At 43.7% G+C, this 104,245-nt stretch carries 92 protein-coding genes and 5 pseudogenes; 49 read left to right on the top strand and 48 right to left on the bottom strand.

All coding sequences use genetic code 11. From position 1 onward, the window contains the following. Positions 1–65: 65 nt before the first annotated feature. The 8 genes and pseudogenes from purL to srmB all read right to left on the bottom strand — a co-directional run bounded on the left by purL (position 66) and on the right by srmB (position 8,539). Positions 66–3,959: a phosphoribosylformylglycinamidine synthase gene (gene purL / locus QZ106_RS05060; protein WP_295975084.1), complete on the bottom strand. Its 3,894-nt coding sequence runs from the start codon at positions 3,957–3,959 to the stop codon at positions 66–68. Between the two features lie 249 nt (positions 3,960–4,208). Beyond that, a pseudogene (locus QZ106_RS05055) lies at positions 4,209–4,298 on the bottom strand (IS3 family transposase); the annotation flags it as partial. Between the two features lie 135 nt (positions 4,299–4,433). Next, on the bottom strand, positions 4,434–4,646 hold the full coding sequence (locus QZ106_RS05050; protein ID WP_295975083.1) for a helix-turn-helix domain-containing protein: 213 nt from the start codon (positions 4,644–4,646) through the stop codon (positions 4,434–4,436). 170 nt (positions 4,647–4,816) lie between these two features. Further along, entirely contained in the window at positions 4,817–5,218 is a 402-nt protein-coding gene (locus QZ106_RS05045; RefSeq protein WP_295975081.1) for a nuclear transport factor 2 family protein, read from the bottom strand. Between the two features lie 73 nt (positions 5,219–5,291). Then, positions 5,292–5,585 carry a heavy-metal-associated domain-containing protein gene (locus QZ106_RS05040; protein WP_295975078.1) on the bottom strand — a complete coding sequence of 98 codons (294 nt, stop codon included), beginning with the start codon at positions 5,583–5,585 and terminating at the stop codon, positions 5,292–5,294. Positions 5,586–5,595: 10 nt separating this feature from the next. Next, entirely contained in the window at positions 5,596–5,958 is a 363-nt protein-coding gene (locus tag QZ106_RS05035; RefSeq protein WP_295975076.1) for a mercuric transporter MerT family protein, read from the bottom strand. Next, positions 5,930–7,039 carry a transglutaminase family protein gene (locus QZ106_RS05030; RefSeq protein ID WP_295975073.1) on the bottom strand — a complete coding sequence of 370 codons (1,110 nt, stop codon included), beginning with the start codon at positions 7,037–7,039 and terminating at the stop codon, positions 5,930–5,932. The genes QZ106_RS05035 and QZ106_RS05030 overlap by 29 nt, the downstream gene beginning before the upstream one ends. 165 nt (positions 7,040–7,204) lie before the next feature. Continuing rightward, positions 7,205–8,539 (bottom strand): ATP-dependent RNA helicase SrmB, encoded by a 1,335-nt coding sequence (gene srmB / locus QZ106_RS05025; protein WP_295975070.1) that lies wholly within the window; start codon positions 8,537–8,539, stop codon positions 7,205–7,207. Positions 8,540–8,784: 245 nt separating this feature from the next. Between srmB and purH the strand changes: the two genes are divergently transcribed. The 6 genes from purH to QZ106_RS04995 all read left to right on the top strand — a co-directional run bounded on the left by purH (position 8,785) and on the right by QZ106_RS04995 (position 15,395). Beyond that, positions 8,785–10,386 (top strand): bifunctional phosphoribosylaminoimidazolecarboxamide formyltransferase/IMP cyclohydrolase, encoded by a 1,602-nt coding sequence (gene purH / locus QZ106_RS05020; protein ID WP_295975068.1) that lies wholly within the window; start codon positions 8,785–8,787, stop codon positions 10,384–10,386. A 183-nt stretch (positions 10,387–10,569) separates the two neighbouring features. Next, entirely contained in the window at positions 10,570–11,859 is a 1,290-nt protein-coding gene (purD, locus tag QZ106_RS05015; RefSeq protein WP_295975065.1) for a phosphoribosylamine--glycine ligase, read from the top strand. 24 nt (positions 11,860–11,883) lie between these two features. Continuing rightward, positions 11,884–13,107 (top strand): DUF711 family protein, encoded by a 1,224-nt coding sequence (locus QZ106_RS05010; protein WP_295975062.1) that lies wholly within the window; start codon positions 11,884–11,886, stop codon positions 13,105–13,107. 293 nt (positions 13,108–13,400) lie between these two features. Next, entirely contained in the window at positions 13,401–13,742 is a 342-nt protein-coding gene (locus QZ106_RS05005) for a hypothetical protein (protein ID WP_295975058.1), read from the top strand. Between the two features lie 115 nt (positions 13,743–13,857). Continuing rightward, entirely contained in the window at positions 13,858–15,120 is a 1,263-nt protein-coding gene (glyA, locus tag QZ106_RS05000; protein WP_048749821.1) for a serine hydroxymethyltransferase, read from the top strand. After that, positions 15,120–15,395, top strand: coding sequence for a DUF1294 domain-containing protein (locus QZ106_RS04995; protein ID WP_295975049.1), 276 nt, complete (start codon positions 15,120–15,122; stop codon positions 15,393–15,395). Before glyA ends, QZ106_RS04995 begins: the two co-directional genes overlap by 1 nt. 47 nt (positions 15,396–15,442) lie before the next feature. Here QZ106_RS04995 and ychF read toward each other — a convergent pair whose 3' ends face one another. Continuing rightward, the gene (gene ychF, locus QZ106_RS04990; protein ID WP_290521247.1) at positions 15,443–16,534 is read right to left on the bottom strand and encodes a redox-regulated ATPase YchF; all 1,092 of its coding nucleotides are present in this window, start codon (positions 16,532–16,534) and stop codon (positions 15,443–15,445) included. Positions 16,535–16,601: 67 nt separating this feature from the next. Further along, the gene (gene pth / locus QZ106_RS04985) at positions 16,602–17,186 is read right to left on the bottom strand and encodes an aminoacyl-tRNA hydrolase (RefSeq protein ID WP_295975047.1); all 585 of its coding nucleotides are present in this window, start codon (positions 17,184–17,186) and stop codon (positions 16,602–16,604) included. A gap of 286 nt (positions 17,187–17,472) precedes the next feature. On the opposite strand from pth, the gene pepT reads away from it, so the two are divergent. From pepT to tig, 8 genes are all read left to right on the top strand, one after another. Continuing rightward, a complete protein-coding gene (gene pepT, locus QZ106_RS04980; RefSeq protein ID WP_295975045.1) occupies positions 17,473–18,711 on the top strand; it encodes a peptidase T in 1,239 nt (412 codons plus the stop codon). A gap of 237 nt (positions 18,712–18,948) precedes the next feature. After that, a complete protein-coding gene (locus QZ106_RS04975; protein WP_295975093.1) occupies positions 18,949–20,316 on the top strand; it encodes a L,D-transpeptidase family protein in 1,368 nt (455 codons plus the stop codon). Positions 20,317–20,385: 69 nt separating this feature from the next. Then, complete coding sequence (locus QZ106_RS04970; protein ID WP_290521244.1) at positions 20,386–20,946, top strand: YcbK family protein; 561 nt, start codon at positions 20,386–20,388, stop codon at positions 20,944–20,946. Positions 20,947–21,011: 65 nt separating this feature from the next. Then, positions 21,012–21,650, top strand: coding sequence for an MBL fold metallo-hydrolase (locus QZ106_RS04965; RefSeq protein WP_295975041.1), 639 nt, complete (start codon positions 21,012–21,014; stop codon positions 21,648–21,650). Positions 21,651–21,662: 12 nt separating this feature from the next. Next, positions 21,663–22,478, top strand: coding sequence for a pyrroline-5-carboxylate reductase (proC, locus tag QZ106_RS04960; RefSeq protein WP_295975039.1), 816 nt, complete (start codon positions 21,663–21,665; stop codon positions 22,476–22,478). Continuing rightward, entirely contained in the window at positions 22,478–23,638 is a 1,161-nt protein-coding gene (locus tag QZ106_RS04955; RefSeq protein ID WP_295975036.1) for a 3-phenylpropionate MFS transporter, read from the top strand. The genes proC and QZ106_RS04955 overlap by 1 nt, the downstream gene beginning before the upstream one ends. Positions 23,639–23,640: 2 nt before the next feature. Next, the gene (gene xerD, locus QZ106_RS04950) at positions 23,641–24,534 is read left to right on the top strand and encodes a site-specific tyrosine recombinase XerD (protein WP_295975033.1); all 894 of its coding nucleotides are present in this window, start codon (positions 23,641–23,643) and stop codon (positions 24,532–24,534) included. Positions 24,535–24,698: 164 nt separating this feature from the next. Then, complete coding sequence (tig, locus tag QZ106_RS04945; RefSeq protein WP_295975030.1) at positions 24,699–25,997, top strand: trigger factor; 1,299 nt, start codon at positions 24,699–24,701, stop codon at positions 25,995–25,997. 121 nt (positions 25,998–26,118) lie between these two features. Here the strand turns inward: tig and QZ106_RS04940 are convergent, their stop codons facing one another. Next, positions 26,119–26,814 carry a class I SAM-dependent methyltransferase gene (locus tag QZ106_RS04940; RefSeq protein WP_295975091.1) on the bottom strand — a complete coding sequence of 232 codons (696 nt, stop codon included), beginning with the start codon at positions 26,812–26,814 and terminating at the stop codon, positions 26,119–26,121. Positions 26,815–26,834: 20 nt separating this feature from the next. Between QZ106_RS04940 and gloB the strand changes: the two genes are divergently transcribed. From gloB to QZ106_RS04925, 3 genes are all read left to right on the top strand, one after another. Then, positions 26,835–27,536, top strand: a complete 702-nt coding sequence (gloB, locus tag QZ106_RS04935) for a hydroxyacylglutathione hydrolase (protein ID WP_295975027.1) — start codon at positions 26,835–26,837, stop codon at positions 27,534–27,536. Positions 27,537–27,723: 187 nt separating this feature from the next. Then, positions 27,724–29,028: a glutamyl-tRNA reductase gene (gene hemA, locus QZ106_RS04930; protein ID WP_295975025.1), complete on the top strand. Its 1,305-nt coding sequence runs from the start codon at positions 27,724–27,726 to the stop codon at positions 29,026–29,028. A 62-nt stretch (positions 29,029–29,090) separates the two neighbouring features. Further along, positions 29,091–30,314, top strand: a complete 1,224-nt coding sequence (locus tag QZ106_RS04925; protein WP_295975022.1) for an ROK family protein — start codon at positions 29,091–29,093, stop codon at positions 30,312–30,314. A gap of 167 nt (positions 30,315–30,481) precedes the next feature. Here QZ106_RS04925 and QZ106_RS04920 read toward each other — a convergent pair whose 3' ends face one another. From QZ106_RS04920 to mazG, 3 genes are all read right to left on the bottom strand, one after another. Beyond that, a complete protein-coding gene (locus QZ106_RS04920) occupies positions 30,482–31,480 on the bottom strand; it encodes an iron ABC transporter substrate-binding protein (protein WP_295975018.1) in 999 nt (332 codons plus the stop codon). Positions 31,481–31,609: 129 nt separating this feature from the next. Next, complete coding sequence (gene waaF, locus QZ106_RS04915; protein ID WP_295975016.1) at positions 31,610–32,650, bottom strand: lipopolysaccharide heptosyltransferase II; 1,041 nt, start codon at positions 32,648–32,650, stop codon at positions 31,610–31,612. A 44-nt stretch (positions 32,651–32,694) separates the two neighbouring features. After that, on the bottom strand, positions 32,695–33,489 hold the full coding sequence (gene mazG / locus QZ106_RS04910; protein WP_295975014.1) for a nucleoside triphosphate pyrophosphohydrolase: 795 nt from the start codon (positions 33,487–33,489) through the stop codon (positions 32,695–32,697). Positions 33,490–33,780: 291 nt separating this feature from the next. Here mazG and folE point away from each other — a divergent pair, with 291 nt between their 5' ends. After that, a complete protein-coding gene (gene folE / locus QZ106_RS04905) occupies positions 33,781–34,437 on the top strand; it encodes a GTP cyclohydrolase I FolE (RefSeq protein ID WP_295975009.1) in 657 nt (218 codons plus the stop codon). 274 nt (positions 34,438–34,711) lie between these two features. Further along, the gene (locus tag QZ106_RS04900) at positions 34,712–36,976 is read left to right on the top strand and encodes an NADP-dependent malic enzyme (protein ID WP_295975007.1); all 2,265 of its coding nucleotides are present in this window, start codon (positions 34,712–34,714) and stop codon (positions 36,974–36,976) included. A 134-nt stretch (positions 36,977–37,110) separates the two neighbouring features. On the opposite strand, the pseudogene QZ106_RS04895 reads toward QZ106_RS04900, so the two are convergent. After that, a pseudogene (locus QZ106_RS04895) lies at positions 37,111–37,290 on the bottom strand (IS200/IS605 family transposase); the annotation flags it as partial. A gap of 52 nt (positions 37,291–37,342) precedes the next feature. Here QZ106_RS04895 and QZ106_RS04890 point away from each other — a divergent pair. From QZ106_RS04890 to QZ106_RS04875, 4 genes and pseudogenes are all read left to right on the top strand, one after another. Further along, a pseudogene (locus QZ106_RS04890) lies at positions 37,343–37,576 on the top strand (ABC transporter substrate-binding protein); the annotation flags it as partial. A 481-nt stretch (positions 37,577–38,057) separates the two neighbouring features. After that, entirely contained in the window at positions 38,058–39,287 is a 1,230-nt protein-coding gene (locus tag QZ106_RS04885; RefSeq protein WP_295975005.1) for a DNA cytosine methyltransferase, read from the top strand. Between the two features lie 2 nt (positions 39,288–39,289). After that, positions 39,290–40,276, top strand: coding sequence for an HNH endonuclease signature motif containing protein (locus QZ106_RS04880; RefSeq protein WP_295975001.1), 987 nt, complete (start codon positions 39,290–39,292; stop codon positions 40,274–40,276). Positions 40,277–40,295: 19 nt separating this feature from the next. Then, positions 40,296–40,940, top strand: a pseudogene (locus tag QZ106_RS04875) (ABC transporter permease); the annotation flags it as partial. Between the two features lie 110 nt (positions 40,941–41,050). Here the strand turns inward: QZ106_RS04875 and QZ106_RS04870 are convergent. Next, a pseudogene (locus QZ106_RS04870) lies at positions 41,051–41,230 on the bottom strand (IS200/IS605 family transposase); the annotation flags it as partial. A 348-nt stretch (positions 41,231–41,578) separates the two neighbouring features. Next, positions 41,579–42,157: a D-sedoheptulose 7-phosphate isomerase gene (gene lpcA / locus QZ106_RS04865; protein ID WP_295974998.1), complete on the bottom strand. Its 579-nt coding sequence runs from the start codon at positions 42,155–42,157 to the stop codon at positions 41,579–41,581. 168 nt (positions 42,158–42,325) lie between these two features. Here lpcA and ribF point away from each other — a divergent pair, with 168 nt between their 5' ends. Together ribF and ileS are read left to right on the top strand one after the other, a co-directional pair. Further along, complete coding sequence (gene ribF, locus QZ106_RS04860) at positions 42,326–43,264, top strand: bifunctional riboflavin kinase/FAD synthetase (protein WP_295974996.1); 939 nt, start codon at positions 42,326–42,328, stop codon at positions 43,262–43,264. A 39-nt stretch (positions 43,265–43,303) separates the two neighbouring features. Next, a complete protein-coding gene (gene ileS / locus QZ106_RS04855; protein WP_295974994.1) occupies positions 43,304–46,126 on the top strand; it encodes an isoleucine--tRNA ligase in 2,823 nt (940 codons plus the stop codon). 183 nt (positions 46,127–46,309) lie between these two features. On the opposite strand, the gene eno is transcribed toward ileS, so the two are convergent. The 3 genes from eno to QZ106_RS04840 form a co-directional block, all read right to left on the bottom strand. Further along, positions 46,310–47,620, bottom strand: a complete 1,311-nt coding sequence (gene eno / locus QZ106_RS04850; protein ID WP_295974993.1) for a phosphopyruvate hydratase — start codon at positions 47,618–47,620, stop codon at positions 46,310–46,312. A 201-nt stretch (positions 47,621–47,821) separates the two neighbouring features. Beyond that, positions 47,822–48,484, bottom strand: coding sequence for a thiamine phosphate synthase (gene thiE, locus QZ106_RS04845; protein ID WP_295974991.1), 663 nt, complete (start codon positions 48,482–48,484; stop codon positions 47,822–47,824). Positions 48,485–48,564: 80 nt separating this feature from the next. Then, positions 48,565–49,608, bottom strand: a complete 1,044-nt coding sequence (locus tag QZ106_RS04840) for a glycosyltransferase family 9 protein (protein ID WP_295974988.1) — start codon at positions 49,606–49,608, stop codon at positions 48,565–48,567. An 86-nt stretch (positions 49,609–49,694) separates the two neighbouring features. On the opposite strand from QZ106_RS04840, the gene QZ106_RS04835 reads away from it, so the two are divergent. Further along, positions 49,695–50,423 (top strand): 3-deoxy-D-manno-octulosonic acid kinase, encoded by a 729-nt coding sequence (locus tag QZ106_RS04835; RefSeq protein ID WP_295974985.1) that lies wholly within the window; start codon positions 49,695–49,697, stop codon positions 50,421–50,423. A 69-nt stretch (positions 50,424–50,492) separates the two neighbouring features. Here the strand turns inward: QZ106_RS04835 and QZ106_RS04830 are convergent, their stop codons facing one another. Continuing rightward, entirely contained in the window at positions 50,493–52,151 is a 1,659-nt protein-coding gene (locus tag QZ106_RS04830; RefSeq protein ID WP_295974983.1) for a phospho-sugar mutase, read from the bottom strand. Positions 52,152–52,400: 249 nt separating this feature from the next. Between QZ106_RS04830 and QZ106_RS04825 the strand changes: the two genes are divergently transcribed. Then, the gene (locus QZ106_RS04825; RefSeq protein WP_295974980.1) at positions 52,401–53,084 is read left to right on the top strand and encodes a 2,3-diphosphoglycerate-dependent phosphoglycerate mutase; all 684 of its coding nucleotides are present in this window, start codon (positions 52,401–52,403) and stop codon (positions 53,082–53,084) included. 102 nt (positions 53,085–53,186) lie between these two features. On the opposite strand, the gene proS is transcribed toward QZ106_RS04825, so the two are convergent. After that, positions 53,187–54,902: a proline--tRNA ligase gene (proS, locus tag QZ106_RS04820; RefSeq protein ID WP_295974977.1), complete on the bottom strand. Its 1,716-nt coding sequence runs from the start codon at positions 54,900–54,902 to the stop codon at positions 53,187–53,189. A 152-nt stretch (positions 54,903–55,054) separates the two neighbouring features. Between proS and selA the strand changes: the two genes are divergently transcribed. Together selA and selB are read left to right on the top strand one after the other, a co-directional pair. Next, complete coding sequence (gene selA, locus QZ106_RS04815) at positions 55,055–56,449, top strand: L-seryl-tRNA(Sec) selenium transferase (RefSeq protein ID WP_295974974.1); 1,395 nt, start codon at positions 55,055–55,057, stop codon at positions 56,447–56,449. Then, on the top strand, positions 56,446–58,305 hold the full coding sequence (selB, locus tag QZ106_RS04810; RefSeq protein ID WP_295974972.1) for a selenocysteine-specific translation elongation factor: 1,860 nt from the start codon (positions 56,446–56,448) through the stop codon (positions 58,303–58,305). The genes selA and selB overlap by 4 nt, the downstream gene beginning before the upstream one ends. A gap of 27 nt (positions 58,306–58,332) precedes the next feature. On the opposite strand, the gene QZ106_RS04805 is transcribed toward selB, so the two are convergent. The 8 genes from QZ106_RS04805 to QZ106_RS04770 form a co-directional block, all read right to left on the bottom strand. Next, positions 58,333–59,181 (bottom strand): Dam family site-specific DNA-(adenine-N6)-methyltransferase, encoded by an 849-nt coding sequence (locus tag QZ106_RS04805; RefSeq protein ID WP_295974969.1) that lies wholly within the window; start codon positions 59,179–59,181, stop codon positions 58,333–58,335. 4 nt (positions 59,182–59,185) lie between these two features. Further along, a complete protein-coding gene (aroB, locus tag QZ106_RS04800) occupies positions 59,186–60,274 on the bottom strand; it encodes a 3-dehydroquinate synthase (RefSeq protein WP_295974966.1) in 1,089 nt (362 codons plus the stop codon). A gap of 33 nt (positions 60,275–60,307) precedes the next feature. Beyond that, entirely contained in the window at positions 60,308–60,835 is a 528-nt protein-coding gene (gene aroK / locus QZ106_RS04795) for a shikimate kinase AroK (protein WP_295974964.1), read from the bottom strand. Positions 60,836–61,056: 221 nt separating this feature from the next. Next, positions 61,057–62,463 carry a type IV pilus secretin PilQ gene (locus tag QZ106_RS04790; protein WP_295974962.1) on the bottom strand — a complete coding sequence of 469 codons (1,407 nt, stop codon included), beginning with the start codon at positions 62,461–62,463 and terminating at the stop codon, positions 61,057–61,059. Positions 62,464–62,472: 9 nt separating this feature from the next. Beyond that, a complete protein-coding gene (locus QZ106_RS04785; RefSeq protein ID WP_295974959.1) occupies positions 62,473–62,868 on the bottom strand; it encodes a competence protein ComD in 396 nt (131 codons plus the stop codon). Beyond that, on the bottom strand, positions 62,868–63,401 hold the full coding sequence (locus QZ106_RS04780; RefSeq protein ID WP_295974956.1) for a competence protein: 534 nt from the start codon (positions 63,399–63,401) through the stop codon (positions 62,868–62,870). The genes QZ106_RS04785 and QZ106_RS04780 overlap by 1 nt, the downstream gene beginning before the upstream one ends. Continuing rightward, positions 63,398–63,916, bottom strand: a complete 519-nt coding sequence (locus QZ106_RS04775; RefSeq protein ID WP_295974953.1) for a competence protein ComB — start codon at positions 63,914–63,916, stop codon at positions 63,398–63,400. The genes QZ106_RS04780 and QZ106_RS04775 overlap by 4 nt, the downstream gene beginning before the upstream one ends. Before the next feature lie 9 nt (positions 63,917–63,925). Further along, entirely contained in the window at positions 63,926–64,735 is an 810-nt protein-coding gene (locus QZ106_RS04770) for a competence protein ComA (protein ID WP_295974950.1), read from the bottom strand. 126 nt (positions 64,736–64,861) lie between these two features. Between QZ106_RS04770 and QZ106_RS04765 the strand changes: the two genes are divergently transcribed. From QZ106_RS04765 to fis, 5 genes are all read left to right on the top strand, one after another. Beyond that, a complete protein-coding gene (locus QZ106_RS04765; RefSeq protein ID WP_295974947.1) occupies positions 64,862–67,426 on the top strand; it encodes a penicillin-binding protein 1A in 2,565 nt (854 codons plus the stop codon). 99 nt (positions 67,427–67,525) lie between these two features. Continuing rightward, positions 67,526–68,371, top strand: coding sequence for a 23S rRNA (adenine(2030)-N(6))-methyltransferase RlmJ (locus QZ106_RS04760; RefSeq protein WP_295974944.1), 846 nt, complete (start codon positions 67,526–67,528; stop codon positions 68,369–68,371). A gap of 108 nt (positions 68,372–68,479) precedes the next feature. Next, entirely contained in the window at positions 68,480–69,850 is a 1,371-nt protein-coding gene (gene gorA, locus QZ106_RS04755; RefSeq protein ID WP_295974941.1) for a glutathione-disulfide reductase, read from the top strand. Positions 69,851–70,222: 372 nt separating this feature from the next. Beyond that, positions 70,223–71,185, top strand: coding sequence for a tRNA dihydrouridine synthase DusB (gene dusB / locus QZ106_RS04750; protein WP_295974938.1), 963 nt, complete (start codon positions 70,223–70,225; stop codon positions 71,183–71,185). A 20-nt stretch (positions 71,186–71,205) separates the two neighbouring features. Next, positions 71,206–71,502, top strand: a complete 297-nt coding sequence (gene fis / locus QZ106_RS04745) for a DNA-binding transcriptional regulator Fis (RefSeq protein ID WP_011608721.1) — start codon at positions 71,206–71,208, stop codon at positions 71,500–71,502. A 146-nt stretch (positions 71,503–71,648) separates the two neighbouring features. Here the strand turns inward: fis and yjgA are convergent, their stop codons facing one another. The 5 genes from yjgA to rpmH all read right to left on the bottom strand — a co-directional run bounded on the left by yjgA (position 71,649) and on the right by rpmH (position 74,660). Beyond that, positions 71,649–72,188, bottom strand: coding sequence for a ribosome biogenesis factor YjgA (gene yjgA / locus QZ106_RS04740; RefSeq protein WP_295974919.1), 540 nt, complete (start codon positions 72,186–72,188; stop codon positions 71,649–71,651). A 107-nt stretch (positions 72,189–72,295) separates the two neighbouring features. Beyond that, positions 72,296–73,927, bottom strand: coding sequence for a membrane protein insertase YidC (gene yidC / locus QZ106_RS04735; protein WP_295974918.1), 1,632 nt, complete (start codon positions 73,925–73,927; stop codon positions 72,296–72,298). Beyond that, on the bottom strand, positions 73,927–74,190 hold the full coding sequence (gene yidD, locus QZ106_RS04730) for a membrane protein insertion efficiency factor YidD (RefSeq protein WP_209363441.1): 264 nt from the start codon (positions 74,188–74,190) through the stop codon (positions 73,927–73,929). The genes yidC and yidD overlap by 1 nt, the downstream gene beginning before the upstream one ends. Further along, complete coding sequence (gene rnpA, locus QZ106_RS04725; RefSeq protein ID WP_209363443.1) at positions 74,154–74,513, bottom strand: ribonuclease P protein component; 360 nt, start codon at positions 74,511–74,513, stop codon at positions 74,154–74,156. The genes yidD and rnpA overlap by 37 nt, the downstream gene beginning before the upstream one ends. A gap of 12 nt (positions 74,514–74,525) precedes the next feature. Next, on the bottom strand, positions 74,526–74,660 hold the full coding sequence (gene rpmH / locus QZ106_RS04720; RefSeq protein WP_007241546.1) for a 50S ribosomal protein L34: 135 nt from the start codon (positions 74,658–74,660) through the stop codon (positions 74,526–74,528). Between the two features lie 427 nt (positions 74,661–75,087). Here rpmH and dnaA point away from each other — a divergent pair, with 427 nt between their 5' ends. Genes dnaA through recF form a run of 3 tightly spaced genes read left to right on the top strand, consistent with a single transcriptional unit; the run spans position 75,088 to position 78,640 of the window. Further along, positions 75,088–76,449 carry a chromosomal replication initiator protein DnaA gene (gene dnaA, locus QZ106_RS04715; RefSeq protein ID WP_295974899.1) on the top strand — a complete coding sequence of 454 codons (1,362 nt, stop codon included), beginning with the start codon at positions 75,088–75,090 and terminating at the stop codon, positions 76,447–76,449. A gap of 10 nt (positions 76,450–76,459) precedes the next feature. After that, complete coding sequence (gene dnaN, locus QZ106_RS04710; protein ID WP_295974897.1) at positions 76,460–77,560, top strand: DNA polymerase III subunit beta; 1,101 nt, start codon at positions 76,460–76,462, stop codon at positions 77,558–77,560. Between the two features lie 3 nt (positions 77,561–77,563). Continuing rightward, positions 77,564–78,640: a DNA replication/repair protein RecF gene (gene recF / locus QZ106_RS04705; RefSeq protein ID WP_295974895.1), complete on the top strand. Its 1,077-nt coding sequence runs from the start codon at positions 77,564–77,566 to the stop codon at positions 78,638–78,640. A gap of 45 nt (positions 78,641–78,685) precedes the next feature. Here recF and QZ106_RS04700 read toward each other — a convergent pair whose 3' ends face one another. Further along, positions 78,686–79,441 (bottom strand): class I SAM-dependent methyltransferase, encoded by a 756-nt coding sequence (locus QZ106_RS04700; protein ID WP_295974892.1) that lies wholly within the window; start codon positions 79,439–79,441, stop codon positions 78,686–78,688. Positions 79,442–79,619: 178 nt separating this feature from the next. Between QZ106_RS04700 and sodC the strand changes: the two genes are divergently transcribed. Beyond that, positions 79,620–80,189: a superoxide dismutase [Cu-Zn] SodC gene (gene sodC / locus QZ106_RS04695; protein ID WP_295974889.1), complete on the top strand. Its 570-nt coding sequence runs from the start codon at positions 79,620–79,622 to the stop codon at positions 80,187–80,189. A 353-nt stretch (positions 80,190–80,542) separates the two neighbouring features. Here sodC and QZ106_RS04690 read toward each other — a convergent pair whose 3' ends face one another. The 3 genes from QZ106_RS04690 to rimO all read right to left on the bottom strand — a co-directional run bounded on the left by QZ106_RS04690 (position 80,543) and on the right by rimO (position 82,753). Then, complete coding sequence (locus QZ106_RS04690; RefSeq protein ID WP_021616303.1) at positions 80,543–80,761, bottom strand: YdcH family protein; 219 nt, start codon at positions 80,759–80,761, stop codon at positions 80,543–80,545. A 127-nt stretch (positions 80,762–80,888) separates the two neighbouring features. Further along, a complete protein-coding gene (locus tag QZ106_RS04685) occupies positions 80,889–81,362 on the bottom strand; it encodes a low molecular weight protein-tyrosine-phosphatase (protein WP_295974884.1) in 474 nt (157 codons plus the stop codon). Positions 81,363–81,421: 59 nt separating this feature from the next. Further along, complete coding sequence (gene rimO, locus QZ106_RS04680; RefSeq protein WP_295974882.1) at positions 81,422–82,753, bottom strand: 30S ribosomal protein S12 methylthiotransferase RimO; 1,332 nt, start codon at positions 82,751–82,753, stop codon at positions 81,422–81,424. A gap of 215 nt (positions 82,754–82,968) precedes the next feature. On the opposite strand from rimO, the gene QZ106_RS04675 reads away from it, so the two are divergent. Together QZ106_RS04675 and QZ106_RS04670 are read left to right on the top strand one after the other, a co-directional pair. Continuing rightward, positions 82,969–83,253, top strand: a complete 285-nt coding sequence (locus QZ106_RS04675; RefSeq protein ID WP_048750702.1) for an alternative ribosome-rescue factor A — start codon at positions 82,969–82,971, stop codon at positions 83,251–83,253. A 16-nt stretch (positions 83,254–83,269) separates the two neighbouring features. Continuing rightward, positions 83,270–83,566, top strand: a complete 297-nt coding sequence (locus tag QZ106_RS04670) for a DUF5377 family protein (protein WP_295974875.1) — start codon at positions 83,270–83,272, stop codon at positions 83,564–83,566. Positions 83,567–83,680: 114 nt separating this feature from the next. Here QZ106_RS04670 and mglC read toward each other — a convergent pair whose 3' ends face one another. The 4 genes from mglC to QZ106_RS04650 form a co-directional block, all read right to left on the bottom strand. Continuing rightward, positions 83,681–84,691, bottom strand: a complete 1,011-nt coding sequence (gene mglC / locus QZ106_RS04665) for a galactose/methyl galactoside ABC transporter permease MglC (RefSeq protein WP_290521921.1) — start codon at positions 84,689–84,691, stop codon at positions 83,681–83,683. Between the two features lie 18 nt (positions 84,692–84,709). Continuing rightward, positions 84,710–86,230, bottom strand: a complete 1,521-nt coding sequence (gene mglA / locus QZ106_RS04660) for a galactose/methyl galactoside ABC transporter ATP-binding protein MglA (protein WP_295975089.1) — start codon at positions 86,228–86,230, stop codon at positions 84,710–84,712. A gap of 85 nt (positions 86,231–86,315) precedes the next feature. After that, positions 86,316–87,308 (bottom strand): galactose/glucose ABC transporter substrate-binding protein MglB, encoded by a 993-nt coding sequence (mglB, locus tag QZ106_RS04655; RefSeq protein WP_021616310.1) that lies wholly within the window; start codon positions 87,306–87,308, stop codon positions 86,316–86,318. A 223-nt stretch (positions 87,309–87,531) separates the two neighbouring features. After that, positions 87,532–88,545: a substrate-binding domain-containing protein gene (locus tag QZ106_RS04650; protein ID WP_295974868.1), complete on the bottom strand. Its 1,014-nt coding sequence runs from the start codon at positions 88,543–88,545 to the stop codon at positions 87,532–87,534. 255 nt (positions 88,546–88,800) lie between these two features. Between QZ106_RS04650 and galT the strand changes: the two genes are divergently transcribed. From galT to QZ106_RS04615, 7 genes are all read left to right on the top strand, one after another. Next, positions 88,801–89,844 (top strand): galactose-1-phosphate uridylyltransferase, encoded by a 1,044-nt coding sequence (gene galT / locus QZ106_RS04645; RefSeq protein WP_295974866.1) that lies wholly within the window; start codon positions 88,801–88,803, stop codon positions 89,842–89,844. Between the two features lie 222 nt (positions 89,845–90,066). Continuing rightward, entirely contained in the window at positions 90,067–91,221 is a 1,155-nt protein-coding gene (galK, locus tag QZ106_RS04640) for a galactokinase (protein ID WP_295974864.1), read from the top strand. Next, positions 91,215–92,246, top strand: a complete 1,032-nt coding sequence (gene galM / locus QZ106_RS04635) for a galactose-1-epimerase (RefSeq protein ID WP_295974862.1) — start codon at positions 91,215–91,217, stop codon at positions 92,244–92,246. Before galK ends, galM begins: the two co-directional genes overlap by 7 nt. A gap of 186 nt (positions 92,247–92,432) precedes the next feature. Further along, on the top strand, positions 92,433–93,146 hold the full coding sequence (recO, locus tag QZ106_RS04630) for a DNA repair protein RecO (RefSeq protein WP_295975087.1): 714 nt from the start codon (positions 92,433–92,435) through the stop codon (positions 93,144–93,146). Between the two features lies 1 nt (position 93,147). After that, the gene (gene rlmD, locus QZ106_RS04625; protein WP_295974860.1) at positions 93,148–94,464 is read left to right on the top strand and encodes a 23S rRNA (uracil(1939)-C(5))-methyltransferase RlmD; all 1,317 of its coding nucleotides are present in this window, start codon (positions 93,148–93,150) and stop codon (positions 94,462–94,464) included. A 9-nt stretch (positions 94,465–94,473) separates the two neighbouring features. Then, positions 94,474–96,702 carry a GTP diphosphokinase gene (relA, locus tag QZ106_RS04620; protein ID WP_295974856.1) on the top strand — a complete coding sequence of 743 codons (2,229 nt, stop codon included), beginning with the start codon at positions 94,474–94,476 and terminating at the stop codon, positions 96,700–96,702. Positions 96,703–96,730: 28 nt separating this feature from the next. After that, positions 96,731–97,087 (top strand): diacylglycerol kinase, encoded by a 357-nt coding sequence (locus QZ106_RS04615; protein WP_295974854.1) that lies wholly within the window; start codon positions 96,731–96,733, stop codon positions 97,085–97,087. A gap of 115 nt (positions 97,088–97,202) precedes the next feature. Here the strand turns inward: QZ106_RS04615 and QZ106_RS04610 are convergent, their stop codons facing one another. Next, the gene (locus tag QZ106_RS04610; protein WP_295974851.1) at positions 97,203–97,601 is read right to left on the bottom strand and encodes a MerR family transcriptional regulator; all 399 of its coding nucleotides are present in this window, start codon (positions 97,599–97,601) and stop codon (positions 97,203–97,205) included. A 110-nt stretch (positions 97,602–97,711) separates the two neighbouring features. Between QZ106_RS04610 and QZ106_RS04605 the strand changes: the two genes are divergently transcribed. After that, positions 97,712–98,332, top strand: a complete 621-nt coding sequence (locus QZ106_RS04605; RefSeq protein WP_295974848.1) for a cation diffusion facilitator family transporter — start codon at positions 97,712–97,714, stop codon at positions 98,330–98,332. Positions 98,333–98,601: 269 nt separating this feature from the next. Next, positions 98,602–99,549 (top strand): hypothetical protein, encoded by a 948-nt coding sequence (locus QZ106_RS04600; protein ID WP_295975085.1) that lies wholly within the window; start codon positions 98,602–98,604, stop codon positions 99,547–99,549. Between the two features lie 155 nt (positions 99,550–99,704). Here QZ106_RS04600 and moeB read toward each other — a convergent pair whose 3' ends face one another. From moeB to QZ106_RS04580, 4 genes are all read right to left on the bottom strand, one after another. Further along, the gene (gene moeB / locus QZ106_RS04595) at positions 99,705–100,433 is read right to left on the bottom strand and encodes a molybdopterin-synthase adenylyltransferase MoeB (protein ID WP_295974846.1); all 729 of its coding nucleotides are present in this window, start codon (positions 100,431–100,433) and stop codon (positions 99,705–99,707) included. A gap of 15 nt (positions 100,434–100,448) precedes the next feature. Next, the gene (moeA, locus tag QZ106_RS04590; RefSeq protein WP_295974843.1) at positions 100,449–101,663 is read right to left on the bottom strand and encodes a molybdopterin molybdotransferase MoeA; all 1,215 of its coding nucleotides are present in this window, start codon (positions 101,661–101,663) and stop codon (positions 100,449–100,451) included. Positions 101,664–101,786: 123 nt separating this feature from the next. Then, entirely contained in the window at positions 101,787–103,160 is a 1,374-nt protein-coding gene (argH, locus tag QZ106_RS04585; protein WP_295974841.1) for an argininosuccinate lyase, read from the bottom strand. Positions 103,161–103,274: 114 nt separating this feature from the next. Continuing rightward, positions 103,275–104,063: a glycosyltransferase family 32 protein gene (locus QZ106_RS04580; protein WP_295974839.1), complete on the bottom strand. Its 789-nt coding sequence runs from the start codon at positions 104,061–104,063 to the stop codon at positions 103,275–103,277. Positions 104,064–104,245: the final 182 nt, after the last annotated feature.

Genomic DNA, 104,245 nt, shown 5'->3' with positions numbered 1-104,245 from the left:
TTTATATGCATATAAACACCTAAACATTTTAATATTAGTTTTTATTATTTTTTATAAACTTTTCTCTATTTAAACACCACCCTCGCATTCCTAAACACCCGCATCCAAGCCCCATCTTCTCCCCACTCTTCCGGATGCCATGAGTTGCTCACGGTGCGGAAGACGCGTTCCGGGTGTGGCATCATGATGGCGACGCGGCCGTCCGTGTTGGAAAGGGCAGTGATGCCGAGGGCCGAGCTGTTCGGGTTTGCCGGGTACACTTCTGTCGGGTTTAGGTTGTTGTCGATGTATTGCGCCACGATCAAGTTTTGTGCTTGAAGTGCGGTTAAATTTTCAGGCGTTTTGAACTCCACTCTACCCTCGCCGTGGGAAACGGCAATTGGCATGTGGGAACCTGCCATGCCTTGGAACCACAGAGAGTTACTTTCATTAATGCGAACCAAAGCAGCACGGGCTTCGAAACGTTCGGATTTATTGCGCACGAAACGCGGCCAATTTTCTGTGCCGGGGATGATTTCCGCCAGGGTGGAAAGCATTTGGCAGCCGTTACAAATGCCAAGTGCGAGCGTGTCTTCACGCTCAAAGAATTGGCTAAATTGATCCCTTAAGTGCGGGTTAAATAAAATGGATTTTGCCCAACCGCCACCAGCGCCAAGCACGTCGCCGTAAGAGAAGCCACCGCACGCCACCAAGGCATTGAAGTGTTGCAGATCATAACGGCGATTGTGCAGGTCACTCATGTGTACGTCGATGGCGTCAAAGCCGGCGCGGTCGAATGCCGCCGCCATTTCCACATGGCTGTTGACCCCTTGTTCACGCAACACTGCCACTTTCGGGCGTTTGCCGGTGGCGATGTAAGGCGCGGCGATGTCTTCGCTCGGGTCGTAAGTTAAACGGGCGGAGAAACCTTTGTCCTGCCGATTTTTTTTCGCGGCGAATTCTTGGTCGGCGCATTCCGGGTTGTCACGTAAACGTTGCATTTGATGGGTCAATTCCGCCCAAATGCCGCGCAAGTCGGAGCGTTTTTCACTGAGCAACACTTTGTTGCCGCGGGTGATTTCGATTTCATCGTCTTCAGTCACGGCACCCAATTCTTTCACCAAATGCAGCACATTGTGTTTAGCGAAAACATCACGCACGAGACTCAAATCGCTGTCGCGCACTTGGATCACCGCACCCAATTCTTCGTTAAATAACACCGCTAAATCGTTGTCGCCCAAGGCGCTGATATCCACTGACACGCCGCAATGTCCGGCAAATGCCATTTCCGCCAAGGTAACGATTAAACCACCATCGGAGCGGTCGTGGTATGCCAATAATTTTTCTTGCGCCACCAATTCCTGCATGGCGTTAAAGAAGTTTTTCAATGTGTCGGCGTTGACCACATCCGCCGGTTTGTCGCCAAGTTGCGTATAAACCTGCGCTAACGCCGTAGCGCCCAAGCGGTTGTTGCCTTCACCCAAATCCACCAACAACAAGCGGGATTGTCCTTTGTCGGTGCGTAATTGTGGGGTAACAGTTTTGCGCACATCTTCCACGCGAGCAAAGGCGCTAATGATCAAAGAAAGCGGCGACGTCACGGTTTTTTGCTCGCCATTTTCCTGCCAAGTGGTTTTCATGGACATAGAGTCCTTACCCACTGGAATAGTTAAGCCTAATTGCGGGCAAAGCTCCTCACCCACGGCTTTCACCGCGGCATATAAACCCGCATCTTCGCCCTTATGGCCTGCGGCGGACATCCAATTGGCGGATAATTTAATGCGTTTAATGTCGCCGATATTCGTGGCGGCAATATTGGTAATGGATTCTGCCACGGCTAAACGGGCAGACGCAGCGAAATCGAGTAATGCCACCGGCGTACGTTCTCCCATGGACATGGCTTCGCCATAGTAGCTGTCTAATGTCGCCGTGGTCACCGCGCAGTCTGCCACCGGTACTTGCCACGGGCCGACCATTTGATCACGCGCTACCATGCCGGTCACCGTACGGTCACCGATGGTGACTAAGAAGGTTTTTTCTGCCACCGCTGGCAAACGAAGTACGCGATGTAACGCTTCTTTTAATTGAATTTGGCTTTGTTCAAGGGGTTCGCCGTTCACGCTTGCGGTTTGCACATCGCGGGTCATTTTCGGGGTTTTGCCGAGTAACACGCCCATTGGTAAATCGATCGGATCGTTGTTGAAATGCTCGTCATGTAAGGTTAAATGTTCTTCTTCCGTGGCTTCGCCGATCACCGCATAAGGCGCGCGTTCACGACGGCAAAGTTCCTCAAAGTGCGGTAGTTTTTCCGGATGAATGGCAAGCACATAACGCTCTTGCGATTCGTTACACCAAATTTCCAACGGGCTCATTTCGCGCTCGTCGCTTAAGATTTTGCGGAGCTCAAACTTACCGCCACGGCCGCCATCATGCACCAATTCCGGCATGGCGTTGGATAAACCGCCCGCGCCCACGTCATGAATAAAGGCAATCGGGTTGTTGTCGCCCAACTGCCAGCAACGGTCGATCACTTCTTGGCAACGACGTTCCATTTCCGGGTTATCCCGTTGTACGGAGGCGAAATCCAAGTTTTCTTTGGATTTACCGGAAGCCATAGAAGAGGCCGCGCCACCGCCCAAGCCAATGTTCATTGCCGGGCCGCCAAGTACAACCAGTTTTGCGCCCACCGGAATATCGCCTTTTTGCACGTGTTCGGCACGAATGTTGCCGATACCGCCTGCCAACATGATCGGTTTGTGGTAACCACGCACTTCTTCGCCGTTGAAGCTATTCACTTTTTGTTCATAAGTACGGAAATAGCCGAGCAATGCAGGACGACCGAATTCGTTATTAAACGCTGCACCACCTAACGGGCCTTCCAGCATAATGTCTAAGGCAGAAGCAATACGGTTTGGTTTGGAAAGCGGCGCTTCCCAAGGTTGCTCAAAGTTTGGAATGCATAAGTTAGACACGGAAAAGCCCACCAATCCTGCTTTTGGTTTTGCGCCGCGGCCGGTCGCGCCTTCATCACGGATTTCACCGCCGGAACCGGTTGCCGCGCCCGGGAACGGGGAAATGGCAGTTGGGTGGTTGTGGGTTTCCACTTTCATCAAAATGTGAGTGTCTTCATTGTGATAACGGTAAATGCCGTCTTGATCCGGGAAGAAACGTCCCGCTTTGGAACCTTCCATGACCGCCGCGTTGTCTTTATACGCGGAAAGTACGAAATCAGGGGTTTTCTCAAAGGTATTTTTGATCATTTTGAACAGGGATTTATCCTGTTTTTTGCCGTCGATAATCCAGTCAGCATTGAAAATTTTGTGGCGGCAGTGTTCCGAGTTGGCTTGTGCGAACATATACAGCTCAATGTCGTGTGGATTGCGTCCAAGTGCGGTGAAATTTTCCATCAAATAATCGATTTCATCTTCCGCCAACGCCAAGCCGAGTTCTACGTTAGCCCTTTCTAAAGCACTGCGTCCGCCGCTTAAAATATCCACAATTTTTAACGGTTTCGGTTCTTGCTGACGGAACAACACTTCCGCCTCGTCTGCCTTGCGAACCACGGTTTCCATCATGCGGTCATGTAAAAGTGCGGTCAGTTTTTCCGTTGTTTTTTCATCTAACGGCTGTGTCAATTCAAAGTAATACGCCAAACCACGCTCAATGCGTTCCACTTCGTTTAAGCCGCAGTTGTGGGCGATGTCGGTGGCTTTAGACGACCAAGAAGAAATGGTGCCGACCCGCGGAATCACAATAAAACTTTCCCCTTTGGCTTCATGTTCGGCAAGAGTCGGGCCGTAATGCAACAAGGCTTTCAGTTTGGCTTCCTGCTCAACAGAAAGTGCAGCGTTTAATGCCACAAAATGCACATACTCCGCATACACGGATTTCACCGGTAATTGTTGCTGTTGGAATTTTTGCATTAAGCCATTGATACGGAATTCGGAAAGGGCAGGTGAGCCACGGAAAGTTTGAAACATGAGGATTACCTTTAAGGTTGAATTGAAACAAAAATTGCGGGCTATTATAAAGGAAATCGGGAAAAACGAAAACGTTTGCGTCATCTCTTTTTAGACATGGGCATGGTCATTTTGACGTAAAGGCGAATTGACAAATACAGTGAAATGAAAAAATAACAGAAAAACTAGCGCAAGTCAGTCAACCGACTTGCGCATCTTGACAGACCAAAAATAAGCTTTTAAATGATCTGTCCCCAAAAATCTAGACGATTAATTCAAGGACTGACAACGATATTGTATCGGACTCAGTCCTTTTAATTTCAGTTGGATTCGACGGTGGTTATAATAGTCTAAATATTCAGGCCAGTTGCCGTAAAATCACGCTCAAGACGATTCGGAGCAATATGACCTATTGTGCATCTATAGGTTGTAAATTTCTTGCCTTTTCTTGACCGCACTTGAAGTCCAAGTTCCCGCATTAAACGTTAGATTTTCTTATGATTTACCGTTGGTAGACAGGCGCAAACGCTCTTCTTCTGTTTTGGGTGGCGGTGGCATTTTTGCATATTTAGGTTTCATCGGCGGTCGTCCGGATGGTTTTCGAGGAATAAGTCCTTTTATGCCAGTTTTTTCAAACCGTTTCAACCACGTCCCGACTAAGACATTAGAAGGAATATTGTAAAAACGCGCGGCTTCTCTGATACTCATTTCTCTATTCAAGATAGGTCGGAGAATTTGTAATTTAAATTCTGTTGTGTAGTGTTTACCCGTAAAAAATCTGCACCTTAATTGTTGGTTGGTGAGTCCAACTTTTGGGGTGCAGATCATTTTTCAACCGCACTTTTTATTTACTGAATAAATTTACTAACTTAGATCTTTTACTTATTTTCTAATGCTGATTTAATCAACATTTGAGTTCCAAACCATCCCCAATAAATACGGTGATTAACAATCAGCCCATTACGGATTTCCATTAGTTCAAGGATATCAACTTGTTCTCCATCCGGAGTTTGGCGAGGATATTCCCACACTAAAACATCTCCTGTAATGAAATATTTTCCTGTTCTATACCAACGAACCAGCTCATTAGGACGACGTCGAGTCCCCTCATTTAAAAAAGCCAGAATTTCTGTTTTTCCACGTAATATGCCACTATCTTTATTCATCAAAATAGGAACTAGCGGGCTTTCAAGTACGGCATCTTCAGCATACAGTTCAATTAACGCCTTTGTCTCTCTTTTTTTGGCATATTTATGCCATTTTTCATAGATCTCTTTCATGCTGTCTTCTTATTCTGGTTTGATAACGAGTAAGATTAATTAACCCACTATAAAAGTGATAGCCCCATAATGGTTATTTAACCACTTCCGCTGAATATTTTAACCGATGAATAGCATCAATTAATTGTTCATCTGTCACTTTCGGATCTTCTAACACTGTGACTGTCCCATCTTTAATTGATGCTTTGGTGGAAATCACGCCGTCAATATTACGCAATTCTTTGTTCACCAAATAAGCACAAAGCTGGCAATTCATTTCTTTCACTTTCAAGACAATTTTCTTTTCTGCTTGTACAGGTGCCTCTTCCGCATACGCAAAAGACAGGACAAACAAAGAAAACAAAAGTGCGGTGCATAATTTTTTCATTTTTTCGTTCCTAATCAGTTAATTCTAATATCCAAGGCAACAGTGTTGGATAGGTTAAGAAAAACAGCATGATGATGAACACCATCCAATACAACACAATGAGCTTTTTACGAGAAATATATTTGCTACAAATGATTTTTTTAGAAAACATCAGTAACCAAAAACCGTAAGCAAAGGCGCACAATGACACAATGAGCATCGGTATGCGTAAATAATCATACTCGCCAAAACCAATCAGCCAAGTGGATGACACGCCGAAGAGCAAATAAATCAAGGGGGCAATACAGCACAAGGTAGAAGCCACCGCAGCACTCAGCGCAGTGGCAATAGCAATCCAAAAAGATTTATTGGAGTTTTTTGGAGACGTAGTCATATTTAAATGCTTTCGGATCAAAAGAATTTAACGGATCGCCGCCCACTTCGGCATACGGATAGCCAAAGTTGTTGATTGGCGCTAATTCCGGTTGTGGATACAACTCGAAGTCACGTGCGTGGTTAAAGCCCACCCAGTTGGCTTCCCAGTTACCGAATAAATATTTCGCGACCGCTTGGGTATCTTTATCTTCAACAGATTTTTTCTCCGCTAAGCGCATTTTTGCTACATCTGCTGAATCCACCGGCACCCAACCGAAGCCGGCAAGATAAAATTCTGCACGACAGTGTTGACCACCACTCACATTTGCCACGCCATGTTCATCTGCGCTGCCGAATGCGCCTTTGGAATATTTACCCATTTTTTCCGCCGCACCTAAACGAATGCCGAAAATTTCACGGGCAGGAATGCCTGCTGCGCGGGCAAGTGCCACGAAAACGGAGTTAATATCAGTACATTTCCCTTTTAAGACACCGGTGGTTAAGATTTTTTCCACATCGCCATCACCACAACCCAAAACGGAATTATCCCGTTCCATGTTACCCACAATCCATTGATGAATTAATTCTGCCTTTTTCAGCGGATTGGTTTCAGAACCTACGATTTTATCGGCAAATTGTTTCACAATACCGTCAATTTTAATGTGTTGTGTTGGCTTCAAATATTCTTGTACATCGACGGAATACTGAATGTCTTTCGGTGGCATATAGTTATCCAAAGCGCCTTTTACCATCGGTTCGCGATCTTTGGTTTCAATCACCATGGTGACTTTCAAATCACGTTTTTGCGCATCTTTATCCCACATGGCAAACAACGTTTTTGCGCCGTATTTATTGTTTTCTGTCACATAGGCATCCAAATAATTGCCTTCAAAGTGAATGGATTTAACCTGTTGATATTCGCCGTTAAATGGCAATGGCACCCACAAATTTGCTTGACCTTGCGAACCTTTCGGCGCAATTAAGTCGTAAGTTTGGGTGAATTCATACAGATGAGAATCGGTATTGTAATTAGGTAGAGAGGTATTGGCGTAAGCCATTGCGCTGCAAGAAAGCACCGCAGTTGCGATAAGATGCTTCATCCAGAAGACTCCTTAAATTAGATTGGAAGTTAAACTTAACATAAATCCACCGAAGTGAATAAAAGCTATACTAATGAATTTCAGGAAGAAGCTCAATGAATTTCAGAGAGATTTTCTCAAGAGAGAAATACACGGAAATCTGACCGCACTTTTGATAGAACAGGGTTATTTTTCCCCTGTTTCATGCCCTGCCGAATGGCTTGGTTTACGGCGTTTGCCGATATTTTTACGATCTTGATGACGTTGTTTGGCTTTTTTATCAGCTTTCTTTTGCGCCTCGCGTTTTTCTAATTTTTTCGCTTTTTGTTTTTTGCTGACGGTTTTGATTTCGCCGTCTTTCGGCGCTTTGGTGCGCGGTTCCAAACCTTCAATCACACGGGCTTTCAGAATTTCTTGGGTATAACGCTTAATTTTGCCCAACAGACGATAATCGTGCGCTTCTACGAAAGACACGGCGGTGCCTTTTTTGCCGGCACGCGCGGTACGCCCGATGCGGTGCAAATAAGTATCGGCGCTGTACGACAAATCAAAATTCATAATGTGGCTAACATCATCAATATCAATCCCGCGTGCGGAGACATCCGTGGAGACCAACACCGTTACTACGCCGTTTTTCAGTTTATCAATCGCGTTATTGCGTTGGGTTTGCGCCATTTCGCCTTCCAGATACGTGCTACGAATACCGCGTTTGCGCAGATTTTCCGCCAGTTCGCGCACATCTTCCCGACGGCGTACGAATACAATACCCTTACTGACTTGCTCTTGCTCAATGAAACGTGCCAATAATTTGAATTTATGCTCATTGCTGTCAGCGTGATAATACCACTGCTGAATTTTTTTCCGCTCACGGCGGCTAGGCTCCGCATCAATTTTTACCGGCTCATTTAACGTGCGGTCGGCAAAGTCTTCTAATAAATCGCCTTCAAGGGTTGCCGAGAACAACAGCGTTTGCTTACGCCAACGGGTTTCTGCCGAGATTTTCTCCGCATCTTGCCCAAAGCCCATTTGCAACATTCTGTCCGCTTCGTCAAAAATCAGAATTTCTACCGCGCGGCAATCAAAATTTTCTTCTTTAATGTATTGCAATAAACGCCCCGGGGTCGCCACCACAATGTCCTGATTTTTATTGAAAATCTCGCCGTGATTTTGATATGCCACACCGCCGGTGATGGTTGCAATACTGAGTTTGGTGAAGCAGGCAAGTTCTTCCGCCTGTTCCGCCACCTGCATGGCAAGTTCACGGGTTGGCGTAAGAATCAACACACGCGGTGCGCCCGGTTTACGGCGCGGATAATCCAATAAATGTTGAATCGCCGGTAGCAAAAATGCGGCGGTTTTTCCGGTACCGGTCGGTGCTGATCCGAGGACATCAAACCCCTCCATCGCGGCAGGAATGGTTTCCTGTTGGATGGCGGTAGGGCGTTGGTAGCCTTTTTTCTGGAGGGCGTTGAGTAATTCAGGCGCGAGATCAAAATCTGCAAATTGAGTGAGGTCTGTCATGGGTATGTGTTGTTCATTAATATTAAAATTGCGCCGAATTATACCGCACTTTACCGTTAAAGTTGGCGTTAACCAAAAACTTTTATTATCAAGATTGCCATTGGGCGTATTTACCTTAGTAGGGTTCTAAAACGAATAAAAAATAAGCAATCTATTGCAATGCTTAAAACGGATTACCTAAACGCAAACGTTTGCGCTATAATACGCCACCTCAAATTTACTTCAGAAATCAAAGGAAATTATTCATGCAATCAACTCGTCCCATTCGCCAAGCATTGCTTAGCGTGTCCGATAAATCCGGTATTGTGGAATTCGCCCAAGGCCTCGTAAAACGCGGTGTTAAACTGCTTTCTACCGGCGGTACGGCAAAACTTTTAGAACAAAACGACTTGCCGGTAACCGAAGTGTCCGATTACACCGGTTTCCCGGAAATGATGGACGGTCGCGTGAAAACCTTACACCCGAAAGTGCACGGTGGAATTTTAGGTCGTCGTGGTACGGACGATGCGATCATGCAGCAACACGGCATTGAAGGCATTGATATGGTGGTGGTGAATTTATATCCTTTCGCCGCAACCGTGGCTAAGCCAAATTGCACGTTAGAAGATGCGGTGGAAAATATTGATATTGGCGGCCCAACGATGGTGCGTTCTGCGGCGAAAAACCATAAAGATGTGGCGATTATCGTGAACAATCGGGATTTTGATGGCATTCTTGCTGAAATGGATCAACATCAAAACAGCTTAACCCTAGAAACCCGTTTTGATCTTGCCATCAAAGCATTTGAACACACCGCGCAATACGATTCCATGATCGCCAACTATTTCGGTCAGTTGGTGAAACCTTATCATGTTGCCGCTGAAGAAGATGCGGAGGCGAAGTGCGGTCAATTCCCACGGACTTTAAATTTGAATTTCGTGCGTAAACAAACCATGCGTTACGGTGAAAATGCCCATCAAAATGCCGCATTTTATGTGGATCTCAATGTAAAAGAAGCGAGTGTGGCGACGGCAAACCAACTGCAAGGTAAAGCCTTGTCTTACAATAATATTGCCGACACCGACGCAGCCCTTGAATGTGTAAAAGAATTTGATGAACCGGCCTGTGTGATTGTGAAACACGCGAATCCTTGTGGCGTGGCCTTAGGCAAAGACATTTTAGAGGCCTACAACCGTGCCTATCAAACAGACCCAACGTCGGCTTTTGGCGGCATCATTGCGTTTAACCGTGAGTTAGACGAAAAAACGGCAAATGAAATTGTCGAACGCCAATTTGTGGAAGTAATTATTGCCCCGAAAGTGTCTGCGGAAGCTGTTGAAGTGGTGAAACGTAAGAAAAATGTCCGTTTGCTGGAATGTGGAGAATGGCAAGCACGTACTCAACGTTTAGATTTCAAACGCGTGAATGGTGGCTTGTTGGTGCAAGAGGCGGATTTAGGCATGGTAGGCTTGGATGACTTAAAAGTGGTCAGCAAACGTCAACCGACCGAACAAGAATTGAAAGATTTGTTGTTCTGCTGGAAAGTGGCGAAATTCGTGAAATCGAATGCCATTGTTTATGCCAAAGATAACCAAACCATCGGTATTGGCGCAGGCCAGATGAGCCGCGTGTATTCTGCGAAGATTGCGGGTATTAAGGCTCAGGATGAAGGTTTAACTGTAGCCGGTTGTGTGATGGCATCCGATGCGTTCTTCCCATTCCGTGATGGTATTGATGCGGCGGCGAAAGTAGGCATTCAATGTGTGATTCATCCGGGTGGCTCAATGCGCGATCAGGAAGTGATTGATGCGGCAGATGAGCATAATATGGTGATGGTATTGACCGGAATGCGGCATTTTAGACATTAATTGATGTCATAACTTCGCTCAATGAGCGACTTACTTATTCCCCCCTCTTTTGTAAAGAGGGGGCTAGGGGGAGATTTAAACGATGCTAAATGTACTATGAGGTTGAAATAACTTCTGCCAAATCTCCCCTACCCCTCTTTGCTAAAGAGGGGATTAAATTCCAAAAGACACAAGGACTACAACATGAATATCCTCATCATCGGAAACGGCGGTCGTGAACACGCTCTGGCTTGGAAAGCGGCGCAATCTCCATTGGCAGATAAAATTTTCGTTGCACCGGGCAATGCGGGGACGGCGTTAGAACAAAAGGTTGAGAACGTGAATATCAGTGCAACGGATGTTCCTGCGTTGGTTAAATTTGCCCAAGATAACCACATTGGTTTAACGATCGTGGGGCCTGAAGCGCCACTTGTGATTGGCGTGGTGGATGCGTTTCGAGCGGCCGGATTGAAAATTTTTGGTCCTACGCAAGCGGCGGCGCAATTGGAAGGTTCAAAAGCCTTTACCAAAGATTTTTTAGCCCGTCATAAAATCCCAACAGCGGAATATCAAAACTTCACCGAAGTTGAACCGGCATTGGCTTATTTGCGTGAAAAAGGTGCACCCATTGTCGTTAAAGCGGATGGCTTGGCGGCAGGCAAAGGCGTGATTGTGGCGATGACGTTGCAAGAAGCGGAAGACGCGGTGCGCGATATGCTTTCCGGAAATGCCTTTGGTGAAGCCGGTAGTCGAGTGGTCATTGAAGAATTTTTAGATGGCGAAGAGGCGAGCTTTATCGTCATGGTGGATGGCAAAAACGTCGAGCCTATGGCGACCAGTCAAGATCACAAACGTGTAGGCGAAAAAGACACGGGCTTGAACACTGGCGGCATGGGGGCTTATTCTCCTGCGCCTGTGGTGACACCTGAAATTCATGCGCGCGTGATGCGTGAAGTGATCTATCCAACGGTCAACGGCATGGCGGCAGAAGGCAATGTTTACACCGGTTTCTTGTATGCCGGTTTGATGATCATGCCAAATGGTCAGCCGAAAGTGATCGAATTTAACTGCCGTTTCGGTGATCCGGAAACCCAACCGATCATGTTGCGTTTGGAATCGGATTTGGTGGAACTTTGTCTTAAAGCCTGTGATGGCAAATTAGACGAAGTGAAATCGCAGTGGAACCCGAAGGCTTCTTTAGGTATCGTATTAGCAGCAGAAGGTTATCCGGGAGATTATCGCAAAGGTGATGAAATCAGCGGTTTGCCTCAAAGTGCGGTCGAAAATGAGAAAGTTTTCTTGGCGGGCGTAGAAGCAAAAGCGGGCAAGTTAGTCACCAACGGTGGCCGCGTGCTTTGTGTGACCGCATTGGGTGAAAGCGTCTTTGAAGCACAACAAAAAGCCTTAAAACTCGCTGAACAAATTCAATGGACGGGACGTTTTTATCGTCGAGATATTGGCTATCGTGCTGTTGAACGTGAGCAGCAAAAATAACTACATTAAATGTTAAGGTGTCGAATGGATTATAAAAATAAGGAATTATGTCGTTTTCGCACAATCAGTTTTTTTCTGACGCTACATAAAGATAAAACGCAATGGGAAGACGCCCTTTATTTGGTGAAACGTGATGTGGATTTGTTATTACCTGCTGTGCAGAAAGCAGGTTATACCTTGCAATCGATTCGAGTGATTACCAATCCTTTTGGTGAATATTTGGATTTAACCAATTTGCAGACAGCAAAAGCAGATTTGCAGTATTTAACGGAATTATTGAATAAATTTAATGAAAGTGGAATTCGTCTTCGATTTGCAATTGGTGCGGCCAGAAATACAGAGGAAATTACTTTATTGCCAGAGTTAATCGCGGCTTATGGCGACTTGTGTAATGCTTGTGTCAATGTACCATTAGATGAAAATGGCGTGTTAGATAATGAACTTATTGAGCAATCTGTTTATGCGGTACAACGAATTGCAAATATCACACCACGTGGCGAAGGCAATTTTAACTTTACTGTGAATTTTAACTGCAAGCCATTTATTCCTTATTTCCCCGCCGGTTATCATCTAAGTCATTTACCAAACAGTTTTGTCATTGGTTTAGAAACACCGGATCTATTGGTAGAAGTATTAAAATCTGTACCAAAATCGCCTCATAATCAATTTTATGCTGATTGTTATCAGGCTATGTCGCAAGCTCTGCAATATCATGTAGATCAAGTATTAGAGATGTTAAGTGCGGTCAAATTATCAGGTGAATTTGAATTTGCAGGCATTGATAGTTCGGCGGCACCATCTAAAAATTGTTCATCCATGACAAAAATTTATGAATTAATGGGATTGCCCTATTTTGGTGCGGCTGGTTCAGTAGAGGTTTCTGCGCTACTGACAAAAGTGTTTAAATCAATCCAACGTGTGCCATTAGTTGGGTTTTCTGGATTAATGTTGGCGGTGACAGAAGATTTAGGTTTAGCCGAAGGTACACAAAAACACTATTTTGATATCCGTGCTTTACTGACTTATAGCGCTGTATGTGGTATCGGTTTAGACACGGTTCCTGTGGCAGGAAATGTTAAGGCAGAAAGCATAGCAGCTATTATGCGCGACACAGGAACGATGGCATTTCGCTTAAATAAACCACTCACTGTGCGTTTATTTCCCATTCCGAATAAGGTTGCAGGTGAAATATCAGAATTTGAGAGTGATGATTTATGCAACTGCCGCCTTTTACACATTCCTGATTAAACGAAAATTTCCCTATTTTGTGTTGTGATCAACGTTATCCCTACTGTCAATAAAAGGAGTATCTCATGAGAAAATTAATATTGGGTAGTTTTGTCGCCGTATTGCTATCGGGATGTGCAACGGCACATCAGCAAACTGAACAGGAAAAAGCGTTGGTGGGCGATTAGATTTGCCATGTTAAACCTGCTGCAAAAGCCCCTTTACCCGTTGAGCATTTTGATTATGTCACTTATCGAGCGGATCAAACCGTGCTGATGCGTGGTATCTCTCAGATTGATACAAAATAAGGCTGGATGCGTTATTTATTGCAAGCCAAAGCCAAATGGCAGGCAGGTGATGGTAAATTGAGTTATGATTTTACCGTTCGTCTATTTAAAACCGCCTATTCGCCACAAGTCGCGAAAATCATAGAGCAAGTTCCAGAATTTAAAGACTATGAGAAGGAATTTGTTTCACCCTGTGATCGTTGTGGTGATCATTTGGATATGAAGATTAAAATGAAAAGCCCAACAAGGATGACAAATTTTAATACTTATACGAAAGAAACCAGCCAATGCCGCAAACTTGGTGCTGGTGAGAAAACAAAAGAAGTTAAATTAATTGAAAAATTAGTGAAAGAAAAAGGTTCGATTTAGATAAATGAATGTTTTTCATTGTAATAATGAAAAATATGGTCGAAATTTTTGGTTAAGTTTTTGCCTGTAAACAGGTAAACTATACACAAATAATTCAAACAACGAGGAAAACACAATGTTTAAAAAGAGCATGAACATCGCTGATTACGATCCGGTTTTATGGCAAGCCATTCAAGATGAGAATCGTCGTCAAGAAGAACATATTGAATTAATCGCTTCTGAAAACTATGCCAGCCCGCGCGTAATGCAAGCGCAAGGTTCTCAATTTACCAATAAATATGCGGAAGGCTATCCCGGCAAACGCTATTATGGTGGTTGTGAGTACGCTGACATTGTGGAACAGTTGGCGATTGATCGTGCGAAAGAATTATTTGGCGCAGATTATGTGAACGTGCAACCGCACTCCGGTTCACAGGCGAATGCGGCCGTTTATATGGCATTATTGAATCCGGGCGACACCATTTTAGGCATGAGCTTAGCACATGGTGGTCACTTAACCCACGGTGCTTCCGTGAGTTTCTCCGGTAAAATCTATCATGCAGAACAATATGGCATTACTGATGAAGGTTTGATTGACTACGATGCTTTGCGTAAACAAGCTCATGAAGTGAAACCAAAAATGATTGTGGGCGGTTTCTCTGCTTATTCTCAAGTGGTTGATTGGAAAAAAATGCGTGAAATCGCAGATGAAGTAGGCGCCTATTTATTCGTGGATATGGCGCACGTTGCCGGTTTAATTGCCGCGGGTGTCTATCCGAACCCACTTCCGTATGCCCATGTTGTTACAACAACAACCCATAAAACCTTAGGTGGTCCACGTGGCGGTTTAATTTTATCTGCCAGCGGCGATGAAGAGATGTATAAAAAACTTCAATCTGCTGTCTTCCCGGCAGGTCAAGGTGGTCCATTAGTTCATATCATTGCAGCAAAAGCAGTGTGCTTCAAAGAAGCATTAGAGCCGGCATACAAAATCTACCAACAAAATGTCTTGAAAAATGCAAAAGCCATGGTGGAGGTGTTTAAACAACGCGGTTACAAAGTGGTGTCAAACAGTACCGAAAATCACTTGTTCTTGGTAGATTTAGTTCAACAAGGTTTAACCGGTAAAGCAGCGGATGCAGCACTTGGTAAAGCAAACATTACCGTGAATAAAAACTCCGTACCGAATGATCCACAAAAACCCTTTGTGACTTCCGGTATTCGTGTGGGGACGCCTTCCGTTACCCGTCGTGGCTTTAACGAACAAGACTGTCGTGAACTTGCCGGCTGGATGTGTGATGTGTTAGACGCACTCGGTAAAGACAATGAAGAACAAGTGATTGCTGCGACGAAAGAAAAAGTATTGGCAATCTGTAAACGTCTTCCGGTTTACGCTTAATGCCCATTTCACTTTGGGTCATAGTATTAGCGGCGGTGAATATCGCCGCTTATTTTTTGATGTGGCAAGATAAACAACGCGCCATCCGTCAACAATGGCGCATTCCTGAGCGTACATTATTGCTATTGAGCTTGCTGGGTGGGTTTATCGGGATTCATTTAGGCAGGCAACATTTTCGCCATAAAACGCAACGCTGGTATTTCAGCTTGACGGTGATCATCAGCGCAATCTTGTGGCTTGTCTTTCCGACCTGTTATTTTCTTTATAAGGGATAAAAAATCGCACTTTAGTTGCTTAAAGTGCGGTTCATTTCTAGATTGTTTTACACGTTGAAGCGGAAGTGCATCACATCGCCGTCTTGTACGATGTAGTCTTTCCCTTCCAAACGCCATTTACCGGCATCTTTAGCGCCGTTTTCGCCTTTGAATTGGATGAAATCTTCATAGGCAATGACTTCAGCGCGGATAAAGCCTTTTTCAAAGTCAGTATGGATCACGGCAGCCGCTTTCGGTGCAGTAGCACCCACAGGAATCGTCCATGCGCGCACTTCTTTTACACCGGCGGTAAAGTAAGTTTGTAAGTTTAAAAGCGCGTAGCCTGCACGAATGACACGGTTTAAGCCCGGCTCTTCAATGCCGAGATCTTGTAAGAACTCAAGTTTTTCATCATCATCCAGTTCAGCGATTTCCGCTTCAATTGCGGCACATACTGGCACTACGACAGAGCCTTCTTTTTCGGCAAATTCGCGTACTTTGTCGAGGTATGGGTTATTTTCAAAACCGTCTTCATTCACGTTGGCAATGTACATGGTCGGTTTTAAGGTTAAGAAATTGTAGCTTTTGATTGCTAGTAATTCGTCTTTGTCCAACGGCACGGAACGAATCATGCCCGCTTCAGAAAGTACCGGTAAGATTTTTTCCATCACGGAAAGTTCGAATTTCGCGTCTTTATCGCCGCCTTTGGCACGTTTTTGTAAACGTTGAATCGCACGTTCGCAGCTGTCTAGATCGGCTAACGCCAGTTCGGTGTTGATGGTTTCAATATCGTTTAACGGATCGATTTTGCCCGCAACGTGTACGATATCATCGTTTTCAAAACAACGTACGACATGGCCGATAGCATCGGTTTCACGAATATTGGCAAGGAATTTGTTACCCAAGCCCTCACCTTTACTCGCGCCGGCAACCAAACCTGCGATATCCACAAATTCCATGGTGGTGGGTAATACGCGTTCAGGTTTGACGATTTCTGCTAAGGCGTCTAAACGCGGATCCGGCATTGGCACCACACCGGTATTTGGCTCAATGGTGCAAAACGGATAGTTTGCTGCTTCAATGCCGGCTTTGGTTAAGGCGTTGAAAAGAGTGGATTTGCCCACATTTGGCAGACCCACGATACCACATTTGAATCCCATAATTTTTCCTTATTGGTGAAGAAAAGTGCGGTTGAAATTTACCGTGTTTTTTGACCGCACTTTTCGGTTAAATTTTAAAGCCATTTAGTCGATTAGTGGCTTTGACGATGCCGTCTTTGAAAAGCAGTTCCACACAATTTGCCGCTTCATCCAGGGCTTTTTCCAGTGCTTCACGCTCACTGGGTGACGGTTTGTTTAACACATAACCTGCCACTAAATCACGGTGTCCCGGGTGACCGATCCCAATGCGCAGACGGTAAAAATTGTTGTTATTGCCCAATGCGGCAACAATGTCTTTTAAGCCGTTGTGCCCGCCATGTCCACCGCCTAATTTCAGTTTAACGCTGCCGGGCGGTAAATCTAACTCATCATGCAGGACTAAAATTTCTTCGGGTTTGATACGATAAAAATTCGCCAATACGCCAACCGCTTTGCCACTTAAATTCATAAAGGTTGTCGGCACCAAAAAACGGATTTCTTTGCCGTTTATCAGCGTTTTACCCACATTCCCGAAAAACTTATTTTCTACATTTAATGTGACATTAAACCGCCGTGCTAAACGCGCAATTAACCATTCTCCGGCATTGTGGCGGGTGTCTGCATATTTATCGCCGGGATTGCCAAGCCCAACAATTAACTTAATTTCTGACATAGTCTGTTTACGTGAATAAAAATAGTGGCGTATTGTAGCGGAAAGCCGGTTTTTTCTCAATGAAAAGGCAATAGGGCGCAGTACATAATGGTGCTGCTTTCCTGTGATTTTGGTTTATCCTACATCTACTTAAGTATTGTGCGATGTAAAGGTTTTGCGTGGTGGCGTGGACCACTTTAAAATAGAAAGCGAAAGGTGTTTATTGCCGGTGCTTTATGCCATTGATGCCCCAATAAACACACGACTTGGTTTCTGTTAGTAAAAATAAAAAAGAAGAACATCACGCATGCAAGATTTATTCTCTCAAGAACCTGTATTGGAACGTTTTTTAAATTATGTAACGTATGACACCCAATCTAAACCAGGCGCAAAAACTTCGCCGAGTTCTGCCGGTCAACTTGCCCTTGCCAAACACCTGCAACAGGAACTGGTGGCATTAGGGTTGCAAGACATTGTGTTGAGTCAACACGGTGTTCTCACGGCATATTTACCGGCTAACGTGGATTCCAATGCGCCAACGATTGGCTTCATTTCCCATTTAGATACGTCGCCTGATTGCAGTGGCAAAAACGTGCAGCCTGAAGTGATTGAAAATTATCGAGGTGGCGATATTGCGTTAGGTGTCGGCGAGGAATTTCTCAGTCCCGTCCATTATCCTTTCTTACATCAATTCATTGGTAAAACCCTGATTGTGACGGATGGAAATACCTTGTTGGGCGCAGACAATAAAGCCGGAATTGCAGAAATTATGACCGCACTTTATCGCATAAAAACAGAAAATCTCCCTCATGGCAATATTCGAGTTGCCTTCACGCCGGATGAGGAAATCGGGCTGGGTATGCAATTTTTCCCTTTTGAGGATTTCCCATGCGATTGGGCTTATACCATTGACGGTGGCGCCGTGGGGGAATTGGAATATGAAAACTTTAATGCTGCCTCTGCCAAAGTCATATTTTACGGACGCCATATTCACCCCGGTTCGGCAAAAAATAAACTGATTAACGCCTTAGCCATGGCTTGTGAATTTCAGCACGCTTTTCCGCAGGCAGAAACTCCTGAAAACACGGCTCAGCGAGAAGGCTTTTTCCATTTAAATCATTTTTCCGGCGACATTGAAAAAGCAGAGCTGCATTATCTCATTCGTGATTTTGATGGAACAGAATTTGAAAAGCGGAAACAGTTTATTCGTGATTTAGTGGCTCAATTTAATCAGCAAAAACGCCTACTAAAACCGATTGAACTGGTGCTGACCGATAGCTATAAAAATATGTACGAAACGGTAAAAAACGTGCCGCAATCTATCGAATTAGCGGATCTTGCCATGAAACACTGCGGAATTACGCCAAATCACAAAGTCATTCGTGGCGGTACCGATGGCGCTTGGTTAGCGGAAAAAGGATTAGCTTGCCCAAATCTTTTCACCGGCGGGTATAACTTTCACAGTAAGCATGAATTGATTACGCTTGAAGGCATGAAAGATGCGGTGAATGTCATTGTGGCTATCATGACATTGAGCAGAACATGAGAAAAAGTGTAAAGGCGCAGGTAAAGCATTCCTTCGCACGCGATGTTTTGTTAGAATAAGGCGTTTTTTTGTACCACAATGTGTGGTGATTATTGTTATTTATTTTAGGAATCGTTAAGAATGAATCGGAAATGCGTTAAGCCAAGCCTCTTTTTTCTTGGGATGTTGTCGTACAGTGGCTTGCTTCAGGCCAACACGCCGGCAATGGTCGGCTTACAATTTGCACAAAACTCGCTGATGGCGCTTGATAAAAATGATGCCGGTTTAGCCACGCAACAGCTTGCGCTTGAAACGCGTGCGGAAGAGGCGCGCTTGGCAGAGGAAAAACAACAGCAAGCAGAACAGGCGTTAGCTGAACATATTGGCGAGACTCCGCTGCAATTTAAATCGCTCATTGCAAAAATTTATGCCGAAAATAATTTCGCCCCACTTTGGACGGATGTTCAGGCGAAACAACAATTTCTCCATGATTATGCGCTGATGGTTGCCGCAGGAATTTCCAAACGTTCCGCCGAAGCACTCAATGCAGCGCATCGTATTGCGGGCAATGGTGCATTAATCGAAGATATTTTGTTAACCGATGCGTTTTTAGACTATTTATATTATGCCAACAACGTACAACGTTCGGCGCAAAAATGGTTGTATTCAGAAAATAGTTATAAAGCCGGTAAACCCGATGAAAATCAGATTGCTGCGTGGTTAAGTGCGGTCAAAAATAACGATCATTTGGCATTTGTTAAAAACCTCTCCAGTAATAATCCTTTGTTTCAACAGACATTGGATCGCGTGAAGGCGCTCATTGCAAAAGGGGTAGAAAAAAATAAAACAACCGAATTACACCGTTTCGCAATTAATGCACAACGTTTACGAATTCTGCCGGCATTTGAAAATGGGATCTTTGTTAATATTCCAAGTTATCAGCTCACCTATTATCGTAACGGCGAAGCGGTATTAACCTCTCGCGTGATTGTGGGGAAACCCGAGCGTAAAACGCCGGTCATGTTTAGCCGTTTAAGCAATGTGGTTGTCAACCCACCATGGAATGCGCCAACGCGTTTAATTAACGAGGATATTATTCCAAAAGTACGAAAAGATCCGAGCTACATTTATCGTAATGGTTATACGATTATTGATAGCAAAGGCAATACCATCGATCCTTACACAATTGATTGGGAAAATATGACAGCGAATAAATTCCCATATCATTTACGTCAGGCACCAAGCGACAACAGTGCGTTGGGGAACTACAAATTTAATATGCCAAGTTCTGATGCCATTTATTTGCATGACACGCCAAAACGTAATTTATTTGCCAATAAAAAACGGGATTTAAGTTCTGGCTGCGTGCGTGTTGAGAAGTCCGATCAGTTGGCAACTATTTTATTGAAAGAAGCCGGTTGGACCGATGAACGAAAACAAAATGTGCTGAAAAGCCGAAAAACAACATCTGCCAGCATCAAATCTGACAATCCGGTGTTTTTATATTACGTCACCGCCTGGGTTGATAAAGACCAAGTGCATACGTTGCCAGATATTTACGGTTATGACAAAGCGGCAAATTTAAGTTATATTGACTGGAACGTGTTAAAACACTATGTTCAGTAATCTTTTGTCGAACTAACACAGACGATCATAGTCAAATGGTAAAATGTTGAACAAAGGTAGGAAGAAAAAATGAATCATATCAACCACGGTCGCCGTAAATGGTTATCTTTAGGCGGCATTGTGCTAGGTGCAACGCTATTACCAAATACCGTTTTGGCTGCCGTTTCGACACCTAAACCACGGATATTAAATTTCCGTAACATCAATACCGGCGAAAAATTAGGTGCTGAATTTGCACTTGGTCGTGGTTTTAGCGCCAATACATTGCGACTGCTCGATCACTTCTTGCGTGATAAACGAACCAATCAAGTGCATAAAATGGATCCGCAGTTGTTTACAAAATTCTACCGCGTTCAACAACAATTAGGATTACGTAATACGGAAATTCAAATTATTTGTGGTTACCGTTCTGCCGCCAGTAATGCGGCAATGCATCGTCGTAGTCATGGCGTGGCAAGCAATAGTTATCACATTCGTGGTCAGGCGATTGATTTTCGTATTGATGGCGTGCCACTGGCAACACTACGTGATTCCGTGCAATCGCTCCAAAATGGAGGCGTTGGGTATTATCCGCGCAGTAATTTTATTCACATGGATACCGGTCCGGTTCGTACATGGAATGGTAGCTAGTAAAAACAACGCAATTTTAAACCGCACTTTGTTGCGGTTTTTTTGTTCAAATCACAGGAGAAACAATGAATATTGACATTATTCCGGTCACGGCATTTCAGCAAAACTGCTCGTTAATTTGGGATGAAAATAGAAATGCCGCCATTATCGATCCGGGCGGAGAAGCTGATAAACTGATTAAGCGCATTGAAGCATTGGAATTAAATTTACAGGCAATTTTGCTGACACATGGTCATTTGGATCATGTGGGGGCGGCAGAAAAATTGAAGCAACATTTCAACGTGCCGATTTTAGGTTCCAATTCCAAAGATGAATATTGGTTTAAAAGCTTGCCACAACAGTCGGAAAAATTCGGTCTTTTATTTGATGTTGCTGCCTTTGAACCGGATCGTTGGTTAGATCAAGAAGGCGAAGTATTGACGATAGGTGATTTTACGTTTGAAGTGTTACATTTGCCCGGCCATACGCCCGGACATATCGGTTTTATTGAGCACCAAAAACGCATTGCATTTACCGGCGATGTACTCTTTAAAAGCGGCATTGGGCGGACGGATTTTCCGGGAGGAAATTATGAGGACATCATTACCTCCATTCGTGAAAAATTGTATCCTTTGGGCGATGATATGATTATTGTCGCCGGTCATGGCCCTTACACCACGATTGGTGTAGAAAAGCAAACCAATCCTTATGTCAACATGAAGTAACGAGAAATAGCTATGCAACATAAACTTATCGCCTTTATCGGTGGCGGCAATATGGCACAAGCCATCGTGTTCGGCTTATTAAAACAAGCTTATCCTGCCGATAAAATTATCGTGTGTGATCCGAATGAAGAAAAGCGTGATTTATTTGCGCAAAAAGGCGTACGCACCTCAACGGATAATGTCGCCGCCGTCGCGCAAGCAGAGGTCGTATTATTGGCCGTAAAACCTCAGGTATTAGCCGAAGTGTGTTCCCCTTTAAGTGCGGTGGATTTTTCTGATAAATTGCTTATTTCGATTGCTGCCGGCATTTCCGTAAAAAGATTGACCGCACTTTTGCCGACCGCCAAAGCTGTCGTGCGAGTGATGCCAAATACACCGGCCTTAGTAGGCGAGGGGATAGCGGGGTTATTTGCCGAGCAAAACACCTCAGAAAACGACCGCACTTTTGCACAGGATTTGTTGTCTGCCGTAGGCAAAACCCTTTGGGTGGCATCGGAAGAACACATGCATGCCGTCACTGCCGCGTCTGGTAGTAGCCCAGCGTATTTTTTCCAATTTTTAGAAGCCATGCAACAAGGTCTAATTGATATGGGATTGTCTGCAAACAACGCTCGTGAATTAGTACAGCAAGCAATGTTAGGTTCAGCCAAAATGGTGGTGGAAAATCCGCAGCTAGATTTATCGACATTGCGCCAAAATGTGACGTCCAAAGGCGGCACAACGGCGGCTGCGCTGAATGTGTTGAATCAACATCAATTTAATGACATCGTGCAACTTGCCATGCAAGCTTGCGTGGCACGCTCTAAAGAAATGGAAACCTTATTCTAATGCCTGTTCGTCCTTTTACTTGGCTCGCGTTGAGCTTTTTCGGGTATTACTGCGCGTATGGCGTTTTTATCCCTTTTTTCCCGGTGTGGTTGAAGTCGCAACATTATGGCGAAGAGCTGATCGGCATGGTGTTGGCAAGTGCTTATGTCTTTCGTTTTGTCGGTGGTTTGTTTTTTTCCGGTTTAATTAAACGCGCTTCACAGTTGATCAATTCTTTGCGTGTGTTGGCGCTTGCCAGTGCCTTGATTATGGCCGGTTTAAGTGTTGTCGCGGAGAATTTTTGGTTGCTGTTTTCTGCCATTGGCTTATTTGCCATGGTTAATGCGGCAGGTATGCCGATTACGGATTCTTTGGCAAGCACTTGGCAGCGGCAAATTCAGTTGGATTACGGTAAGGCTCGGCTCATTGGATCCCTTGCCTTTGTGGTTGGCGTAACCTTATTTGGCAATGTGATTAGCTTTTTCGGCGAGCAAAATATTGTCTGGATTTTGACCGCACTTTTATTAGCGTATTCGGTGATGCAGTGCGTGACACCGACGATTCCCCCGCAAGATGAATCTTCGGAACAGGCGGGCACCGATGTGGGGTATTGGGATTTATTAAAAAACAACACAACCTTGCGGGTTTTGTTGGCGTCGTCTTTAATTCAGGGCTCACACGCCGCCTATTATGTTTATAGTGTATTGTATTGGACCAGTCTGGGGATTTCCGTCTCGCAGACTAGCTTGCTATGGGGCTTAGGTGTGATTGCCGAAATTTTGCTGTTTTTCTTTTCTCGCCGTTTACTGCAAAACTGGAAGGTCAGCACCCTTTTTCATTTGGCGACCTTGGCGTGCATTGTGCGCTGGGCGGGGCTTGCTGCGACAAGTGAGATTTGGCTCATCGGGATTTTGCAATTACTTCACAGTCTAACGTACGCGGTGGCGCATTACGGCATGGTGCGCTATATCACTACGCAACCGCAGTCGCATATTTCTAAATTACAAGCGTTGTATAACGGCATATCAAACAGCGCGATGGTGGCGATTTTGACCGCGCTTAGCGGCTTGATTTACCCGTATTCAGCATCAATGACGTTCGTCTTAATGGCAATCATTGCGGCGTTGGCGTTCGTGGTGACGCCACGTAAAGTTGAAGCCTTTTTACTTCATCGGGGCTAAACATGAATGATCTGACTTTGCTCGATTTATTTCTAAATGAATTATGGATAGGCAAAGGCTTGTCGCCGAATACCGTGCAATCTTATCGTTTGGATCTCACCGCACTGTGCGATTGGCTTAGTGAGCGCAAGTTGTCGTTGCTTGGCTTGGATTCTGTCGATCTTCAAACGTTTCTCGGTGAGCGGGTAGAGCAAGGTTATAAAGCCACCAGCACGGCGCGATTATTGAGTGCTATTCGAAAGCTTTTTCAATATTTATATCAAGAAAAATACCGCACCGACGATCCAAGTGCGGTGTTAAGTTCGCCTAAATTACCAAGCCGTTTGCCGAAGTATTTAACCGAACAGCAAGTCACGGATTTACTCAATGTGCAAAGTTTGGATCAGCCGATTGAACTACGCGACAAGGCGATGTTGGAGTTGTTGTATGCCACGGGATTGCGGGTGACGGAATTGGTTTCACTGCATACCGATAGCATTAGTTTGAATCAAGGCGTGGTGCGGGTCATCGGCAAAGGCAATAAAGAACGTATTGTGCCGATGGGAGAGGAGGCAACCCATTGGGTGAAGCAATTTATGCTGTTTGCCCGTCCGATTTTATTGGATGGACAAAGTTCTGATGTACTATTTCCTAGCCGTCGCGGTACGCAAATGACACGCCAAGCATTTTGGCATCGGATTAAACATTATGCGGTATTGGCGGAAATTGACAGCGATATGTTATCGCCACACGTTTTGCGTCACGCGTTTGCGACGCATTTGGTAAATCACGGCGCCGATTTACGGGTGGTGCAAATGTTGTTGGGCCACAGTGATTTATCGACAACGCAAATTTATACCCATGTGGCGAAAGAACGCTTGAAACGTTTGCACGAACGCTATCATCCTCGTGGTTAATTTTGCATAGATAAATCGAGCGTTTTTTAATCAATTATGCGCTTTTATCGTGCATTTCCTCGACTGAAAGGCTTTGTCCCGTTATAATTCATCGTCTTATTTTCTATTAATAACGTGTTCGGTGTGAGCATTCGCCGAGTGCATCAATTTGAGGTAACATCATAATGTCATTAAATATTGAAACGACTCAAGGTTTAGAGCGTCGTGTAACCATCACCGTTCCGGCTGAAACCGTTGTTCAGGCTATCCGCGAAGAATTAAAACGCGTTGCTAAAAATGCGCGTATTGACGGCTTCCGTAAAGGTAAAGTCCCGCCACACATCATTGAAAAACGTTTCGGCGCTTCTGTTCGTCAAGATATTTTAGGCGATTTATTACAAAACCATTTCTTCCAAGCGGTTATCGAAAATAAAATCAATCTCGCAGGTCGCCCAAGTTTCACCGTTGAACAATTTGAAGACGGTAAAGACTTAAAATTCAGTGCCACTTTTGAAGTGTATCCTGAAGTTGAATTAAAAGGTTTAGAAAATATCAAAGTGGAAAAACCGGTTGTTGAAATCTCTGAAGCCGATATTGACAAGATGGTTGAAGTGTTGCGTAAACAACAAGCAACTTGGACTGAAACCCAAGAAGCAGCGAAAGCTGAAGATCGCGTAACTATTGACTTCGTGGGTTCTGTTGACGGCGAAGAATTTGAAGGCGGCAAAGCATCCGATTTCGTTTTATTCATGGGGCAAGGTCGTATGATCCCAGGCTTTGAAGAGGGCATCGTTGGCCACAAAGCCGGTGACAAATTCACGATTAATGTGACTTTCCCGGAAGAATATCACGCTGAGAACTTAAAAGGTAAAGCAGCGAAATTTGACATTACGTTGAAGAAAGTCGAAGTCATGGTGTTGCCTGAATTAACTGATGAGTTTGTTGCGAAATTTGGTCCGAACACTAAATCTGTTGCAGATTTACGCAATGAAATTCGTAAAAATATGCAACGTGAGTTGAAAAATGCGTTAGTGACTCGCGTGAAAACCCAAGTCATCGACGGTTTAGTAGAACAAAATCAAATTGATGTACCAAGTTCTGCGGTTGAACAAGAAATTGAGGTATTGCGTCAACAAGCGGCACAACGCTTTGGCGGTAATGCACAACAAGCAGCACAATTACCACGTGAATTGTTTGAAGAACAAGCTAAACGTCGTGTGTTAGTGGGCTTGTTACTTTCCCAAGTGATTGCTTCAAACGAATTAAAAGCAGATGAAGAACGTGCGAAAGCCATGATTGAGGATATTGCATCGGCTTACGAACAACCTGCAGACGTGGTTGAATACTACAGCAAAAACAACGAATTAATGAATAATATTCGTAACGTCGTATTAGAAGAACAAGCTGTTGAGGCGGTGTTAGCGAAAGCGCAAGTCACTGAAAAAGCAGCAACCTTCGATGAGATCATGAATCCACAAGCTTAATGATTTTCCGCAAAGTGCGGTCAATTTTTTAAGTCTTTTCGCCAAGAAGGAAATTTTCCTACGGCATCATTTAAACGGTCAGAAATGAATGTATTTCTGACCGTTATTTTTTCTTCAAAGACTAAAGATCTTCCGCTTGTTTCAACGCTTCTGCCGGTTGTAAAAACGCCGGGATTTTTGACCGCACTTTTTGTGGATTTAGCGTTAATGGATAGGTGCGTTTTTGCGCCACGATAACCGTTAACGGGGCAAACCAACCGGTGGTTTGATGGGATAGCGCCAAATTCCGCTGCTCTAAAATATCAAAGTTGAGTAATTCCAACCAGTCGATGATCCGCCAAAGGCAATAATGACGCGCAGGGAAGTCGCCTGTTTTTGATTTAAAAAATAGACTGTTAAACGGATTAAACAGACTGAGGAATAAATAACCGTCATCGTTGAGAACGCGGTGGGTTTCGCGCAACACTTGATGGGGATCTTGGACAAAATTCAGCGTGTTGGCCAACACACAAGCATCCAACTGCTGTTGAATAAAGGGGAGTTCGGTGAGCTTGGCTTGTACTACGGAATGATGCTCATCTAAAAGTGCGGTCAAATTTTCCGTTATTTTTTCGCTGAGGCTAATTTGGTGGCGCAAGGGCAAATCACATTGAATTTCTGCGCTAAGTCCGCCAATTTTCAGAATCTGATAACCACAAATTTTTGTAAACCAAGGGGCAAAATAAGCGTTTAATGCGTTACAATAAGCGCGCCCATTTGGCAGTTGTTGCCAACCGGTGGGCATCGCCAGTGACTTTTCATATTTAGCACGCCACATCATGGTAACTCCGAGGTCCTATGTTAATTCCGATTCCTGCGTTAAACGATAATTATATTTGGCTTTATGCACGAGAAAATTTACCGTTGCTCATTGTTGATTTGCCCGAAACCGACAAGCTGTTTCACTTGTTGGAAGAACAACATTTTTCCGTTGAAGCATTGTTGCTCACACACAACCATGCGGATCATACGGACGGTGTTGCGGCGTTTAAACAACGTTTCCCGCAAGTACCGATTTATGGTCCGGCAGAGTGTGCTGCTTGTGGGCTGACGCAGGTGATTAATGAAGGCGACCTTATCACCGAACATTATCGAATTCAAGTATTGCCCAGTGGCGGGCATACGGCGCAGCATGTGAGTTATTGGGTGGATGGGCATTTGTTTTGTGGTGATGCGTTATTCTCCGCCGGTTGCGGGCGGGTATTTACCGGGGATTATGCGCAAATGTTCGCCACCATGCAGCGTTTTGCAGCGTTGCCTGATGACACCATTGTTTGCCCGGGGCATGAATATACGTTAAGTAATTTAGCGTTTGTGCAAAACGTTTGGGCAAACAAAAGTGCGGTGGAAAATCATCGTGTTTTGGTGGCGCAATTACGTGCTGAAAATAAACCAAGCCTACCAACAACAATAGGCTTGGAAAAACACATTAATCCGTTTTTAACGGCAACCAACTTGGCGCAATTTACCCAATTACGCCAAGCAAAAGATACGTTTTAGAAATTTGATGCTTCGCAATAAAATTGCAGATTAATGGCTTTTTTCTTGCGCTAATTTGCCCAAACATGGGCAATTCAGCTAGAATATAGCCCGTTTTTATGTCTATTTTTTCTATTTTAGTGGGATAAATGTTGCCGTATTTGTTGTGTCAACATAATAAAGTGCGGTGATTTTTCATGTATTTTTTATGACGATTTTAGTTCTTGGTATTAATCACAAAACCGCCTCTGTTGCCTTACGGGAAAAAGTCGCTTTTTCTGACGAAAAACGTGCTTTTGCTTTGCGTCATATTCGGCAAATTGAATTAGCCGAAAGTGCGGTGATTTTATCCACCTGTAACCGAACTGAAGTTTATCTGCACAATAAAACCGTCCCGCCACAAGAAACGCAACATTGGATTCGCCAAGCTATACAATGGTTTGCCGAAATTCATCAACTGGACTTAGCCGAGCTTCAGCGTTGCCTTTATACCTATGAAAACCTGCCTGCCGTCAATCATTTAATGGAAGTGGCTTGTGGCTTGGATTCATTGATTTTAGGCGAACCACAAATTTTGGGACAAGTGAAGCAAGCTTATCAAATGAGCGAGCAGCACTATCAACAAGAACAGCAAGCTATTTCCGGCGAATTATCCCGTTTATTTCAAAAAACATTTTCCACGGCAAAACGCGTGCGTACGGAAACCAATATTGGTGAAAGTGCGGTATCTGTGGCATACGCTGCTTGCAGTTTAGCGCGCCAAATTTTTGAATCGCTGAGCGAATTAACCATTTTGTTAGTGGGCGCAGGGGAAACCATTGAATTGGTTTGCCGTCATTTATTGCGTCACGGCGTAAAAAACATGGTGATTTCCAACCGCACTTTAGCCCGCGCAGAAACCCTCGTGGAGAAATTGGATACCACGGCGAATATTCAAATCCTGCCGCTAGAACAGTTACAGCAGGGCTTAAATCAAGCGGATATTGTGATTAGCTCTACCGGCAGCCCGCATATTCTGATGAGCCGCAACATGGTTGAAAAGGCGCAAATCATGCGTCGCTATCGCCCGATGTTGTTAGTGGATATTGCCGTGCCGCGTGACATTGAAGAAAGTGCGGCGGAATTAGACAGTGTTTATCACTATACGGTGGATGATTTACAAAATATCATTCAGCATAATTTAAGCCAACGGGAACAAGCCTCTGCGCAGGCAAAAGAAATTATTCAGGCGGAATGCGCGGATTTCTTTGCATGGTTGAAAGTCCATCAGTTTTCTAATTTGATCCGTCGTTATCGTGAAGAGGCGGAACTTACTCGTCAGGATTTGTTGGAAAAAGCGATAGCTTCCTTACAACAAGGCGAAGAGGCGGAACAAGTGCTACAAGAATTAAGTTATAAATTAATGAATAAATTGATCCATTCGCCGACAAAAGCCATGCAAACCATGGTGAAAAACGGTAATGCGGTGGGTCTGCAAACCTTTTCTAAAGCCTTGGGAATGGATGATGAATAGTCGTTCTGAATGTATTTAAATGCCGTTTAAAATCAGTCAATTTACTTTTACGGGAGAAAAAAATGCGAGAAAGTCCTCAAATCGCGAACGTTGATCTAGTAAAACAAATGAATAGTGCGGTGGTGTATAAGCTCATCGATCAGCAAGGTCCGATTTCCCGTATTCAAATCTCTGAAATAAGCCAACTTGCCCCGGCAAGTGTGACTAAAATCACCCGTCATTTACTTGCTCGCGGTTTAATTAAAGAAGTAGAACAACAAGAATCGACCGGTGGGCGTCGTGCCACCTCGATTGTGGCGGAACATAAACATTTTCATTCTATTTTAGTGGGCATTGGGCGGGAACATTTAACCTTAGCCATTATGGATTTGTCCGCCAAATTAGTGAATAAATCCGTCTTTACGCTTGAGAATTACCCAACGCCACAAGCATTTGAACAGTTTTTATTTCAACGCTTGGATGAATTTATTCAAGAAAACCAAAAACGTGGCAGTGAATTTATTGCGATTGGTATCACGGTTCCCGGCTTTGTGGATACGAAAAGCAACATGATTGAACAGGTTCCGCACTTTGACTTAAGCGCGCCTTGGGACTTGGCAAATCACGTTGCCGAACGTTTTAATTTTCCTACCTATATTGGGCATGATGTGCGTAGTTTAGCTCTTGCGGAGCACTATTTTGGTGTCACCAAAGATTGTTACGATTCGTTGCTATTGCGTATTCATCGTGGTGTTGGTGCAGGAATTGTGATTAACCATGAACTCTTTTCCGGCTATAAAAAGAATGTAGGCGAAATTGGGCATATTCAGGTGGATCCGTTAGGAAAACGTTGTATGTGTGGCAATGTGGGCTGTTTGGAAACGGTGGTCAGCAATTCGGCAATTGAAAATAAAATGTCGGAGTTATTGGAAGACGGTTACCAAAGTAAATGGCTTTCTTTGGAGGCTCATGACATTGAGGCAATTTGCAAAGCCAGCAATAAGCAAGATGCGGTAGCCACAGAACTCATCGAACACGTTGGTACGCAAATCGGGCGAGTGTTGGCAATGAGTGTGAATATGTTTAATCCGGAAAAAATCGTGATTTCCGGTGAAATTACGCAGGCGAAAAACGTCTTATTTGCCGCCATTCGTCGTACTTTGGAAAGCCATGCCTTACCGGCGTTTGTCCAAAACACGCCATTAGTCGCATCAGAGCTTAGCAATGAAGATGTGATAGGGGCTTTCGCCTTAGTGAAACGTGCGTTGTTTGACGGCAGTTTATTGCGCCGTTTAATTGAAGAATAAGAGCATCCATTCCAACAGCACAAACGCGTAATATGTGTTACCTGTTGAGAATCACATTCCCTGTATCAGTTGGATTCTCCGGCTTGTCAAAAACAGAGAGTAAAATGACCGCACTTTTGTGCGTGAACTCACGGCATCTCTTCGCATGAGATGCCGTGATAACAAGCTTATTTCAAACCGGCTTGTTCAATTAATTTGTTCGCGTTTTCTTTATCTTGCGCCGTTGTCGCACTCACTTCAGGTGCTTCTAATTTTGCGTAAGGTTCCATATTAAACGGCGAAACAACATCGGTGCGTAATGGATATTCCGCACGAACAGCCACAAGGGCTTCTTGACCTTTTTTGCTGGCTAAGAAATCCACGAATTTTTTCGCTTCTTCTTTATTTTTTGAACCTTTTAACACCGCTGCGCCAGAGTAAGTCACTAATGCGCCCGGATCTTGATGGCGAATGAAGTACAAACGAGAATTTAGTTTATCTTCGCCTTTTTCTTTTGCCAACGCATACCAATAATAGTTGTTAATTAACGCTGCCGGCACTTCACCATTTTCAACAGCTTGCAACGCCACGCTATTTTTCGCGTAAAGTTTGCCGTTTTCTTTCAAGCCTTTTAGCCAGTTTAACGCCGCTTGTTCGCCTTTTAATTTGGTGATAGCAATGACTTGTTCTAAGAACGCACCGGAAGTCGGCACATAACCAATCTTATCTTTCCATTTTGGGGTAGCGTAATCTAACACGGATTTTTCCATGTCTTTTTCAGAAAGTTTATTCTTATCATAAACCACCACGCGAGAACGACCACTTAAGGCAATCCAGTCTTTTTTCGGTGCAACCGGCACGCCTTTATATTGGGTTTGTTTAATGATGTCGGCAGAGAGGGGTTCAAGTAGATCTGCGTCGGATAATCCAACAAAGGAGGCGACTTGTTCGGTATAGAATACATCAGCCGGGGTTTTGTCTCCTTCTTCTTTTAACTGGCCGGCAAGCTGTTCGCTTTTAGCACTGTTTAAAATGACTTTAATACCGGTTTCTTTGGTAAAGGCTTCGGTGACCGCTTTAGCTGCTTCTTTGTGTTGACCGTTATAAACCGTGATATCGGCTGCTGCAATGCCGGAGAAGGCAATTGCCGCAGCGAGGGTGGCAAGTTGGAAATGACGAATCTTCATAAAAAACTCCTTTTATAATTTCAGATAAATGATAGGTTCTGCGCAATGTTAAATTGTGCATGAACGAGACCATTCTAGAAGATTGAAAATAAAATGCAAATAGTTCTCAATTATTAATCAAAACAACGATTATGCTTGTAAAGCACGTACCGCCTCCATCACGTCTTGTGGAGAAAGATCAATCAGACTTTGATGATAACCTTCCGCACTATCCATGCTTTTACGTACTTTAAGCAAGCCGCCTTCTATTTTCCGCAGAATAATGGCTTTGTCGGAAAGCGGTGGCGTATAGGTCGGACTGGTCGGACCGTAAAGGGCAACCAGCGGGCGTGAGGTTGCCGCCGCAATATGCATTAATCCGCTGTCATTACTCACAATCACGGCGCAATGAGCAATCAGATCGACCGCTTGATCCAAGCTGGTCTGTCCGGCTAAATTCACACAGAACGGCTGTAACGTCTTCGGCAATGTATTGCGAATCTGCTCGCCTACGTCCACATCTTTTGCCGAACCAAATAACATAATGGCATAGCCCTGTTCAATTAACATTTCAGCTAGTTTTGCATAGTGATAATGCGGCCAACGTTTTGCCGGGCCAAATTCCGCGCCGGGACAAAATCCAATCAACGGGCGCGTGCCTAAAAGTGCGGTTTGTTTTTCAAATTGTTTTAAGGTGGCGGCTTGCTGTTGTGGATTTACCGTTAATTTCGGGGCTAAGACCGGTATTTCGGTTGCAGAGGGAACCGCATTGCGTTCAAACGCAAGCGCAACATAACGTTGCACCATCATGGGATAACGTTGTTTATGATGACGTAAATCATTGAGCAGAAAATAACGGGATTCGCCTTTCCATCCGCGACGATGCTTAATCTTTGCAAACAGCGGAATCAGCGCAGACTTTAATGAATTGGGTAAAACAATCGCCATATCATAACGCTGGCGTAAGGCTTTGCCTAAACGATAACGTTCACATAACGCAAACTTACCGTGTCCCAACGGCATTTCGATTGCTTGGCGAACTTCCGGCATACGCGCCAGCAACGGTTTACACCAATTCGGCGCCATGACATCAATGTGGCATTGAGGGTATTGAAGACATAATTGTTGATACAAACTGTGCGACATCACCATGTCGCCCACCCAAGACGGGCCGATAATCAGGATATTCATATAATAAAGATAAATGTCAAATTAATCGTAAAGTGCGGTGGATTTTAACGGTGTTTTTCTTCCCGTTTCACATCATCCCACAACCTATCCATTTCCTCTAATGAAGCTTCCGCCAACGTCCGATTTTGCACACCAAGCTTGGCCTCAACACAGCGGAAACGCTGCTCAAATTTCTGATTGGCTTTACGCAAACTTTCTTCTGCCGAGCATTTCAAGTGTCGGCTGAGGTTCACCGTGGCAAAAAAGAGATCACCGATTTCTTCTTCAATTTTTGCCGGATCTTGTGGAGAACGTGCGATTTCTTGTTTGACTTCCTGCAATTCTTCTTCCACTTTAGCAAAAACAGGGGAAACGTCCGCCCAATCGAACCCGACTTTGCTACAACGTTTTTGTAATTTTTCTGCACGCATCAAGGCAGGAAATGCGTGCGGAATATTATCCAATAAGGACGTATGCCCTTGATGTTGATGTTCCAAGGCTTTCATCGCATTCCAATTTTGTAAGGCTTCTTCTTCGTTGTTGGCTTGTGTGTTACCGAAAACATGAGGATGGCGTCGTACGATTTTTTCCGCCACAGCTTGCACAACCTCATCAAAAGTAAAGTGATGATCTTCTGTTGCCAATTGACTAAGAAAGACCACTTGCAATAACAAGTCACCCAGTTCTTCTTTTAGATTTTCTGTATTATGTTGCTCAATGGCTTCAATCACTTCGTAAGTTTCTTCTTTGAGGCAAGCAATCATTGAGGTGTAATTTTGTTTAATATCCCACGGACAACCGTTCACCGGCTCCCGTAGTCGAGCGATTAATTGTACAAAATCATGAATGGAATAACGCATAGCGGCTCACTTTTCATTAAATAGCGAATTTATTTTAGGTTCAACCGATTCAATCAGCTGTTACCTGCATTGAGAGAAACCATCATATCACGGTGCGACAATGGGCGTGATAAAATTTGTGATTTGTAAATCCAGGTGCTTTTATCAACATCACGCCGAATACGACTCAGTCAAACAGCCCCTCACAGAGAGAGATTTTCATCCTCAGCTAAAATTATTCTCATTTTATTATTATCGGAGAGTTTGTTAGAATGCCGCATTATTTTGATCTGCCTTAATTGAGAGTAGTAAATGAATCACATTTCACCTGAAGCAGCGAAAGTGCGTGAGGCGCTGCGTCAGAAAGGAATCGAAACCCCCATGATTGTGTTGGACGAAAGCAAAGATGAACGTCGCACACACATTGAACAACATATGCGTGAAGTGTTGCGTTTAATCGGTTTGGATTTACGTGACGACAGCATTGAAGAAACCCCTGCCCGCCTTGCCAAAATGTTCGTTGATGAAATTTTCAGTGGTTTGGATTATGCCAACTTTCCGAAAATCACCAATATCGCCAATCGTATGAAAGTCAGCGAAATGGTGTTAGTCAATGATGTGACGTTAACCAGCACCTGTGAGCATCATTTCGTGACCATCGATGGCATGGTGTCCGTGGCGTATTACCCGAAAAAATGGGTCATCGGGTTATCAAAAATTAATCGTGTTGTGGCATTTTTTGCTCAACGCCCGCAAGTACAGGAACGCTTAACGGAGCAAATTTTATTGGCATTTCAAACGATTTTAGAAACGGACGATGTGGCCGTCTATGTCAAAGCAACGCATTTTTGTGTGAAATGTCGCGGCATTAAAGATGCCAACAGCTATACGGTGACATCGGCTTTCGGCGGCGTGTTCTTAGAAGATCGTGAAACGCGTAAAGAATTTTTGAGTTTAATTAATAAGTAATCCCATCAAATGATCCCAAAAGAATGCTTTTATGGCATTCTTTTTTTTAGATCTCATGGCTAAAAGTGCGGTCAATTTTTTTCGTAAAAAAGAACAGAAAAAGTCACCGCACTTTACTGCACCTCACTGACCGAAAGACATTATCGCTCCTGACAACAGTTTCATGGTGCGTAAAAATTGTTAATAATGTGTGAAATGTCACAGAATTCTCTTCCATTTTCATTATAATAAAACGAACTTGTTCCAACGCATTTATTCAAAAGAGGATATTTTTATGGATGAACAACTAAAAAAAGCAGCATTAGATTTCCACGAATTCCCAATTCCGGGAAAAATTGAAGTGACGCCCACCAAATCGCTTGCGACTCAACGCGACTTAGCCTTGGCTTATTCCCCCGGTGTTGCGGCACCTTGTTTGGCCATTCAAGCAGATCCGGCAGATTCTTATAAATATACTTCTCGTGGCAACTTGGTGGCGGTGATTTCAAACGGTACGGCAGTGCTTGGTTTAGGCAATATCGGGGCGTTAGCAGGAAAACCGGTGATGGAAGGGAAAGGTGTGTTGTTTAAAAAATTCGCCGGCGTCAACGTCTTCGACATTGAAGTGAATGAACACGACCCAGATAAGCTCATCGATATTATTGCGTCTCTTGAACCCACCTTCGGCGGCATTAACTTGGAAGACATTAAAGCACCGGAATGTTTTTACATTGAACGCAAATTACGTGAAAGAATGAAAATTCCTGTCTTCCACGATGACCAACACGGCACCGCGATTATTTCTGCCGCAGCGGTGTTAAACGGCTTACGCATTGTCGATAAAAAAATCGAAAACGTGAAACTGGTTGCCTCCGGTGCCGGTGCCGCATCGATTGCGTGCTTGAACTTATTGGTTTCCCTCGGTATGAAACGAGAAAATATCACCGTGTGCGACTCCAAAGGCGTGATCTATAAAAACCGCGATGATCGTATGGACGAAACCAAAAAACTGTATGCGATCGACGATAACGGCAAACGTACCTTAGCGGAAGTCATTCCGAATGCGGATATTTTCTTAGGTTGTTCTGCTGCCGGTACGTTAACGCAAGAAATGGTTAAAACCATGGCGGCACATCCGTTGATTTTGGCACTCGCCAACCCTGAACCGGAAATTCTGCCACCATTGGCAAAAGAAGCCCGTCCGGATGCTATTGTATGTACCGGTCGTTCCGACTATCCGAACCAAGTTAACAACGTACTTTGCTTCCCGTTCATTTTCCGTGGTGCATTGGATGTCAGCGCCACCACCATTAACGAAGAAATGAAACTTGCCGCGGTGCGTGCCATTGCCGACTTGGCATTAGCCGAACAAAGCGATGTGGTGACATCTGCTTATGGTGACAGCGAACTCACGTTTGGCCCGGAATACATTATTCCAAAACCCTTTGATCCGCGTTTAATCGTGCGTATCGCGCCAGCCGTAGCAAAAGCCGCGATGGATTCCGGTGTCGCAACCCGCCCAATTAAAGATTTTGATGCGTACATCGAGCAACTCACCCAGTTTGTTTATAAAACCAACCTGTTTATGAAACCGGTATTTGCGCAAGCGAAACAAGACAAGAAACGTGTGTTATTAACCGACGGTGAAGAAACCCGAATTTTACATGCTGTGCAAGAAATCTCGACCTTAGGCATCGCTTATCCGATTTTACTCGGTCGCCCAAGCGTCATTGAACAACGCATTAAAAAACTCGGGTTACATATTCAGGCGGGACGTGATTTTGAGTTAATTAACATCGAAAATGACGCACGTTATCAAGAATGTTGCAAAACTTACTATGACATGCTCAAACGTGCAGGCGTCACACCGGATATTGCTAAACGGGAAATGTTTAACAACCCAACGGCTATCGGTGCCGTGTTGTTACATTTAGGTCATGCCGACGCCATGTTGTGTGGTTTAGTAGGACATTATGCCGACCATTTAAAAAACCTCAAAAACGTCATTGGTTTGCAAGAAGGGGTACATACGGCGGCGACCGTTAACGGCTTAGTGCTACCGGCAGGCAACTTATTCCTTGCCGATACCTTCGTGAACAACGATCCGACAGCGGAAGAATTGGCAGAAATTACGCTCATGACAGCGAAAGAAGTCAGCCTGTTTGGTATCGAACCGCAAATTGCCTTAATTTCACATTCCAATTACGGTAGCAATAACACCCCAAGTGCGGTCAAAATGCGTAACGTTTTACGTTTAGTGAAAGAAAGAGCGCCGGAACTCTCCATTGACGGCGAAATGCACTGTGACGTTGCCTTATCACAACAGCTCCGTGATGACGTGATGCCGGACAGCCCACTCAAAGGTGCGGCAAACGTGCTAGTGATGCCAAATATGGAAGCTGCGCGTATCAGCTTAAATCTATTACAAGGCACGGCAACACCGACAACCGTTGGACCAATCTTAATGGGTTTGAAAAAATCAGCGCATATTTTAACCTCAGTCGCGTCTGTTCGCCGTATTATTAATATGGTGGCAATCGCTGCGGTAAAAGCGCAATAAAGCATACAAATTATGCCTAATAACAATCCGCACGTAAAACGTGCGGTTTTTAGGCTCCCCTATAAGGGCCTATACTTCACAAGCCCCTCAAGGAGCTTGTGAAAACTGACAACCGTGTCTAATGACTTCCTTGACTACCCCTTAAAGGGGTCAATATGTTCTTTCGTTGATAAATTATCTTGAACCATGTCTTCTTTTTCTTGATTCCTTATATACTCCTCCACAACTTTTGTATTTAAGCTCACTGTGCTGACAAAAAATCCTTTCACTCGGAAATGTCTATTTTCATATCTCTATTTTAGTGAATTGTAGCGTGCAACTTGTTGCACGAAATCCTGAATGCCCGAAAGGGTTAAATAACGTTCCGTGCGTGATTCTAAAAATAAAGAAGAAGCGAAAAAATTCGTAGATTTCTTAGCCAGCAAAAAAGGTCAAGAAGCCCTTGTTGCTGCCCGCGCAGAATATCCATTGCGTCCTGACGTAGTTTCTCCATTCAACATGGAGCCTTACGCGAAATTAGAAGCCCCTGAAGTCTCTGCGCCAACTGCGCAAGACAAAGAAAAGGCCAACAAATTAATTGAACAGGCCGGATTAAAATAATCGCATCGCCACGGTATTTCTTAAAGTGAAATACCGTGGATACGGTTAAAAATATAAAAAGCCACCTGAAAGTGCGGTCGTTTTTCAACGCGTTTTTCGGGTGGTTTTTTTGTTGTGAGCGAAATAGCTAAACAAGAAAAAGTTTCCAATAAAATGGAAACTTTTTTGATTTCGTTATAGGGTTCCTAGCATAAAATGAAACTTTCTTATGGAAAAACCTCATTTTCGTCAATGACATATGTATAAGTAAAGCAGAATGCCAATGAAAAAAATATTAGATACAATCTTTTAACATATTGAAAATAAAGACATTTATTCAAATATATAATCATCATAGATTAATTTGATGATAATACTTTTGAAAGAATACGGTGTTTTAGTTTGAAAGGATTTGTTATGAAGATCTTTACTTAGGATGGCTTTTATACCACCATTTTTGATATAATTATAGTAACCTTTTGAATTTAATAGAGATAATTTTGTGCCAAATCTAGCATATAAAACACAGGAAAATTATATACTTCCTTTGTCTTTGCCATATGAAGACTGGCGAAGTAAGCCTTTTTCAATACCTCACGCACATATTCGTTTAGCAACCGTTTTCAGTGGCATTGGCGCCATTGAACAGGCAATGAAACGTCTTGGTTTAAGTCATGAAATTATATTTGCAGGAGACATTGACTCACATGTCAAAAAAAGTTATTTAGCAAATTACAACTTACCTGAAGAGCGCTGGCATTCCGATATTACAAAATTTGATGCAAGACCTTATCGTGGGCAGGTAGATTTACTTGTTGGAGGAAGTCCATGCCAAGCTTTTTCAATGGTAGGAAAACGACATGGTTTAGAAGATACTAGAGGTACTCTATTTTATGATTTCGCTCGAGTAGTCAATGAAACACGACCAAAGCTCTTCATTTATGAAAATGTAAAGGGGTTACTAAATCACGACAATGGAAAAACCTGGCAAGTTGTAAAAGATGTCTTACATAGCCTTGGGTATGATTTATATTTTCAAGTAATGAATAGCAAAAATTATGGTATTCCACAGCATAGAGAACGTATTTTTGTTGTTGGTTTTAAAAATAAGCTTAAAGAAAAATTTGTATTTCCTTATGAAATTCCATTAGAGCACTCTATGCAGGATTTTCTTGAAGACTATACTGACAGCAAATATTTTCTCAAGGAAAAAGGAATTAAATTTGTAACAAGTTCAAAAAACCGTCAAAAACGTTATACTCAAATAAACGGTGATATTATGCTATGTCAGAAGGCAAATCAACAATTCAACTGGCATGGGGATTTTGTTTTTCAATTAGCTGCTAATTCTAATCAATTTGATGAGTTTGTTTTTAATGTAAATGATGTTGAAGAGAAATACTATTTATCAGATAAGGTGCGTAATTATGTATTAGCAGAAGGTACGAAGAATTTTAAAACAAGCACAGAAACAGATCTTGCTATTGCTAGACCATTATTGCAAACAATGCATAAAATGCACCGAGCTGGAGTTGATAATTACGTTACACATAATCAGGGCCGAATTAGAAAATTAACTCCTAGAGAATGTTTACGTCTAATGGGGTTTAGGGATGATTTTAAAATTGTAGTAAGTGATACTCAAGCTTATCGACAAGCAGGAAATAGTATTGTTGTTGATGTTTTAATTGCGTTATTAAAACAAATTGATATTACCAAATATGGAGTGTAATTATGTTAATTAATGGAATACATTATTCTTTGATAGATACCAAGGAAAAGATTACTATTGCAGATTCATTTGTAGTTAGATCTAATAAAATAGGTTCAGGTAACGGAGAAGCTAAGCTATATATTGGTAATGAAAATGAAGAGAATAGAGATTTTTTTGGTTCCAAAGGTTTCATTAATCAATGTTTCTTATTAAAGCAAGATCTGATTAAATATTTAGATGAGACTAGGGAGGAATATTTATCTCCCGAACAACCTTATAATAATTCTGAAAAGTTGCCTATTTTATGGGCTGAACGACGGGCAAGGTTAGATTATTTACCTGAAATTATTTGGTTTAATATAAAAGAACAAACACAAATTGAAGGCCCTCGTTTATACGTTAAATTTGATAATCAACAATCAAAGTTAGGGTATGATCTCATTCGAGAACTTTCTCTGCCAAATATAACTTACATATCTATTTTGAAATTAGTTGATGCTAAAAATCCTAATCAACCAATTTTCTATGTCCGACTATTCGCAGATTATTTTGGGAATATAATTCATCCAGCAATTCTTGAACAAGAAGAAGAAGGTATTCTCAAAGAAGCAAATACTCCTGAACGTAAAGAAAAATTAAGAGCGAGACAAGGACAAGGAGAGTATAGACGAAAACTATTAGAACAATGTCCATTCTGCCCTGTTACCTTAATTTCAGATGACCGTCTGTTAATAGCAAGCCATATAAAGCCATGGGCAAAATCAAACGACTTTGAAAAAACAGATCCGTACAATGGATTTATGTTTACACCAACAATAGACTACTTATTTGACCGAGGTTTTATTACTTTTACTCATAAAAAAGAAATGTTACTTTCCCCATTTTTATCTAAAATGACTTACTCAAAATTAGGGTTGAGCGATAATAAAAAATATTCAATGTTAAATATTGAGGGGCGAGCAGAATATTTGGAATATCACAGAAAAGAGATTTGGAAAGGATACTAAAAATAAAAAGGACAAGCCCTTGAACCGTAATCCTCCGTTTTGGCTAACTACCTTGATTATTCTTATCAGTTTGCCGTTGATTTTGCCGTTTCTCTATGTGGTAGTTAGAGCTGTTGATGTGGGTTGGGTGCGCAGTATTGAATTGCTTTGGCGACCACGTATGTGGGAGCTGTTGAGCAACACGTTATTGTTGATGGTGTGTGTGACGACCTTTTCCATCATCCTCGGCACGGTTTGCGCCTTTTTGTTGGAACGCTATCGCTTTTGGGGTAAGCCCTTTTTCCAGGTGGCGATGACATTGCCGCTTTGTATTCCCGCGTTCGTCAGTTGTTTCACCTGGATTAGTCTCACTTTTAGCGTCGAGGGCTTTTGGGGCACGATTGGCATTATGACTTTAAGCTATTTTCCGCTTGCCTATTTGCCTGTTGCCGCCACGTTAAAACGGCTGGATCGGTCATTGGAGGAAGTCAGTCTTTCTCTCGGCAAAAGCCGTCGCGATACCTTTTGGCACGCCATTTTTCCTCAATTAAAACCTGCCATCGGTAGCAGTGTTTTACTCATCGTGTTACATACATTGGTAGAATTCGGTGCCGTGTCTATTTTGAATTATCAAACCTTCACAACCGCCATTTTCCAAGAGTATGAAATGGCCTTTAACAATAACAATCCGCACGTAAAACGTGCGGTTTTTAGGCTCCCCTATAAGGGCCTATACTTCACAAGCCCCTCAAGGGGCTTATGAAAACTGACAACCGTGTCTAATTACTTCCTTGACTACCACTTAAAGGGGTCAATATGTTCTTTCATTGATAAATTATCTTGAACCATGTCTTCTTTTTCTTGATTCCTTGTATAGTCCTCCACAACTTTTGTATTTAAGCTCACTGTGCTGACAAAAAATCCTTTCGCTCGGAAATGTCTATTTTCATATCTCTATTTTAGTGAATTGTAGCGTGCAACTTGTTGCACGAAATCGTGAATGCCCAAAAGGGTTAAATAACGTTCCGTGCGTGATTCGGTCGTGCATCAAGATGCACGCTACGAGGGGTAAATAATCCTCCTATATGTTGAATTTTGGTTGTCAGCCTTATTCATTATATAGCGAGGATTTTTTATGTTCATCGCTTAAGCTATTTGGTTCCATACGCATAGCGTATGGTTTTTATAGCCAGACTTTGGCTGGCTATAATAAAAAAGAAGATGGTTTCCAAACCATCTTCTTTTTTTAGTCTGATTCATAAATATCTACGTCTGAATAAATGAAGTTTTACCCTTGAGTTACGCAGATAATTTCAATGAAATCTATTTTTTCATTTCAAATTCAATCAACATAATCAAAATATGAATCACTTTAATATGCACTTCTTGAATCCGATCGGCATAACCAAAATGTGGCACGCGAACTTCCACATCGGCTAAGCCCGCCATTTTTCCGCCATCTTTGCCTGTTAGCACAATCACCTTCATGCCTTTTTCTTTGGCAACCTGAATGGCATTTAAAATATTCACGGAATTGCCCGAAGTCGAAAGTGCAAATAACACATCGCCTTGTTGACCGACTGCCTCAATATAACGGGAAAACACATATTCATAACCAAAATCGTTACCTACACAACTTAAGTGGCTGACATCCGAAATGGCAATGGCAGGATACCCCGGGCGATTTGCGCGGTAACGTCCGGTGAGTTCTTCAGCAAAATGCATAGCATCACAATGAGAACCGCCGTTACCACAAGAAATTACCTTTCCGCCCTGTTTAAAGCGATCGGCAATTAACAATGCCGCCTGTTGCACCGCCTGAATATTTTTTTCATCTGATAAAAACGCATTTAATACGATTGCGGCCTCATCTAATTCAGCTTTAATTTGGTCAAAATACATCCCGTCCTCCTGATATAAAAAAATTAACGAATTGTAATCAAATTTAGCCTATTGCTCAATAATAACCTCCTTTTTAGGGTTCAATGTAGCCGTCTATGATTTGCTTTCCGAAGTGGGCATTTGTCGTTATAATGAAAAAATTGATCTTAAATTTTCACAGGCAATATCATGCAATTAATTCGTGGGCGCTCTAATGTATCGCAATGTTTGTCGAGTTGTGTTCTGACCATCGGCAATTTTGACGGGGTACATTTAGGCCATCAGGCGATTTTGCGCCACTTACGCCAAAAAGCCAACGAACTGAATTTGCCGATGGCGGTGATGTTATTTGAACCGCAACCAAGAGAGTATTTTCTCGGTGACAAAGCCCCCGCTCGCCTTATGCGTTTACGCGATAAATTGTATTATCTTAAACAAGCCGGTGTGGATGTGGTTATCATCGCAAAATTCGACCGCACTTTTGCCAATTTGCCCGCGCAACAATTTATTGAAGATTGGCTGGTGCGCAAATTAAATGTGAAATTTTTAAGCATTGGTGATGATTTTAAATTCGGTGTCAAGCGCCAAGGTAATTTTGCACTGTTGCAGCAAGCCGGCGAACAGTTTGGTTTTACTGTTGAAGACAGCCGTAGCTTTTGCTTAGATGAGTTGCGAATCAGTAGTACAGCGATTCGCGAAGCGTTAGCCAATGATGATTTAACGTTAGCGGAAAAATTACTTGGGCGTCCTTATCGTATTTTAGGCCGCGTGATTCATGGCAATCAGCTTGGTCGCACCATCGGCTTTCCTACCGCGAATATTCGCTTGCATCGTCAGGTGAATCCGGTCAAAGGCGTGTATGCCGTCAAAGTGCGGTTAAAATCCGGCGCGTTTTTTAATGGGGTCGCGAATATCGGCACCCGTCCGACTATCAACGGTGTGAATCAATTATTAGAAGCGCATTTATTTGATTTTCAAGGCGATCTTTATGGCCAATGGTTGGATGTAGAACTCTGCCATAAAATCCGCAATGAAATGAAATTTCCCTCTTTTGACGATTTAAAAGCACAAATTGCGAAGGATGTAGAAACGGCAAAAAACGTTTTCAAAACTGACCGCACTTTATAGAACACAAATTTTAATTTTTACATAACACTGGAATATAAAATGACTGATTATAAAAATACCCTTAACCTCCCTGAAACGGGCTTTCCGATGCGTGGCGATTTAGCCAAGCGTGAGCCTGTGATGTTAAAAAACTGGTATGAGAAAAATCTCTATCAAAAAATTCGTGAAGCTTCAAAAGGTAAAAAATCCTTTATTTTGCATGATGGTCCTCCGTATGCGAACGGCAACATTCATATCGGTCATGCGGTGAATAAAATTCTGAAAGATATTATTGTTAAATCCAAAACCGCATTAGGTTTTGACTCACCTTATATTCCGGGTTGGGACTGCCACGGCTTGCCGATTGAATTGAAAGTAGAAGGCTTAGTGGGAAAACCAAACGAGAAAATTTCTGCGGCGGAATTCCGTCAAAAATGCCGCGAATATGCTACGGAACAAGTGGAAGGTCAGAAAAAAGACTTTATCCGTTTAGGTGTGTTGGGCGATTGGGATAACCCTTATTTGACGATGAACTTCAACACTGAAGCAAACATCATTCGTACCCTTGGTAAAGTGATTGCTAACGGCCACTTATACAAAGGATCCAAACCGGTGCACTGGTGTTTGGATTGCGGTTCTTCTTTGGCTGAAGCGGAAGTGGAATACGAAGACAAAGTTTCTCCGTCTATTTATGTGCGTTTCCCGGCGGTAAGTGCGGTTGAAATTGAAGAGAAATTTAACGCAGTTGGCAAAGGCCATGGCAAATTATCTGCGGTGATTTGGACCACCACACCTTGGACAATGCCATCTAACCGTGCGATTGCAGTAAATGCAGACTTAGAATACAACTTAGTCCAACTTGGTGATGAGCGTGTGATCTTAGCCGCTGAATTAGTGGAATCTGTGGTGAAAACCGTGGGTGTAGAACACGTTGAAATTTTAGGGGCAGTAAAAGGTCAAGCGCTTGAGTTAGCACGCTTTAACCATCCGTTCTATGATTTCACTGTGCCGGTGATTTTAGGCGATCACGTGACTACCGATGGCGGTACAGGTTTAGTACACACTGCACCGGATCATGGTTTGGACGACTTTATTGTAGGACAAAAATATAATTTACCAATGGCGGGTCTTGTATCTAATGACGGTAAATTTATTTCAACCGCTGAATTCTTCGCAGGTAAAGGCGTATTTGAAGCGAATCCATTGGTTGTTGAAAAATTGCAAGAAGTGGGCAACTTATTAAAAGTTGAGAAAATCAAACACAGCTACCCACACTGTTGGCGCCATAAAACCCCGATTATTTTCCGTGCAACACCACAATGGTTTATTGGCATGGAAACGCAAGGTTTACGCCAACAAGCCTTAGGTGAAATCAAACAAGTGCGCTGGATTCCGGATTGGGGTCAAGCGCGTATCGAAAAAATGGTGGAAAACCGCCCGGACTGGTGTATTTCCCGTCAACGTACTTGGGGCGTGCCGATGACCTTATTCGTGCACAAAGAAACCGAAGAACTTCATCCACGCACCTTAGAATTACTTGAAGAAGTGGCTAAACGCGTAGAGAAAGCCGGTATTCAAGCATGGTGGGATTTAGACGAAAAAGAATTATTAGGTGCAGATGCAGAAACCTATCGCAAAGTGCCGGATACCCTTGACGTATGGTTCGACTCAGGATCAACCTATTCTTCTGTGGTGGCGAATCGTCCTGAATTTAACGGTCAAGATATCGATATGTATTTGGAAGGTTCTGACCAACACCGTGGTTGGTTTATGTCTTCTTTAATGCTTTCAACTGCAACAGATAACAAAGCACCATATAAACAAGTATTAACCCATGGCTTCACGGTGGATGGTCAAGGCCGTAAGATGTCAAAATCTATCGGTAACATCGTGACACCACAAGAAGTGATGGATAAATTCGGTGGCGACATTTTACGTTTATGGGTAGCCTCTACTGACTATACTGGTGAAATGACCGTTTCTGATGAGATCTTAAAACGTGCAGCGGACAGCTATCGTCGTATTCGTAACACGGCACGTTTCTTGTTAGCAAACTTAAACGGTTTTGACCCACAACGTGATGCCGTTAAACCGGAAGACATGATTAGCTTGGATCGTTGGGCGGTAGCTTGTGCCTTAGATGCTCAAAAAGAAATTAAAGACGCTTATGATAACTATCAATTCCATGCCGTAGTGCAACGCTTAATGCGTTTCTGTTCTGTGGAAATGGGCTCGTTCTACCTTGATATTATCAAAGACCGTCAATACACCACCAAAGCGGACAGCCTTGCGCGTCGTAGCTGCCAAACCGCATTATGGCACATTGCAGAGGCGTTGGTACGTTGGATGGCACCAATTCTTTCCTTTACGGCGGATGAAGTTTGGGGTTACTTGCCACAAACGGCGACGACACGTGCAGAATTTGTCTTCACGGAAGAATTCTACGAAGGCTTATTCGGGTTAGGCGCGAATGAAAAATTAGACGATGCTTACTGGCAACAATTGATTAAAGTACGTTCAGAAGTAAACCGCGTATTAGAAATCGCCCGTAACGATAAAGTGATCGGTGGCGGTTTGGAAGCGGAAGTCACCGTTTACGCTAACGATGAATATCGTACCTTGTTGGAACAATTAGGCGATGAATTACGTTTCGTGTTGATTACCTCAAAAGCGGAAGTGAAAGCATTGGCAGATAAACCGGCAGATGTAGCTGATGGCGAGTTAGAGGGGATTGCAGTAAGCGTTACCCGTTCTCACGGTGAAAAATGTCCACGTTGTTGGCATTATTCTGACAAAATCGGTGTGAATCCGGAACATCCGACACTTTGCCCTCGTTGCGTAGAAAACGTTGCAGGCAATGGCGAAGTCAGACGTTTCGCTTAAGGCGCTCTTTTCTCATTGGCCGATTTACCTCGGTCAATGTGCCAGTCAAAATAAAGCAAGGATAAGTCAATAGGCTTATCCTTTTTTAGTCGCATAAAAAAGCTGAGTTCAACTTTAGTCGAACTCAGCTTGAAACATTAAAGAGCGGTGGCTTTTACGCCTATTTTCGCCGCACCTATGCAATTACGCTTGACCTTTAACCGCTTTTAAACCTAAGAACGGTGCCGGTGTGCCAGCGCGTTCTAATGCTTCTTCGATACGGATTAATTGGTTGTATTTCGCAATACGGTCAGAACGACTCATAGAACCGGTTTTGATTTGACCTGCTGCAGTACCCACCGCTAAGTCAGCGATAGTCGCATCTTCGGTTTCGCCTGAACGGTGAGAGATAACCGCTGTGTAACCTGCATCTTTAGCCATTTTGATTGCGGCTAAAGTTTCAGTTAAAGAACCGATTTGGTTGAACTTGATTAAGATGGAGTTTGCGATACCTTTTTCGATACCTTCTTTTAAGATTTTGGTGTTGGTTACGAATAAGTCGTCACCCACTAATTGAACGCGATCGCCTAACACTTTAGTTTGGTATGCGAAGCCTTCCCAGTCAGATTCATCTTGACCGTCTTCGATAGACACGATTGGGTATTGTTTGGTTAATTCTTCAAGATAGTGTGTGAACTCTTGAGAAGTGAATGAACGGCCTTCGCCTTTCATTTCGTATTTACCGGTTTCTTTGTTGTAGAACTCAGAAGATGCGCAGTCCATGGCTAAAGTCACGTCTTTACCTAATACATAACCTGCTTTTTCTACCGCTTCTTTGATACAGGCTAACGCGTCAGCGTTAGAGGCTAAGTTTGGTGCGAAACCACCTTCGTCACCTACAGCGGTGCTCATGCCTTTAGATTTTAATACTTTCGCTAAGTTGTGGAACACTTCAGCACCGATACGAAGTGCTTCACGTAATGTTTTCGCACCAACCGGTTGAATCATGAACTCTTGGATATCAACGTTGTTATCGGCGTGCTCACCACCGTTGATGATGTTCATCATTGGTAATGGCATAGAGTAAACGCCTGGCGTGCCGTTAAGTTCTGCAATGTAAGCGTAAAGAGGTAAACCTTTAGATGCTGCAGCGGCTTTCGCGGTTGCTAAAGATACCGCTAAGATGGCGTTTGCACCGAAGTTAGATTTGTTTTCAGTACCGTCTAAATCGATCATGATTTGGTCGATTTCAGCTTGGTTAGAGGCATCTTTGCCAAGAATGGCTTCAGCAATCGGGCCGTTTACTGCGGCAACTGCTTTTAATACGCCTTTACCTAAGAAGCGGGATTTGTCGCCGTCACGTAATTCTAAGGCTTCGCGAGAACCGGTAGATGCACCTGATGGCGCCGCAGCAAGACCGACGAATCCGCCTTCTAGATGCACTTCGGCTTCCACTGTTGGGTTACCACGAGAGTCGATAATTTCGCGACCAATGACTTTAACGATTTTTGCCATTTTATTTTCCTCATTAAGTTAATTAAAACGGGTTAGTTTGCTCTAAAAATGTCGGTATCATAAAGCTATTTTGTTCCTTTGTCTTGCAAAAACTACAGACAATTTGATTTTGCTCTATGTTTTCCGGCGTCTGAAGTGCGGTTCAATTTTAAGATGAATTTTTCGAGATAGTGCGCCATGAATTTGAACGAAAATGTCTCGTCATTCGGCAAAATATTGCAGTAAGTTTTTCACCGCACTTTGCCAGTCTTGAGCCTTGGTTACGGCGGAAATCACGGCAATGCTGCCGACTCCTGTAGCTAAAATATCGGGGAAATGTGAGGCACTAATACCACCGATTGCAACAGTCGGCATTTTACCTAAGTTTTTTACCTGTGCGGCTAAATTGGCAACGCCCTGAGGCGCTGAAGGCATCTCTTTGGTTTGCGTCGGGAAAATATGTCCGAGGGCAACATAGGAAGGGCGCAACGGTAACACCAGATCGACTTCTTCTTGGTTGTGGGTGGAAGCACCGAGACGTAGCCCCGCTTGTTGGATGGCGTTTAAATCGGCGGTAAGTAGATCCTCCTGCCCAAGATGGACGCCATAAGCCTGATACTTAATTGCCAACGGCCAAAAATCATCTACAAATAACCGCACTTGATGTTGTTTGGCTAAGGCAATGCAGCGGGCGATTTCCTCTTCTGCTTGTTCCGCAGAACGATCTTTAATACGAATTTGCAAGGTTTTCACCCCAGCGTGAATCAGCCGTTCAACCCATTCATAACTGTCCACGATAACATACAAGCCCAACTTAAATTCAGTGGGCGCAAAAGGGGCTTTGGGTGGAATGATTTCGAATAAATGAGATCGCGATACGGTCATAGCAAACTCCAATTAAATTGACATGAATGAAATAATGGCAACAGTGCAAGTGCGGTCAGACATCAAGGCGTTTTTCTCTTTTAAAACAAACCGCACGTTTTCATCTGTTCCACCACCTGCGCCACATCAATTTGCGCCATTAGGTGCTTTCCCTTTAACTTCGTTGCCCAAGGCAACTGCGCAGAGGGTTTGCCAAATTCTTTTTGCACATTTTTTTCATACACCGACACCACATTGGCAAGATTGCGATAAGGGCCGGTACGCAACGGATTGTGGTAAGCATATAAACCGATAACCGGCGTGCCTTGCGTCGTTGCAATATGCGCCGGGCCGGAATCCGGTGAAAGCACCAAATCCACCTGCCGGATTAACGCCGCAAGCTGTGGAAGCGTTAACTTGCCTGCGGCATTGGTTGGAGCAAAGTCACACAAACCCTGAATTTGCTCAATCATCGCCAGTTCACGCGGCGCGGGTGAACTGCACAAAATCACGTTGACATTATGTTGGTGAGCAATATTGGCGACTTCCGCATAACGTTCCACTAACCAGTCTTTTTCGGGCTTACTGGAACAAGGGGAAATCAGCAAATTCTTACGGGTGGGATCAATATATTGGCGCGCCGTGATCAAATCCTCCTCCGCGACCGGCAAATCCCATTGCGGTTCCGTGCAAGGCACACCCAAATAGTCCACAAACGCCATAAAGCCGTCTAACACATGAGGATTGCTCGGGTCTTGAATCTTGCGATGGGTAAACAACCACTGCCCTTCGCGCGCCCGCTGTTTACCGAAACCGATACGATATTTCGCCTTAATACCCAGGGATAAAATTGACGCACGAAATGCCGTTTGCATATTTAATAACGCATCAAATCGACGATCTTTCAACTGTCGCCACAACTGACACAACCCACGCCAGCCGCTTTTTTTATCATACACCACAAACTCCACCCCCGACACATGACGAAACAACTGCGCTTCCGTCTTTCCGATAACCCATGTTATTTGGGTGCTTGGCCAATAACGCTGAATCTGTTGCACCGCCGCCAACGCATGGCAAACATCGCCAATGGCGGACAAACGTAAAATACAAAGGGATTGCGGAGGTTGGGTGAAAAGCGGCATAGATCTCTCGTTGATGCTGAACTTGGGCATTGCGTTATTTTAAAGTAGAATGCGCCCATCCGCTATCTCATTTTCAAGGTCGCAAAATGCTTGAATATCAACTGAAAAACGACTTTTTTCTGTTTAATTTTGAACACCCGGAACCCCATCAGGAAGACTTTTTTAACGCCGATTTTTGGCACCGACAAAACCGCATTTTAGGATCGGCGCAAGGGCGCGGCACCACATGGTTTTTACAAACGGCGGATCTCTTCGGTGTAAACACCGCGCTGCGTCATTATTACCGTGGTGGATTGTGGGGTAAGTTCAACAAAGATCGTTACCGTTTTCAGCAGCTACAAAACACCCGTAGCATTGCCGAATTTAACCTGTTAAATCAACTACATCAGGCAGGTCTGCCAGTGCCAAAACCCATTGGAGCTCGGGTTCGCAAAGGCAACTTGGGAGTCTGTTATCAAGCCGATTTGCTGAGCGAAAAAATCGAAAATGCCCAAGATCTGACCGCACTTTTGCAAACACAACGTCTTACCGCCGCCCAATGGCGACAAATCGGCGGATTGATCCGTCAATTACACGATTTACACATTTGCCACACCGATCTCAACGCGCACAACATTCTGTGCCAACAACTGGAAGGCGAGACAAAATTTTGGCTCATTGATTTTGATAAGTGCAGTGAAAAATCGGGAAGTTTTTGGAAGGAAGGCAATTTGCAACGATTACAACGCTCCTTTAACAAAGAAGTGGAACGTATGCATATTCAATTTGACGGGCAGCATTGGCAGCACTTGATGGAAGGTTATTCACAAAAATAATCACGGGATTGGCAACAAAAACGGTAGGCGCATTGACCTACCGTTTTTTATTTCAACTGTCGAGCTTAATTAGCAATCCTGCTTACCATACGCTTCTTGACGTAAAATCGCGCGAACAGCCGCATCAAATTCTGCCAACACATGATCGGCATTTTTCGGATCGGTACCACGCGCATCAAGATAGAATTTGATCTTCGGTTCAGTACCGGACGGACGCGCAATAAGGCGGCTGCCGCTTTCCAAGACGAACACTAAAATATCGCTTTGACGGTCGGTTTTGGTGTGGTCGATAAATTGTGCCACATTGAAACCACCGATTTGGCTTGGCGGGTTGTTGCGAAGTGCGGTCATTAATTTGCCGATTTCAGACAAATCGCTCACACGAATGGAAATTTGTCCGCTCACATAAGCACCAAATTCTTTGGTGAATTCCTCTGCATAATCTACCAAGGTTTTGCCTTGTTTCTTCAAGCTACGCACTAAATCCAAGAACACGATAGCGGCTGAAATACCGTCTTTATCACGTACTTTATCCGGATCCACCAAGTAACCCAACGCTTCTTCAAAACCGAATAACAAGCCTTGAACTTTGCCGATATATTTGAAGCCGGTAAGGGTTTCTTGGGATTCAAAGCCATAACGTTTGGCAATCTCTGCTAAGGCAGGTGAGGACACAAGGGAACAAGCCAATACGCCTTTTTTACCTTGCGCTTGATATTGTTTTGCCAAATACCAACCCAAGAAACAACCCACCACGTTGCCGTGCAATGGTTTCCAGTTGCCTTCAGCATCCGGTACTGCCACCGCTAAACGGTCAGCATCCGGGTCATTCGCAATAATAAATTCGGCATTGTGTGCTTTTGCTACTTGAATCGCTAAATCTAACGCGCCTTTTTCTTCCGGGTTAGGGAAGTTCACGGTTGGGAAAGTACCGTCCGGCCAGACTTGTTCAGCAACGATGTGCGGTTGTGGCAAGCCGGCTTTGGCTAATGTTTTGCTCAACACTTCATAGCCCACGCCGTGCATGGCGGTATAAACGTAGTTAATGTCGGTTTGCGGTTCTTTCGCAAGCGCGGCTGTTTTCGCAATGTAAGCATCCACCACAGTGTCATCTAACACAACGTAATCTTGGCTACGTGGTAAATCTTTCACGCTGCCTGCCGCGACTTTATCAATTAACGCCGCAATGTCTTTGTCTGCCGGAGAAACGATTTGTCCGCCGCCGTTAGCTTTGCCTAAATAAACTTTATAGCCGTTATCTTCCGGTGGGTTGTGGCTCGCTGTCACCATGACGCCTGCGGTAGTATCAAAATATTGAATAGCATAAGCCAACACCGGGGTTGGTAATTTGCGTGGTAATAAATACGCTTTAATGCCGGCGCCCGCCATGATTTCAGCGGTATCGCGTGCAAATACATCGGAGTTTTTACGGCCGTCATAGCCAATCACGATGGAAGGCTGTTTGTCATACCCTTTTAAATACTCAGCCAATCCACCGGCAGCTTGCGCCACCAACACGCGATTCATCCCCATGGAACCGGCTTGCAAACGACCGCGTAAACCGGCAGTACCGAATTGTAAACGTCCGTCAAAACGGGCAACCAGTTCAGCTTCCGCTTTTGCATCGCCACCTTTTGCCGCGCTTAAAAGTGCGGTTAATTCTGCATGCGTTTCTGCATCCGGATCTTGGTTTAACCAATTTTGTGCCATCTCGAAAAGTGTTGTCATCATATCTTCCTTCTAGAAAATCAAACATTAAAAATACCTGTTAGACTATCTAAAAAATACTGAAAGTAAAACGTTTATTTCCGATTAATTACAACATTTTGATCTATTTCATAAATTCCCCTAAAGACGATCAAGGTCTTCGCCAACCCCAAACAACATGGCAGAAAATAAAGGCATTTTTTCTTTATCAGAAAGGCTTTTTTTGCTATAACTGAGGGAGTTTTTTTAATTAATCTTAGGAGATCTATCATGGAATTAGTGTTTATTCGTCATGGTTTTAGTGAATGGAATGCAAAAAACTTATTTACCGGTTGGCGTGATGTGAATTTAACCGAACGTGGCGTAGAGGAAGCCAAAGTAGCAGGCAAAAAATTGTTGGATGCCAATTTTGAATTCGATATTGCTTTCACGTCTGTTTTAACTCGTGCGATCAAAACCTGTAATATCGTGTTGGAAGAATCTCACCAATTATGGATTCCACAAGTAAAAAACTGGCGTTTAAACGAACGCCACTACGGTGAGCTACAAGGCTTAGACAAAAAAGCCACCGCCGAAAAATACGGTGATGAGCAAGTTCACATTTGGCGCCGTTCTTACGACACATTGCCACCATTATTAGATCCGAAAGACCCGAATTCTGCCCACAATGACCGTCGCTACGCAAACCTACCGGCTGATGTTATTCCGAATGGTGAAAACTTGAAAGTGACTCTAGAACGCGTACTTCCGTTCTGGGAAGACCAAATCGCGCCGGCATTATTAAGCGGTAAACGCGTTTTAGTGGTTGCGCACGGTAACTCTCTGCGCGCACTTGCAAAACACATTGAAGGTATTTCCGATGCGGATATCATGGATTTAGAAATCCCAACCGGTCAGCCATTGGTGTATAAATTAGATGACAACTTGAAAGTGGTTGAAAAATTCTATTTATAATTCTTCACGAAATTTGCCATAAAAAATTACCGCACTTTCATCACAAAAGTGCGGTGGATGATAAAAAGTGCGGTTATTTATCATAGCCGCTTTATTTTATGGTTACGCCTTAATTTGGCTTTTTAAGAAGTCAATCAATTGCGCTTTCGCAATCATTTGTTTCTCACCGCTACGACGATTTTTGTATTCAATTTCGCCGTTCGCTAAATTTTTCTCACCGATGACGACCATGTTCGGCACACCGATAAGTTCCATATCCGCAAACATCACGCCCGGGCGTTCTTTACGATCATCAAAAATCACTTCCACGCCTTGTGCCAATAAAGTGCGGTATAACTCTTCAGCGAATGCTTGCACGCTTTCCGATTTGTGCATATTCATCGGCACAATCGCCACCGTAAACGGCGCCATCGCATCGCTCGGCCAAATAATACCGCGCTCGTCATGATGTTGTTCAATGGCGGCTGCCACAACACGCGTCACACCAATACCATAGCAGCCCATAGTGACGACCGTAGGACGCCCGTCTTCACCTTGCACTGTCGCATTCATCGCGTTGGAGTATTTGTCGCCTAATTGGAAAATATGGCCGACTTCAATACCACGTTTAATGAGTAAGGTACCTTTGCCATCCGGACTTGGGTCGCCTTCCACCACGTTACGAATATCCGCCACTTTCGGCAACGCCACATCGCGTTCCCAGTTAATGTTGAAATAGTGTTTACCGTCAATGTTGGCACCGGCACTGAAATCAGACATGATCGCCACGCTGCGATCAATGATCACCGGAATGTTTAAGTTGACCGGCCCAAGGGAACCTACGCCTGCGCCAATCTTGGCTTTAATGGCGGCTTCATCAGCAAATTCAAATGGGGAAGCCACTTCTGCCAATTTTTCCGCTTTGACTTCATTTAATTCGTGATCGCCACGAATGATTAACGCCACTAACGGCTGTTCTTCACTAACCCCTTTTACAATCAAGGTTTTAATGGTTTTCTCAATCGGTTGGTTAAATTGCGCCACAAGCTCCGCAATGGTTTTCGCATTCGGTGTATCCACTAATTCCATCGCTTTAGTTGGTGCAGCACGCTCACCCACCGCCACAGCTTCAGCAAGTTCAATGTTTGCCGCATAATCAGATTCCGTAGAGAAAATCACATCATCTTCGCCGCTGTTTGCCAATACTTGGAATTCATGAGACGCGCTACCACCGATAGAACCGGTATCCGCTTGCACAGCACGGAAATCCAACCCTAAGCGGGTGAAAATATTGCTATAAGTTTGGTACATCACATCGTAGGTTTGCTGCAAACTTTCTTTGTCCATGTGGAAAGAATAAGCATCTTTCATGATAAATTCGCGGCTACGCATCACACCGAAACGTGGGCGTACTTCGTCACGGAACTTGGTTTGAATATGATATAAATTTAGGGGAAGTTGACGGTAAGAAGTCACTTCACGACGCATTAAATCGGTAATCGCTTCTTCATTGGTTGGGCCGATCACGAAACTCCGTTCGCCACGGTCGGTGAAACGCAATAATTCCGGGCCATACTGGTCCCAACGACCGGACTCTTGCCATAATTCTGCCGGTTGTACAACGGGCATTTTGATCTCAATGGCACCGCTTTTATTCATTTCTTCGCGAATAATGTTTTCCACTTTTTGCAGCACGCGCCAACCGGTTGGCATCCAGTTATAAAGGCCTGAAGCGAGAGGGCGAATCATGCCCGCACGCAACATGAGTTGATGGCTAACAATCGCCGCTTCTGCCGGGGTTTCTTTTAAGGTGGATAATAAATATTTACTTGTACGCATTGAATTACCTATAATTCCAAGAATTTAAAAATACGAGAAAAAAATTGGCGTTAGTGTATCTAATGCGCACGCAAAAGCAAAGAAGAAATCAGGTTTCACACCTTATAATCCCCGCTAAAAATGCCAATTTAACCCCAGAAAAAGGAATCATCATGTCAGCCCTTTATCAAGCCCTTCCCGCCATCGATAAATTACTCAAAACCCCGCAAGGTGAACAATTCGTGGCAGAATTTGGCCATAGTGCCACTGTCAGCGTGTCTCGCGAGATGTTGCAACAAGCGCGCGAACATATAAAACGCCATGAAAATCTACCGCACTTTTTGCAAACCGATGACGCCACCTTTCAGTACATCCGCCAACAATTATTGCTACAACAACAAGTGAACATTAAGAGCGTACATAATTTAACCGGCACGGTATTACATACCAATCTCGGGCGCGCGTTGTGGTCACCGGCGGCACAACAAGCGGCGCTGGATGCTATGCAGGGTAATGTGGCATTAGAATATGATTTAGCGGCAGGCGAGCGCAGCCATCGGGATAACTACATCAGCGATTTACTGCAACAACTCACGGGCGCCGAGGCGGCCTGTGTAGTGAACAACAACGCAGCAGCGGTATTACTGATGCTGGCAACTTTCGCGCAAGGGAAAGAGGTGATCATCTCCCGTGGTGAATTGATTGAAATCGGTGGTGCTTTCCGCATTCCCGACATCATGGCACAGGCTGGTTGCAAACTGGTGGAAGTGGGCACCACCAACCGCACCCATTTAAAAGATTATCGCAACGCAATTAACGAAAATACTGCTTTTTTAATGAAAGTTCACAGCAGTAACTACCAAATTTGCGGTTTCACGCATTCTGTTGACGAACAAGAACTGGCGGAATTAGGTAAAGAATTTGGCATTCCGGTCATCACAGATTTAGGCAGTGGTGCATTAATCGATCTGAAACAATTCAATTTGCCGGAAGAACCGACGGTACAAGAAAAATTACAACACGGCCTAGATTTAATTTCCTTCTCCGGCGACAAACTGCTTGGCGGGCCACAGGCAGGCATTATCGTGGGTAAAAAAGCATTGATTCAACAGCTACAAGCCTATCCGCTTAAACGCGTGCTACGTTGTGACAAAGTCACCCTCGCCGGTCTGGAAGCCACTTTGCGTTTGTATTTGCAACCGGAAAAAATCACTGAAAAACTGACCGCACTTCATCTGCTCACTCAGCCTGTAGCCCAATTACAAGCACAAGCAGAACAACTGAAAGAGCGGTTGGAAAATCGTTTAAATGCAGATTACGTTGTTGCGATCGAACTAAGCGAAGCGCAAGTTGGTAGTGGCTCCCAACCGTTGGCACGAATTCCGTCAGTCGCGGTCACCATTGCGCCGGCAACAGAAAAAATGCCGACAAAAACCACCGCACTTTTCGCCCGTTTATTGGCGCTGCCGCAACCGGTTATCGGACGCATTGAACGGGATAAAATTTGGTTGGATTTACGCAGTTTGGCAAGCCTCGAACGCTTGCTCGATACTTTGGAGGCGCTATGATTATTGTCACATCCGGACACGTTGACCACGGCAAAACCGCCCTATTACAAGCCCTCACCGGCACGCATACGGCGCATTTACCGGAAGAAAAAAAACGTGGCATGACCATTGATTTGGGCTACGCCTATTTGCCGTTAAAAGATCAAATCCTCGGCTTTATCGATGTACCGGGGCACGAACGTTTGCTTGCCAATATGTTGGCAGGTTTGGGGGGCATCCATTACGCCATGCTTATCGTTGCCGCAGACGAAGGCGTGCAAGCGCAAACCATCGAGCACTTAAACATTTTGAGCTTGTTGCAACTGCAAGAAATCATGGTGGTGATCACCAAAGCCGACCGCGCCGATGCGCAACAAATTGACGCATTAGAACAACAGCTACGCCAACAATATACCCTCTTGGCGAACAGTAAATTCTTCGTCACGTCTGCTACCACCGGTCAGGGTATTGAAACGCTACGCGATTATTTGGCGGAGTTACCGGAATTATCGGACACGGAAAAACCGTTCCGTTATGCCATCGACCGTATTTTCACGATTAAAGGCGCCGGCACCGTGGTGACAGGCACCGCATTTGCGGGCAAAGTTGCCATTGACGACGAATTGTATTTAAGCAATGGGCAAAAAGTGCGGGTGAAAAATATCCACGCACAAAACGAACAAAGTACAGAAGGCTTGGCAGGACAACGCCTGGCATTAAATATTAACTTAGATTTCGACCGCACGTTAATTGAGCGCGGCGATTGGTTGTTCTCCCAACCGCCTGCCAAAGCGACAGATCGCGTCACCGTTTGGCTAGAAAACCAAATTCCACTGAACGAAAGCCAACCGGTACATATTTATCACGCCGCCTCACACACCACAGGCAAGCTGACGTTATTGCAACAACCCAAACTCGCACCTCAGCAACACGCGCTGGCAGAACTAATTTTAGAGCAACCGTTGTTTTTGGCGCACGGCGACAAAATCATCTTACGCAACAGCAACTCTACCGCCGTACTCGGTGGCGCAAAAGTGATTGAAATCCATTCACCGAAACGCCATAAGCGCACAGAAGCCCGTTTCGATTATTTACGCCAACTGATTCAAGCAGAAACAGCCGAAAAACGCACCGCACTTTATCTGCAAAATCATGCGGTGGAAGCCAAGCAGTTGATGTGGATTGAACAACTGACAGAGACACAACTGAATGACATTCTTGAAAAGAACGGCGATATTCGCTTCCAAAGCTGGTGTTTTAATGCCGAGTATCGCACGCAACAAACATCGAAATTATTGACCGCACTTGCGCAATATCACGAACAACATCCCGACCAACTCGGCTTAGGTAAAGCTCGTTTATATCGCATTGCGGCACTGAATCAGCCGGAAAAACTAATTTATCATTTTATTGATGAATTATTAGCCGAAAATCAGCTACAACAAACCCGTGGCTGGCTACACACCGCCGATCATAAAATTCAATTTAATGAACAAGAACGTGCATTATGGCAACAAGTTCTCGAGCAATTTGAGCAACATAACGGACAAGCATTGTGGGTGCGTGATCTTGCAGGCTTATTAGGACAGGAAGAAAGCGCCATGCGCAACTTCCTCTACAAAGCCGGTAAATTAGGCTATCTCACCGCTGTGGTAAAAGACCGCTTCTTCCTGACCGAGAACATTTATGCCACCGCTCGCTTAATCAAACAGCTTGTCGCCGGGAAAGAGGGCATATCGGTAAACGAATTGCGTGATGCGTTACAATTCGGACGTAAAATGACCGTACAACTGGTGGAATATTTCGACCGCTGTGGTTTCTTACGCCGCAAAGGCAATATTCACGTATTGCGCGATGCGGATGTGTTTGATTTGTAAAAGTGCGGTAAGTTTTTAAGTTATTTTTTAGGCGTTAAAGACCGCAATCAACTCTCTTACTTTGACGCGTTTATGCGGCGCTTGGCTGATGGAGCGTTGTACTTTTAAACGGCGGATTTTCGCGCCTTGGTAGATTTCTCGGGTAAATGACGTGTCGTGGTTGGAAATCACTACTTGGATGTTGCGTTGTTTCACAGTGTCTTTGGCTAGATTGGCAAGATCGCGTTGGTGGGCGATGGAAAATTCATTGCCGGAATAATTGGTGAAATTGCTGTTTTGTGAAATGGGAGCATAGGGTGGGTCGCAGTAAATGACACAGTCTTCATCCGCCATTTCAAAAGTTTGTTGAAAATCGGCGCAAATAAAGACCGCACTTTGTGCTTTAGCGGCAAAAAAACGAAGTTCTTCTTCCGGGAAATAATGGGTTTTGTAAGCGCCGAAAGGCACATTAAATTCATTTTTGGCGTTGTAGCGACACAAGCCGTTAAAGCCAAAACGATTTAAATACAGAAATAACACGGCGCGTTGGAATGCATCGGTACTTTGATTAAATTCTTGACGCTTGGTGTAGTAGTAACTTTCCGTATTAGCATCGGGGTGAAAGAAAACCGGTTTGCACGCTTGGATATAACCTTCAACGTCCTGTTTGACGATGTTGAATAGGTGGATTAAATCAGGGTTGATGTCTGCCAGAATGTAGCGTTCAAAATGGCTGTTGAGAAATACCGCACCGGCGCCAACAAACGGTTCGACCAAACAGTGTTTACGTTTAGGCAATACACGGTTGATTTCGTCTGTGAGGCGATATTTACCGCCCGCCCATTTGAGAAAAGGGCGGCTTTTGGTTTTTGTTGTGGGTTTAGCGGGTTTTGGCATGGGGTTAGTCAACTTGCGTACAACGATTGATGGCTTCAATCACCTGTTCTTGTGGGACATCCGTCGCCACATAAGCCTGCCCAAGCGCTTTGAGGAGCACCAAACGCAATTTGCCATTGAGCACTTTTTTATCACGCATCATTAGCGGCAAGTAATCTTGTGCGGTCATGCCATCCGGTGAAACGGTTGGTAAATTGGCGCGCACTAAAAGTTTTTCTAAACGTGCCACATCATGTGGTGTTAAATCGCCTAATTTTTCTGATAACGCCGCAGCCATCATACAGCCGGCGGATACCGCTTCGCCGTGTAACCAGTTGCCGTAACCTAAATGGGTCTCGATGGCATGACCGAAGGTGTGGCCAAGATTTAATAATGCGCGATCGCCTTTTTCCGTTTCATCGCGCGCCACAATATCCGCTTTTAATTGACAACAACGGGCGATACATTGTTGTAATGCGTTTTGCTCAAGGGCGACTAAATTATCGATGTGTTGTTCTAGCCATTGGAAAAAGGGGAAGTCTAAAATCGCCCCATATTTGATGACTTCGGCTAAGCCTGCATTGACTTCACGTTTGGGTAAGGTATTTAAGGTAAGTGTATCGACAATCACGGCGGTGGGTTGATAAAACGCGCCGATCATATTTTTGCCTAATTCGTGGTTTACCGCCGTTTTGCCACCCACGGAAGAATCCACTTGGGCTAATAACGTCGTCGGAATTTGAATAAAACGTACGCCACGTTGATAGCTTGCTGCGGCATAGCCTGCCACATCACCGATGACACCGCCGCCTAATGCCACGATCGTGGTATCGCGTCCGTGGTTGGCTTTTAAAAGTGCGGTGAAAATCAGGTTCAAAGAATCCAGGGTTTTGTATTGTTCGCCGTCCGGCAATACGACGTGCTCAACAAGACAACCGATTTTTTCTAAGGTGTCCGTCACGGTGGAAAGATAATGTTGTGCAACAGTTGGATTGGTCACGATCATGACTTTATTGCCGGATTGCAGCGGATAGCAATCGCTATTCGTGAGTAATCCGGCGCCGATATAAATCGGGTAGCTTCTTTCTTTTAATTCAACATTCACACACAACATTTACTTTGCCTTTGAAGTATTTAACCGTTCGTACTAACCGTTGTAGTTGTCAATCAGGCCGATAATTTGTGTCGCCATAACTTTGGCACTTTGCTCGTCAGTTGGTAGGGTGATGTCCGCCACTTCTTCATAGAGCGGATTGCGAACTTTAGCTAAGTCTTCCAACACTTGGCGCGGATCGTCAACATCTTGCAATAGCGGACGTTTTTTATCTCGTTGGGTGCGTTGATATTGTTTCTCTACGGTAGTTTCCAAATAAACTACGATACCGCGTGCGGAAAGATGATTGCGGTTGTCTTTTGATAACACTGCACCACCACCGGTCGATAATACAATGCCTTGACGTTGTGTTAATTCATTAATAAGGCGTTCTTCTCTTTTACGGAATCCTTCTTCGCCCTCCACATCAAAAATCCAACCGATGTCGGCACCGGCGCGTTCTTCAATTTCTGCGTCGGTATCGACAAAATCCATGTTAAGTAATTGTGCAAGTTGGCGACCGATGGTGCTTTTACCTGCCCCCATAGGCCCCACGAGGAAAATATTACGTTTTTCTGCCATTGTTATTCATCTTAAATTTATGTCATCGGAAAAATGTGATCTTTTAGAAAATAAGAAACGACCGCAAGTGATGATTCATGTGGTCGTGTGAAAGTTTTGAATAAGTGGAAAAGATCACCCCAAAATTGCCCAAGATTATCTCAATAAATCCCTATTCTTTTCAACCTAAACAAGCGATTTATTTCGTTTACCGCCATATAAATGACAGGTTCATAGTGAATTTATCGTTTTTTTGCCGGTTCGTTGCGTTTATTCTGAGGCATTACCTGCGATGATTTTTTTAGACTTTCCGGAAATGCCCCTTGGCGTAAAATATGCGGTGTGACGAAAATCACCAGCTCACGTTTTTGATGGCGTTCACTTTCTTTGCTAAATAAGCGTTTAATGCCCGGAATATCCCCCAACAAAGGCACTTTGTCCACGCCTTTGGTGATGGTATCATGAAAAACACCGCCTAACACGATGGTTTCGCCGTCCTTGGCGAAAACTTGTGTATTAATTTCTTGTTTATCAATGGAAACCACTTCACCCAGGCCGTATGAAACACGTCCACCCGGCGCATTTTGACTGACGACTAAATCCAACAAAATTTGTTTATCCTGTGAAATATGCGGTGTCACTTCTAAGCCTAATACGGCTTCGCGAAATTCTACGCTTTGTGTCCCACTTTTTTCATTCACCATAATGTAAGGCAATTCCGTCCCTTGCTTAATGCTGGCACTTTTTTTGTTAGTGGTGAGTAAACGGGGACTGGCGATAATCTCCACATTGTTTTCCCGTTCAAGTGCGGTCAATTCTAAGTCTAAAAGTCGCCCATTGATTTTCGCCACTTGCAGCGCAACAGAACCGACCGGCGTGGTCGCCGTCGGCAAGTTAACGTTTAATTGGTGAGTGATATTGTCAAAGCCGTTAGCGGCGAGACTGCCAGCAATTTTGTGGGCATTTTCTGTCGGGTTAAAAATCCCCCAACGCACGCCCAAATCTTTCAAACTTTCCGCGTTGATGGTGACAATACGTGCTTCGATGGCGATTTGTTCAATGGGCTTATCCAATTCCTTAATCAATTTTTTCAAATTGGCGATGGATTTTGGTTCGTCTTGAATCAGCAAGAGGTTGCTGCGGTCATCAAAGGTAATACTGCCATTCGGCGATAACATCGACCCGTTACCGCCGGTAAGCGATTTCATTACTTCAGAAGCTTTGGCAAAGTGCAGTTTAATGGTCGCGGTGGTGAGTTGCGTGGGTTGTTCCGTCATCTCGGCAGGCAACGTAAAAGGCGTTTCCATTTGGGTGGCAAATTTGGCCGCGGTCTCAAGTTTACTTAAATAATAAATACCGTTTTCTTGCCACAAATCCAACTGCTTGATTTTGGCAACAGACCGAAAGAGCTGATCCAAATCCACGTTATCCAGTTGAAGTGAAAGGGTGCCTTGCAATTCATCGTCAATAATTAAATTGACGTTTTGTGCTAATGCCAGCTGTTGCAACGTCGGCACTAATGGTGCTTGCTTCAATCGAATCGAAAACACGCGAGGTTGTTCCGCATGCACAGAAAAGCTCATCACCAGACTCACAAAACATCCAAAAAACAGACCGCACTTTAGGCGGTGGAAAAGCGCTAATTTCATCAATCTTCCTTAAAATTTCACTTGAAAAGGGGTGGTTTTCTCACAGTTCGCACTATTGTCCCAACGTAAAAAATCAATGTGTTGTTTGTCGATCTTGCTAATTTGAATATGCTCGGCAGCAATCAAATCGCCGGTATGCGCAAGGCTGACTTGATTGTCGGCAAGCAAGATGACTTGCCAATCGGTGTGATGTTGTAATACGCCGATCACTTGAATCTGTTCAAAGGCCGTTTGCGGAAAAATGGTTGACGGCGTAGTGTGGCAGGTTGAATTTGGCGTGCTGTTTTGTTTTTCCGATGTAGCTTGCATCATTCCCTGACGGCGGGTTTTATCAAAAGGATCATTCGCCCAACCGGCGTGGCTGATCATCACGCTGATGAATAACCATAACATTTGTCTTACCATTATTTTTCCTCAGGATTGAATTGGAATAACAGTTCGCTGAAAAGGACACTGTCATTATTCGATTCAGTACGTTTTTGCACCTGCCATTCCACTAACGCCAACCCCGCATTTTCTGTTAGAAGTGCGGTCAAAAATGCACTTAACTCATCAAAATAGCCTTGAACGTGCAGTGTTAACAACGCTGTTTGATGAAAGTCCCACTGGCTATGTTCAATGTGTAATGATTGAGCAAGCTGTTGAATTTGCTGATTAACTGCCGAAAGTTTGCCTGCCAATTTCGGTGTAAGTAAATGCTTATCGGCTTTTTCTTTTAGTGCTGCCAAAATTTTTTGTTGATGTGCTAATGTCGCCTGTTGCATTTCCTGTTGTTCTGTCAGTTGTGCTAATTGTGTCCATTGCTGCCAATAATGTTGTGCCGGCAAAGAAAGTGAGGCAACACCCAGCGCACATAACAAGGCCGTCTGTTGCCAAGCAGCAAGCTGATACCAATGCGTTAACAGAGGTGTCGTTGCCATTTTATCTATCCATTTCATGGGGTTACCTGCAACTTGAGATCAAACTGAAACCGCATTTCTTGCGCTTGCGGTTTAAATTCCGTGAGTTTCACTTCGCTAAATAACGCTTGTTCGGTCAGAAAATGGTTAAGGCGATCGAACTCCTCTTGGCTAACACTTTGGCCGGTAAGCGTTAAATGATGCTCCGAAAGCGCCAACGCGGATAGCTCTCCTTGTGTAAGTGGTAACTCAGCTAATTGATTTAGCAATAAAAAAACGGTTTCTTTGGTGATTGCTTGGGTCTCTTGGTCATGACGTTGATGATGTCTGATCTGCTGAATGTGTTGTTGTGTAAGTTGTAACTCACGTTGTAGTTCTACATATTCATGTTGTAATTTTTCCGCCTGTTTTGTGTGCTGTTCGGCAACATGGTATAACCCCACACTGATACTCGAGCAAAGCACCGCACCTGCCACGCATTTCGTTACCAAGGCTTTGGCTTGTCGGCGACGTTGCTGTAATCGCCACGGCAACAGATTAATGTCTTTTTTCATCACCTTTCCTTAACCTATCGGTGCATCAAAAAGTGCGGTGGATTTGGCGTACGTATCTTGTTGCCATAACGCATTACCAAGGGCGATAAGCGGCAATTCCGTTGAGAGACAATGCCAATGATCCGGCACTGCCGTTTCAGTGTCTTCCGTTTGCAAGTAAAAAACGGCTTCCGGTTTTTCGTCATAACGATGGCAATATTGCTCAAAAAGTGCGGTCAAATTTGTCCCTGTTTGGAATAAGGTTTGATTTTGTTGCAGTTTGGGTTGTACGGCTAATCCGCCTTGTTCATCTTGATATAAGAAAATGGCTCCTGCCGGCAAGGGCTTGCCTAACACATATTCTGCGCCACGTAACAAGGCTTTCGCCATGTTGTCTAACACCTCAATCTGTAGCGGCATAAATTGCTGTAAGTAATCCGTTGCAATTTGTTGGCGAATCGCGAAGATTTCCAAACGGAAACCCTGTTTTAATGGGGTGGCGGCATAGTCATACCAAATCTCCTCAAGCGGCAACGGCAACTCGTTGGAGAGTGTAAAATGACATTGTTGCTCACATTCCAGCGGGGTGAGATTGTGCGGCAAAATCAGTGTTTTTTGCCAGATATGATGCGGCATGATGGCGGTAATAAATTTATAGGGTGATTTTCTGCGTGCAGGCATAGCAAGTCGGCGATTAAGGGTGGCGGGAAGCTCCAGTAAATCTAATTTTTCCAAACACTCACTATACGGACGATTGTCCTTATCGAACCAAACCACATCAATAGCGTGATGACGCAACCAGAGGCCGACTTGAATTGAAGGTGTACGTTTTATGAACATAAATTTATCCTGATTCCCCCGATTTCCAACAGTTTTCGCTTTTTCTTTAGGCGCGTAGTCTTTATACTTATTGGCTAACTTTATTTTAATTTTCTTAACCCCCTTTAAGTAAGCGAGAAATTTTCGATGCGGATCGCAAAATTAATATTAAGCACCTTGTTAACCTTATTTATTCTGGGCTGTATTGCTGTCGGCATAGTCTATGTCCAGTTCAAGTCAGAGTTACCCGATGTAGAAAGTTTGAAAACGGTGGAGTTGCAACAGCCGATGCAAATTTACACCTCAGACGGTAAGTTAATTGGTGAAGTCGGTGAACAACGTCGTATTCCGGTAAAATTGGAAAATATTCCTGAAAAATTAATTCAAGCCGTATTGGCAACAGAAGATAGCCGTTTTTATGAACATCATGGGTTGGATCCTATCGGGATCGCGCGAGCATTAATGGTGACGATCAATAAAGGTGGCACCTCTCAAGGAGCAAGTACCATTACACAACAATTAGCGCGAAACTTCTTTTTAACATCAGAAAAAACCTTCACGCGTAAAGCCAAAGAAGCGATTTTGGCGATTGAAATTGAAAATGCGTTAAACAAACAAGAAATTTTAGAGCTGTATCTCAATAAAATTTATCTCGGCTACCGTTCTTACGGCGTTGCGGCCGCGGCAAAAACCTATTTTGGTAAGGAATTAAATCAATTAACCTTATCTGAAATGGCTGTCATTGCCGGTTTGCCAAAAGCCCCTTCCACAATGAATCCGCTTTCCTCACCAAAACGTGCACTGGAACGTCGCAATGTTGTGTTGTGGCGTATGTTGGATCAAAAATACATCACACAACAAGAATACGATGCTGCCCTAAAAGAGCCGATTGTCGCCAGCTATCATGGTGCGAAATTAGATTTTCGAGCGGATTATGTGACAGAAATGGTGCGTCAGGAAATGGTAAAACGCTTTGGTGAAGAAAATGCCTACACCAAAGGTTACCAAGTCTATACCACCGTGCTTTCTAACGACCAAGAAGTCGCACAAAAAGCCGTGCGTGATAATTTAATCGCTTATGATATGCGTCATGGCTACCGTGGCGGTGCGCCATTGTGGAAAAAAAGCGAAACCCCTTGGGATAACGACACCATTATTGGCTTCTTGAAAAAACTACCGAATTCTGAACCGTTTATTCCCGCCGCCGTCATCAGCGTTTCCAAATCCGGCGCAGAATTGCTGTTAGCATCTGAGGAAAAGATGACATTGCCGAGTAGCGCCATGCGTTGGACCGGACAAGCCAATCCAGTAAAAACCGGGGATCAAATTTGGATTCGTAAAAATGACAAGGGTGAATGGGTCTTAGGCCAGATTCCGCAAGCTAACTCTGCGTTAGTGTCATTAAACAGTGACAACGGTGCCATTGAAGCTATTGTGGGTGGATTTAGTTTTGAACAAAGTAAATTTAACCGTGCAACACAGTCTTTGGTGCAAGTGGGTTCTTCCATTAAACCGTTTATTTATGCAGCGGCTTTAGAAAAAGGCTTAACCCTATCCAGCGTGTTGCAAGATACGCCGATTGTATTGAAAAAACCGGGTCAAAAAGAATGGCGCCCGAAAAACTCCCCGGATCGTTATGATGGCCCGTTACGTTTACGCGTGGGATTAGGCCAATCTAAAAACATGATTGCGATCCGTGCCATGCAAATGACCGGCGTTGATTTCGTGGCGGATTTCTTACAACGTTTCGGTTTCAAGCGGGATCAATATTTTGCCAGTGAAGCGCTTGCATTAGGTGCGGCCTCCTTTACGCCACTTGAAATGGCGCGCGGTTATGCGGTGTTCAATAATGGCGGTTATTTAATCGATCCTTATATTATCAATAAAATCTTAGATAACACCGGCAAGGAAATTTTTGTAGCAAATCCGAAATTAGCTTGCCCAACTTGTGATAATGTGCCGGTTATTTATGGTGAAACAGAGAAGCTAGATGGCTTTAAAAATACGGATTTGACGGTTGCAGATAATTTAAAACGCAGTGATGAGGCGACCAACGGAGAAGAAGAAATCGAGCAAGGGGAAAATGTGCCGGATATTCCGGAATTACAACCGCGTGCCGATGCAATAAAAGAAGAGAATTTGAATTTTATGGCAGACGCAAAAACAAGCTCATCCGCCACACAATATGCCCCACGGGTTATTAGCGGTGAATTAGCCTTCTTAATTCGCAGCGCATTAAATACCGCCATCTATGGTGAACAAGGATTGGGTTGGAAAGGCACCAGTTGGCGTATGGCAAACGAAATTAAACGTAAAGACATTGGCGGTAAAACCGGAACGACCAATAACTCCAAGGTCGCATGGTATGCCGGGTTTGGCGCGAACTTAACCACGGCTGTGTATATTGGTTTCGATGACAATAAATTTAATTTAGGCCGTGGCGAAGCCGGTGCGAAAAGTGCGATGCCGGCATGGATAAGTTATATGAAGGCTATTTTGAAAGATACACCTGAGCGTAATTTACCGACACCGGCAAATATTGTGGAAAAACGCATTGATGTGCGTTCTGGTTTGCTAGCCAACGGTGGGCGTGTGGAATATTTTATTAAAGGCACCGAACCAACCCGTGTTTATGTTGAAGAACGTGGCTATTACGTACCAAGTGAATTATTAAACAATCCTGCCGGTGGTCAACCGGAAGAATTATTCTAGTGTATTATAGGAGGCCCGACAGCTGTTGGGCTTCTTTTTTCTGCACAAAAGTGCGGTGTTTTTTTACAACGTTTTTTGAAACGGTTATAAGTAGGATTTATGCTAAGTTATCGCCATAGTTTTCATGCTGGCAATCATGCGGATGTGTTGAAACATATCGTATTAATGTTGATTATTGAAAGCCTACAGCAAAAAGAAAAAGGTTTTTATTATTTAGATACCCATGCAGGCGCAGGGCGTTATCGTTTATTTAGTGCAGAAGCGGAGAAAACGGCTGAATATATGGACGGCATCGGTCGTTTGTGGGGACGAGAAGATTTACCGCCGGAAGTGGCGCGCTATGTGGCACTGATTAAAAAACTCAACTATGGCGGCACAGAATTGCGTTATTACGCAGGTTCTCCTTTGTTGGTTGCGAATTTATTACGCCCACAGGATCGTGCGCTGCTGATGGAATTGCACCCAAGCGAGTTTCCTTTGTTACGCAATAATTTCAAAGAATTTGAAAATGTGACGGTGAAAATCGGCGATGGCTTTCAGCAAGTCAAAGCCACATTGCCGCCCAAAGAGCGTCGTGGCTTGGTGCTAATTGACCCACCTTATGAACTGAAAGAAGACTATGATTTGGTGGTGAAAGCCATTGAAGAAGGTTATAAACGTTTTGCAACCGGTGTGTATGCCATTTGGTATCCGGTGGTGTTACGTCAACAAACTAAACGTATTGTAAAAGGCTTAGAAGCCACGGGGATTCGTAAAATTTTGCAAATCGAATTGGCGGTGCGTCCGGATTCTGAACAACGTGGCATGACAGCCAGTGGTATGATTGTGGTGAATCCACCTTGGATGTTGGAACAGCAGATGAAATCCATTTTGCCGTATTTAACCACCGCACTTGTGCCGCAGGGCACCGGCAGTTGGTCGGTGAATTGGATTACGCCGGAATAATACTGCCGACTGAGATAATACCGATTAGACTGATTCATTTATTCAGTTTGCGTGAAAAACGCAGTTTATTAGAGAATATGGCGTAATTTTATTTATTAAGGACAGACTATGACAAAACATTATGATTACATTGCCATCGGTGGTGGCAGCGGTGGAATTGCTTCCATTAACCGTGCAGCAAGTTATGGCAAAAAATGTGCCATTATTGAAGCAAAACATTTAGGTGGAACCTGTGTTAACGTGGGCTGCGTGCCGAAAAAAGTGATGTTCTACGGCGCACAAATTGCGGAAGCCATCCATCATTATGCACCGGATTACGGTTTTGATGTGGACGTGAAAAAATTTGATTTCGCCAAGCTAGTGGAAAGCCGTCAAGCCTATATTTCCCGTATTCATACTTCATACGATAACGTGTTGGCAAAAAATAACGTGGATGTGATTCGTGGTTTTGCCAAATTTGTCAATAAAAATACCCTTGAAGTAACTTTCGGCGATGGTTCCACCGAACAGGTAACGGCAGATCATATCTTGATTGCTACCGGCGGACGTCCAAGTATTCCTGCAATAAAAGGCGCGGAATACGGTATTGATTCTGATGGCGTTTTTGCGTTAACCGAGCTGCCTAAACGCACAGCTGTTGTCGGCGCAGGTTATATTGCTGTGGAGTTGGCAGGTGTCTTGAACAGCCTTGGTGTGGAAACCCACTTATTTGTGCGTAAACACGCACCGTTGCGTAATTTTGATCCAATGATGGTGGAAACCTTGGTGGAATCCATGCAACAAGACGGTATTACGCTGCACACTCATGCCATTCCAAAAGAGGTGGTAAAAAATGCAGATGGCTCGGTGACGCTTCACCTCGAAGATGGTCGTGCGCAAACCGTAGATTGCTTGATTTGGGCGATTGGACGTGAGCCGACGACCGATAAAATTAATTTACACGCCGCCGGCGTAGAAGCGAATGCGCGTGGTTTCATCAAGGTAGATAAATACCAAAACACCAATGTGCCGGGCATTTATGCGGTAGGCGATATTATTGAAGGCGGCATTGAACTCACGCCGGTGGCGGTTGCCGCCGGACGTCGTTTATCCGAACGCCTGTTTAACAATAAACCGAACGAACATTTAGACTACAATTTAGTGCCGTCCGTAGTGTTCAGTCATCCGCCAATTGGCACTGTGGGATTAACCGAACCACAAGCCATTGAACAATATGGTGCGGAAAATGTAAAAGTGTATAAATCTTCCTTTACTTCTATGTACACGGCTGTCACCCAACATCGTCAACCTTGCCGCATGAAATTGGTGTGCGTGGGTAAAGAGGAAAAAATCGTAGGTTTACATGGTATCGGTTTTGGCGTCGACGAAATGATCCAAGGTTTTGCCGTGGCGATCAAAATGGGTGCGACAAAAGCGGATTTTGACAACACCGTTGCCATCCACCCGACCGGTTCGGAAGAATTCGTGACCATGCGTTAATACTTCCTGAACAATCACTTTTGGGCCTGAACATCATCAGGCCCTTTATTTTACGAAAACAATGAAAAAAACAACCGCACTTTGGATGTTATCAACATCTCCTGAACGCTCATAATAACGAGCATCTGACCACGCCGATTTTTCACCGATTTCCGCCCCTTTTAAAACAACTTTTTCGGCTGATTTTTGAATTCACCATGACTTATTTTGCCTTCATTTCTCCTCGCCTGATTGCCAATTTCACCGGATGATCAAAAAAATCTATTTTGTATAAAAATTACCCTTTGCAAACGTTCGAAAAGTGCGTATGATAGCGCACCTTGTCGGTTGGCAGCCGAGTTTGGTCAAATGATTGGAAATGTTGGAGTCGTAATGCGTATTGGTTATTATCAATTAAAAAATCGCATTTTATTGGCGCCCATGGCCGGCATTACAGATCAACCTTTTCGTCGAATTTGTGCTACGTATGGCGCAGGTTTGACTTTCTCAGAAATGATGTCAACCAACCCGCAGGTATGGCACACCGAGAAATCGAAATTGCGTTTGGCTCATCACCAAGACGCCGGTATAAACGCCGTACAAATTGCGGGTTCCGATCCCGATGAAATGGCACAAGCCGCTCAAGTGAATGTGGAATACGGCGCTCAAATTATTGATATTAATATGGGCTGTCCGGCAAAGAAGGTGAATCGTAAAATGGCGGGCTCCGCACTTTTACAATATCCCCAACTTGTTCGACAAATTCTTGAGTCTGTGGTGAAGTCTGTTGAGGTTCCGGTAACCTTAAAAATTCGCACAGGTTGGGATTTGGAAAATCGAAATTGTGTAGAAATCGCCAAAATCGCGGAACAAAGTGGCATTCAAGCGTTAACCATTCATGGTCGTACCCGCGCCTGCAAATTTGAAGGCGAGGCAGAATATGAACATATTCGATTGGTGAAGCAGCAAGTCACGATTCCGGTGATTGCTAACGGTGATATTACTTCTGCCCAAAAAGCTAAAGCGGTACTCGATGACACGGGTGCAGATGGCATTATGATCGGACGTGGTGCATTAGGCCGACCTTGGTTGTTTCAATCCGTGGTTGGGCTAGTGGAACATGATTCGATTATTCAGGCGCCAAGCTTAGAAGAAAAATGTCGTGTAATTTTACAGCATATCCGGGAATTGCATCGCTTTTACGGAGAAGAAAAAGGCTACCGAATTGCACGCAAGCATATTGCTTGGTATTTACAGGACATTCAACCCGATTCTGTTTTTAAACAAGATTTTAATGCGCTCACCTCTGCTTCGGCACAATTGTCCGCATTAGAGCGATTTTTTAGTTTAATTTGATTTAATTAATGGATAGAAAAATGCTAGAACAACGTAATCCGGCAGAAGCATTAACTGTTTCAGTGCTGAATTCTCAATCTCAAGTCACTAACAAACCATTGCGCGACTCTGTAAAACAAGCGTTAAGAAATTATTTATCCCAATTGGACGGTCAAGATGTGAATGATCTGTATGAATTGGTACTGGCAGAAGTCGAACACCCAATGTTAGATATGATTATGCAATATACTCGTGGCAATCAAACCCGCGCAGCAACCATGCTCGGCATTAACCGCGGCACTTTGCGTAAAAAATTAAAAAAATACGGTATGGGTTAGTTTTTAACTGATTTTGATCGTAGCCCTTGTCCCTGTGACAAGGGCTTTTTATTTATTCAGTAGTTTATTGTGGTCATAACCAATCCAAAAACCATTTGACTGTATTAAACTCCACATTCACGCTTTCAAAGCCTTATCACCGCCTACTAAAGCGACTCCGTAAGAAAGATCTCCTTTAAACATTGAAAAAGTTCACGATACGCTTTGGCAGGTTTATTTTGCTCTCTTTCTTTTTTGGCTGAACGAATAAGATTGCGTAATTGTTGTCGGTCGGCTTGTGGATAATCATTAAATAGGCGGGTTAATGCCGCGTCGCCTTGTTCGATGAGTTCATCACGCAATAATTCTAGTTTATGTAGTACTACCTGCTGTTGTAAGTGTTTATTTTCAATCTTATCAAGTGCCTCTTGAATAGGTTCAACGTCTGTATTTCGCAATAATTTACCAATATATTGTAACTGGCGACGACGTGCTTCTTTTTGCAGACGCTGAGCAAGAAAAACCGCCTCTTGTAAGTTATCATCAAGTGGAATTTTGCCTAATTTTGCCGGGGTTAACTCAACCAATTTTTCACCAAGTTTTTTTAATGCTTCGGCATCACGTTTTATTTCACTTTTACTAACCCAAATAATCTCTTCTTGTTCTTCATTTTGCCATTCAAAATCATCTTGTTTGCGTTTTGCCATGTGTTATCTCCGATTCTGTGTCGTTCTTTTGGGAAGTAAGATAAAAAGAGGACTGGTTTCTTAGAAACCAGTCCCGATGTTACTCACTTTCATTGAAAGCGTAAGGTTTATTTTTTATGACGGGTATGTAACCCTTTTTTCTCTAAACCACGATAAATCAGCTGTTGTTGGATAATCGTGATGAGGTTAGACACTAACCAGTAAAGTACTAAGCCAGCCGGGAACCAAAGGAAGAATGCCATGAACATTAACGGCATAAAATTCATGATCTTTTGTTGCATCGGGTCGGCAGCCGGTGTCGGCGACATTTTTTGCAACAAGAACATGGATGCGCCCATTAAGATTGGTAGGATGTAATACGGATCTTGTGCAGACAAGTCTTGAATCCAGCCAAAGAATGGCGCATGGCGTAGTTCAACCGCTTCCATAAACGTCCAGTATAAAGCGATGAAAATCGGCATTTGTAACAATAACGGGAAGCAACCGCCTAATGGATTCACTTTTTCGTCTCGATACAATTTCATCATTTCTTCGCTCATGCGTTGACGATCATCACCGAAACGTTCGCGCATTTCTTGCAATTTCGGTTGTAACATACGCATTTTGGCCATAGACGTGTATTGCGCTTTCGTAAGCGGATATAAAATGGCTTTTACGATTAATGTAATACAGATGATGGCAACGCCCCAGTTATGGACTAATTGCTGAATAAACGTAAGTAACCAGAAAAGCGGTTTTGCAATGAACCATGCCCAACCATAGTCCACGGTTAAATCTAAATGATCGGCCACTTTTGCCATTTCATTTTGTAATTTTGGACCTGTCCATAATTTGCTGGTTAAGGTTTCAGTGCTATGTGGTTGAATCACTACCGCCGGACTACGATAACCAATTGAGCCGACATTATTAGCTTTATCAGTTCGGGTATAAAGCTGATTATCTACATCTTGATTTGGGATCCAAGCAGAAACAAAGTAATGCTGTAATACCGCAACCCAACCAGCTTTTGTTTGAATAGAGAGATCGGCATTTTCCATATCGCTGAAACTGTATTTTTTGTAGTTAGTTTCAGAAGAAGAATAAGCACCACCGGTGTAGGTTGGCATCGCGATGCTATCGGAACTGTCCACTAAACGATGCTTTAATTGAGCATAAGGTTCAACTTCAATTGCCGCATCACTTTGGTTATTAATTTCATAATTAACCGCAACCGCATATTCGCCACGTTTCAACACAAAAATTTTGCGATAGGTTACCCCGTTACGCTCATAGGTAAAAGGAACCACCAATTCATTTTGTCCTTCTGCCAATTTAAAGGTATCGCCTTCCACTTGGTATAAGGCACGTTCAGCTTTGGTATCAATGCCGTCTTTACCAATTAACCCACTTTGCGCAACATACTGGTGTTCCGGTGTATTTTGTAATAATACGAATGGCGTATTAGAATTCAATTCGGCATCGTATTTTAATAATTCTGAACGGATAACATCGCCACCAGCTGTATTGATTTGCAAGCGGAATACATCATTTTCTAAGGTGATAATACGGCCGTTGGTTGACGCTTCGTTTGTTGCTGCAACGGCATTTAAATTTGCTGAAGAGGGAACATCAGAAACGGCATTTTTTACTTGCTCGGTAACCGTTGGTTTTGGCGTGTGATAATCAAGTTGCCATTGCTGATAAACAACAAAAGACATAAAGAGTAGTGCGATGACTAGCAGGCTTCGTCTTGAATCCATTATTTATTCTCTGTTTTGTTATTATTGATCTTTGGTGGAACAGGATCGTATCCACCCGCGTGTAAGGGATGACATTTTAATATACGTTTTATCGTAAGCCAACCTCCTTTTACCATGCCATGGTTTTTTAACGCCTCAATGCCATAGCAGGAACAAGTCGGAGTAAAACGGCAACGAGGGCCGATTAATGGGCTGATAACAACTTGATAGAACCGAATGAATCCGATCAGGATTTTTGCGCCAAACGAATGTGTCGTTGCCATAATTTATCCAGTATTTGCCATAAAGTGCGGTTGTCTAAACGACCAATTCCTTGTTTAGCGACAACAACAAAATCATAAGACGGTAAACGGTGTTGGCTCAAACGAAAGGATTCACGGCATAACCGTTTAATACGATTACGATCATGAGCACGTTTGAGGTGTTTTTTTGCCACAGTTAAACCTAAGCGTGGGTGCTCAAGGTGATTTTGGCGAGCAAGAATAGTGATTTCAGGTGAACTAGCGCGAAACGGCTGTTGGAAGACGTATTTAAAATGTTCGGGAGTTAACAAACGTAACTCCCTAGGAAAGTTTAGCTTAACCACATTAATATGCGATTAGGCAGATAAACTTTTACGACCTTTAGCGCGACGACGAGCTAAAACTTGACGGCCATTTTTCGTAGCCATACGAGCACGGAAGCCGTGAGTACGGTTGCGTTTTAATACGGAAGGTTGAAATGTGCGTTTCATTATTATGTACCTAAAAAATAGTGAATTAACAGTTTCTATTTTGAATGTTTTAAAAACACGCAAAAAATAAGAATATTCAAAAATTAAGGAGTCGAATTTTAATCGTAAACTCGCCATCCGTCAAATAAGAATCAAGGAGAAATCTAAAAACTGTTTAAATTTTCCCCAACTCATGCATTTAGAAGCCCCGAAATTATACGTTTTTAACAAAAAATGGCAAGCAACCTTTTTTGCATTTTTTGATCATCGGTTAAAGATCTTTTTCTCCCTTTATTGTAGAATGATTCCCTTTCCAACCGCACTTTCAGCCGAAAATCCGCGTTTTAGGATATTCTGTTGCCAGCTAGACAATATAAAAACAAACATATCGCCGGTTGGTTAAACACCTATGAAAATCATCAATTACTATTAATTAGGGATACATAAAGTGGAAAACCGGTCTGATGCACTTTGGCAAAGCTGTTTGTTACAAATTCAAGATAAAATTCCTGCAGACGATTTCAAAATTTGGCTTTATCCGTTGCAAGCAGAGGCAACGGCTGAGAGCCTTTTGCTTTATGCGTCAAATGCCTTTGTGCAAAAATGGGTGATCGATAATTACCTGCCATTAATTCTGGATGTTGCCCGTCAAGCCAGCGCAAACCCCAATCTCAATGTATCCGTGATTGAAGGCATTAAACCCACTGCCCCAAAAGTAGAGAAACCTACGAAAAAACAAAGTGCGGTCGGTTTTTCGGAAGAAAAAAACACCAGTAAAACACCTTACAATTCCAACTTAAACACTAAATTGGTGTTTGATAACTTCGTTGAGGGGAAATCTAACCAACTGGCACGTGCTGTGGCACAAAAAGTGGCAGATAATCCCGGCGAACAAACCGCAAATCCACTTTTCTTATACGGTGGTACTGGCTTAGGTAAAACCCACTTGTTGCACGCCATCGGCAACGGCATTATCGCCAATAATCCGGAGGCGCGAGTGGTATATATTCACTCCGAGCGTTTTGTGCAACAGGTTGTGGCGTATATTCGTGACAACAAAATGGAAGAATTTAAAAAATTCTACCGCTCTTTAGATGCTTTGTTAGTGGATGATATTCAATTTTTCAGCGATAAAGAAAAAACCCAAGAAGAATTTTTCCATATTTTCAATACCTTATTTGAACGTGGTCGCCAAATCATTTTGACTTCAGACCGTTATCCACGAGAAATTGAAAAAATTGAAGAACGCCTAAAATCTCGTTTTGGCTGGGGACTGACAACCGCTATTGAACCGCCTGATCTTGAAACCCGTGTTGCCATTTTGATGAAAAAAGCGGAAGAAAATAACGTAGATCTACCCCACGATGTGGCGTTTTTCATCGGTCAAAAATTACGCACCAATGTGCGAGAATTGGAAGGCGCCTTAAATCGAGTGAAAGCCATGCAGGAATTTAAGGGGGAACCGATCACCATTGATTTTGTGCGTGAAACCCTAAAAGATATGTTGGCACTGCAAGATAAGTTAGTCACGGTTGACAATATTCAAAAAGTGGTGGCGGAATACTACCGCATTAAAGTCTCCGATTTAAAATCAAAAAACCGCTCCCGCTCAGTGGCTCGTCCGCGCCAAGTGGCAATGGCGTTGGCAAAAGAATTGACCAACCGCAGCCTGCCGGAAATCGGCAAGTCTTTCGGGGATCGCGATCACACGACGGTATTACACGCCTGTCGTAAAGTCATTGAATTACGGGAATCCGAGCTGGATATCCAAGAAGATTGGGCTAATTTAATTCGAATTTTATCCGTATAGGAGTCACCAAATGCAATTTATTATTTCTCGCGAAAATTTATTGAAGCCGTTGCAACAAGTGTGTGGCGTATTAAATAGTCGCCCGAATATTCCCGTGTTAAATAACGTCTTATTGCACATTGAGAATCACCAATTAACCATTACCGGCACGGATTTAGAAGTGGAGCTTTCTACTAAAACGCCATTGCTTCACGCAGAACAAGACGGCAAATTCACCATGCCGGCAAAAAAATTCTTAGATATTTGTCGTAGTTTGCCGGAGAATGCAGAAATTGCCGTTACATTTGAAGAAGATCGCGCCATTGTGCGTTCCGGTCGTAGCACCTTCAATTTATCCACCTTACCGGCGGAAGATTATCCAAACCTCACAGATTGGCAATCAGAAGTCGATTTCACTCTTGAGCAAGCGACGCTACGCCGTTTGATTGAAGCTACCCAATTTTCCATGGCAAATCAAGACGCGCGCTATTTCTTAAATGGTATGAAATTTGAAACGGAAGGTAATTTATTACGCACCGTCGCAACCGATGGCCACCGTTTAGCGGTTTGTACTATTCCATTAGAACAAGATTTACAGACTCATTCAGTGATTTTACCGCGTAAAGGCGTGTTAGAACTGGCACGTTTGTTGGAACCAAGCGATCAACCGGCGCGTTTGCAAATCGGTACCAATAACCTTCGCATTCAATTAAACAATATTACATTCACATCAAAACTTATTGATGGTCGTTTCCCTGATTACCGTCGTGTGTTGCCACGCAATGCCACCCGCATCGTTGAAGCAGGTTGGGAAACCTTAAAACAAGCCTTTGTACGCGCAGCAATTTTATCTAACGAACGTTTCCGTAGCGTGCGCTTACAACTTAGTGAAAACCAACTGAAAATCACCGCCACCAACCCGGAACAAGAAGTGGCAGAAGAAATTATCGATGTCTCTTACGGCGGCGAAGAAATGGAAGTGGGCTTTAACGTCAGCTATATTCTTGATGTGTTAAATGCGTTGAAATGCAACCAAGTGCGTATGCGCTTAACCGATGCCTCTTCCAGCTGCTTAATTGAAGATTGTGAAGATGCCAGCGCAGAATATGTGATTATGCCGATGCGCTTATAATGTATGGCGATTTCACGTTTAACCGTTGAAAATTTTCGTAATTTACAAGCCGTGGATCTGGAATTGGATCACAGCTTTAACTTTTTGGTTGGCAACAACGGCAGCGGCAAAACCAGCTTGCTAGAAGCCATTTTCTATTTAGGTCACGGGCGCTCTTTTAAAAGTGCGGTCAGTAATCGGATTATTTCTTACGATCAACCGCACTTTACCCTCTTCGGGCAAATTCAAGAACAGCAACATCAATGGTCGGTAGGTTTACAAAAGCTACGCCAAGGCAACACGCTCGTAAAAATCAATGGCGAAGACGGCAATAAAATTTCCGACCTCGCACACTTGCTCCCTATGCAAATCATCACGCCGGAAGGTTTAAATTTGCTCAACGGGGGCCCAAGCTATCGCCGCGCCTTTCTGGATTGGGGCTTATTTCATCATCACGTGAGTTTTTATAACCTGTGGGCGAGTTTAAGCCGTTTACTAAAACAACGAAATGCCGCCTTACAGCAAGTTTCCGGTTATCAACAAATGAAAATTTGGGACGTAGAATTGGTAAAACTTGCCGAGCAGGTAAGTCTGCTAAGATCTGAATATGCACAAGCCCTGCAACCGGAAATTGAACAAACTTGCCGTTTATTCCTGCCGGAACTCGACATTGGCGCGAGTTTTCATCAAGGCTGGGAAAAAGAACAAAGCTACGCAGAATTGCTAGAGCGTAATTTCCAGCGGGATCGTGCATTAGGCTATACGGTTTCCGGTCCGCAAAAAGCCGATTTTCGCTTTAAAGCCAATGGATTGCCGGTGGAAGATATTTTATCGCGTGGTCAGCTGAAATTATTAATGTGCGCCTTGCGTTTGGCTCAAGGTGAACATTTGATGGAACAAAAACAACGCCATTGTATTTTCCTTATTGATGACTTTGCCTCCGAGTTGGATCAAACTAAACGCAGTCTTCTCGCTGAACGCCTACAAAACAGCGGCTCACAAGTTTTTGTCACCGCCATTACACAAAATCAGCTCAACGAAATGCAACCGAAAAAGCACCGCACTTTTAAGATCGAGTCAGGCAAAATTGAATCATTATAAAAGAAATTAGCCTCCAGTTTGGGAGGCTAATCTCAAGAAAGTAGATCACTTCTGACTACAAACCGCAATAAAATGCAATTTATGCTCAGGGTCATTAAAGGTGCTAAACATTTTCTTAAACTGCTCACGATTTTCCGCTTTCATGGCATTTTTAATGATTTTCAGTGTACCTAACACGCCTTCGTCATAGATCATGCCTTTTGGCGACAACAGTGTCATCTCGCCAGAAAAGGTTTCGATATTACGAAAACCACTATCTAAAAACACCTGTTTCCAACCGTCTTTGGTTAATGGCGTGACCGTCACATTGATGGCATTGCGCATATTTTCCAAAATGGTTTTATGGTCATCCCCCACTAACATCACATCATGAGTCAGCAAAAAGCCACCCGGTTTCAATACGCGAAAATATTCGGCAACTGCCTTCATTTTGGCCTCAACAGGCAGCATGGTAAGCATCGCCTCATTAATCACAATATCAAAGGTATTGTCTTCAAAAGGCAATTTCATGGCATTGGCGCGCTGCACATGAATTTTGTCCTGTAAATTATTTGCAGCAATATTGGCTCTAGCTTTTTCCAAGGCGTTTTCATCTAAATCAACACCTTCAATCCGGCAACCATATTGCTTCGCCAAGCCAATGGCGGTAGTACACATATTACAGGCCACTTCCAGTACTTTTTTATCTTTATTAAAATCACCGCTTGCAATCAACCAATCGGTGGCTTTACGACCACCCGGGCGCAAACGGGTTTTACCTAAACGTGCCAAAAAATTATGACCGACTTCTTCTTTAGCCATCTGATTTCTCCTAAATAAAATAGCAGTGATGCCTATTATAAATAAATCTCATTTCGATTAAAGAAAAAAGATAAAAAATTCAAATGTCGTTGATAGTCAATAACATTCTAAAAATGCTCGATTTATGCCTTATTTTAGTTAGAATATAAGAGATTTTTAACATAAAAGGAGTAAACCAATGAAATTTAAAACTCTCTTAGCTGTAAGCATCAGCGCAATCTGTGCTGCAAGCATGGCGAACGCCCATGAACACAAACACGATAATATGGCGCCTACCGGTGCTTCCATTGAAGTGAAAGTGCAACAACTTGATCCGGTAAACGGTAACAAAGATGTGGGGACCGTTACCATTACTGAATCCAATTACGGTTTAGTATTTACCCCGAATTTACAAGGATTAAGCGAAGGATTGCATGGTTTCCATATTCATGAAAATCCAAGTTGTGAACCCAAAGAAAAAGAAGGAAAACTCACCGCGGGCTTAGGTGCTGGCGGTCACTGGGATCCTAAAGGCACAAAACAACACGGCTATCCATGGCAAGATGATGCCCATTTAGGGGATCTACCGGCATTAACCGTATTACATGATGGCACAGCGACTAACCCTGTTCTTGCACCACGTATCAAACACCTTGATGACGTTCGTGGTCATTCTATCATGATCCACGTGGGTGGCGACAACCACTCTGACCACCCTGCTCCACTTGGTGGTGGCGGTGCACGTATGGCATGTGGTGTAATTAAATAAGCCAACGACGAGACACCAAAAGTGCGGTGGAAAATAATTAAGAATTGAATCCACCCACGAAAAACGAGGTAATAAAATTAAGGACTGACAACGATATTACATCGAAATCAGTCCTTTTTATTTCTGTTCAAGTGAGCTGTGATATAATCACTTACAGTAACGCTAACAACCTCAGCATTTGTCTTTCTTACAATGATTAAGCGCCATCATGCACGTTTCCACATTAGATTCCGTGCCGTGGCGCTTAAATCTTACTTAAGACACGTTGGCATAATGAGCCTCATCGTGCCGCAATCAGCAATAAATTGCTGAGTTTTTGACCGCACTTTACACGTGCATTCTCTGCCATTAACTTATTTGGCGTCAGCCTTTTTCAACACTTCGTACATGGCATCTTTTAAACGTAATTTTTCCTTCTTCAACAATTCCACTTCATTGTGCGTGCCCAATTCAATATTGGATTCGATGTTTTTAATACGTTGATCGAGCTCATTATGTTTATCAAACAAATTGGCAAAATGTGCATCTTCAGTTTTAAGTTTAGTAATTAGATCTCTAAATTCAGGAAACATAGTGGAAATACCTCATATCAAGTTTTGATTCGACATAACGACTGTTATGTTAGGGTTATAGTAGCAAATCTCACTGAAAATAAATGTGCGAGAGATCACAAAATAAGTGTATAACGTATAACGCTTATTACAGTCTGTGTTCTTGCTTAATTTTATCTAACAACGCATCGCAACACGCATCTAATAATTCATAGGTTTGATTGAAATTTTTGGTAAACCACGGATCCGGAATGTGATCGATGCCTAAATCTGGGCAAAGTGCGGTGATTTGAAACAGTTTTTCCGGATGATGTCCAAATAGCTTTTCCAAATCCCGTAAATTTTCATTGTCCATGGCAATCAGATAATCAAAATCCGCCCAATCTTTTAACCGCACTTTACGGCTGACAAAATCATTTGAAGCGATTTTATGTTGATCCAGTATGTCGGCAGTGCCGCAGTGCATACCTTCGCCGTCGTGCCACCCGGAGGTGCCGGCGCTGGCAGTTTGGATTTTGTGTTGCAAATGAGCCTGTTTGATTTTTTCCCGCATGACGTATTCTGCCATCGGAGAACGACAAATATTGCCTAAACAGACGAAAAGGATTTTGATTGGTTGCATTTTTTTCTCTCTCAAAAGTCATAAAAAAATCCTCATGGCGAGGATTTTTGTTGAAGGAATTAACAGGTTCCCCATAAATCGTATTCATCAGCATCCGTAATATGCACAGAAATTACATCGCCAATATTGACCGCACTTTGGCTTTGATTATCTACATACACCAAGCCGTCAATTTCCGGCGCATCCGCCATGGAACGACCAATAATGCCGTCTTCGTTGATTTCATCCACAATGACTTTTAACGTTTTGCCGATTTTTTGTTGTAAGCGAGCCGCGGAAATGGCTTGTTGGAGTTGCATGAAACGATGATAACGTTCTTCTTTCACGTCTTCCGGCACTTGATCCGGCATCTCTGTCGCCGGCGCACCTTCTACCGGGCTGAATTTGAAACAGCCCACTCGATCTAGCTGTGCCTCTTTCAAGAAATCCAACAGCATTTGGAAATCTTCTTCCGTTTCTCCTGGGAAACCAACGATAAAGGTAGAGCGTAAGGTTAATTCTGGGCAAATTTCACGCCACGCTTTAATGCGCTCTAAAGTGCGGTCGATTTTGCCGGGTCTTTTCATGGCTTTCAGAATTTTCGGGCTGGCGTGTTGCAATGGAATGTCCAAATAAGGCAACAGCTTGCCTTCCGCCATGAGCGGAATCAATTCGTCCACGTGCGGATACGGATAAACATAGTGCAAGCGAACCCAAATGCCCAAATTGCCTAATTGGCGACACAAGCTGATTAAATTATTTTTAATTGGCATGCCGTTCCAAAAGACGGTTTTATTTTGGTTTTCTTTGGTTTGGTCTAAGGCATAAGCGGACGTGTCTTGGGACACAATTAACAGCTCTTTTACGCCAGCATCCACTAAACGTTTGGCTTCATCCAAAACTTGAGTAATCGGACGGCTGTCCAAATCGCCACGCATAGATGGGATAATACAGAACGTGCAACGATGGTCGCAGCCTTCGGAAATTTTTAAATAGGCGTAATGTTTTGGCGTGAGTTTCACACCTTGCGCCGGCAGCAGGCTTTCATACGGATTATAGGCCGGTTTCGGTACATATTTTTGCACCTGGTTCATCACGGTTTCATAACTGTGTGGGCCGCTGATTTCCAACACTTTTGGGTGAACTTGGCGAATTTGATCTTCTTTTGCGCCAAGGCAGCCGGTCACAATTACTTTGCCGTTTTCTTCCAAGGCTTCGCCAATAGCTTCCAAAGATTCTTGTACGGCGCTGTCAATAAAGCCGCAAGTATTCACGATCACTAAATCGGCATTTTCATAGCTCGGAATAATGTTATAACCGTTGGAACGTAATTCCGTCAGAATACGTTCTGAATCCACTAAATTTTTCGGGCAACCAAGGCTGACAAAGCCGATGTTTGGGGTAGAACTCATAAATTTTCTCAAAAAGTCTATCGCGGGTAATAAAAAAGGGGCTAATTCTACCTTTTTTTGTACAAAAAGGCGACAGTGAAATGCCAATAAAAATCGGGTTTTCACGTTTTGCTTTCCGTGTAACAGCTTTTCATTTCAGCGGAATCCGCTATAATGTGTGCCGTTTTTTAACCCTTAAAAAACACAACCTATTTTCATTCATAAGAGGAAAAATCATGGCAAAACAAAAACATGCCTTGCAGACACCGCCTCAAAATTCGCAAGGAACGATGACCTATCAGCATCAGCGCGGTGTGATTAAAGAGAATGCAATTCAAGCGTTATTACACGATAAACTCTTTCGCCAACGTGTTGAACGAAATAAGAAAGGCAAAGGCAGCTATCAACGTCAAGCGAAACACGCAAATCGTTATTACGAAAAGCCCGATAATAAGATTTCTATGATAAGAGATTTTATTATCGGGCTTTTTTCTATTCGTAAAGTTTATGTAATGTATTGATATAAATGAGGTTATTATGACAATGAAAACAGAAATTTTATTTAACAACACATGGAACGTCAGAATTAGCGATCCGGGCGAAGAAGGGGCGAAAAGCCACTTTTTTGAAACCATTTATGTGACGTTGGAAGCACATATCGACGGCAATCAAACAACATATACCTTTACCCGCAAAGTGGAAGACCAAATTAAAATTAAAAAAGACTTCACCGATTTGGATGAATTATTCATTTATTTAAGCGAGCAAATCTCTCCGGTAGCCTTAGGGCATTTAGGGATTAAAATCGGCAATTTAGGGCTGGTAAAAGATTAACTGATAAAAAAGAAACCCAATATTACATCGGGTTTCTTTTTATGCCATCGAACCATAACATATAAAGTGCGGTCGTTTTTTATGGCGTTTTTTAACGTTTCATGAATTGGAAGATTATTTTTTCTTCGCGTATTTCAAGGAGTCGATAGCTACTGCGAGGATGATGATGCTACCTTTAATGATGTATTGCCAGTAAGGGTTCACACCGATATACGTTAAACCATAGTTAATGACGGTGAAGATGATAACCCCGGTAATCACACCGATAACCGTACCCACACCACCGGCGAAAGATACACCGCCTACCACGCAGGCTGCGATAGCATCCAATTCATACATGAAACCGAGGTTATTGGTTGCAGAACCGATACGACCAGCCTCTAACATACCACCGAATGCATAGAACATACCGGCAATCATGTAGATGACAACAAGGTTACGAGCCACGTTTACACCGGAAACTTTTGCTGCTTCAGGGTTACCACCGATAGCAAAGATATTTTTACCGAAGCGTGTTTTGTTCCACATCACCCACACACCGAAAGCACAAATGGCCGCATAAATAGTGATATAAGAGAGCTTAAACGAACCTAGACGGATGAAGCCTTGAGCAAAAACAGAGAAGTTTTCGCTGAAACCGGCGATAGGGGAGCCGCCTACAGCATCGTAATAAAGGGAGTTGAAACCGTAAACGATAATCATGGTACCCATGGTGGCGATAAACGGTGTTACGTTTAAGTAAGCAATAACCAAACCGTTGACTAAACCGATGACTGCACCCACAGCACAAACGGCAAGGATAACCACCGGAATTGGAATTTCACCGAGGTCAGGGAAAACACGGTTCATGTTTTCCATGGATTGCAACATGGTCGCGGAGATTACCGCGGCGAGACCAACCTGACGACCGGCGGACAAGTCGGTACCTTGTGTGACCAATAAGCCGGCAACCCCAAGAGCGATGATTAAACGCACGGAGGACTGGGTCAGAATGTTACTGAAGTTAACCAAGTTAAGAAATGTCGGATCTTGTGCGATGATGATGCCAAGTAAAATCAACAACACAAAATAAATCGCATTTTGTTTTAGGAAATCGAATGATTTATTTTTTTCTAAGGCACTCATAATTTGTTCCTTTGTTATTTATAAATATTTTGCGGCAAGTTGCAAAATTTCTTCTTGAGAGGTTTTTGCCGTTTCAACGATACCGGCAACTTTACCGTTACTCATGACGAGAATGCGGTCGGTTACCCCAAGGAGTTCAGGCATTTCGGAAGAGATCATGATGATGCCTTTATCCTTTTTCGCCAGTTCCTGAATTAATTGGTAAATTTCAAATTTTGCACCGATATCGATCCCACGGGTTGGTTCGTCTAACATCAGAATCTCCGGTTGGGTTAATAACCAACGACCAATAATGACTTTTTGTTGGTTACCACCGGAAAGCGAGCCAATCGTTGTTTTGTGTGATGGTGTCTTCACATTCATGGAATCAATGACCCATTGTGTATCACTGTTCATTTTCTTGTTACTGAGCAGTTTCCAAGGGGTTAAATAAGATTTCATGTTGGAAATCAACGAGTTGAACTCAATGCTTAAGTTAGAGTAAATCCCCGTTGAACGACGTTCTTCGGTCACGAGCGCAAAACCATTATTGATTGCCTCAAGTGCGGTGTGATTTTTTACTGTTTTTCCGTTGAGTTTAATCGTGCCGCTTTTCAGTTCACGCACACCAAAAATGGCTTCCACGATATCCGTACGTTTCGCACCGACAAGGCCGGCAATCCCTAAAATTTCGCCTTTACGTAAATTGAAAGACACATTTTGAATAGAAGGTTGGTTTAACGCTGTCAGGTTTTCCACTTCTAAGATGATTTCTTTTGGAACGTTAGTTTTTTCCGGGAAACGTTGAGTCAGTTCACGACCTACCATCATGGACACAATTTGATCCATGGTTGTGCCTTTCACCGGGATGGTGTTAATCCATTTGCCATCGCGTAAAATGGTGATTTCATCACAAATTTTAAAAATTTCGTCCATTTTGTGAGAAATGTAAATAATACCGCAACCGCGATCTTTTAATTTTTGAATAATTTTAAACAGATGCTCTACTTCTTTTTCGGAAAGTGAGGATGTCGGTTCATCCATAATCACAATTTTTGCGTTGTAAGAAAACGCTTTCGCAATTTCGATCATCTGCATTTGTGAAACAGAAAGTTTGGCGACTTTTTCTCTTGGATCAACATCAATGTCCAATTCATCAAAAATCGCTTTGGTATCACGGTACATTTTTGCGTGATCCACAAAAGGCCCTTTCAGCGGGTAACGACCTAGCCACAGGTTATCCATGACGCTGGTTTGACGCACAAGGTTAAGTTCTTGGTGCACCATGGAAATGCCGTTTTCTAAAGCTTCTTTTGAGGTTTTAAAATTCACGGGTTTGCCTAAAAACAAGATTTCACCTTCGTCTTTAGCGTAAATGCCGAACAAGCATTTTAACAACGTGGATTTACCCGCACCGTTTTCCCCCATCAATGCGTGTACAGAATGCGAACGGACGCTTAAGTTTGCGTGATCTAAGGCTTTTACGCCCGGAAAGGACTTGCTGACATTAGTCATGGTAAGCAGAACTTCGCCATTTTGGCTTCCGCTTTGACTGTGAATTTGTTCTGTCATATCCAACCTCATAAATAAAGGGGAAGGGACATAAGTGTTGTCCTACGCTTCCCCTTACATTAATAAAACAAATTTATTTTAAGAATTCAGATAAGTTATCTTTATCTACGCCCACATAAGGAACACGTACCACACGGTCTTTAAGTTCCCATTTGGTGCCTTCGGTTGCCGGTTTGCCGTTTGCTAAGTTATTCGATAACTCAACAACGGCTTTACCTTGGTTTACACCGTCATTTAACACGGTACCGGCAAGTTCACCTTTCTTGATCAGTTGTAATGCTTCAGGTAGTGCATCAACACCGAAGATCGGTAATTTTTTACCATGTGCTTTAGTCGCTTCTAATGCACCTAATGCCATACCGTCGTTGTTAGAAATGATCACTTCAATGTCATTTGCTTTAGAGCTGGACAACCAGGCATCCACTTTATCTTTCGCCAATGCCGCATCCCACATACCGGTATCAATGAAGAGTTGTTCGGTTTGGATACCTTGCGCATTTAATTGCTCAATTACATATTTGGTACGCGCTTCTGCATCTGGGTGACCCGGTTCGCCTTTCAATAAAACGTATTGGATTTTACCGTCTTTGTTTAAGTCTAATGCCGGCATAGCTTTCCATTGTTTGGCAATTAAGTCACCTTGGATAATACCGGATTCTTTCGGATCGGTACCTACAAAGTAAGCGTTATCATAAGAAGCGATTGCTTTTGCACCTGGGTCTTTATTGAAGAACACAACAGGAATATTGTCCGGTTTTGCTTTACCAATGATGGTTGGTGCCGCAGATGGGTCAACTAAGTTGATGGCTAACGCTTTTACGCCTTTTGAAAGTAATACGTCAACTTGGTCGTTTTGAATTGACTGTGCGTTTTGAGAGTCATTCATTAATAATTTCACGTCTTTTAATTGATCTGCGTCTTTTTGAATTTCTTTACGCATCAAAGACATAAAGTTGTCGTCATATTTATAGATTGTCACACCGATACGGGTTTCTGCTTGTGCTGCACTGATGCCGGCACCAAAAGCTACTGCTAAAGCAACTGCACTTAATACGGTTTTTTTCATAATGCATGTTCTCCATTCATTGTGGGTATAAATAATAAGAGGGCTTTGTTTCAGTGATAATTCATTAAAGCATTATTATCAATCATCTTACCTTTTTACACTGCAATCGCTACTCGGGTAATTGGCGGTAAGGATACCTTGTTTTTTGGGGAAAGAATGTGATCATATTCACATTTATGAAAACGATTACATCTTTTCGCTTAAAAATAATGCAGTTTTAATCCTATTTTTCCCGTGCTTCTCTATTTGCTACTGAAAAACGTCTGACTAATGTTGGATTAAATTGCGGATTAATGGGCATAGATAAGCTGTTATCCACCAAGCTTAACGCCAGTTTTGCGGCATAATTTGCCATAAGATCAATGGGATAACGAATGGTTGTAAGTTTCGGCACCAAATAACGTGCAATCGGCATATCATCAAAACCAATAATAGAGAACTGTTTCGGCACGTTAATATTGTTTTCATTGAGGACGGATAGCGCACCTGCCGCCATAGAATCATTGTAGGCAACGACAGCGGTTAAATTATCGTTATAACTCAATAAGTTAATCATGGCTTCCTCCCCGCCCTCAAAATCCGGTGTGCTATGCACAATGGCATTTTCGACAATGGGGAGCCCCTGTTCTGTAAGCGCATTCAAGTAACCTTGTTTACGCTCAGCTTCGTCGTTAATTCTATGGTTTGAGCCGATATAACCGATATGGCAATGTCCTGCGTTAATCAGCGTATTGGTCGCGATATAGGTGCCTTTTTGATTATCCAAGCCAACACAACGGGATTCATAGCCTTTAATACAACGGTTGATAATGACCATGCCCGGTACGCTTTCTAAATAATCTGCTAATGTTTGATCATCTAGCGCCTTGGAATGAACGACCAAACAATGACAACGTTTACGCAGCAGGGTATCAATGGCCTCTTTTTCTTTCTCCGCTTGGTGGTAGCCCATACCAATCAAAATATTTTTGCCATGTTCCATGGCAACGTGATCGACCGCTTTTACTAAAATCGCAAAAAAAGCATCCGTTACATCGGTCACCACAACCCCTAATGTATCCGAACTCTGCGAAGCCAACGCTTGCGCATTGGCATTCGGACGGTAGCCTAATTGCTCAATCGCATTCAGTACAGCGGCACGGGTGTGTTCTTTTGCACAAGGATGGTTATTTAATACCCTAGAGACCGTTGCGACAGAAACACCGGCTTGTTTTGCCACATCACGAATCGTAACCATGCAGACCCCTTTCTAGATAAAAATGAAAACAACGGAAATCATAATCAGAAAAAAGATTTTTTGGAAACGTTTACTTTTAAAAGTGTCGTCTCTGTCACAGTTTTTCTAATAGCCTTATTGCTTAAATAAAAAGAAATGCATTTTTGTGATCTTGATAACAGTTTAATTTGTGAAATATGCTATTTTATGTCATATTTTTGTAATCGTTTTCATAAATAAAGAAGACATGCATAGAAGCAGATATAGAGGCGTATTATGACAACTGTTTTTGAACCTACCGATCACCCGCATCGCAGATATAACCCCTTAACCGACCAATGGGTTTTAGTTTCTCCTCATCGCGCTAAACGTCCATGGCAAGGGCAACAAGAGAAAGTCAATGAAGAACAAAAGCCAAGCCATGACCCGAATTGTTACCTTTGTCCACGCAATAAACGCATTACCGGTGAGCCGAATCCCGATTATCACAAACCTTATGTGTTTAAAAACGACTTCTCCGCGCTGTTAGAAGACACGCCTGCACCGCAACATAATGACAATCCGTTATTCCAAAGCTCGCAAGCGCGCGGGGAAAGTCGCGTGATTTGTTTTTCGCCTGATCACAGTAAAACGTTGCCATTATTGACCGTACTTGAGATCGAAGAAGTCATTAAAGTCTGGCAAGAACAACTCCGTGAGCTTGGTCAAAAGTATCAATGGGTACAAATTTTTGAAAACAAAGGGGCGGCAATGGGCTGTTCTAACCCGCATCCGCACGGACAAATCTGGGCAAATAGTTTTCTGCCAAATGAAGTAGCGAGAGAAGATAAAGCACAACGTCAATATTATGAAAAATACGGTTCCGTGCTGTTGGTGGATTACGTCCAACAAGAACTAGCCCGCAAGGAACGTATCGTTGTGGAGACAGAACATTGGGTTGCTGTAGTGCCGTATTGGGCGGTTTGGCCGTTTGAAACGTTGTTGTTGCCAAAAGTACAGGTTAAACGCTTAACGGAATTAAGTGACGCGCAAGCGAAAGATTTAGCGGTGATATTGAAAAAACTCACGACCAAATACGACAACCTATTTGAAACCTCTTTCCCGTATTCCATGGGGTTCCACGCCGCGCCGTTTAACGGCGAAGAAAACAACCATTGGCAATTGCACGCCCATTTCTACCCGCCACTTCTACGTTCCGCTACCGTGCGTAAATTTATGGTGGGCTACGAAATGCTCGGCGAAAGCCAACGTGATTTGACAGCAGAACAAGCAGCAGAAAGACTACGTGCGTTGAGTGAAATTCACTATAAACTGAAATAATGCACCCAATTCCCCTCTTTAGCAAAGAGGGGGTAGGGGAGATTTACTCGCTTCGCTCGCACTTCGTGCCGTTGCTAAAGCAACGTTCAAACGCAAGCGTTTGTGGCTGAAGGTACACTAATCTCATATGAAATTTAAATATCGCATTTAAATCTCCCCCCCGCCCCTCTTTACAAAAGAGGGGAGCTGATTGAGCAATACTTGAAGATAAAGGACACAAACATGACCCCAATCCAAAAATCCCAACACATTTTCAACCAAAAATATAATCAACAACCTGAATTGACCGTGTATGCGCCGGGTCGCGTTAATATCATCGGCGAACATACCGACTACAACGATGGCTTTGTGATGCCATGCGCTATTAACTATGGCACGGCGATTGCCGGCGCGAAACGCAACGATCGTGTTTGGAATGTGTATGCTGCCGATTTGGATTTGTCAGATGAATTTTCACTCGATAAAGACATCCCACAAAGTGAACAAAAATGGGCAAATTATGTGCGTGGCGTGGTGAAGTTCATTCAAGAACGTTGCCCTGATTTTAAACAAGGGGCGGATTTGGTGATTTCCGGTAACGTGCCGCATTCTTCAGGCTTGAGTTCTTCTGCCGCGTTAGAAGTGGCAACAGGAAAATTCTGTCAGCAGCTGAGTGATTTACCTTTAAGCCATACGGAGATTGCGCTTATCGGACAAAAAGCAGAAAACAAATTTGTTGGTGCCAATTGCGGCAATATGGATCAGCTGATTTCTGCGCTCGGACAACAAGATCATTTATTGATGATTGACTGCCGCAGTCTTGAGACCCAACCAACGCCCGTGCCGCAGGATGTGGCGGTGATTATTGTGAACTCTAATGTGCCGCATGATTTGGTTACCGGCGAATATAACACCCGCCGTCAGCAATGTGAACGCGCAGCGGCATTTTTCGGCGTGAAAGCCTTGCGGGATGTGTCTGTGGCACAGTTTAAAGAAAAAGAAGCAGAATTGACCGCACTTGATCCGCTGGTCGCAAAACGCGCTCGCCATGTGGTGACAGAAAATCAACGGGTGTTGGACGCGGTAGAAGCCTTGAAACATAATGACTTAACCCGTCTTGGCGAATTAATGGGGCAGTCGCATGATTCCATGCGCGACGATTTTGAAATCACCGTGCCACAAATTGATTATTTAGTGGAATTGGCGCAGTTGGTCATCGGTAAACAGGGCGGTGCACGCATGACCGGAGGTGGTTTCGGCGGTTGTATCGTTGCTCTTGCGCCACACGATAAAGTGGAAGCCGTACGCAAAATCGTGGCAGACAATTACGAAAAACAAACAGGTTTGAAAGAAGACTTTTATGTTTGCACAGCTTCACAAGGAGTGCGTGTATGCTAGAACAATACGCCCAAGGTACTGCGCCTGACGGTTTGCCGTTTCAGCTTTTCACGTTGCAGAATGCACAGGGAATGCGTGTGCAATTTACCGATTGGGGCGCGACGTGGACGTCTTGTCGCGTGCCGGTCAACGGAGAATTACGTGAGGTCTTGCTGGGTTGCAAATTAGAAGCGTATCCCGTTCAGCAAGCCTATTTAGGCGCGAGTGTCGGGCGTTATGCCAACCGTATTGCCAATGCCCAATTTACGCTTAATGATAAACTTGTGGCCTTAACTGCCAACCAAGGAAAGCATCAACTTCACGGCGGTGTAAACGGCTTTGATAAACGCCGTTGGGCATTAGAAAAGTGCGGTGAAAATTTCGTGTGTTTTTCCTTGCATTCTGCCGACGGCGATCAAGGTTTTCCCGGCAATGTGGATGTGACGGTAACTTACACCTTAACGGAAGAGAATTCGGTCATAATTGAGTATGCCGGGAAAAGCGATCAGGATACGGCATTGAATTTAACCAACCATGCTTATTTCAATTTAGAAAACGCTGAGCAGGGGACAGATGTTCGTCATCACCGCTTGCGCCTGAATGCAGATTTCTATTTGCCGGTAAATAGCGAAGGGATTCCAAATTCGCCGTTAAAACACGTTGTCGGCACCAGTTTTGATTTTCGCGTTGCCAAGCCGATTCAACAGGATTTTCTACAAGGCGAACAGCTTGCCACCAAAGGCTACGATCATTCTTTTATCGTCAACAAAGCCTGGCAAAAACCTTGTATTTTGCTGAGTTCACCAAATGATGATTTGCATTTGGAAGTGCTGACTTCACAAGCGGCATTGCAGGTTTACACCGGTAATTTCCTCGGCGGCACACCTACTCGGCATGGCACGCAATACGCGGATTACAGTGGCGTTGCGTTGGAAACGCAATGTTTGCCAGATACGCCGAATCATCCAGAATGGCAAAATTACGGCGGTATTGTAAAAGCCGACACTGAGTATTATCAATGGACGGAATATTGCTTTAAGGCATAGCAAGGCTGGAGATCGTCGCTTGTGAAGAATGGGCTACGATCTTGGCTTGAGTGATATTTCGGCGTTTTGTGTCAGCCATGACGTCATCCCATTTCCTTTTCTTCTAAAATCGCCTACAAAATCCCACAAAGTTCGGTGGGAAATCTGCTAAAATAAACACCGGTTTTTTATTGACGAAAGGGCGACATCATCGAAAATTGGCAACGCGGTTTCGTACTACATCGCAAATCTTACAGCGAAACCAGCTTATTGGTAGATTTACTGACCGAAGATTTCGGACGTATCAGCGTATTGGCAAAAGGCGCACGGGCAAAGCGCTCCATGCTAAAAGGCGTGCTACAACCCTTTACGCCGCTCCTGTTACGTTGGAGTGGGCGTGGTGATCTGAAAATCCTGACCAAAGCAGAACCTGCTGCCATTGCCTTACCCTTACAAAATGTTGCCTTATACAGCGGATTTTATTTAAACGAACTCATTTGCCGTGTATTGGAACCGGAAACAGCCTATCCGCAATTGTTCCAACACTATTTGCAATGTTTAACGCAATTAGCCGTATCACAAACCCACGTGGAGCCTGCGCTACGCACCTTTGAGTTTCAACTCTTACGCACCTTAGGCTATGGCATTGATTTCACTCATTGTGCCGGCTCCGGTAAAGCCGTGGAAGCGGACATGACCTATCGTTACCGCGAAGAAAAAGGCTTTATTGCTTCCTTAATCAAAGATAATTTAACCTTTTACGGGCGGGAATTATTGGCCTTTGAACAAACCCAATTTGACGAACCCTCTGTATTATCGGCAGCCAAACGGTTCACGCGCATTGCATTAAAACCGTATTTAGGCGACAAACCCTTGAAAAGCCGAGAATTATTTACCCAACACAGCTTATATTCAAAATAACATGGCATTACTTTATAGCGACACCAAACCAAAGAAAAAGACCGAAAATTTTACCGCACACATTCTTGATTTAGATTATCAAGGCTTAGGCGTGGCTAAAATCAACGGCAAAACCTGGTTTATTGAAAACGCGTTGCCGCAAGAAAGCGTAGAGGTTCGTGTATTGGAAGAAAAACGCCAATACGGTCAAGGTATCGCGCAGCGTATCTTACGCCCAAGTTCTCAGCGCCAAACACCGCCATGCATTTATTTTGAGCAATGCGGGGGGTGCCAAAATCAACACATTCCTATTGAATTACAACGTTCTGCCAAGCAAACCGCATTGGTTCAACGCTTATCCCGTTTACAGCCGGTGCCTATTCATTTCATGCCGTTATTGCAAGGCGAACCTTGGCATTACCGTCGTCGGGTACGTTTAAGCGTATTGTTTGACAGCAAAAATCGTAAACTGAATATCGGCTTACGGCGTAAAAATTCACAGCAAATTATTCCGATTGAACATTGCTTGGTGCTGGAACAGCCGCTGAATGATTTATTGCCCAAACTGACCGCACTTTTTGAGCAGTGGACAACACCACAACAACTGGGGCATATTGAACTTGTTGCGGCAGACAATGGTATCGCCATGTTATTACGCCATATAAAAAACATCGATGAAACCGACCGCACTTTATTGCTGCAATTTGCCGAACAACAGCAACTCATGTTATTTGTACAAGAACATGACAGCATTGAACATTGGCAGGGTGAACAGCCTTTTTACCGTTTGGGCGATGACATCACCTTGCAATTTGATATTCGCGATTTCATTCAAATTAATGCACAATTAAACCGTCAAATGATCGCAACGGCGTTAGACTGGTTGGCGCTGAATTCGCAGGATCATGTGTTAGATTTGTTCTGTGGTATGGGCAACTTCACCTTACCGCTGAGTCGCAAAGTAAAAAGTGCGGTAGGCATTGAAGGCGTTTCTGCGATGGTGGAAAAGGCCCGCGCCAATGCCGAACGAAACGGTTGTCATAATGTCCAATTTTACCGGACGGATTTAGATAAACCTTTTATCAATCAACCGTGGGCGCAGCAACCCTTCAATAAGATTTTGCTCGATCCACCACGCACAGGGGCAGCATTTGCTTTAAATGCACTCTGTCAATTACAGGCTGAAAGCATCCTGTATGTTTCTTGCAATCCTGCAACACTCGTGCGAGATACGGAAATCTTGCGTGACGCAGGCTATCAATTGGATAAAGTCGCCATGATCGATATGTTCCCACAAACCGGTCATTTGGAGTCGATAAGTTTATTTCGAAAAAGATAAGGATTCATTATGGTCGCTGTGAGAGGATCTCATTTATTAAATCCTAAAGATTTTGAGATTGAAAAATGGTGCGCTAATTTGAATGTAGCGGAAAATGTCAAAGCCAACTTAATGACGGCATGGCATTATTCGCAACAGAAAATGACCTTACGTACCGAACATCAGCAGGAAGAAGCCCATTTGCTGACCTTCGGCGTGGAAATGGTGGAAATCCTCAACAGCTTAAACATGGATGCCGATAGCTTGTTCACCGCCATGCTCTTCCCTATTGTCCGCGATCAACTGGTGGATTTAGCCCAAATTGAAGAAGATTTCGGCGCGAATATAAGCAAACTGGTACGCGGTGTTATCGAAATGGACAATATCCGCCAACTCAACATCACCCATTCTGCCAGCAGCTTGCAGGTGGATAACGTGCGCCGAATGTTGCTCGCCATGGTAGATGATTTCCGCTGTGTGATTATCAAATTAGCAGAGCGTATCGCCTTCTTGCGTGATGCCGAAAAAAATTACACGGAAGAAGAACGCGTTCTCGCCGCCAAAGAATGTGCCAATATTTACGCCCCGCTTGCCAACCGCTTAGGCATCGGGCAGCTCAAATGGGAACTGGAAGATTACTGTTTCCGTTATTTGCACCCGGAACAATATCGCGCTATCGCCAAGTTATTAAAAGAACGTCGCCTTGATCGCGAACAATATATCGCCGATTTTGTGACCGAGCTTTCCGGTTATTTACAAGAAAACATTCCACATGTGGAGGTATACGGTCGCCCGAAACATATTTACAGCATTTGGCGAAAAATGCAGAAAAAGCACTTAGAGTTCAGTGGCTTATATGATGTTCGTGCAGTACGTATTATTGTGCAAAAATTGCAAGACTGTTACACCGCACTTGGCATTGTACACACCCACTTCAAACATCTGCCAAAAGAATTCGACGATTATGTTGCCAACCCAAAACCAAACGGCTACCAATCTATTCACACCGTGGTGCTGGGTAAAGGCGGCAAGCCAATAGAAGTGCAAATTCGTACCCAACAAATGCACGATGATGCCGAACTTGGTGTCGCGGCACACTGGAAATACAAAGAAGGCGCCAGCGCAGGCCGTTCCGGTTACGAAGAAAAAATCGCCTGGTTACGCAAACTCTTGGCGTGGCAAGATGATATTACCGACTCCGGCGAAGTGATGGCGGAATTACGCAGCCAAGTGTTTGATGATCGCGTGTATGTCTTTACGCCGAAAGGCGAAGTGGTGGATTTGCCAACAGGCTCCACGCCGCTGGATTTTGCCTACGCCATTCACAGCGAAATCGGTCACCGTTGTATCGGCGCCAAAGTGGGCGGACGCATTGTGCCGTTCACCTATCAGCTCCAAATGGGCGATCAGGTGGATATCATCACGCAGAAAAACCCGAACCCAAGCCGCGACTGGCTTAACCCGAATCTCGGCTTTACCCACACGGCAAAAGCCCGTGCAAAAATACATGCGTGGTTCAAAAAACAGGATCGGGACAAAAACATTCCGGCCGGCAAAGAATTGTTGGAAAGTGAAATCAACCGTTTGGGCATCAGCTTAAAACAAGTGGAACAACAAGCTTTGCCGCGTTACAACCTGAAAAATCTTGATGATTTGTATGCAGGCATTGGCGGCGGTGATATTCGTATCGGGCCGTTAATCAACTTCCTGCAAAACAAATTCATCAAAATTTCCGCGCAGGAAGTAGATAAAGAAATCTTGCGTCACGTCAGCACCAAAAGTGCGGCTAACGCTCAACAAAAAACCGAACGCAAAGATTGCGTTATCGTCGAAGGCGTTGGTAACTTGATGCACCATATTGCCCGCTGCTGCCAACCGATTCCGGGCGACAGCATTGTGGGTTACATCACCATGGGGCGTGGCATTTCCATTCACCGTTGTGATTGCGAGCAATTCCTCGAACTACAAAGCGCTCACCCGGAACGCGTGGTGGAATCCCGTTGGGGCGATAATTATTCTAACGGCTTCCATCTCAATATTCGCATTGTGGCGTCAGATCGCAACGGCTTATTGCGCGACATCACCACCGTGCTGGCAAATGACAAAATCAGCGTACTCGGCGTGTCTTCCCGTACGGATACAAAACGCCAAGTGGCAAACATTGACATGCAAATTGAACTCAACAACGTGGAAATGTTGAGTAAAATTCTATCTCGTTTGGAAAAACTGGATGATGTCATTGAAGCCAAACGCCTCTAATAACAATAAATAAACAAAGGAAAACCTAATGGACAAAACGACGGGGCTAACCCACTTAATTAAATCCACTCAATATTCCATGCAAGGCTTAAAAAGTGCGGTCAAATATGAAACCGCTTTTCGCCATGAGCTTTTCTGCTGCCTTTTCATGATCCCACTTGCCCTATGGCTTGGCGATGATGCCATTGAAAAAGCGCTGATGATCGGTTCCGTGTTGCTAGTATTGGTCGTGGAACTGCTCAACAGCGCCATCGAAGCCGTAGTGGATCGTATCGGCACCGAGCGCCACGAACTCTCCGGCCGCGCCAAAGATCAAGGTTCTGCCGCCGTGTTTGTTGCACTGATTATTGTCGCGATAACTTGGGCGTTCATGTTGTTTAATTAAAAAACATAGTCAAAACTGACCGCACTTTACTTTCGCAAATGGAGAGAAAGGAGAGGGGAGTTTATGAAACAAAAAATGAGCTAAAACAAAGCGTAATATTTTATTAGGAGATGATTTAAACCGTCTCCTTTATTTTTGCCTGAAGCCCTGCTATGGCTTTGCATTCCGACTTACTATGTTTTCCCTTAATGGCGATGGATTGTAAAAACGCTTTAATATCTTGTAATTGTGAAATTTTCTCTTCCACCAACGTCAGTTGCTTAAGTACCAATTTGTCCGCATGATAATGGTCGGCGGTATGAAATTTGAGTGCGTTAAGTTGTTTAATATCTTCCAAAGAAAAACCAAGTCGACGACAATTTTTAATGAACATAAGCTGTGCCACACTTTCTTCGTCATACGATCGATAACCATTAGCCTGTCGTCTTGGTTCCGGTAAGATACCTTGTTTTTCATAGTAACGAATGGTTTCTAAGTGAATCCCGGTACGTTTACTCAGCTCATTGACTTTCATTTCTTCCTCCCCAAAATTTTTACCATTCTAACAAAAAATACTTGATCCCGTAGTCCCTACGGGCTTTAAGCTGTTCTGCACTCAAACAAATTAAGTAAGGAAGGAACGAGATGCCACATCAACACAAACACGAACATTCACACGCTCATACACCAACAAATAAAAAAATTTTAAGCATCAGTTTGGTCATTATCAGCAGCTATATGATCATCGAGTTTTTAGGTGGCTATTATTTTAATAGCCTCGCCTTAATGGCTGACGCCGGGCATATGGCAAATGACAGCCTATCGTTGCTCCTCGCCCTCATTGCTTTGTTTTTAAATGCACAAAACCAAAAAAGGTTCGCGCTGTTAAATGGCACTTCTCTGATTGTGGTGGCAGTATGGATTTTGGTGGAAGCGACAGAACGTTGGCAATACCCAACGACAATGTTGGCGCTGCCCATGCTAGGCGTTGCCATCACTGGACTCTTGGTAAACATTTTCGTAGCTTGGCTAATGATGAAAGGCGATCATGAAAACTTAAACATCAAAGCCGCCTATTTACACGTATTAGCTGACCTGTTTGGCTCTCTGGTGGCAATTATCGCTGGATTAAGCGCATGGCTACTAAACTGGCAATGGGTTGATCTTGTTGCGAGCGGCATTTTAAGCTTATTAGTATTACGCAGTGGTATAAACATTGTTCGTCAGGCAATCATTCGTGCATCAAGATGCACGCTACAGAATTAAATAACGCCCCGTAGCGTGCAACTCGTTGCACGAACTAGAATAACGCGCGGTGGGAAGTCATTCGTGCATCAAGATGCACGCTACCATTAAATAACGCCCCGTAGCGTGCAACTTGTTGCACGAGATCGCTGTACGTCTAAAGAAAATACTTTTCCACTATAGCATCAAAAGCCTTGCGATTAACGCTATCATAGATCGGTTAAATCTAATAAAATGCGACGAATACGGCATTGGCATAAGCCAAGGAGTTATATGTGAAAAAATCTTTTTTGTTGGGGGCAACCGTTTTTATCGGTTTGCTACCATCCTTCGGTGTTTTGGCGGAAGAACAGGAAAAAACATGGGTAGATGAACAACACCAAGAAATACGAGCCACCCTGCGTAGGTGGGCGCATACGATGGATAAATGGATGGGGGAGCCTGATTCCAATCAGCCGGCAAGTGCCGGTTTGCGTATCATGTTGGATAGCCAATGGAATCATTATGATCACTTTTCTATGAAACCACGCGTCCGTGGGAAGATTCGCCTACCAACGTTGAAAAAACACTTGAGTTTGGTCTTTGGTGATGAAGATTTAGATAATGAATCACGAGACAAAAACCACATGGGTAAGGTTTATAACCAACCATTAAATAAAAATAAACATTATGATCGACGTCAAACTCGCGAAGATAATGCCTCTGTGGGTTTACGTTGGTCTGACTCCATTAAAAAATTAGGCATTGACACCGACATCGATTTAGGTATTCGTTCCGGTAGCGATATTTATTTGCGCTTTAAAGCCGGAAAAGAATGGCTTATTACTGATCGTTTTTCTACCAGATTGGAGCAAATTTACCGCTACGGAACCAATAGTAAACATTATTTGCGGATGAACTTTGAAAACAAGTATCGGGATTCGGCGAATACCCTTATTGCAAATCACCTGTATTTGCAGTCTGAACATGATATTGATGAGAAAAATTCTTGGGGAAACAGTTTTTATCGTCAGCACGATTTCAGCAACTATAAGCGTCTGAATTATGGCATTTTTATTGGTGGTGATATCGATAATAAACAATTTCATCTTAACCAATACGGTCCCTTTATTACTTGGCGTCAGCCGATTTTGCGTCAGTGGTTTTTTATTCAGCCTGAACTGAATTACTACAATGATAAAAACCAGGATCGCCGCCATCATATCGGTGCATTTTTACGTTTAGAAGCCATCTTTTAAAATAACGTAACGCATTTTTTATTGTCTGATGGCTTATTGTTGAAATAGAGGGGATAAAGTGCGGTGGATTTTGAAGGTGTTTTTTAGAAAAGCGTAATTGAACATTTAAAAACTTGAATGGCAGAACGCGTTTTCCGTCGCGTTCTGCCATTATTTTACATACGGCTATTCGGCAATTTGACTTCTCTTACCGACATCGTCATGCCATCAATCAACAACAATCTGCCACATAAATTCTTGCCGATTTTTAACCGCACTTTGATGGCTTCCAAGGCTTGAATAGAACCAACCAAACCGACAATGGGCGCCAACACACCGGCTTCTACGCAGCTTAACGCGTTGTCGCCGAATAAACGGCTGAGCGTATGATAGGTTGGCGTGTTGTCTTCATAAGTGAAAACCGAAACCTGTCCTTCCATGCGAATAGCTGCGCCGGAAATGAGCGGAATTTTATGGGCAGAACAAACCGTGTCTAATTGATTGCGAGTGGTGACATTGTCAGTGCAATCCAATACCACATCAAATTTGCCAACCAAGTCGTGAAGTTGCTGTTCATCCAATAATTGATGGATTACATTGACCTCAATATGTGGATTTAAACGTTGCAGGGAGAGTTTCGCCGATTCCACTTTGGGCATCCCAAGGCGACTGTCATCATGTAATACTTGGCGTTGTAAATTGGATAAATCTACGGTGTCAAAATCCAGCAAGGTCAAATGACCCACACCGGCAACGGCCAAATATTGGCCGGCAGCACAACCTAATCCGCCGAGACCAACAATCAACATTTTTGTATTCTTTAGCGTTTCCTGCCCATCAAAATCAATGTCTTTCAATACGATTTGACGGTTGTAACGCAATTCTTCCTGATGGCTTAATTCCATAGCAAATCCAATGTATTAGCGTAATAAATCGTTAAACGGTTCGATGGTGACGGTTTCGCCTGCTACAACGTTGCCACGATCTTGTTCCAATACGATAAAACAGTTGCTTTTCACAAAGGAGCTAAACAAATGTGATCCTTGGAAGCCTACCGGCTGCACTTCAATTTGACCTTGTGCATTGAGTTGATAGAAACCTCGTTGGAAGTCTAAGCGTCCCGGTGCTTTTTTCAGATTAGTTGCTGCAATCGCCGGTAAACGCATTGGTGCTTTCCATTGGCTATAACCGCTCAGTTTGGCAATTGCCGGTTGTACTAATTGATAGAAAGTAACCAAGGCCGACACCGGATTGCCCGGCAAGCCACAGAACCAGGCTTTTTCTAATTTTCCGAAGGCAAACGGTTTGCCCGGTTTAATGGCGATTTTCCAGAAATTGATTTTGCCGACTTTTTCTAAAATATGTTTGGTGAAATCCGCTTCGCCCACAGACACACCGCCACTGGTGATGACCAAATCTGCTTGTTGTTGGGCTTCCAAAAAGGCTTTTTCAAATTGTGCTTCGTTGTCCGGTAAAATGCCGAAATCCAATACGTCGCAATTGAGTTTCTCTAACAACAGTTTTACAGTGAAACGGTTCGTATCATAAATTTGACCGGCTTGTAACGGTTGACCGACCGGAACCAGTTCATCACCGGTCGAAAGCACGGCTACTTTTAAACGTGGAAACACAGCCACTTTTTCAATACCGAGAGAGGCGAGCAAAGGCAAGGAGACCGCGTTTAACAGCGCGCCTTGTTGTAATACCACATCGCCCAGTTTCACATCCTCCCCAATACGACGAATGTTTTGACCCAATTTAGGCAGGCTGGTAAACGTCACCGTGCCATCACCGTTCACTTGAACCTCTTCTTGCATCACCACCGCGTCAGCGCCTTGTGGAATCATCGCGCCGGTCATGATTCTGACCGCACTTTGTGCCGTCCATTCTCTCTCAAAAGGCGCACCGGCAAAGGCTTTTCCGGCAACAGAGAGGGTCATGGATTGTTGTAAATCTGCCAAACGCACGGCATAACCGTCCATCGCAGAGTTATCGAAAGAAGGCACATTAATCGGAGAAATGACATTTTCAGCACAAACTCGTTGACTGGCTTGATGTATCGGCAACGTCTCCGTGTCAGTCGGAGAAGGAAGTTGATTTAACATTTGTTCAAGTGCTTGGGATAGCGGCAACATACGGAATCCTTGTTAGAATAAAAAAGTGCGGTCATTATACGCTAATCTTAGGCTATTGACCTAGGCGATCTCATGAGCCGTAAATATTGCGAAAAAACACCGCACTTTTAAAAGTGAATAGTTTTATGCCAATCTTGCTTTTGCTTCTGCAATGGCTTCTGCGATACGCAACGGTGATACTCCACCTTTGGCGGCGCGTTTGTCTAAGCAGGATTGTAAAGAAAGAATGACGTACACATCGTCTGATACTTTTTCACAGAATTGACGAAATTCAGGAATCGTCAGGTCTTCTAAGGCTTTGTGTTGCTTGATAGCGTACACCACGGTTTCGCCCACAATATGGTGAGAATCGCGGAACGGTACGCCTTTGGCAACCAAATAATCGGCTAATTCAGTGGCGTTGGAGTAGCCTTTCAGGGCAGATTCACGGGTGCGTTCCACGTTCACTTTGATATCGTCTAACACTAATGACGCCATGTCTAAGCAATCTTGCCAAGTGTCCAATGCATCGAAAATGCCTTCTTTGTCTTCCTGCATATCTTTGTTATACGCCAACGGTAAACCTTTTAAGGTCATTAACATCCCATTTAACGCACCGATAACCCGTCCTGCTTTGCCGCGAATTAATTCGCAGGCATCGGGGTTTTTCTTCTGTGGCATGAGGGAAGAGCCGGACGTCACGCGATCGGAGAGTTCCACGAAATTAGATTCACCACTGTTGAAAATAATCATATCTTCGGCGAAACGGGACAAATGCACCATGCTCAGCGAGGCGGCAGAGAGCAGTTCAACGATATGATCTCGGTCGGAGACGCTGTCTAAGCTGTTACGAGTTGCAAAAGCAAAATCTAAATCTTTAGCGAGCTGTTCGCGATCGATAGGATACGCCGTACCGGCAAGGGCGCCACTGCCTAGCGGACAGCTGTTCATGCGGCGGTAAGCATCGGCTAAACGGGAATAATCGCGATCCAACATTTCCACATAGGCCATGCACCAATGGGCAAAAGTAATTGGTTGAGCGCGTTGCAGGTGCGTGTAGCCCGGCATCACGGCATCTTGGTTATTTTGTGCGGTGAGCACTAATTTGCGTTGTAGTTCGCGAAGGGAATGTTGCAATTCAGCCACCCGTTCTTTACACCACATTTTGATGTCGAGCGCCACTTGGTCGTTACGACTGCGGCCGGTATGCAGTTTTTTACCTAAATTGCCGACTTTGTCGATCAGTTTACTTTCTACCCAACTGTGAATGTCTTCCGCATCATCTTGCAAAATCGCTTGCGGATTTGACCGCACTTCAATCAATAATTCGTTCAGTGCTTGTTCTAATTGTTGCTGTTCTTGTACGGTTAAAATATTGACGGAAACCAAGGCTTTCGACCAACCGATAGAGCCTTCAATATCTTGCTCGGCAAGGCGATAGTCAAAGCGTAATGAATCGTTAAAATTTTTAAAACGCTTGTCCGCCGCCTGCGTAAAGCGTCCACCCCAAAGTGCCATAGAATCCTCTGATTTGTGATTGGTGAAATTGGTTAAAAAATATAGCACAGAAACAAAAAAGGCGATCAACAAAAAATTGGCTTTTTTTGACCGCACTTTTGGTGTGATTGATTGTTATTTTAATAAATCTTCGTTTTTAGCGTGGATCCACTTGCCGCGTTTTTTATCTATATATTGAAAATACTCGTTAGAAAACGTCCCTTGGACACAAGTAAATTTATCGCGGCGCGTATTTACCTCTTTGTTTTCTAAGGCTTTGTTTAAGGTTTCCGGGCCGGTAAGCACAAATACACCGCCGTCAACGCGACGATTTTCAATGTTGTCCACAATAATATCCAACGTTTCCTTTAAAAATGGGTTGCCTTTGCGGCTGGCTAAGAAAAAGTTGGTGTAACGCCCGCGACGGGTGATAAGAACTTCCCCGTCTTTCGAATCAATCATTGCGTCCAAACAACCAACAAGATGTCCGTCAATATCGATATAGATACCGCCCTCTTGATACAGAACAAAGATACGCCAAAAATCTGCTTGTGCAGCGCCATCTGTCAGTCGGTTATACGCCGCAAAAGTACGCGGATCGGCATATTTCTCAATATAGTCGCTACGGGCTTCAGTGCTGACATAGCGGTAATTGTAACTTAGCGAAAATAATCGATTAATCAAATAGTTACAGTAAATTGGTAAAGTCACTTTATTGCTATAGTTGGTTTGCCAAATCACGCGATTAATATGGCTTGATTTGCTAGATTGACGTTTGGCTTGGCTGAATTCAGGAATCGTAAAGCGTTTTTTGGGGAAAAATAGATGGAAAGGGTAACTGACCGTTTTGATGAGGTTCCCGATGAAACGTAATAAGCCGTTTGAAATAAAAAGTGCGGTCTGATTTTTTATTGTTTTTTGCACTATAAATGGATCCATTATCCCGTTAAAAATATGCGCTACTTTATCACTTTATCTTGAAAGAATAAAACACTCGGTAAGACTAAAAAAGCATGAAATGAGGAAATGAAGTGGTGGGCGATACCGGTCTCGAACCAGTGACCCCCTCCTTGTAAGGGAGGTGCTCTCCCAACTGAGCTAATCGC

It is taken from the genome of uncultured Aggregatibacter sp., from assembly GCF_901873365.1.
Classification (GTDB): Bacteria; Pseudomonadota; Gammaproteobacteria; order Enterobacterales; family Pasteurellaceae; genus Aggregatibacter.
The sequence above is the reverse complement of the archived record's forward strand: the minus strand, read 5'-3'. Positions and strand labels throughout refer to the sequence as shown.

Bases quoted from the DNA above. Each gene is read 5' to 3' on its own strand.
- purL (WP_295975084.1), bottom strand. From the start codon at position 3,959: ATGTTTCAAACTTTCCGTGGCTCACCTGCCCTTTCCGAATTCCGTATC.
- QZ106_RS05050 (WP_295975083.1), bottom strand. From the start codon at position 4,646: ATGAGTATCAGAGAAGCCGCGCGTTTTTACAATATTCCTTCTAATGTC.
- QZ106_RS05045 (WP_295975081.1), bottom strand. From the start codon at position 5,218: ATGAAAGAGATCTATGAAAAATGGCATAAATATGCCAAAAAAAGAGAG.
- QZ106_RS05040 (WP_295975078.1), bottom strand. From the start codon at position 5,585: ATGAAAAAATTATGCACCGCACTTTTGTTTTCTTTGTTTGTCCTGTCT.
- QZ106_RS05035 (WP_295975076.1), bottom strand. From the start codon at position 5,958: ATGACTACGTCTCCAAAAAACTCCAATAAATCTTTTTGGATTGCTATT.
- QZ106_RS05030 (WP_295975073.1), bottom strand. From the start codon at position 7,039: ATGAAGCATCTTATCGCAACTGCGGTGCTTTCTTGCAGCGCAATGGCT.
- srmB (WP_295975070.1), bottom strand. From the start codon at position 8,539: ATGACAGACCTCACTCAATTTGCAGATTTTGATCTCGCGCCTGAATTA.
- purH (WP_295975068.1), top strand. From the start codon at position 8,785: ATGCAATCAACTCGTCCCATTCGCCAAGCATTGCTTAGCGTGTCCGAT.
- purD (WP_295975065.1), top strand. From the start codon at position 10,570: ATGAATATCCTCATCATCGGAAACGGCGGTCGTGAACACGCTCTGGCT.
- QZ106_RS05010 (WP_295975062.1), top strand. From the start codon at position 11,884: ATGGATTATAAAAATAAGGAATTATGTCGTTTTCGCACAATCAGTTTT.
- QZ106_RS05005 (WP_295975058.1), top strand. From the start codon at position 13,401: ATGCGTTATTTATTGCAAGCCAAAGCCAAATGGCAGGCAGGTGATGGT.
- glyA (WP_048749821.1), top strand. From the start codon at position 13,858: ATGTTTAAAAAGAGCATGAACATCGCTGATTACGATCCGGTTTTATGG.
- QZ106_RS04995 (WP_295975049.1), top strand. From the start codon at position 15,120: ATGCCCATTTCACTTTGGGTCATAGTATTAGCGGCGGTGAATATCGCC.
- ychF (WP_290521247.1), bottom strand. From the start codon at position 16,534: ATGGGATTCAAATGTGGTATCGTGGGTCTGCCAAATGTGGGCAAATCC.
- pth (WP_295975047.1), bottom strand. From the start codon at position 17,186: ATGTCAGAAATTAAGTTAATTGTTGGGCTTGGCAATCCCGGCGATAAA.
- pepT (WP_295975045.1), top strand. From the start codon at position 17,473: ATGCAAGATTTATTCTCTCAAGAACCTGTATTGGAACGTTTTTTAAAT.
- QZ106_RS04975 (WP_295975093.1), top strand. From the start codon at position 18,949: ATGGCGCTTGATAAAAATGATGCCGGTTTAGCCACGCAACAGCTTGCG.
- QZ106_RS04970 (WP_290521244.1), top strand. From the start codon at position 20,386: ATGAATCATATCAACCACGGTCGCCGTAAATGGTTATCTTTAGGCGGC.
- QZ106_RS04965 (WP_295975041.1), top strand. From the start codon at position 21,012: ATGAATATTGACATTATTCCGGTCACGGCATTTCAGCAAAACTGCTCG.
- proC (WP_295975039.1), top strand. From the start codon at position 21,663: ATGCAACATAAACTTATCGCCTTTATCGGTGGCGGCAATATGGCACAA.
- QZ106_RS04955 (WP_295975036.1), top strand. From the start codon at position 22,478: ATGCCTGTTCGTCCTTTTACTTGGCTCGCGTTGAGCTTTTTCGGGTAT.
- xerD (WP_295975033.1), top strand. From the start codon at position 23,641: ATGAATGATCTGACTTTGCTCGATTTATTTCTAAATGAATTATGGATA.
- tig (WP_295975030.1), top strand. From the start codon at position 24,699: ATGTCATTAAATATTGAAACGACTCAAGGTTTAGAGCGTCGTGTAACC.
- QZ106_RS04940 (WP_295975091.1), bottom strand. From the start codon at position 26,814: ATGTGGCGTGCTAAATATGAAAAGTCACTGGCGATGCCCACCGGTTGG.
- gloB (WP_295975027.1), top strand. From the start codon at position 26,835: ATGTTAATTCCGATTCCTGCGTTAAACGATAATTATATTTGGCTTTAT.
- hemA (WP_295975025.1), top strand. From the start codon at position 27,724: ATGACGATTTTAGTTCTTGGTATTAATCACAAAACCGCCTCTGTTGCC.
- QZ106_RS04925 (WP_295975022.1), top strand. From the start codon at position 29,091: ATGCGAGAAAGTCCTCAAATCGCGAACGTTGATCTAGTAAAACAAATG.
- QZ106_RS04920 (WP_295975018.1), bottom strand. From the start codon at position 31,480: ATGAAGATTCGTCATTTCCAACTTGCCACCCTCGCTGCGGCAATTGCC.
- waaF (WP_295975016.1), bottom strand. From the start codon at position 32,650: ATGAATATCCTGATTATCGGCCCGTCTTGGGTGGGCGACATGGTGATG.
- mazG (WP_295975014.1), bottom strand. From the start codon at position 33,489: ATGCGTTATTCCATTCATGATTTTGTACAATTAATCGCTCGACTACGG.
- folE (WP_295975009.1), top strand. From the start codon at position 33,781: ATGAATCACATTTCACCTGAAGCAGCGAAAGTGCGTGAGGCGCTGCGT.
- QZ106_RS04900 (WP_295975007.1), top strand. From the start codon at position 34,712: ATGGATGAACAACTAAAAAAAGCAGCATTAGATTTCCACGAATTCCCA.
- QZ106_RS04880 (WP_295975001.1), top strand. From the start codon at position 39,290: ATGTTAATTAATGGAATACATTATTCTTTGATAGATACCAAGGAAAAG.
- lpcA (WP_295974998.1), bottom strand. From the start codon at position 42,157: ATGTATTTTGACCAAATTAAAGCTGAATTAGATGAGGCCGCAATCGTA.
- ribF (WP_295974996.1), top strand. From the start codon at position 42,326: ATGCAATTAATTCGTGGGCGCTCTAATGTATCGCAATGTTTGTCGAGT.
- ileS (WP_295974994.1), top strand. From the start codon at position 43,304: ATGACTGATTATAAAAATACCCTTAACCTCCCTGAAACGGGCTTTCCG.
- eno (WP_295974993.1), bottom strand. From the start codon at position 47,620: ATGGCAAAAATCGTTAAAGTCATTGGTCGCGAAATTATCGACTCTCGT.
- thiE (WP_295974991.1), bottom strand. From the start codon at position 48,484: ATGACCGTATCGCGATCTCATTTATTCGAAATCATTCCACCCAAAGCC.
- QZ106_RS04840 (WP_295974988.1), bottom strand. From the start codon at position 49,608: ATGCCGCTTTTCACCCAACCTCCGCAATCCCTTTGTATTTTACGTTTG.
- QZ106_RS04835 (WP_295974985.1), top strand. From the start codon at position 49,695: ATGCTTGAATATCAACTGAAAAACGACTTTTTTCTGTTTAATTTTGAA.
- QZ106_RS04830 (WP_295974983.1), bottom strand. From the start codon at position 52,151: ATGACAACACTTTTCGAGATGGCACAAAATTGGTTAAACCAAGATCCG.
- QZ106_RS04825 (WP_295974980.1), top strand. From the start codon at position 52,401: ATGGAATTAGTGTTTATTCGTCATGGTTTTAGTGAATGGAATGCAAAA.
- proS (WP_295974977.1), bottom strand. From the start codon at position 54,902: ATGCGTACAAGTAAATATTTATTATCCACCTTAAAAGAAACCCCGGCA.
- selA (WP_295974974.1), top strand. From the start codon at position 55,055: ATGTCAGCCCTTTATCAAGCCCTTCCCGCCATCGATAAATTACTCAAA.
- selB (WP_295974972.1), top strand. From the start codon at position 56,446: ATGATTATTGTCACATCCGGACACGTTGACCACGGCAAAACCGCCCTA.
- QZ106_RS04805 (WP_295974969.1), bottom strand. From the start codon at position 59,181: ATGCCAAAACCCGCTAAACCCACAACAAAAACCAAAAGCCGCCCTTTT.
- aroB (WP_295974966.1), bottom strand. From the start codon at position 60,274: ATGTTGTGTGTGAATGTTGAATTAAAAGAAAGAAGCTACCCGATTTAT.
- aroK (WP_295974964.1), bottom strand. From the start codon at position 60,835: ATGGCAGAAAAACGTAATATTTTCCTCGTGGGGCCTATGGGGGCAGGT.
- QZ106_RS04790 (WP_295974962.1), bottom strand. From the start codon at position 62,463: ATGAAATTAGCGCTTTTCCACCGCCTAAAGTGCGGTCTGTTTTTTGGA.
- QZ106_RS04785 (WP_295974959.1), bottom strand. From the start codon at position 62,868: ATGGTAAGACAAATGTTATGGTTATTCATCAGCGTGATGATCAGCCAC.
- QZ106_RS04780 (WP_295974956.1), bottom strand. From the start codon at position 63,401: ATGAAATGGATAGATAAAATGGCAACGACACCTCTGTTAACGCATTGG.
- QZ106_RS04775 (WP_295974953.1), bottom strand. From the start codon at position 63,916: ATGAAAAAAGACATTAATCTGTTGCCGTGGCGATTACAGCAACGTCGC.
- QZ106_RS04770 (WP_295974950.1), bottom strand. From the start codon at position 64,735: ATGTTCATAAAACGTACACCTTCAATTCAAGTCGGCCTCTGGTTGCGT.
- QZ106_RS04765 (WP_295974947.1), top strand. From the start codon at position 64,862: ATGCGGATCGCAAAATTAATATTAAGCACCTTGTTAACCTTATTTATT.
- QZ106_RS04760 (WP_295974944.1), top strand. From the start codon at position 67,526: ATGCTAAGTTATCGCCATAGTTTTCATGCTGGCAATCATGCGGATGTG.
- gorA (WP_295974941.1), top strand. From the start codon at position 68,480: ATGACAAAACATTATGATTACATTGCCATCGGTGGTGGCAGCGGTGGA.
- dusB (WP_295974938.1), top strand. From the start codon at position 70,223: ATGCGTATTGGTTATTATCAATTAAAAAATCGCATTTTATTGGCGCCC.
- fis (WP_011608721.1), top strand. From the start codon at position 71,206: ATGCTAGAACAACGTAATCCGGCAGAAGCATTAACTGTTTCAGTGCTG.
- yjgA (WP_295974919.1), bottom strand. From the start codon at position 72,188: ATGGCAAAACGCAAACAAGATGATTTTGAATGGCAAAATGAAGAACAA.
- yidC (WP_295974918.1), bottom strand. From the start codon at position 73,927: ATGGATTCAAGACGAAGCCTGCTAGTCATCGCACTACTCTTTATGTCT.
- yidD (WP_209363441.1), bottom strand. From the start codon at position 74,190: ATGGCAACGACACATTCGTTTGGCGCAAAAATCCTGATCGGATTCATT.
- rpmH (WP_007241546.1), bottom strand. From the start codon at position 74,660: ATGAAACGCACATTTCAACCTTCCGTATTAAAACGCAACCGTACTCAC.
- dnaN (WP_295974897.1), top strand. From the start codon at position 76,460: ATGCAATTTATTATTTCTCGCGAAAATTTATTGAAGCCGTTGCAACAA.
- recF (WP_295974895.1), top strand. From the start codon at position 77,564: ATGGCGATTTCACGTTTAACCGTTGAAAATTTTCGTAATTTACAAGCC.
- QZ106_RS04700 (WP_295974892.1), bottom strand. From the start codon at position 79,441: ATGGCTAAAGAAGAAGTCGGTCATAATTTTTTGGCACGTTTAGGTAAA.
- sodC (WP_295974889.1), top strand. From the start codon at position 79,620: ATGAAATTTAAAACTCTCTTAGCTGTAAGCATCAGCGCAATCTGTGCT.
- QZ106_RS04690 (WP_021616303.1), bottom strand. From the start codon at position 80,761: ATGTTTCCTGAATTTAGAGATCTAATTACTAAACTTAAAACTGAAGAT.
- QZ106_RS04685 (WP_295974884.1), bottom strand. From the start codon at position 81,362: ATGCAACCAATCAAAATCCTTTTCGTCTGTTTAGGCAATATTTGTCGT.
- rimO (WP_295974882.1), bottom strand. From the start codon at position 82,753: ATGAGTTCTACCCCAAACATCGGCTTTGTCAGCCTTGGTTGCCCGAAA.
- QZ106_RS04675 (WP_048750702.1), top strand. From the start codon at position 82,969: ATGGCAAAACAAAAACATGCCTTGCAGACACCGCCTCAAAATTCGCAA.
- QZ106_RS04670 (WP_295974875.1), top strand. From the start codon at position 83,270: ATGACAATGAAAACAGAAATTTTATTTAACAACACATGGAACGTCAGA.
- mglC (WP_290521921.1), bottom strand. From the start codon at position 84,691: ATGAGTGCCTTAGAAAAAAATAAATCATTCGATTTCCTAAAACAAAAT.
- mglB (WP_021616310.1), bottom strand. From the start codon at position 87,308: ATGAAAAAAACCGTATTAAGTGCAGTTGCTTTAGCAGTAGCTTTTGGT.
- QZ106_RS04650 (WP_295974868.1), bottom strand. From the start codon at position 88,545: ATGGTTACGATTCGTGATGTGGCAAAACAAGCCGGTGTTTCTGTCGCA.
- galT (WP_295974866.1), top strand. From the start codon at position 88,801: ATGACAACTGTTTTTGAACCTACCGATCACCCGCATCGCAGATATAAC.
- galK (WP_295974864.1), top strand. From the start codon at position 90,067: ATGACCCCAATCCAAAAATCCCAACACATTTTCAACCAAAAATATAAT.
- galM (WP_295974862.1), top strand. From the start codon at position 91,215: ATGCTAGAACAATACGCCCAAGGTACTGCGCCTGACGGTTTGCCGTTT.
- rlmD (WP_295974860.1), top strand. From the start codon at position 93,148: ATGGCATTACTTTATAGCGACACCAAACCAAAGAAAAAGACCGAAAAT.
- relA (WP_295974856.1), top strand. From the start codon at position 94,474: ATGGTCGCTGTGAGAGGATCTCATTTATTAAATCCTAAAGATTTTGAG.
- QZ106_RS04615 (WP_295974854.1), top strand. From the start codon at position 96,731: ATGGACAAAACGACGGGGCTAACCCACTTAATTAAATCCACTCAATAT.
- QZ106_RS04610 (WP_295974851.1), bottom strand. From the start codon at position 97,601: ATGAAAGTCAATGAGCTGAGTAAACGTACCGGGATTCACTTAGAAACC.
- QZ106_RS04605 (WP_295974848.1), top strand. From the start codon at position 97,712: ATGCCACATCAACACAAACACGAACATTCACACGCTCATACACCAACA.
- moeB (WP_295974846.1), bottom strand. From the start codon at position 100,433: ATGGAATTAAGCCATCAGGAAGAATTGCGTTACAACCGTCAAATCGTA.
- moeA (WP_295974843.1), bottom strand. From the start codon at position 101,663: ATGTTGCCGCTATCCCAAGCACTTGAACAAATGTTAAATCAACTTCCT.
- argH (WP_295974841.1), bottom strand. From the start codon at position 103,160: ATGGCACTTTGGGGTGGACGCTTTACGCAGGCGGCGGACAAGCGTTTT.